Source organism: Paenibacillus sp. MABNR03, assembly GCF_050455445.1.
In the GTDB taxonomy this organism is placed as follows: Bacteria; Bacillota; Bacilli; order Paenibacillales; family Paenibacillaceae; genus Paenibacillus; species Paenibacillus xylanilyticus.
On record NZ_JBCIYR010000003.1, the window covers coordinates 57,672 to 173,014 of the forward strand.

At 47.9% G+C, this 115,343-nt stretch carries 107 protein-coding genes, 1 pseudogene and 2 riboswitches (2 of these 110 cut by a window edge); of the genes and pseudogenes, 82 read left to right on the forward strand and 26 right to left on the reverse strand.

The genetic code is table 11. The features are described 5' to 3' along the window. A protein-coding gene (locus tag AAIH57_RS15480) for a peptidoglycan D,D-transpeptidase FtsI family protein (protein WP_430022220.1) crosses the window boundary here: on the forward strand, positions 1-233 show its end. Its footprint begins 1,576 nt before the window's first position; the window shows 233 of its 1,809 coding nt (coding positions 1,577-1,809); its start codon lies off the left edge, out of view; its stop codon occupies positions 231-233. Here the strand turns inward: AAIH57_RS15480 and AAIH57_RS15485 are convergent. After that, positions 212-1,408: an AI-2E family transporter gene (locus AAIH57_RS15485; RefSeq protein WP_430022222.1), complete on the reverse strand. Its 1,197-nt coding sequence runs from the start codon at positions 1,406-1,408 to the stop codon at positions 212-214. The two genes, AAIH57_RS15480 and AAIH57_RS15485, sit on opposite strands and share 22 nt — an antisense overlap. A 170-nt stretch (positions 1,409-1,578) precedes the next feature. Between AAIH57_RS15485 and AAIH57_RS15490 the strand changes: the two genes are divergently transcribed. Then, complete coding sequence (locus AAIH57_RS15490) at positions 1,579-3,003, forward strand: polysaccharide deacetylase family protein (protein WP_430022224.1); 1,425 nt, start codon at positions 1,579-1,581, stop codon at positions 3,001-3,003. Positions 3,004-3,151: 148 nt separating this feature from the next. On the opposite strand, the gene ilvD is transcribed toward AAIH57_RS15490, so the two are convergent. The 3 genes and pseudogenes from ilvD to AAIH57_RS15505 form a co-directional block, all read right to left on the reverse strand. After that, positions 3,152-4,837, reverse strand: a complete 1,686-nt coding sequence (gene ilvD, locus AAIH57_RS15495) for a dihydroxy-acid dehydratase (protein WP_175397197.1) — start codon at positions 4,835-4,837, stop codon at positions 3,152-3,154. Positions 4,838-5,161: 324 nt separating this feature from the next. After that, positions 5,162-5,404: pseudogene (locus AAIH57_RS15500) on the reverse strand (KGG domain-containing protein); the annotation flags it as partial. Between the two features lie 122 nt (positions 5,405-5,526). After that, positions 5,527-6,567, reverse strand: a complete 1,041-nt coding sequence (locus AAIH57_RS15505) for an acyltransferase family protein (protein WP_430022226.1) — start codon at positions 6,565-6,567, stop codon at positions 5,527-5,529. Between the two features lie 222 nt (positions 6,568-6,789). Here AAIH57_RS15505 and AAIH57_RS15510 point away from each other — a divergent pair, with 222 nt between their 5' ends. From AAIH57_RS15510 to mgrA, 6 genes are all read left to right on the forward strand, one after another. Beyond that, entirely contained in the window at positions 6,790-7,755 is a 966-nt protein-coding gene (locus AAIH57_RS15510; protein ID WP_430022228.1) for a sugar kinase, read from the forward strand. A gap of 86 nt (positions 7,756-7,841) precedes the next feature. Continuing rightward, positions 7,842-8,507: a bifunctional 2-keto-4-hydroxyglutarate aldolase/2-keto-3-deoxy-6-phosphogluconate aldolase gene (locus AAIH57_RS15515; protein WP_430022230.1), complete on the forward strand. Its 666-nt coding sequence runs from the start codon at positions 7,842-7,844 to the stop codon at positions 8,505-8,507. A gap of 87 nt (positions 8,508-8,594) precedes the next feature. Further along, on the forward strand, positions 8,595-9,359 hold the full coding sequence (locus tag AAIH57_RS15520; RefSeq protein ID WP_430022232.1) for an alpha/beta fold hydrolase: 765 nt from the start codon (positions 8,595-8,597) through the stop codon (positions 9,357-9,359). A gap of 29 nt (positions 9,360-9,388) precedes the next feature. Further along, complete coding sequence (locus tag AAIH57_RS15525) at positions 9,389-10,165, forward strand: HAD family hydrolase (RefSeq protein WP_430022234.1); 777 nt, start codon at positions 9,389-9,391, stop codon at positions 10,163-10,165. A gap of 31 nt (positions 10,166-10,196) precedes the next feature. After that, positions 10,197-10,937, forward strand: a complete 741-nt coding sequence (locus AAIH57_RS15530) for an NAD-dependent protein deacylase (protein ID WP_175397203.1) — start codon at positions 10,197-10,199, stop codon at positions 10,935-10,937. Positions 10,938-11,017: 80 nt separating this feature from the next. Further along, positions 11,018-12,025, forward strand: a complete 1,008-nt coding sequence (gene mgrA, locus AAIH57_RS15535) for an L-glyceraldehyde 3-phosphate reductase (RefSeq protein WP_175397589.1) — start codon at positions 11,018-11,020, stop codon at positions 12,023-12,025. A gap of 131 nt (positions 12,026-12,156) precedes the next feature. Here the strand turns inward: mgrA and AAIH57_RS15540 are convergent, their stop codons facing one another. Next, a complete protein-coding gene (locus AAIH57_RS15540) occupies positions 12,157-13,119 on the reverse strand; it encodes an AraC family transcriptional regulator (RefSeq protein ID WP_246310982.1) in 963 nt (320 codons plus the stop codon). Positions 13,120-13,272: 153 nt separating this feature from the next. On the opposite strand from AAIH57_RS15540, the gene AAIH57_RS15545 reads away from it, so the two are divergent. The 11 genes from AAIH57_RS15545 (at position 13,273) to ptsP (ending at position 26,965) form a co-directional block, all read left to right on the forward strand. After that, the gene (locus AAIH57_RS15545) at positions 13,273-14,454 is read left to right on the forward strand and encodes a galactokinase (RefSeq protein ID WP_175397204.1); all 1,182 of its coding nucleotides are present in this window, start codon (positions 13,273-13,275) and stop codon (positions 14,452-14,454) included. A gap of 1 nt (position 14,455) precedes the next feature. Then, entirely contained in the window at positions 14,456-15,445 is a 990-nt protein-coding gene (gene galE, locus AAIH57_RS15550; protein ID WP_175397205.1) for a UDP-glucose 4-epimerase GalE, read from the forward strand. A 15-nt stretch (positions 15,446-15,460) separates the two neighbouring features. Then, complete coding sequence (locus tag AAIH57_RS15555) at positions 15,461-17,059, forward strand: UDP-glucose--hexose-1-phosphate uridylyltransferase (protein WP_430022237.1); 1,599 nt, start codon at positions 15,461-15,463, stop codon at positions 17,057-17,059. A 283-nt stretch (positions 17,060-17,342) separates the two neighbouring features. Continuing rightward, the gene (locus tag AAIH57_RS15560; RefSeq protein WP_175397207.1) at positions 17,343-17,930 is read left to right on the forward strand and encodes an MSMEG_1061 family FMN-dependent PPOX-type flavoprotein; all 588 of its coding nucleotides are present in this window, start codon (positions 17,343-17,345) and stop codon (positions 17,928-17,930) included. A 91-nt stretch (positions 17,931-18,021) separates the two neighbouring features. After that, on the forward strand, positions 18,022-19,185 hold the full coding sequence (locus tag AAIH57_RS15565) for an iron-containing alcohol dehydrogenase (RefSeq protein WP_430022239.1): 1,164 nt from the start codon (positions 18,022-18,024) through the stop codon (positions 19,183-19,185). Positions 19,186-19,405: 220 nt separating this feature from the next. Further along, complete coding sequence (locus AAIH57_RS15570; protein ID WP_175397209.1) at positions 19,406-19,942, forward strand: protease; 537 nt, start codon at positions 19,406-19,408, stop codon at positions 19,940-19,942. Between the two features lie 55 nt (positions 19,943-19,997). Beyond that, positions 19,998-21,545, forward strand: a complete 1,548-nt coding sequence (locus AAIH57_RS15575) for an SPFH domain-containing protein (RefSeq protein WP_430022240.1) — start codon at positions 19,998-20,000, stop codon at positions 21,543-21,545. A 164-nt stretch (positions 21,546-21,709) separates the two neighbouring features. Continuing rightward, a complete protein-coding gene (gene glcT, locus AAIH57_RS15580; RefSeq protein WP_430022242.1) occupies positions 21,710-22,564 on the forward strand; it encodes a glucose PTS transporter transcription antiterminator GlcT in 855 nt (284 codons plus the stop codon). A gap of 287 nt (positions 22,565-22,851) precedes the next feature. Continuing rightward, complete coding sequence (gene ptsG, locus AAIH57_RS15585; RefSeq protein WP_175397211.1) at positions 22,852-24,906, forward strand: glucose-specific PTS transporter subunit IIBC; 2,055 nt, start codon at positions 22,852-22,854, stop codon at positions 24,904-24,906. Positions 24,907-24,984: 78 nt separating this feature from the next. Then, positions 24,985-25,260 (forward strand): HPr family phosphocarrier protein, encoded by a 276-nt coding sequence (locus AAIH57_RS15590; RefSeq protein WP_036617010.1) that lies wholly within the window; start codon positions 24,985-24,987, stop codon positions 25,258-25,260. Beyond that, the gene (gene ptsP, locus AAIH57_RS15595; RefSeq protein WP_175397212.1) at positions 25,253-26,965 is read left to right on the forward strand and encodes a phosphoenolpyruvate--protein phosphotransferase; all 1,713 of its coding nucleotides are present in this window, start codon (positions 25,253-25,255) and stop codon (positions 26,963-26,965) included. The genes AAIH57_RS15590 and ptsP overlap by 8 nt, the downstream gene beginning before the upstream one ends. Positions 26,966-27,225: 260 nt before the next feature. Here the strand turns inward: ptsP and gcvPB are convergent, their stop codons facing one another. The 3 genes from gcvPB to gcvT are packed head-to-tail and all read right to left on the reverse strand — an operon-like array spanning position 27,226 to position 31,264. Beyond that, positions 27,226-28,779 carry an aminomethyl-transferring glycine dehydrogenase subunit GcvPB gene (gcvPB, locus tag AAIH57_RS15600; RefSeq protein ID WP_430022245.1) on the reverse strand — a complete coding sequence of 518 codons (1,554 nt, stop codon included), beginning with the start codon at positions 28,777-28,779 and terminating at the stop codon, positions 27,226-27,228. Next, complete coding sequence (gene gcvPA / locus AAIH57_RS15605; protein WP_430022247.1) at positions 28,776-30,131, reverse strand: aminomethyl-transferring glycine dehydrogenase subunit GcvPA; 1,356 nt, start codon at positions 30,129-30,131, stop codon at positions 28,776-28,778. Before gcvPA ends, gcvPB begins: the two co-directional genes overlap by 4 nt. Next, positions 30,128-31,264 carry a glycine cleavage system aminomethyltransferase GcvT gene (gene gcvT / locus AAIH57_RS15610; RefSeq protein ID WP_430022249.1) on the reverse strand — a complete coding sequence of 379 codons (1,137 nt, stop codon included), beginning with the start codon at positions 31,262-31,264 and terminating at the stop codon, positions 30,128-30,130. The genes gcvPA and gcvT overlap by 4 nt, the downstream gene beginning before the upstream one ends. A gap of 185 nt (positions 31,265-31,449) precedes the next feature. After that, positions 31,450-31,551: riboswitch (glycine riboswitch) on the reverse strand. Positions 31,552-31,554: 3 nt separating this feature from the next. Beyond that, positions 31,555-31,680, reverse strand: a riboswitch (glycine riboswitch). A gap of 342 nt (positions 31,681-32,022) precedes the next feature. On the opposite strand from gcvT, the gene gcvH reads away from it, so the two are divergent. From gcvH to AAIH57_RS15635, 5 genes are all read left to right on the forward strand, one after another. Then, entirely contained in the window at positions 32,023-32,415 is a 393-nt protein-coding gene (gcvH, locus tag AAIH57_RS15615; protein WP_430022251.1) for a glycine cleavage system protein GcvH, read from the forward strand. 418 nt (positions 32,416-32,833) lie between these two features. After that, entirely contained in the window at positions 32,834-34,288 is a 1,455-nt protein-coding gene (locus AAIH57_RS15620) for a PTS mannitol transporter subunit IICB (RefSeq protein ID WP_413035986.1), read from the forward strand. Positions 34,289-34,327: 39 nt separating this feature from the next. Next, entirely contained in the window at positions 34,328-36,418 is a 2,091-nt protein-coding gene (locus AAIH57_RS15625; protein ID WP_430022253.1) for a BglG family transcription antiterminator, read from the forward strand. Between the two features lie 5 nt (positions 36,419-36,423). Further along, positions 36,424-36,858: a PTS sugar transporter subunit IIA gene (locus tag AAIH57_RS15630; RefSeq protein ID WP_175397218.1), complete on the forward strand. Its 435-nt coding sequence runs from the start codon at positions 36,424-36,426 to the stop codon at positions 36,856-36,858. After that, positions 36,855-38,000 carry a mannitol-1-phosphate 5-dehydrogenase gene (locus tag AAIH57_RS15635; protein WP_430022255.1) on the forward strand — a complete coding sequence of 382 codons (1,146 nt, stop codon included), beginning with the start codon at positions 36,855-36,857 and terminating at the stop codon, positions 37,998-38,000. Before AAIH57_RS15630 ends, AAIH57_RS15635 begins: the two co-directional genes overlap by 4 nt. A gap of 86 nt (positions 38,001-38,086) precedes the next feature. On the opposite strand, the gene AAIH57_RS15640 is transcribed toward AAIH57_RS15635, so the two are convergent. Both AAIH57_RS15640 and AAIH57_RS15645 read right to left on the reverse strand, forming a co-directional pair. Continuing rightward, complete coding sequence (locus AAIH57_RS15640) at positions 38,087-38,380, reverse strand: cysteine-rich CWC family protein (protein WP_430022257.1); 294 nt, start codon at positions 38,378-38,380, stop codon at positions 38,087-38,089. 33 nt (positions 38,381-38,413) lie between these two features. After that, the gene (locus tag AAIH57_RS15645) at positions 38,414-40,423 is read right to left on the reverse strand and encodes an endonuclease MutS2 (RefSeq protein ID WP_430022259.1); all 2,010 of its coding nucleotides are present in this window, start codon (positions 40,421-40,423) and stop codon (positions 38,414-38,416) included. A 559-nt stretch (positions 40,424-40,982) separates the two neighbouring features. Between AAIH57_RS15645 and AAIH57_RS15650 the strand changes: the two genes are divergently transcribed. From AAIH57_RS15650 to AAIH57_RS15705, 12 genes are all read left to right on the forward strand, one after another. Then, a complete protein-coding gene (locus AAIH57_RS15650; RefSeq protein ID WP_430022261.1) occupies positions 40,983-43,319 on the forward strand; it encodes a helix-turn-helix domain-containing protein in 2,337 nt (778 codons plus the stop codon). Positions 43,320-43,602: 283 nt separating this feature from the next. Further along, positions 43,603-44,556, forward strand: a complete 954-nt coding sequence (locus tag AAIH57_RS15655; RefSeq protein ID WP_175397222.1) for an ABC transporter permease — start codon at positions 43,603-43,605, stop codon at positions 44,554-44,556. A 44-nt stretch (positions 44,557-44,600) separates the two neighbouring features. After that, a complete protein-coding gene (locus tag AAIH57_RS15660) occupies positions 44,601-45,473 on the forward strand; it encodes a carbohydrate ABC transporter permease (RefSeq protein ID WP_095289558.1) in 873 nt (290 codons plus the stop codon). A gap of 71 nt (positions 45,474-45,544) precedes the next feature. Then, a complete protein-coding gene (locus AAIH57_RS15665; RefSeq protein ID WP_175397223.1) occupies positions 45,545-47,044 on the forward strand; it encodes an extracellular solute-binding protein in 1,500 nt (499 codons plus the stop codon). Positions 47,045-47,067: 23 nt separating this feature from the next. Next, positions 47,068-48,171, forward strand: coding sequence for a glycoside hydrolase family 88/105 protein (locus tag AAIH57_RS15670; RefSeq protein ID WP_175397224.1), 1,104 nt, complete (start codon positions 47,068-47,070; stop codon positions 48,169-48,171). 106 nt (positions 48,172-48,277) lie between these two features. Next, the gene (locus AAIH57_RS15675) at positions 48,278-49,789 is read left to right on the forward strand and encodes an extracellular solute-binding protein (RefSeq protein ID WP_430022264.1); all 1,512 of its coding nucleotides are present in this window, start codon (positions 48,278-48,280) and stop codon (positions 49,787-49,789) included. A gap of 169 nt (positions 49,790-49,958) precedes the next feature. Continuing rightward, positions 49,959-52,022, forward strand: coding sequence for a type I pullulanase (gene pulA / locus AAIH57_RS15680; RefSeq protein WP_430022266.1), 2,064 nt, complete (start codon positions 49,959-49,961; stop codon positions 52,020-52,022). Between the two features lie 293 nt (positions 52,023-52,315). Next, the gene (pulA, locus tag AAIH57_RS15685; RefSeq protein ID WP_430022268.1) at positions 52,316-55,192 is read left to right on the forward strand and encodes a type I pullulanase; all 2,877 of its coding nucleotides are present in this window, start codon (positions 52,316-52,318) and stop codon (positions 55,190-55,192) included. Between the two features lie 280 nt (positions 55,193-55,472). After that, entirely contained in the window at positions 55,473-56,108 is a 636-nt protein-coding gene (locus AAIH57_RS15690; RefSeq protein ID WP_175397228.1) for a 50S ribosomal protein L25, read from the forward strand. A gap of 292 nt (positions 56,109-56,400) precedes the next feature. Continuing rightward, positions 56,401-56,919 carry a hypothetical protein gene (locus AAIH57_RS15695; protein ID WP_175397229.1) on the forward strand — a complete coding sequence of 173 codons (519 nt, stop codon included), beginning with the start codon at positions 56,401-56,403 and terminating at the stop codon, positions 56,917-56,919. 272 nt (positions 56,920-57,191) lie between these two features. Beyond that, the gene (locus AAIH57_RS15700; RefSeq protein WP_175397230.1) at positions 57,192-58,157 is read left to right on the forward strand and encodes a helix-turn-helix transcriptional regulator; all 966 of its coding nucleotides are present in this window, start codon (positions 57,192-57,194) and stop codon (positions 58,155-58,157) included. Between the two features lie 41 nt (positions 58,158-58,198). Further along, the gene (locus AAIH57_RS15705; RefSeq protein WP_175397231.1) at positions 58,199-58,561 is read left to right on the forward strand and encodes an HIRAN domain-containing protein; all 363 of its coding nucleotides are present in this window, start codon (positions 58,199-58,201) and stop codon (positions 58,559-58,561) included. A gap of 76 nt (positions 58,562-58,637) precedes the next feature. Here AAIH57_RS15705 and AAIH57_RS15710 read toward each other — a convergent pair whose 3' ends face one another. After that, positions 58,638-59,732, reverse strand: a complete 1,095-nt coding sequence (locus AAIH57_RS15710; RefSeq protein ID WP_430022271.1) for a glycosyltransferase family 4 protein — start codon at positions 59,730-59,732, stop codon at positions 58,638-58,640. A 220-nt stretch (positions 59,733-59,952) separates the two neighbouring features. Between AAIH57_RS15710 and AAIH57_RS15715 the strand changes: the two genes are divergently transcribed. The 6 genes from AAIH57_RS15715 to msrA all read left to right on the forward strand — a co-directional run bounded on the left by AAIH57_RS15715 (position 59,953) and on the right by msrA (position 66,067). Beyond that, a complete protein-coding gene (locus tag AAIH57_RS15715; RefSeq protein WP_175397233.1) occupies positions 59,953-60,270 on the forward strand; it encodes a DUF3817 domain-containing protein in 318 nt (105 codons plus the stop codon). Positions 60,271-60,563: 293 nt separating this feature from the next. Then, complete coding sequence (locus tag AAIH57_RS15720; protein WP_175397234.1) at positions 60,564-61,382, forward strand: TerC family protein; 819 nt, start codon at positions 60,564-60,566, stop codon at positions 61,380-61,382. A 665-nt stretch (positions 61,383-62,047) separates the two neighbouring features. Next, on the forward strand, positions 62,048-63,511 hold the full coding sequence (locus tag AAIH57_RS15725) for an RtcB family protein (protein WP_217506510.1): 1,464 nt from the start codon (positions 62,048-62,050) through the stop codon (positions 63,509-63,511). After that, the gene (locus AAIH57_RS15730; RefSeq protein WP_175397235.1) at positions 63,511-64,815 is read left to right on the forward strand and encodes an AAA family ATPase; all 1,305 of its coding nucleotides are present in this window, start codon (positions 63,511-63,513) and stop codon (positions 64,813-64,815) included. The genes AAIH57_RS15725 and AAIH57_RS15730 overlap by 1 nt, the downstream gene beginning before the upstream one ends. A gap of 283 nt (positions 64,816-65,098) precedes the next feature. Then, positions 65,099-65,356 carry a GlsB/YeaQ/YmgE family stress response membrane protein gene (locus tag AAIH57_RS15735; protein ID WP_175397236.1) on the forward strand — a complete coding sequence of 86 codons (258 nt, stop codon included), beginning with the start codon at positions 65,099-65,101 and terminating at the stop codon, positions 65,354-65,356. A 195-nt stretch (positions 65,357-65,551) separates the two neighbouring features. Continuing rightward, positions 65,552-66,067 (forward strand): peptide-methionine (S)-S-oxide reductase MsrA, encoded by a 516-nt coding sequence (gene msrA, locus AAIH57_RS15740; RefSeq protein WP_175397237.1) that lies wholly within the window; start codon positions 65,552-65,554, stop codon positions 66,065-66,067. A 115-nt stretch (positions 66,068-66,182) separates the two neighbouring features. Here msrA and AAIH57_RS15745 read toward each other — a convergent pair whose 3' ends face one another. Further along, on the reverse strand, positions 66,183-67,049 hold the full coding sequence (locus AAIH57_RS15745; RefSeq protein WP_175397238.1) for a putative RNA methyltransferase: 867 nt from the start codon (positions 67,047-67,049) through the stop codon (positions 66,183-66,185). 282 nt (positions 67,050-67,331) lie between these two features. Then, on the reverse strand, positions 67,332-68,603 hold the full coding sequence (locus AAIH57_RS15750; RefSeq protein WP_430022275.1) for a hypothetical protein: 1,272 nt from the start codon (positions 68,601-68,603) through the stop codon (positions 67,332-67,334). 257 nt (positions 68,604-68,860) lie between these two features. On the opposite strand from AAIH57_RS15750, the gene AAIH57_RS15755 reads away from it, so the two are divergent. The 3 genes from AAIH57_RS15755 to AAIH57_RS15765 all read left to right on the forward strand — a co-directional run bounded on the left by AAIH57_RS15755 (position 68,861) and on the right by AAIH57_RS15765 (position 71,188). Next, entirely contained in the window at positions 68,861-69,457 is a 597-nt protein-coding gene (locus tag AAIH57_RS15755) for a restriction endonuclease (protein WP_430022277.1), read from the forward strand. A gap of 138 nt (positions 69,458-69,595) precedes the next feature. Continuing rightward, on the forward strand, positions 69,596-69,823 hold the full coding sequence (locus AAIH57_RS15760; protein ID WP_175397241.1) for a hypothetical protein: 228 nt from the start codon (positions 69,596-69,598) through the stop codon (positions 69,821-69,823). Between the two features lie 117 nt (positions 69,824-69,940). Then, positions 69,941-71,188 carry a winged helix-turn-helix domain-containing protein gene (locus AAIH57_RS15765; RefSeq protein WP_430022279.1) on the forward strand — a complete coding sequence of 416 codons (1,248 nt, stop codon included), beginning with the start codon at positions 69,941-69,943 and terminating at the stop codon, positions 71,186-71,188. A gap of 125 nt (positions 71,189-71,313) precedes the next feature. Here the strand turns inward: AAIH57_RS15765 and fabV are convergent, their stop codons facing one another. The 4 genes from fabV to AAIH57_RS15785 all read right to left on the reverse strand — a co-directional run bounded on the left by fabV (position 71,314) and on the right by AAIH57_RS15785 (position 75,201). After that, positions 71,314-72,504, reverse strand: coding sequence for an enoyl-ACP reductase FabV (gene fabV / locus AAIH57_RS15770; RefSeq protein WP_175397243.1), 1,191 nt, complete (start codon positions 72,502-72,504; stop codon positions 71,314-71,316). A gap of 174 nt (positions 72,505-72,678) precedes the next feature. After that, positions 72,679-73,314, reverse strand: a complete 636-nt coding sequence (locus AAIH57_RS15775; protein WP_430022281.1) for an SMI1/KNR4 family protein — start codon at positions 73,312-73,314, stop codon at positions 72,679-72,681. A 55-nt stretch (positions 73,315-73,369) separates the two neighbouring features. Then, positions 73,370-74,185, reverse strand: a complete 816-nt coding sequence (locus AAIH57_RS15780; protein ID WP_430022283.1) for a class I SAM-dependent methyltransferase — start codon at positions 74,183-74,185, stop codon at positions 73,370-73,372. A 71-nt stretch (positions 74,186-74,256) separates the two neighbouring features. Then, positions 74,257-75,201: a helix-turn-helix transcriptional regulator gene (locus tag AAIH57_RS15785; RefSeq protein ID WP_430022285.1), complete on the reverse strand. Its 945-nt coding sequence runs from the start codon at positions 75,199-75,201 to the stop codon at positions 74,257-74,259. Between the two features lie 311 nt (positions 75,202-75,512). Here AAIH57_RS15785 and AAIH57_RS15790 point away from each other — a divergent pair, with 311 nt between their 5' ends. The 4 genes from AAIH57_RS15790 (at position 75,513) to AAIH57_RS15805 (ending at position 80,893) form a co-directional block, all read left to right on the forward strand. Beyond that, entirely contained in the window at positions 75,513-76,946 is a 1,434-nt protein-coding gene (locus AAIH57_RS15790) for a glycoside hydrolase family 1 protein (RefSeq protein WP_413035959.1), read from the forward strand. A 189-nt stretch (positions 76,947-77,135) separates the two neighbouring features. After that, positions 77,136-78,278 (forward strand): GerAB/ArcD/ProY family transporter, encoded by a 1,143-nt coding sequence (locus AAIH57_RS15795; RefSeq protein WP_430022287.1) that lies wholly within the window; start codon positions 77,136-77,138, stop codon positions 78,276-78,278. Next, a complete protein-coding gene (locus AAIH57_RS15800; protein WP_430022289.1) occupies positions 78,275-79,774 on the forward strand; it encodes a spore germination protein in 1,500 nt (499 codons plus the stop codon). Before AAIH57_RS15795 ends, AAIH57_RS15800 begins: the two co-directional genes overlap by 4 nt. Before the next feature lie 6 nt (positions 79,775-79,780). Next, positions 79,781-80,893, forward strand: coding sequence for a Ger(x)C family spore germination protein (locus tag AAIH57_RS15805; protein ID WP_430022291.1), 1,113 nt, complete (start codon positions 79,781-79,783; stop codon positions 80,891-80,893). Between the two features lie 74 nt (positions 80,894-80,967). Here AAIH57_RS15805 and AAIH57_RS15810 read toward each other — a convergent pair whose 3' ends face one another. Continuing rightward, positions 80,968-81,636 carry a phosphatase PAP2 family protein gene (locus tag AAIH57_RS15810; protein ID WP_246310985.1) on the reverse strand — a complete coding sequence of 223 codons (669 nt, stop codon included), beginning with the start codon at positions 81,634-81,636 and terminating at the stop codon, positions 80,968-80,970. Positions 81,637-81,785: 149 nt separating this feature from the next. Here AAIH57_RS15810 and AAIH57_RS15815 point away from each other — a divergent pair, with 149 nt between their 5' ends. Further along, positions 81,786-82,358: a hypothetical protein gene (locus AAIH57_RS15815; RefSeq protein WP_430022293.1), complete on the forward strand. Its 573-nt coding sequence runs from the start codon at positions 81,786-81,788 to the stop codon at positions 82,356-82,358. A 93-nt stretch (positions 82,359-82,451) separates the two neighbouring features. Here AAIH57_RS15815 and AAIH57_RS15820 read toward each other — a convergent pair whose 3' ends face one another. Next, positions 82,452-83,228 carry an AraC family transcriptional regulator gene (locus tag AAIH57_RS15820; protein WP_175397252.1) on the reverse strand — a complete coding sequence of 259 codons (777 nt, stop codon included), beginning with the start codon at positions 83,226-83,228 and terminating at the stop codon, positions 82,452-82,454. A gap of 18 nt (positions 83,229-83,246) precedes the next feature. Further along, positions 83,247-83,828, reverse strand: coding sequence for a LysE family translocator (locus AAIH57_RS15825; protein WP_175397253.1), 582 nt, complete (start codon positions 83,826-83,828; stop codon positions 83,247-83,249). 198 nt (positions 83,829-84,026) lie between these two features. Between AAIH57_RS15825 and AAIH57_RS15830 the strand changes: the two genes are divergently transcribed. From AAIH57_RS15830 to mmsB, 6 genes are all read left to right on the forward strand, one after another. Next, positions 84,027-85,034, forward strand: coding sequence for a substrate-binding domain-containing protein (locus AAIH57_RS15830; protein ID WP_175397254.1), 1,008 nt, complete (start codon positions 84,027-84,029; stop codon positions 85,032-85,034). 16 nt (positions 85,035-85,050) lie between these two features. Then, complete coding sequence (locus tag AAIH57_RS15835) at positions 85,051-87,006, forward strand: cache domain-containing sensor histidine kinase (protein WP_430022706.1); 1,956 nt, start codon at positions 85,051-85,053, stop codon at positions 87,004-87,006. Next, positions 86,972-88,285: a response regulator transcription factor gene (locus AAIH57_RS15840; RefSeq protein WP_430022295.1), complete on the forward strand. Its 1,314-nt coding sequence runs from the start codon at positions 86,972-86,974 to the stop codon at positions 88,283-88,285. The genes AAIH57_RS15835 and AAIH57_RS15840 overlap by 35 nt, the downstream gene beginning before the upstream one ends. 288 nt (positions 88,286-88,573) lie before the next feature. Beyond that, positions 88,574-89,659, forward strand: coding sequence for a multiple monosaccharide ABC transporter substrate-binding protein (gene chvE / locus AAIH57_RS15845; protein ID WP_430022296.1), 1,086 nt, complete (start codon positions 88,574-88,576; stop codon positions 89,657-89,659). 21 nt (positions 89,660-89,680) lie between these two features. Then, positions 89,681-91,231: a multiple monosaccharide ABC transporter ATP-binding protein gene (gene mmsA, locus AAIH57_RS15850; RefSeq protein ID WP_430022298.1), complete on the forward strand. Its 1,551-nt coding sequence runs from the start codon at positions 89,681-89,683 to the stop codon at positions 91,229-91,231. Then, positions 91,215-92,378: a multiple monosaccharide ABC transporter permease gene (gene mmsB / locus AAIH57_RS15855; protein ID WP_430022300.1), complete on the forward strand. Its 1,164-nt coding sequence runs from the start codon at positions 91,215-91,217 to the stop codon at positions 92,376-92,378. Before mmsA ends, mmsB begins: the two co-directional genes overlap by 17 nt. A 95-nt stretch (positions 92,379-92,473) precedes the next feature. On the opposite strand, the gene mgtE is transcribed toward mmsB, so the two are convergent. Beyond that, positions 92,474-93,850 (reverse strand): magnesium transporter, encoded by a 1,377-nt coding sequence (gene mgtE, locus AAIH57_RS15860; RefSeq protein ID WP_430022302.1) that lies wholly within the window; start codon positions 93,848-93,850, stop codon positions 92,474-92,476. Positions 93,851-94,043: 193 nt separating this feature from the next. Here mgtE and AAIH57_RS15865 point away from each other — a divergent pair, with 193 nt between their 5' ends. Continuing rightward, positions 94,044-94,763 carry a DNA alkylation repair protein gene (locus tag AAIH57_RS15865; RefSeq protein ID WP_430022304.1) on the forward strand — a complete coding sequence of 240 codons (720 nt, stop codon included), beginning with the start codon at positions 94,044-94,046 and terminating at the stop codon, positions 94,761-94,763. A 27-nt stretch (positions 94,764-94,790) separates the two neighbouring features. Further along, complete coding sequence (locus AAIH57_RS15870; RefSeq protein ID WP_430022306.1) at positions 94,791-95,345, forward strand: methylated-DNA--[protein]-cysteine S-methyltransferase; 555 nt, start codon at positions 94,791-94,793, stop codon at positions 95,343-95,345. Between the two features lie 34 nt (positions 95,346-95,379). Here the strand turns inward: AAIH57_RS15870 and AAIH57_RS15875 are convergent, their stop codons facing one another. Further along, positions 95,380-95,571 carry a hypothetical protein gene (locus AAIH57_RS15875; RefSeq protein WP_430022308.1) on the reverse strand — a complete coding sequence of 64 codons (192 nt, stop codon included), beginning with the start codon at positions 95,569-95,571 and terminating at the stop codon, positions 95,380-95,382. A 152-nt stretch (positions 95,572-95,723) separates the two neighbouring features. Here AAIH57_RS15875 and AAIH57_RS15880 point away from each other — a divergent pair, with 152 nt between their 5' ends. From AAIH57_RS15880 to AAIH57_RS15990, 23 genes are all read left to right on the forward strand, one after another. Then, positions 95,724-96,947, forward strand: a complete 1,224-nt coding sequence (locus AAIH57_RS15880; protein ID WP_430022310.1) for an amidohydrolase — start codon at positions 95,724-95,726, stop codon at positions 96,945-96,947. Positions 96,948-97,110: 163 nt separating this feature from the next. After that, positions 97,111-97,539: a GNAT family N-acetyltransferase gene (locus AAIH57_RS15885; protein ID WP_430022312.1), complete on the forward strand. Its 429-nt coding sequence runs from the start codon at positions 97,111-97,113 to the stop codon at positions 97,537-97,539. A 60-nt stretch (positions 97,540-97,599) separates the two neighbouring features. Beyond that, positions 97,600-98,043, forward strand: a complete 444-nt coding sequence (locus tag AAIH57_RS15890; RefSeq protein WP_430022314.1) for a GNAT family N-acetyltransferase — start codon at positions 97,600-97,602, stop codon at positions 98,041-98,043. Positions 98,044-98,128: 85 nt separating this feature from the next. Next, positions 98,129-98,575 carry an oxidoreductase gene (locus AAIH57_RS15895; RefSeq protein ID WP_430022316.1) on the forward strand — a complete coding sequence of 149 codons (447 nt, stop codon included), beginning with the start codon at positions 98,129-98,131 and terminating at the stop codon, positions 98,573-98,575. Between the two features lie 243 nt (positions 98,576-98,818). Then, on the forward strand, positions 98,819-99,304 hold the full coding sequence (locus AAIH57_RS15900) for a DinB family protein (protein ID WP_430022318.1): 486 nt from the start codon (positions 98,819-98,821) through the stop codon (positions 99,302-99,304). Positions 99,305-99,319: 15 nt separating this feature from the next. Further along, on the forward strand, positions 99,320-99,805 hold the full coding sequence (locus tag AAIH57_RS15905) for a GNAT family N-acetyltransferase (RefSeq protein ID WP_430022320.1): 486 nt from the start codon (positions 99,320-99,322) through the stop codon (positions 99,803-99,805). A 17-nt stretch (positions 99,806-99,822) separates the two neighbouring features. Then, complete coding sequence (locus AAIH57_RS15910) at positions 99,823-100,764, forward strand: GNAT family N-acetyltransferase (RefSeq protein ID WP_175397268.1); 942 nt, start codon at positions 99,823-99,825, stop codon at positions 100,762-100,764. Positions 100,765-100,782: 18 nt separating this feature from the next. Beyond that, positions 100,783-101,190, forward strand: a complete 408-nt coding sequence (locus AAIH57_RS15915) for an NUDIX hydrolase (protein ID WP_175397269.1) — start codon at positions 100,783-100,785, stop codon at positions 101,188-101,190. 32 nt (positions 101,191-101,222) lie between these two features. Then, complete coding sequence (locus tag AAIH57_RS15920; RefSeq protein WP_175397270.1) at positions 101,223-101,462, forward strand: DUF3977 family protein; 240 nt, start codon at positions 101,223-101,225, stop codon at positions 101,460-101,462. 72 nt (positions 101,463-101,534) lie between these two features. Continuing rightward, entirely contained in the window at positions 101,535-102,098 is a 564-nt protein-coding gene (locus AAIH57_RS15925; RefSeq protein ID WP_430022322.1) for an HAD-IIIA family hydrolase, read from the forward strand. After that, a complete protein-coding gene (locus AAIH57_RS15930; protein WP_430022324.1) occupies positions 102,095-102,616 on the forward strand; it encodes a DinB family protein in 522 nt (173 codons plus the stop codon). The genes AAIH57_RS15925 and AAIH57_RS15930 overlap by 4 nt, the downstream gene beginning before the upstream one ends. A 38-nt stretch (positions 102,617-102,654) precedes the next feature. Continuing rightward, a complete protein-coding gene (locus AAIH57_RS15935) occupies positions 102,655-103,137 on the forward strand; it encodes a hypothetical protein (protein ID WP_430022326.1) in 483 nt (160 codons plus the stop codon). 232 nt (positions 103,138-103,369) lie between these two features. Next, entirely contained in the window at positions 103,370-103,792 is a 423-nt protein-coding gene (locus tag AAIH57_RS15940) for a DUF1801 domain-containing protein (protein WP_430022328.1), read from the forward strand. A gap of 61 nt (positions 103,793-103,853) precedes the next feature. Next, positions 103,854-104,405 carry a DinB family protein gene (locus AAIH57_RS15945; protein WP_430022330.1) on the forward strand — a complete coding sequence of 184 codons (552 nt, stop codon included), beginning with the start codon at positions 103,854-103,856 and terminating at the stop codon, positions 104,403-104,405. 40 nt (positions 104,406-104,445) lie between these two features. Beyond that, complete coding sequence (locus AAIH57_RS15950; protein WP_175397275.1) at positions 104,446-104,991, forward strand: GrpB family protein; 546 nt, start codon at positions 104,446-104,448, stop codon at positions 104,989-104,991. 43 nt (positions 104,992-105,034) lie between these two features. Beyond that, complete coding sequence (locus tag AAIH57_RS15955) at positions 105,035-105,457, forward strand: hypothetical protein (protein WP_175397276.1); 423 nt, start codon at positions 105,035-105,037, stop codon at positions 105,455-105,457. A 34-nt stretch (positions 105,458-105,491) separates the two neighbouring features. After that, positions 105,492-105,950, forward strand: a complete 459-nt coding sequence (locus tag AAIH57_RS15960) for a DUF2262 domain-containing protein (RefSeq protein WP_430022332.1) — start codon at positions 105,492-105,494, stop codon at positions 105,948-105,950. Between the two features lie 56 nt (positions 105,951-106,006). Then, a complete protein-coding gene (locus AAIH57_RS15965; RefSeq protein WP_430022334.1) occupies positions 106,007-106,489 on the forward strand; it encodes a GNAT family N-acetyltransferase in 483 nt (160 codons plus the stop codon). A gap of 21 nt (positions 106,490-106,510) precedes the next feature. After that, positions 106,511-107,035, forward strand: a complete 525-nt coding sequence (locus AAIH57_RS15970; protein ID WP_430022336.1) for a cysteine hydrolase family protein — start codon at positions 106,511-106,513, stop codon at positions 107,033-107,035. Positions 107,036-107,048: 13 nt separating this feature from the next. Further along, positions 107,049-107,333, forward strand: coding sequence for a hypothetical protein (locus AAIH57_RS15975; protein ID WP_175397280.1), 285 nt, complete (start codon positions 107,049-107,051; stop codon positions 107,331-107,333). 155 nt (positions 107,334-107,488) lie between these two features. Next, positions 107,489-107,968 carry a DinB family protein gene (locus AAIH57_RS15980; RefSeq protein WP_430022338.1) on the forward strand — a complete coding sequence of 160 codons (480 nt, stop codon included), beginning with the start codon at positions 107,489-107,491 and terminating at the stop codon, positions 107,966-107,968. A gap of 76 nt (positions 107,969-108,044) precedes the next feature. Beyond that, positions 108,045-108,917: a phosphotransferase family protein gene (locus AAIH57_RS15985; protein WP_430022340.1), complete on the forward strand. Its 873-nt coding sequence runs from the start codon at positions 108,045-108,047 to the stop codon at positions 108,915-108,917. A gap of 170 nt (positions 108,918-109,087) precedes the next feature. Next, positions 109,088-109,435, forward strand: coding sequence for a hypothetical protein (locus AAIH57_RS15990; protein WP_175397285.1), 348 nt, complete (start codon positions 109,088-109,090; stop codon positions 109,433-109,435). Positions 109,436-109,569: 134 nt separating this feature from the next. Here AAIH57_RS15990 and sdaAA read toward each other — a convergent pair whose 3' ends face one another. The 4 genes from sdaAA to AAIH57_RS16010 all read right to left on the reverse strand — a co-directional run bounded on the left by sdaAA (position 109,570) and on the right by AAIH57_RS16010 (position 113,949). After that, entirely contained in the window at positions 109,570-110,445 is an 876-nt protein-coding gene (gene sdaAA, locus AAIH57_RS15995) for an L-serine ammonia-lyase, iron-sulfur-dependent, subunit alpha (protein ID WP_430022341.1), read from the reverse strand. A 46-nt stretch (positions 110,446-110,491) separates the two neighbouring features. Then, positions 110,492-111,160, reverse strand: a complete 669-nt coding sequence (gene sdaAB / locus AAIH57_RS16000) for an L-serine ammonia-lyase, iron-sulfur-dependent subunit beta (RefSeq protein ID WP_430022342.1) — start codon at positions 111,158-111,160, stop codon at positions 110,492-110,494. A 4-nt stretch (positions 111,161-111,164) separates the two neighbouring features. Next, positions 111,165-112,607: a M20 family metallopeptidase gene (locus tag AAIH57_RS16005; RefSeq protein WP_430022343.1), complete on the reverse strand. Its 1,443-nt coding sequence runs from the start codon at positions 112,605-112,607 to the stop codon at positions 111,165-111,167. Between the two features lie 94 nt (positions 112,608-112,701). Continuing rightward, positions 112,702-113,949, reverse strand: a complete 1,248-nt coding sequence (locus tag AAIH57_RS16010) for an MFS transporter (protein WP_217506512.1) — start codon at positions 113,947-113,949, stop codon at positions 112,702-112,704. 146 nt (positions 113,950-114,095) lie between these two features. On the opposite strand from AAIH57_RS16010, the gene AAIH57_RS16015 reads away from it, so the two are divergent. Then, positions 114,096-115,343: the 5' portion of a helix-turn-helix domain-containing protein gene (locus tag AAIH57_RS16015; RefSeq protein ID WP_430022344.1), read on the forward strand. 822 nt of this gene lie beyond the right edge of the window; the window shows 1,248 of its 2,070 coding nt (coding positions 1-1,248); the start codon lies at positions 114,096-114,098; its stop codon lies off the right edge, out of view.

The following is a 115,343-nucleotide window of genomic DNA, read 5'->3' on the forward strand; positions in this document are numbered from 1 at the left end:
GAACCGGAAAAACCCTGCAACAGGCACACTGGCATGTCGCAGGGAAGTCGGGTACTGCTCAAGTGCAGCAGAAAGGACGGAATCTTAATCATCAATGGTTTGTCGGGTATGGGCCAGTAGAGCAGCCCCGTTATGCGGTGGCTGTTCTGGTGAAGAACGTAGCACCCGGTGGGCACCATCAGGCTACGGATATCTTTCGCAGCGTGATGGATTATTTGGCAGAATCCTCGTGACGGTTAGACTGGATTGGAGCGTCAACAGGAGCCTCCGCATTGGCGTCACTTGCGCTGCCTGCAGGCGGATCCATCACCAATGGAGAAGAGTCAAATTCATCTTTGGGCAGGTGGATCCATCGCTGAAGGTACCCCTGCTGCAACAATTCTTTTAGCAGAATCAGCAGCACTGGGGATAGTACAACTCCGGCAATGCCGAATATGGAGAGTGAGATCAGCATAAAGGATAGCATCAGGTATGCAGAAGATACTCCAATCGAGTTGCCCGATATTTTCGGTTCAAGCAACTGGCGGGTCAGCATCGTAATCACAAGCACAACGATCAGGCCGATGGCCAAGCTGCTGTTGCCTACGATGAACAGGTAGACAATCCATGGGATAAAAATGACGGGAACCCCCAGCAGAGGTACCAAGTCAAATACCGCGCAAATGGCAGCGATCGTGAAGGCATTGTTGGTTCCAAGAATGAGCAATCCAACATAGATCAATACAAAGGTAATCAGCATCATGATCATCTGTGCCTTCAGATACGAACGAATGGTTTTGAAGACATGGTTTCGCATAAAAGCCAGAGCCAGCTTCAATGTTTTTGGTGTTTTTGCACGTGCAAACTTGCGCCAGGATTCAATCTCGATACTGAGAAAGAAGGCAAGAATGATCGCAATCCCGAAGTTCGTGATAAATGATGATAAAGAACTCAGAAATCCGATGATGAGTTGTGCACCACTGGTCACCCACGTGGACAGAAAACCGGTCAGTGTTGTAAAATAATCGTTTACCTTCTCAATAATTCCTGGAGGAAGTGCGTTCCACTTGTCCTGAAGAAAGTATACGAGACTGGTAAACTCGCTTTGGAGCAGCTGCACATAACGAGGGAAGTTATCCTGGAGATTGGAGATTTGAGAAACGATAATCAAACCCACGCCGAAAAAAGCAGCAACAATCAGTGCGAGAAAAAGTAAAACCGATATCGCGGCTCCCAAGGTTTTGGGCAATCCCCGGCGATTCAAAAAGCGGGCAAGTGGTTCGATCATCCAGTACACGATAAATGAAAGAAAAACGGGCGCAGCCAATTGATATAATCGGCTAAAACCATACATGATAAAATATACAGTTAACACAAGTAAAGCGATGTCAAAAACAGTACGTCCATATTTTTTATAAAGCGGTAGCATGGGCAGGGCTCCTTCGTCCGTCATTCATCCATTTATTGTACACGATTGACTTGTTTTTTGGAAAACAGGATTCAAGAAAAGTTAAAATTATGATAAAATTAAAGGCGATTTATTTTCCATAGTACATGGATGGGAGCAGTCATTCAGCAAGAGAAGCGGGGAATCAGAGCATGACAAATTTACTTCAGAGCCTATTTCTATGGGCATTGTACATTTCATCTTTTTACGCCTTTATTCCAAGTTTGATCAGCAGACTTTTTGGGTTGCGCGTGTTCAGACGTGGAAGAAGTGATACACAGTTTGCATTAACATTCGATGACGGTCCTGATCCGATATACACGCCAAGGTTACTGAAATTGCTGAAGCAATACGATGCCAAGGCGACTTTTTTTGTGGTCGGGGAGCATGCAGCCAGTCACCCGGAACTCATCCAGCATATCCATGAGCACGGGCATCTCATTGGAATTCATAATTATATTCACAAAACCAATTGGTTAATGCGACCGCGTACGGTTAAAAATCAGATTCAGCGAACCGGACAGATTATAGAGGAAGTGACAGGGGTAAGAACCTGTTATTATCGTCCACCTTGGGGGATTATGAATCTGTTCGATTTTTTCAGCAAAAAGGATCGTCAGATTGTCCTGTGGTCTTCCATGTTTGAAGACTGGAGAAGCCGTGTTGGGGCTGAAAAATTGACAGAACGCATGTTGAAAGAGCTAAGAGGCGGAGAAGTCATGCTGCTGCATGACCGGGGGACAACGCTGGGAGCTGACGCACATGCACCCGAGCAGATGCTTCAGGCATTGGAAGTGGTTTTGCAGGAGGCCGAGCGGCAGGGATTACAAAGTGTACGCATCGATACCTTGATGGGAGGAGGCATTACATTGAGCGAATCTCAGAAATCAAGTCAACCTCAGACACAGCTGTCACCAGGGAAACGGGGCGTGGTTGCTTTGTGGCTTGGCTGGGAGAAGTTGTTCCATTGGGTATACCATTTGCGAACCGCTTCACCGGAAGACCCCATGCTTCATTACCGGTCCCGAGTATATCACGGTGCATTGGTTGAAATGAACGAGGGGCAAGTCATCCGGAACGGCGACCCGGTGATTGAACTTCATTTTGATAACAAAAAATTATTTGAGCTCGGGATGACCTCGCGTTCCAGCATGCATCTGGCTATTCGAATGATCCGGGCCATGGAACAGCAGCTTCCCGATTTGGCGCGGCAGATTGCAATGGAACCAGAACTGCGTTCTGCCAAAGCGGTCTATGGCGTGAGCATGATCAATAGGGGACCGGAGAAATTCGGATTCACCGTGAAGGAACTTCCACCCGGACCTTTCAGTTCGGCTTCCAAGGTGTATCTCGAACTGCTGCTAAGCGTGATCCATCCTTCAGGAACAAAACGTCTGAAACAGCGATCCGAGCAACTGGTTCCCAAAATGATTGCCATGCCGCTCGATACATTAATGGAGCGCTATGGTCAGCATGCACTTGTAGCTGCAACAACGGAACAGATTCAGTCGGACAGGATTGATGCCGAGACGGATGTGCTGTCCGGCCCCGAATTGAAGAACACACCAACGGGCTAAATGGAAATAGAACTGATTGATATTCTTATTGGATATACTTGGACCCATGGAAAACGATAAAGGGTTGCTCCCTTGCCAATACTGGCAGAGGAGCAACCCTTTTATGTTGCCTCCGATAAGCAAAAATCTATCGGAAAAACGAATGAAATTAAATGCTCAGCACGCCACCGTTACTTGCGTTGGTAACGAGTTTGGAATAACGAGCCAGGTAACCTGTTTTTACTTTCGGTTCGAAACCTTTCCAATTCGCACGGCGACGTTCAAACTCTTCGTCACTGATATGCAGCTCGATGATCCGATTGTTCAGATCAAGTTCGATGATATCACCTTCTTCAACAAAGGCAATTGGACCACCTTCGGCTGCTTCCGGAGAGATATGGCCGATACTGATACCACGGGATGCGCCGGAGAAACGTCCATCGGTGATCAGACCGACTTTGGCACCAAGACCCATACCCACGATCTGGGAAGTTGGGGCAAGCATCTCAGGCATACCTGGACCGCCTTTTGGTCCTTCATAACGGATAACGACAACATGTCCTTCTTTTACTTTGCCGTTCGCGATGCCTTCCAAAGCTTCTTCCTGTGAATCGAAGCAGATGGCAGGCCCTTTGTGGTAACCGCCAACTGAAGCATCGACAGCACCAACCTTGATGATCGAGCCTTGTGGTGCAAGGTTACCGAACAATACAGCAAGTCCGCCTTTTTCCGAATGCGGGTTATCCAGCTTGTGAATAACGTTGGTATCCTGAATTTCCTTGCCCTCAACGTTTTCACGGATGGTTTTGCCTGTTACAGTGATACAGTCAGCGTGAATTGCGCCTGGTTTCTTCAGCAATTCGTTCAGAACTGCGCTTACTCCGCCCGCATTGTGAACGTCTTCGATGTGAAGGTCGGAAGCAGGTGCAAGTTTCGCCAGGTGAGGCACGCGGTTGGCAACTTCATTGATGCGTTCGATTGGATAATCGATGCCTGCTTCGTGAGCCAGAGCCAACGTGTGCAGTACGGTGTTGGTTGAACCACCCATGGCCATATCGAGTGCAAATGCGTTGTCGATGGCTTCTACCGTAACGATGTCGCGTGGTTTCAGATCCATTTTGATCAGTTCCATCAATTGTTTCGCAGATTGTTTAACAAACTCACGACGCTCTGGAGCTACTGCCAGAATGGTACCGTTACCTGGCATAGCCAGTCCCATTGCTTCAGCCAGGCAGTTCATGGAGTTTGCTGTGAACATACCGGAGCAGGAGCCGCAAGTTGGGCAACCGAACTGTTCGAGCTCAAGCAAGCTCTTATCGTCGATTTTACCTGCCTGGAATGCACCAACACCTTCAAATACGGATGTCAGGGATAGGGCTTTACCGTTGCTGTCACGACCGGCTTTCATCGGTCCACCGCTAACAAACACGGTAGGGATATTGCAGCGGAGTGCACCCATCATCATGCCTGGTGTAATTTTGTCACAGTTCGGGATACATACCATGCCGTCGAACCAGTGCGCGGATACAACCGTTTCAACAGAATCGGCAATGATATCACGGCTTGGCAGCGAGTAACGCATACCGATATGTCCCATGGCAATTCCATCGTCTACGCCGATTGTGTTGAATTCGAACGGAACGCCACCGGCTTCACGAATTGCATCCTTTACAATTTTACCGAATTCCTGCAGGTGCACATGACCTGGCACGATATCGATGTATGAGTTACATACGGCAATAAACGGTTTGCCAAAGTCCTCTTCTTTAACGCCTGCTGCGCGGAGCAGACTGCGGTGCGGTGCACGGTCAAAACCTTTTTTGATCATATCGGAACGCATCTTCTTGGCTGACATGGTGTATTTCCCCCCAAATATAAAATGTATTCGAGCAACATGAATGGAAATAAAATGGCAGTGCATCTGTCGTTTAATTTCATCCGTACTCTAAAAAAATAGACCGACTTGGCCGGCTTCGAGCTTCCGTAGTTTGTGAAACTCTTTGCTGCTTTAAACCCGTGAATAACCCGGTTTTTCTATAGAGTCTATCACAATCGCCGTCATATTTCTACAATTCAATAGAAAGAAGCCGACTTCCATTTAAATGGCTTCGGCTTCCTCAACAGTAATTTCACGTTTCGTTATGAATCGGAGAAAATACGTTTAACAAGGCTAGTTACTTCCGCCTTTGCGTCCAATCTCGCGATAGAATTCTTTGGTATGCGTTCCGGAGGTGGCTTCGCCGCCCTTGCGGCCAATTTCTTTGTAAAAATCGGAATCATGAGCATCCGAGGTGGCTTCTCCACCTTTTCTGCCTATCATTTGATAAAAGCTGCGGTCATGATTTTTGGAGGTAGCTCTGCCACCCAAGCGGCCTGCTTCCTCACGACTCATCTTCTGTCCAGTTGCTTGCGAACGTGCCATTACAAATCACTCCTTACGGGATAAGTTGTTTTTTGTAGCGCGTATCCCTACTTACCACGTTATTTCCGGCCTGAAACAAGCCGGTTGCCATGGAAAGCAATGCATAATCTACATCTAAACGATCACACGGAGCGTTTAAATAATTCCCGGCGATGAAGAGTAAACCGTGAGGTATCCGGTTCGATTAGTGGCCGAAAGGCATGGCGTATGGCCGGATGGGCCAATAATACAGCGAACATTACGGCAATGACGACAATCACCGGAATGTATAATCCGCTTTCTATATGATTGTAGACCCCCGACCAGATCGTAAGACGAACAAGAAATCCGTGCAGAAGAAAAACATAAAGCGTACGTCGTCCCAGATCGGTCAGTTTGGATGTGAGTGAAGGCACCCAGGCGAGAAAAAGTGCACCTGACACTATTTCAAGCGCATAGATCCCGAGGCGATATATGCCGGCATACCATTCATGGTGGCCGAGTTCAGCGTAAGTCATGCTGCCCATCAACCAGCCTGTGGACATCTCAAGTCCACCCAATCCAATCCATATCAAAAGGCCAGCCGATAATGCTGCTGCGGCGTTACGGCCCCAGCCTGATCTCAAATAAGACCGAATAGTTGCTCCGTAGTCGTAACCGATCATAAAGAAAGGAAGGAATACAAATGTTCGGCTAAAGCTCAGCCAGAATCCGTCCACGGGCAAATAGCCGGCGATAATTCCCAGCACAATGGAGGCAATCAGCCGATGCACCGGCTTCCATGATATAGTAAGCCTAAGCAGAAGTCTCCAGCAAAAATGGCTGGCCAGAAACCAAAGCAACAAATAAGGCGCAAAAAAGGACAGCTTCATATGAGGGGTGTGAAACACCGTGAAATCCATTAGAGCATATAGGGTTTGGAAAAGAACGTACTGCAGCGCAATTTGTTTAAGTACTCTGCGTCCGGGTTCTCCCTGCGGGGAATGTCTGGCAAAGTACCCGGTAACCCATACGAATAGCGGCATATGAAACGTATATATCCACAGGAACAGAGCCTCAGCTCCCGCAAAGCGTGTAATCAGCGGTTCAAGGGCGTTGCCAACGAGTACGCAGACGATAAGCATAAAGCGCAAGTTGTAAAAAAATGATTCCTGGTCATCACGGATTCCAGTCCGGTTGTTCATGTTGTAACCCTCCTGTTGACCTCACTAACTAAGGTCCTCTGTATCTGTAATAAGGGTAATACGGATATGGATCAGTCATTGTGATATAATTCACAATAGAAAGCGCTATCCTTTCTTGGAGCTGTGACAACAAAATGAACGCTCGGGATTGACAACGGTTGCATAGAGGATGACAATGGGGAAAGAAGATGAGGAAATGTAAATATAAGGAGGCGAGGAACGATGTCAACGAATACCCGCCAGAGTCCTGAAGTTGTTACATTCGGTGAAAGTATGGGTTTGCTGACAGCAAAGGATACAAGGGGTTTAGAATACGCGGCTTCATTGGACAAGTCATTTGGCGGTGCAGAGAGCAATCTGGCCATCGGTGTGTCCCGACTGGGTCATACAAGCGGCTGGTTTGGTCGCTTGGGTCAGGATCCCATCGGCACCATGATTCTAAAAGCGATTCGTGGCGAAGGTGTAGACGTATCCCGGGCACGGCTGAGTGACACCGAGCCAACTGGTTTGATGATTCGTGAGAACGCTTCCGGGAAGTCCTCGGTACACTATTATAGGAAGCTATCCGCTGCAAGTGCCATGACGCCCGATGATCTGGATCCGGACTATATTGCAGGAGCTCAAATTTTGCACGTTACAGGCATAACTGCAGCGATCAGCCCTTCGGGTTTATCTACAGTGGAAGCCGCTATACATATCGCCAAGCAGGCTGGTGTAAAAGTAAGTTTTGATCCGAATCTGCGTCTCAAGCTCTGGTCCGCAGAGGAGGCACGCCCGGTTTTACTCCGTCTGGCGGAGCAGGCTGACTACTTTTTGCCGGGTCTGGATGAATTGAAGCTTCTATATGACGAACAGGATGATCAAAAAATATTCGAGCGTTTATCCGCACTGGGTACAATCTCGATCGTGAAGGGCGGTCCTGATTTGACCTATGTATTGGTGAATGGTACCCTAACGGAAGTTCCGTACTTCAAGGCGGATCATGTGCTGGATACGGTCGGGGCAGGAGATGGATTCTGTGCAGGCTTCCTGTCAGGGCTCCTTAAGGGCTATTCACCGCAGGAAGCTACCCGGCTCGGTAATTTGACCGGTTCCATGGTAATACAGGCTGTGGGCGATTGGGAGGCACTCCCGACGTGGGAGCAAGTCGAGGCCAAACTGAACAACGTAGCCCATGTTGAGCGCTAGTCGCTGCTGAAATCATATAAGTCTCATCTTCGTTCTTCAAATGTAAGGCTTGTAATAACAACCACATTGACAAGGGAGAGAATGAAATGAAGAAGCTTCAGCTGCTGCAAAAAATTACGGAGAACGGGGTTGTTGCCGTACTTCGGGCCGACTCTGCTGACCAGGTCATTGCCATGGCTGAACAAGCCATTGCTGGCGGGATCAAAGTGATTGAGATCACCATGACCGTTCCCAGTGCGCTCAAAGCCATTGAGAAACTGAGCCGTGTCTACCACTGGAACACACAGGATCCTGAGAAGTTTGCCATTATAGGAGCAGGAACAGTACTTGAGCCCCAGACAGCAAGAGCTGCAATCATGTCAGGTGCCGAGTTTGTCGTTGGGCCTTCCTTGAATCCGGATACCGTTAAGATTTGCAATCTCTATCGGATTCCGATCCTGCCTGGCGTAATGACCATTGCTGATGTTCAACGTGCGTTGGAACTCGGCGTGGATATTGTGAAATTGTTCCCAGGCAATCTGTATGATCCATCCATTATCAAAACGATGAAAGGGCCTATGCCGCAGGCCAATTTTATGCCAACCGGCGGGGTATCCTTGTCCAATCTGGGCGACTGGATCAAGGGAGGAGCAGTAGCCGTGGGAATCGGCTCAGACCTGACCAACGAAGCCATGAAAACAGGGGATTTAAGTCATGTTCGCCGCAAGGCGGAACAATATATGGATGCTTACCGCAAGGCCAAGGCTGAATAAAAGCATGGCGTGGAATGAGCGGGTCAATTGGGCTCTCATTCCACGCGAGCCGCAGCACCTGCGGTAAGTGAAGAAAGGTGATTGAAGTTGAGAAACCGGTATAATACAGGGCGCAAGAAGAGGGGCATCGGGAAATTTCTGCTCGTTCTTCTGGCGCTCATTGTCATTGGCTGCGGGTTTGTTGCCTGGAAGCTGTTCACTCCCTATGGACCGCAGGAAGCGGCCCAAACGGCCATGGAAACAGCGGATCAGGTTACGGTGAGCGAACAGGAGAGCTGGATTGATTTTGTACCAAACAAACCTGAAGGGATTAGTGTAATTTTCTATCCGGGTGGTTTGGTGAAACCGGAAAGCTATGCTCCTCTTGCCCACGAGCTGGCGGAAGCCGGACATCATACCATTATTGCCAAAATGCCGGTCAATCTGGCAGTACTGAAACAAAATTTGGCGGATGATATTCGCAATGCGTATCCAGACGAACCATTTGTCATGGGTGGACACTCATTGGGCGGATCCATGGCCGCACGTTATGCCGCATCCCATCCGGACGCACTCCAAGGCATCTTTTTCCTGGCATCCTATCCGGATCAAAAGGGCAGTGTGAAGTCACTTGGAATTCCGGCTCTCTCCATTTTGGGCACCAATGATGAAGTCGTCAACGCGACCAAGTATCAGAATGGCCGTGCTTATCTGCCAGAAGACACCGTGTATTACACGATCGAAGGAGGAAACCACTCGCAATTCGGAGATTACGGACATCAGAGTGGTGACGGAGAACCAGGAATTACAGGTGAAGAGCAGCTGTCTCAAACGGTAAATACAATCTCGGGATGGCTTGAAGGTATCAAATAGATGTTGCTGCCAGGAGGGACGGCTCGGTTATGGCCATACTTCAAATAAAAGATTTACAGATTCCCTGTCAGGGCATTTTGTTCGATAAGGACGGGACGCTGCTTGAGTTTTTACAATTATGGGGACCATGGGCGCAATCCTTGCTGAATCAACTGGAAACAGTGTTAGCCGACCTTGGAGCCGGGTTTACGGTGGAAAGAGAAAAGGTTCTCGGTACGATTCATGACAGCGAAGGACGCATTGTCGGTTATGACAGGCAGGGTCCGCTGGCAATCGCTACTGTAGATGAGAGTACCGGGCTCCTGGCCGGGCAGTTGTATGCGGCTGGTATGCCATGGAATGACGCAATTACTACGATACGCAAGCTGTCCAGCACTGCCATACAGGAAATCCGGTTAAGGCGTCAGGCCCAGCCCATGCCGGGCTTGGTTACCTTTTTGCAGAGCTGCCAAGCTGCTTCGATCCCGATGGCTGTGGTAACCTCGGACACCACCTCGGCTGCACTAGAACATTTGGAATGGATGGGACTGTGCTCCTTTTTTACATCCATCGTCGGCTGTGACCGCGTTACTTTGGGGAAGCCGGATGGCGAGTCCGTCATGCTGGCATGTGGTGAACTACATATTCTTCCTCACCAGGCCATAGTCATAGGGGATAGCAACGGAGACATGCAGATGGGACGGAACGCAGGGGCCGCCCATGTCATTGGTTTTTGTCCTCAAGGCGAGCAAGCAGCCTTTTTGCAAGATGCAGATGTCATTATTGGGGATTATCTCGAAATAAGGGTGAATCCGAATGGTGGCTGAACGGGATCATTCCGCTAAAGGAGGAGAGAGGATGAACGGGGCAGAACAACTGGTTTCCTGGATTCAGGAAAGTTCAAACATTGTTTTTTTCGGAGGGGCAGGAACGTCGACGGAAAGCGGGATTCCCGACTTCCGCTCTGCCGCTGGCCTATATCAGACGGAACAGCATTCACCTTATCCACCGGAGGAACTGCTGAGTCGTCATTTTTTTGATCAGCATCCCGATATTTTTTATGATTTCTATCGCGGTAAAATGCTTCATCCCGATGCGGTACCTAATGGTTGCCACAGACTCCTTGCACGATTGGAGCAGGAAGGCCGCCTTAAGGCAGTCATCACCCAGAATATCGACGGATTGCATCAAAAAGCAGGGAGCATGAATGTGCTGGAATTGCATGGTTCCGTTCATCGAAATGCCTGCATGGATTGCGGCCGTTTTTACTCCTTGGATGACATCATTCACTCGAAGGAGGGGGTTCCCCGGTGTGCAGGTTGTGAGGGAGTAATCAAGCCTGACGTTGTGCTGTATGAAGAGGAACTAGACCAGAACACCTTATACCAGTCCGTCGATGCCATCTCTTCTGCTGATTTGCTGCTGGTCGGCGGCACATCGCTCACCGTACATCCTGCTGCACAGTTAATTACTTATTTTCGCGGAAAACATACCGTATTGCTGAATGCCACGCCAACGGCTTATGACCGGCAGGCAGATTTGCTGATTACCGAACCGATCGGTGAGGTAATGAATAAGGTGGACCAGCTTCTTGGTTAGAACGTTTGTCTGAATAACCGCATTCTCCCGCACTCTAACTGGGCGCAGGAAGCGGAACCTGGGGAAAGAAGGGATTCATGATGGTCTACGTAGCCAGTGATACACGCTATGAAACAATGAAATATAACCGTGTTGGACGTTCTGGACTGAAACTTCCGGCAATTTCACTTGGACTTTGGCATAACTTTGGCGGCATCAATAATGCGGAGAATGGTCGAAACATGATCACCCGCTCCTTTGATCTGGGCATTACGCATTTCGATCTCGCCAACAATTATGGTCCGCCCGCAGGTTCTGCAGAGCAGCTGTTTGGTCAGGTGCTGGCACAGGATCTGAAGCCTTATCGGGATGAGCTGGTGATATCCACCAAGGCGGGTTATTATATGTGGCCCGGACCGTATGGCGAATGGGGTTCCCGCAAAAATCTGGTGTCCAGTCTGAATCAGAGTCTGAAGCGCATGGGGCTGGACTATGTCGATATTTTCTACTCGCATCGTTATGATCCGGAAACACCGCTGGAAGAAACGATGATGGCTCTGGACCATATTGTTCGTTCGGGTAAAGCGTTGTATGTAGGCATCTCCAACTACCCTGCAGAACAGACGAAACAGGCTGCTGAAATTCTGAAAGGTTTGGGTACACCTCTATTGATCCACCAGCCGAAATACTCAATGCTGGATCGCTGGATTGAAGATGGGCTGCAGGATGTGCTCGATGAGTACGGTGCAGGCAGCATTGCGTTCTGTCCTCTGGCACAGGGGCTGCTGACCAACAAGTATCTGAACGGTATTCCAGAGGATTCTCGTGCAAAGGGGCCTTCCGTCTTCTTGAACGAGAACAATATCTCGCCAGAGACACTGCGCAAAGTACGTGCTCTCAATCAGATTGCGGCAGCACGTGGACAGAGTCTGGCCCAGTTTGCGCTGGCCTGGGTTCTGCGGAGCGGCAGGGTAACGTCTGCCTTGATTGGCGCAAGCCGGACATCGCAGATCGAGGAGAATGTGGCTGCGCTCAGTCAACTGGACTTCTCCTCGGAAGAACTGGAGCGAATCGAGTCCATTCTTCGTCCCGAACATCATGACAAATAAGCATATGGACTCAACATACTAAAATGAATGAAAAAAGAAGGTGCATCTCAGCCATGATGGCGAGTGCATCTTCTTTTTCTATGTACACCTGGATAACCGGGGGGAGGTGATCTTACCCAGGTCTAAGGGAGTCATCTCTGGTTTGGTTGTGTCATGCTCGTCTTTGGAGTTTGGGGCCTGGAGAGGATATTTTCGCGATACAGACTCGGCGCCTCTCCATGGAATCGCTTGAATTGTTTGGAGAAATAAAGTGCATCAGGCAGGCCTACCGAGGCGGATACTTGCTCAATAGACAAATCCGGACGCTCACGCAGCAGTTGACGCGATTTGTCGATCCGAAGCTTGAGCAGATACGTTACCGGAGAAAGTCCGGTTTCCTGTTTGAAAATCCGGGACAGGTAAGCGCGGTTATATCCGAGACTGGCTGACATCTGTTCAATGGAGACGGGATAAGCATATTGGGTAGACATATATTGAATCATCTGTTTGACGGTCCTTCGGATTGAAGACTCACCGGGGATCAGGGTTTGTCCCTGAGAAAGGTGATTTTGTGCTTCGGCTAGAATCATATATAACGTACCCAGTGATGTGAAATGAGAGCTTTCTTTTCGCTCGGCAAATGCATTCTGCATGACGGACAGCCAATCTGCAATTCCGCAGGATGGACCGGCATGAAAAACGGATTTCTCCGGGCGGAATCCCGCTTCCTCCGTATGCTTCCCGGCCTGACTGCCCGTATAGGCCATCCAACGATACTGCCAGGGGCGGCGGGCATCCGATTGGTAGCTTACAAGCTGTCCGGGATGAATGAGGAAACAATCCCCTGCGGATAATTCGTAGGTATGAAGTTCGGTGCGGAATGTGCCGGCTCCCTTTTCTACATAATGAAGCAAATAGTAATCGTACAGTTTTGGTCCAAGGGCATGACCGGGAAGGGTCTGGCTGGCGCCTGCAAAGAGGACATGCAACGCTCCCTTTTCATAATAGACAGGATTGGAGGCAACCGAGTATGTTTTTGCTCCACTTTTCCCGGAGGATTCCTGTGTGTTTTTGATCAGATGTTCTGCTGAATGTTCCTTGTGTGGATCGGTCATGGGGCGTTCCTTCTTTCGGTGATGTTATTCCCATTATATGTTGTAAGGTCACATTTATCCATATGAATCACACATGGCTGCATTTCAAGAGGCACCGCTTTCTTGTATAATAACCTTAAGAAAACAACAACAATGAGATGAGGTGCAGCAGCAATGAACATACATGAATTGAAACAAAAGTTTATTGAGAAGTACGGAGAGAGTGAAGCGGATATCCGTGTATTCCATGCTCCTGGACGTGTGAATCTAATCGGCGAACATATCGACTACAATGGTGGCTACGTGCTTCCGGCCGCACTTGAATTCGGTACGACACTTGGTATTCGGGAACGCAAAGACGACAAGCTGCAGCTCGCTTCCACCAATATGTCCTATGAAGGCGTGCTCGACACATCCTCCATCGGCAAGGAGAAAACAGGGGAGTGGACAGATTATCCAGTTGGTGTCATGGTTGAACTGCAAGGCAAAGGCGTGAAAGTAACGAAAGGATACGACTTCCTGTACCACGGTGAAATTCCGAATGGTGCCGGACTATCCTCTTCCGCTTCGCTGGAGGTACTCACAGGATACGCCATACAGTCGATGGAAGGTGTGTCTGATATCGATACGGTACAGCTTTCGCTTCTGTCCCAAAAGGCGGAGAACGAGTTCGTCGGCGTCAACTGCGGAATTATGGATCAGTTCGCTGTGGCTAACGGAGCAGAGGATCATGCCATCCTGTTGATGTGTGACACCCTTGAATATGAAAAGGTGCCTTTCCGTACCGGCTCATACAAGCTGGTCATCGGCAATACGAACAAACGGCGTGGTCTGGTGGACTCGGCTTATAACGAACGACGCTCCCAGTGCGAGCAGGCACTTGCCATCTTGAAGGAACAGCTGCCTGCACTCAACTATCTGGCGCAACTGACACCAGAGCAATTTGTAACGCTGCAGGATCACATCAAGGATGAGAAGGTAAGACAGCGTGCCGAGCACGTTGTGGAAGAGAATGCACGTGTACTCGCATCAGTGGAAGCGCTGCGTGATAACGATCTGGAAACCTTCGGCAAGCTGATGAATGCGTCCCATGAATCGCTTCGCTATCTGTATGAAGTAAGCTGCGAGGAATTGGACGTGATGGTTGAGGAAGCACAGCGCATTCCAGGCACACTGGGTGCACGTATGACAGGTGCCGGATTTGGTGGATGCACAGTATCCCTGGTACATGAGGATGATGTAGAGCGTTTTGTTAGCGAAGTGGGTGCGGCGTACGAAGCACGTACAGGTCTCAAGGGAGACTTCTATGTGTGCGGAGTGGGCGACGGCGTCAAAGAATTGAAGGAGGCGAAGTAAGATGGCAATTTTGGTGACAGGTGGAGCAGGGTATATTGGTTCGCACACGGTAGCAGCTTTGCTGGAGCGTGGCGAGGAAGTTGTTGTACTGGACAATTTGCAGACAGGACATCGGGAGGCATTGCTGGGTGGCAAGCTGTATGAAGGAGATCTGCGTGACAAGGAGCTTTTGGCAAAGCTGTTTGCTGAGAATTCCATTGATGCTGTCATTCACTTTGCAGCCAACTCGCTGGTCGGCGAGAGCATGAAGGATCCGGTTAAATATTACGACAATAACGTGTTCGGCACATTGTGCCTGCTGGAAGCGATGAACGCAGCCAATGTACGCCGCATCGTATTCTCCTCTACGGCTGCCACATATGGCGAGCCTGAGAAAGTGCCGATCGAAGAGAGTGACCGCACCGAGCCTACAAACGTCTATGGCGAGACCAAGCTGATGATGGAGCGCATGATGTCCTGGTTCGATAAAGTACAGGAGATTAAATACGTGTCCCTGCGTTACTTCAATGCAGCTGGAGCACATGAAAGCGGCAAAATTGGTGAAGACCATCAGCCGGAGAGCCATCTAATCCCGCTCGTTCTGCAGACCGCATTGAAACAACGCGAGCACATTGCCGTGTTTGGCGATGACTACGCGACAGAAGATGGAACCTGTGTCCGCGATTATATCCACGTCAGTGACTTGGCTGATGCGCATCTGCGCGCTGTCGATTATCTCCGCAAAGGGGAGAGCAGCAACGTGTTTAACCTGGGGAACGGTCAAGGTTTCTCGGTCAAACAGGTCATCGAAACAGCGAAAAAAGTGACCGGACTCGATATCCCGGTTGTACAGGAGCCGCGTCGTGCAGGTGATCCGGCCGTACTGGTCGCATCGTCTGCCAAAGCAAGATCGGTACTGGGATGGAATCCGAAATGGACTAACCTGGAAGATGTCATTCAAAGTGCCTGGAGCTGGCACCAATCCCATCCTAACGGCTACGGAAAAAACTAGGAGGCGAACATCCATATGTCACAGACCCATAATGCTGCAGACAACACAGACCGGACACCGGAGCAGCAGGAAGCACTGCATGCCATTGAACGTCTGGTTGCATTTGCCTTACAGAACAAGCTGATTGAAGAAGCGGATCGGGATTACAGCCGCAACCTTCTGCTGGAACAGTTCGGATTTTCCGAGCCTTATGCCGGAACATTGAACGAGACAGTGCTGGATGGCCCCCAGTCTTTGCTGGATACGTTAATTGACTATGGTTTTGAAATTGGACTCATTCCGGAAAATACCGATACGTACCGCGATTTGCTGGATGCGAAAATCATGGGTCAATTGATGGCCCGTCCGTCCGAGGTGGTGCGCGCCTTCCGCCATACGGAGCAAACTGAAGGTATCGAAGCAGCCACTTCCCAGTTCTATGAGCTGTCGATTCACTCCAACTATATCCGCATGGACCGGATCTCGAAGAACGTGTACTGGACACAGGAAACGCCGTATGGCGATATGGAAATTACGATTAACCTGTCCAAGCCGGAGAAGAGTCCGAAGGAAATCGCCATGGCTAAACTGCTTCCGCCGCCGGTGTATCCGAAATGTCAGCTGTGTCGTGAAAATGTGGGCTACGCTGGCCGGGTGAACCACCCGGCCCGTCAAAACCTGCGTGTCATTCCGCTGGAATTAAACGGTGAACCATGGTTCTTCCAATATTCGCCGTATGTGTACTACAACGAGCATTGCATCATTTTTCACCATGATCATGTGCCAATGAAGCTAACGAAAGATACCCTGCGCCGGCTGCTTGCCTTCGTAGGTGAGTATCCGCATTATTTTATCGGCTCGAATGCGGATCTTCCGATCGTGGGAGGTTCGATCCTGACACATGACCATTTCCAAGGTGGACGTCATACGTTCGCGATCCAAAATGCCAAACCTGAAGCGGTATTCCGTCATGCCAAGGCGCCTGGGCTTACACTTAGTCTGGTGAAATGGCCGATGTCGGTTCTGCGTCTCGCTTCACATGATCCGGCGGAACTGCTTGAAGCGGGCAACGCTGTGTATGAAGCTTGGAAAGTATACAGTGATCCTTCCGTGGAGATTGAAGCCTTCAGTGATGTGAATGGAGAGCAAGTACCTCATAATACGGTAACACCTATTGTTCGTCGCAGTGCGGACGGTGGATATGAGATGGATCTGGTTCTGCGCAACAATCGCACGAATGATGAACATCCGGAAGGCATATTCCACCCACATCGCGAAATGCACCATCTGAAAAAAGAGAACATTGGTCTTATTGAAGTTATGGGGCTTGCGATTCTCCCAGGCCGGTTGAAAGAAGAACTGGATGGAATTGCTGATATTCTTGCCGGGGACACCCAACTTGCTGAATCTGCTCAGGCTTCGGATCATGCGTTGAATCAGCATCTGCGTTGGACAGAAGAATTGAGAGAACGTTTTGGTTCTAACTTGAATAAGGAACAAGCCGTCGCTCTGGTTCAGCAGGAAGTAGGCCTGAAATTTGCCGAGATTCTGGAACATGCAGGGGTATACAAATACGATGAAGCAGGACGTCAGGCTTTCCGTCGATTTGTGGAAAGCATGGGATATACAGAGTAGCAGTAGGCAAGCAGCATTGTCAGGTAATGGAGAATAAATTTAAAAGGGATAGATGAGCAGCATATAATTTGCTCACCTATCCTTTTTTGGGTGCAGTCAGAAAAAGATAATGATACATCAATAACTTCAATGATTCGAAAGTAATTGCCGCCATTTAGCGCCACTTTTAACCATGCACATTGAATATAGGATCATGGCAGAAGTTGGGTGTTCATTGTATAATGTGAGAAAGGTTATCACAGGATGATAAAATAACATGAATCTAGGGAAATGGGGATAATTAATGGAAAAGCAGCCACTAAACATACCGCTGATCACCGATGCAGATGAACTGCAAACCATGGTGGGTGAGCCGCATGAGCACGTGAGAAACAAGGCGATATCGTTTGTGGACTCCCATGTTCAACACTTTCTATCCATGTCACCATTATTTTTCCTATCCACTTCCGATGATGAAGGTAAAAGTGACGCATCTCCTAGGGGGGACGGAGCAGGATTTGTCAAAGTTCTGGATCAATATCGGCTGGTCTACCCGGAACGTCCCGGCAATCGCCGAATTGACTCCCTGTTAAACATCTTGTCCAACCCTGGCGTAGGCATGATCTTCCTGATCCCAGGCATGAATGAAGTGTTAAGGATTAATGGAAAGGCCTCCATAACCAAGGATGAGGATTTTATCAACAGCATGGGCTGGACTGGCAAAACGATCGGAGCAGCGGTCATTGTGGACGTGGAAGAATGTTTCATCCATTGCCCGAGAGCATTCAAACAGGCAGGATTATGGTCCTCGGAGACTTGGGTGGATCAGGAGAATCTGCCATCGACGAGTGACATGTTCCGTGCCCACCTTCAAATCAACGGCTTGTTATAAAGTGAGTGACTATGGATTTGTTTTTATAAAATCGGGGTACTATAATTGGAGTTGCACAAACATTCTAACTCCATTGGAGGCGGCATAGATTATGAGATCTTTTCAATTTTATAACCCTACCCGGCTGATTTTCGGTAAAGGACAACTGGAAGCGTTGAAAACGGAAGTGCCGAAATACGGCAAACGGGTATTGCTTGTATATGGCGGCGGAAGTATTAAGCGCAGTGGTTTGTACGATCAGGTGATCGGATTGCTCAAGGAAATTGGAGCAGACGTAACGGAACTGGCGGGCGTTGAACCTAACCCGCGTCTTTCCACTGTTCATAAAGGGGTAGACCTCTGCAAAACAAATGATATTGAATTGATTCTTGCTGTAGGCGGCGGTAGTGTTCTGGACTGTGCCAAAGCAATTGCTGTAGGTGCGAAATACGATGGCGACATGTGGGATTTTGCTCAGCGCAAAGCGGTTGCTCAGGATGCTCTTCCACTTGGTACCGTGCTGACTATGGCGGCAACTGGTTCTGAAATGAACTCCGGTTCTGTGATTACCAACCAGGATACACAGGAAAAACTGGGCTGGGGCAGCGCGTATTCCTTTCCTGCGTTCTCCATCCTTGATCCGGTGAATACATATACCGTGCCTTTGGATCAGACGGTGTATGGCATGGTTGACATGATGTCCCACGTATTGGAGCACTACTTCCACCTGGATGACAATACGCCGGTACAGCTTGGCTTCTGTGAGACCATTCTGCGTACAGTCATGGATGCAGCACCTCGTTTGGTGGAAGATCTGGAGAACTACGAGCTTCGCGAAACTATTCTGTACTGCGGAACGATGGCGTTGAACGGTGTACTAAACATGGGACTTGCCGGTGACTGGGCAACCCACAATATTGAGCACGCAGTATCTGCTGTATACGATATCCCCCATGGCGGCGGACTGGCTATTCTGTTCCCGAACTGGATGAAGCACAATCTCGACGTGAATGTAGATCGTTTCAAACGTCTGGCCATCAATGTATTTGAGGTTAATCCCGAAGGCAAATCAGACAAGCAGATTGCGGAAGAAGGAATTGAAGCCCTGCGCAAATTCTGGACGTCCATCGGTGCGCCTAGTCGTCTCGCAGACTATGACATTGACGACAGTCAGATCGATGTCATGGCCGACAAGGCCATGCTCTTTGGCCCATTCGGCAACTTCAAGAAGCTGCAGCGTGAAGATGTTGTATTCATTTACAAGGCATCTCTGTAACACAAAAGCAAGCAATCCATTTATTAATAAAGACCGCAAATCTCCACATTTTGGAGATTTGCGGTCTTTTTATGTGAAATATCATGTAGAATAACCAATATCGGGTTTAGGTTACATATGAGGAAAGATTTTGAAACATTATGCCATTTGCTACGTATTTATTTACATGAGGAATGCCCAGTTAGTTTGGATTTGCGGCAGAAGAGAGGAGGAACGGGGAATGGAGACAATATATTGGGGGTGTCTAATCGGAGGAGCCATTTTTGCGATCGTCAGCCTTGTGCTGGGTGACTTGATTGATGGTTTGCTGGATGGGGCCTTTGAACTGCCAGGCATTGATTTTCTCAAACCTGTCGTGCTTGCCGGTTCCATTACGGCCTTTGGCGGAGCTGGAATTATGTTGACACGTTATAGCTCGGTGAGTGCGATTGCGGGACTCATATTATCCCTGCTTATAGGTATTGCTGCTGCCATGCTGGTATTCTTTGCATACATCAAACCGATGCGCAACAGTGAGGTCTCTATCGCTTTTTCAATGAAAGAGCTTTCAGGGAAAATAGGGGAAATTACGATTCCAGTACCTGAAAAAGGCTTCGGTGAAGTCATGATCCGTTTTGCTTCCGGTAATACGATTCATACAGCGTCCAGCTTTGAACATCGCCCTATTGCGGCGGGAGCGCGTGTTGTTGTAGTAGACGTTACTGAAGGTGTACTCCGTGTGGCTGAATGGGATGAAGATGTACTTAAAGACGTCTAAGTCGAACTCGTGGTGAAATGAATCTACTCATCAAGAATTAAGGGGAGAGATGTGAATGAATTGGGATATGGATATGTTATTGGTTCCTGCAGTTGTGGTAGGTGTAATTCTGATTCTTGGATTAGCCTTCTGGGCGAGATACAAAACGGTAGGTCCTGATGAGGCGATGATCGTCACAGGTTCCTTCCTGGGCAACAAGAATATTTCGGAAGATGAATCCGGTCGCAAAATCAAAATCGTACGAGGCGGCGGTGCTTTCATCTGGCCTGTGTTCCAACAGTCCGAATTTATTTCACTGTTATCCCACAAGCTGGACGTATCCACGCCTGAAGTGTACACAGAGCAGGGTGTGCCTGTTATAGCAGATGGGGTTGCCATTATCAAAGTTGGCAGTGCTGTGGAGGATGTAGCTACAGCAGCTGAACAATTCATCGGCAAACCCGTTGAAGCATTAAGGGGCGAAGCACAGGAGGTTCTGGAAGGGCATTTGCGGGCCATTCTCGGAACCATGACTGTGGAAGAAGTGTACCGAAACCGGGATCGATTCGCACAAGAGGTTCAGGGTGTGGCTGCAAGAGACCTGAAAAAGATGGGTCTGCAGATTGTCTCTTTTACCATTAAGGATGTTCGTGACAAACAAGGGTATCTGGATGCGCTCGGTAAGCCGAGAATTGCAGCGGTGAAGCGGGATGCCGAAATTGCTGAAGCTGAAGCGATGAGGGATGCACGGATTCAGAAAGCCAATGCGGAAGAGCAAGGGCAGAAGGCCGAGTTGCTGCGTGATACCAATATCGCGGAAGCTGCTAAAGAGAAGGAATTGAAGGTCGCCGCGTTTAAGCGGGACCAGGATACAGCTAAAGCCGAAGCGGACCAGGCTTATCATATCCAAGAAGCACGTGCGAAACAGACTGTAGTGGAAGAACAGATGAAGGTTGAACTCGTGCGTAAAGAACGTGAGATCGACCTGAAGGAAAAAGAAATTACCGTACGCGAGAAGCAGTATGACGCCGAAGTGAAGAAAAAAGCGGAAGCTGACCGTTATGCTGTTGAGCAGGCTGCAGAAGCCGATAGAACAAAAAGAATGCGTGAAGCAGAGGCGGTTCAATACTCGATTGAAACGCAAGCCAGAGCAACAGCAGAACAAAAACGGCTTGAAGGTCAGGCGGTTGCGGATGCAGAACGAGCCAAAGGTACAGCCGATGCAGAAGTCATTCGTCTGCGTGGTTTGGCAGAAGCCGAAGCGAAGGAAAAGCTTGCCGAGGCGTTCCAGAAGTTTGGCGAAGCGGCTGTACTCGATATCATCGTCAAAATGCTGCCTGAGCTTGCAGGTAAAATTGCAGAGCCGATCTCATCCATTGATAAACTGACTGTGGTAGATACAGGTAAGGGTGAAGGGGCAGCGCGTGTAAGCAACTATGTCACCGAGTTGATGTCTACGGCTCCGGAGATGCTTAAGAGTGTATCCGGTATTGATGTAGAGCAATTGATTAAAGGGCTGACCAAGTCCAAAACACCTGCACCGGTTGCTGTCCAGCAGAGTGAACCTGCAACCACTCCATCTGTAATTGATAAGATTGTGGAGAGAGCTGGAGCTGAGGATTAAGACTACATGAATGATACATGAAGCTCTATTGACCTTAACGCGATTTTTTGTTACTTTTTAAGCGAGACGTTCGGCGCGGTATGCCCGCGCCAGACGTCTTTTCGTTGTTAACGAGGATGTGACTGAATCGCATTCAAGATGGTGTGAAAAAAGAGGTGCAAACATTGAGCAGCCTGCATGTAAACAAAGCGCTAAATAATAATGTAATTATTGCACAGCATCCTGAACATGGAGAAGTCGTCGTCATCGGTAAAGGCATTGGCTTCAACCGGAAAACGAATGACATCATTCCCTTGATGGCTGTGGAGAAGATGTTCATTTTGAAGAATCAGCAGGAGCAAGAGCAGTACAAACAGCTTCTTCCACAGGTGGATGAAGCTTTGATCGAGATTATTAACGAAGTCATTACGTATATCGCAGAGCGTACGGATGTTCGGCTCAACGAGCATATTCACATCGCATTGACTGATCATATTTCTTTTGCACTAAAGCGCAAAGAACAGGGCATTGTCATACAGAATCCGTTTCTATATGAAACACGTGAGATATACCCAGAAGAATATCGCATGGGAGATTACGCTGTTCGTCTCATCAAGGAGAAACTGGGTGTCGATCTGGGTATGGATGAGATTGGATTTATTGCGCTTCATATCTATAGTGCCATGACGAACCAGAATATATCTCAAGTACGTGAGCATTCGCAACTCATTACCGATCTGGTGGGCATCGTTTCGGATCATTTGGATTATTCATTTGAGACGGAGTCCCTGGACTATTCCCGGTTGCTGACTCATTTGCGATTTGCATTGGAACGTGTTCGGCGGGGAGACAAGGTGGAAGAACTGCACAAGCTGGATTCCCTGTTGAAGTTGGAGTACCCTGAAATGTACTCGCTTGCATGGAAACTGACCAAAGTAATGGAACGAAGATTAAATCTACCGGTTTATCCGGCAGAGGTTGGTTATCTGACCATCCATCTCCAACGGCTGAATCAGAGGAAAGAAGAAGAGAAGAAGTGAATTATTACCATCCATGGAATTCGCTCCTGAGAATTTTTGTGTAAAGGCTTGCACTGTTTTTGAAGTGATGCTACAATGGTGTCCGTAATCAAGCAACTGAATAAACATAAGCGACGTGTTACTGACTCGATCAGGCATGAGTTTCTAGAGTGTGATTGTTCTTACCTTATACAGGGTATGCTATACCCGAAGGTTGGTACGATTCACTTTATTAGCTCATGCCTTTTTTGTTTTCCCTTGCTTGCATCACGACATATAGACTTAGACGAAAGGGTGAATACGACGCGATGTTTAAAAAGCTTTTTGGCGTCTTGCAAAGAGTAGGTAAAGCTCTTATGCTGCCTGTGGCGATTTTGCCAGCGGCGGGCTTGTTGCTCGGAATAGGCAACATGCTTGTTAACCCAGACTTTCTGCAATATGTAACGGCACTGGATACCCCTTGGGTAAATTCAATTGCCACGATCATGATGAACGCAGGTCAGATCGTATTTGATAATCTGGCATTGCTGTTTGCCGTCGGTGTTGCAGTAGGCCTGGCCGGAGGCGAAGGTGTAGCAGGTCTTGCGGCCATCATCGGTTACCTGGTTATGAATGTTACATTGGGATCTGCGGTAGGTGTTACTCCTGCCATGATCGGCAATGTGCCTGGTTATGCCAGCATACTGGGTATCCCTACATTGAGTACAGGCGTGTTCGGAGGTATTATCATAGGTATTGCCGCCGCGCTATGTTACAATCGATTTTTCAAAATCGAACTGCCGTCTTACCTCGGTTTCTTTGCCGGTAAACGCTTTGTCCCGATTATCACTTCAGTCGTTTCCCTCTTAATCGGGTTACTTCTGGTGATCATCTGGCCTCCGATTCAAAATGGGCTGAATGCTATATCTCACTTCATGGTAGATACAAGTCCGACGTTATCGGCGTTCATTTTCGGAGTTGTGGAACGGTCATTGATTCCGTTCGGTTTGCATCACATTTTCTACTCCCCATTCTGGTTTGAGTTTGGTGAGTATGTGAATAAGGCCGGAGATGTTATTCGCGGGGACCAGAAGATCTTCTTCAGCCAGCTGCGTGATGGCGTTGCTCTCACAGCGGGAACATTCCAAGTCGGTAAATTCCCGTTCATGATGTTCGGTTTGCCAGCTGCGGCACTTGCGATGTACCATGAAGCAAGACCGGAGCACAAAAAGTATGTTGCAGGGATCATGGGTTCAGCTGCGCTGACCTCGTTCCTTACAGGGATTACAGAACCGCTTGAATTCTCGTTCCTGTTTGTGGCGCCAGTACTGTTTGCAGTACACTGTATCTTTGCAGGTTTGTCTTTCATGACCATGCAAATTCTCGGCGTCAAAATCGGGATGACGTTCTCCGGTGGATTCATTGACTTCCTGATTTTCGGTATTATCCCGAACCGTACACCTTGGTGGGATGTTATTATTGTTGGCTTGATTCTTGCCGTGATCTACTACTTCGGATTCCGAATGATCATTCGCAAATTCAACCTCAAAACACCGGGCCGTGAAGAGGCAACTCCTGAAACAGCTTCCGGTGGAGGCTCAGGTTCAACCGATGATCTGCCACACAACATTCTTGCAGCCTTTGGTGGTCAGCAGAATATCAAACATCTGGATGCATGTATTACTCGTTTGCGGATTGAAGTGAATGAGAAATCCAATGTAAATAAAGATCGTTTGAAACAATTAGGTGCATCTGGCGTGCTTGAAGTGGGTAATAATGTACAGGCCATTTTCGGTACACGTTCAGATACGATCAAATCCCAAATGCAGGATATCATTGCAGGACGCACCCCGGCACCGACACCAGCTGCGGATGTCACACCAACTCCTGAAGAGGAGAAGGCACAGGGAGCAGAAGGTGAGCGCATTATTGCCGAAGATATCGTCATGCCGGTAAATGGTGAATTGATGGATATCACTAACGTACCTGATCCGGTCTTTGCCGAAAAAATGACAGGTGACGGTTTCGCTGTTCTGCCACATGATGGCAAGATTACATCGCCTGTGTATGGTAAAGTGTTTAACGTATTCCCTAGCAAACATGCTGTCGGCATCATGTCCGACGGAGGCAAGGAAGTACTGGTTCATATAGGTGTCAACACGGTGAAGCTGAAAGGTCAAGGTTTCAACGTGCTCGTGCAGGAAGGCGACCTGGTATCAGCAGGTCAACCGATTATGGAAGTGGATCTGGAGTATGTAAAAGCTAACGCTCCATCCATTATCTCACCAGTCATCTTCACCAACCTGCCAGAAGGTTCCACAGTGACCCTGAAGAAGAGTGGAGTACTGAAAATTGGCGATCAGCCAATCATTGAGATAAAATAAGAAGTGTTCCGACAATGGCAAGCAAGTGTAAATATACGCAATGCCTAAATTAAACTATTTGAAAGTGAGATGATTGTAATGCAACAAACATTCAGAATTACAGACGAAGATGGTATCCACGCACGTCCGGCGACAGCCCTGGTTAATACAGCTAACAAATTCAAAGGTGCAGAATCCTTTGCAGAAGCTAACGGTAAAAAAGTAACATTGAAATCTATCCTGGGTGTTCTTTCCCTCGGTCTGGAACAAGGTGACACCATCAGCATCATCGTTGAAGGCGAAGGCGAAGCTGAAGCGCTTCAAGCGCTGACTGACGTTATGGTTAACGAAGGGCTGGGCGAAATTAATGCTTAATGTTTCCGGGATCGCGGCTTCGGCGGGTATTGCTATCGCCAAGGCGTTTATCTTGGAGCATCCCGATTACTCTGTAGAAAAACGCCAAATCACCGACGTTGACGCAGAGATCGCTAAACTCGACTCAGCACTGGGCAAGTCCCAGTCTGAGCTTGAGGCGATCAAAGAGCGTACTTTACAAGAGCTTGGCGAGAAAAAAGCTGAAATCTTTGCTTCCCATTTGCTCATTCTGAATGACCCGGAACTGATTGATCCGGTTAAAGCGAAAATTGCTGACGAAAAAGTGAATGCAGAATTTGCACTCGACGAAACAGCATCGCAATTTATCTCCATGTTCGAGAACATGAAGAGTGCTTACCTGCAGGAACGTGCAGCGGACATGCGTGACGTAACCAAACGTGTGCTGAATCACTTGCTTGGTATCGACTTCATGAGTCCGGCTGAGATCGCTGAAGAAGTGATTGTGCTTGCGGAGGATCTGACGCCTTCCGATACAGCTCAATTGAACCGTCAATATGTTAAAGGCTTTGCAACGAACATCGGTGGTCGTACTTCTCACTCCGCCATCATGGCTCGTTCCCTTGAAATCCCGGCTGTTGTTGGAACCAAAGACATCCTGGCTCAAGCGAAACAAGGCGATTTGATTATCGTTGACGGCCTGGATGGTCAAGTTTTGGTTAATCCGACGGATGAGGTTGTTGCAGAATATCGTTCCAAACAGGAGCAGTATGATGCACAACGTGCCGAGTGGAGAAAACTGCGTGACGAACCAACCGTAACGGTGGATAACGTTCATGTGGAATTGGCAGCCAACATTGGTACGCCGAATGACGTTACAGGTGTTCTGGAGAACGGTGGAGAGGCTGTAGGCCTGTACCGTACCGAGTTCTTGTACATGGGCAGAGACAAGCTTCCTTCCGAGGATATTCAGTACAATGCTTACAAAGCGGTATTGGAGAAAATGGAAGGCAAACCGGTTGTCGTTCGTACACTTGATATCGGTGGAGACAAAGAGCTTCCATATCTGGATCTGCCAAAAGAAATGAATCCATTCCTCGGTTTCCGCGCAGTTCGTCTGTGTCTGGACCGTCTGGATATTTTCCGTACTCAATTGCGTGCATTGCTGCGTGCAAGTGTACATGGTAACCTGCGTGTCATGTTCCCGATGATCGCAACACTGGGTGAATTCCGTGAAGCAAAAGCTGTCCTGCTCGAAGAGAAGGAGAAGCTGGTAGCCGAAGGTATTGCTGTTTCCGACAGCATTCAACTGGGCATCATGGTCGAGATTCCTTCGACTGCGGTTTTGGCGGATCAATTTGCCAAAGAGGTTGATTTCTTCAGTATCGGAACAAACGATCTGATTCAATACACCATGGCTGCTGACCGCATGAACGAGCGTGTCTCTTATCTGTACCAACCTTATAATCCTTCCATTTTGCGTTTGGTTAAAATGGTCATCGATGCAGCTCATCGTGAAGGAAAATGGGTTGGCATGTGCGGAGAGATGGCGGGAGACGAAACAGCAATTCCATTGCTGCTCGGTCTCGGACTGGATGAGTTCAGCATGAGCGCAACATCCATTCTGCCAGCTCGTAGTCAGATCACCAAGCTGTCCCGTGCGGACATGCAGGAACTGGCTGCCAAAGCTCTCGATATGCAAACGGCTGAACAAGTGGTTGAATTGGTTCAAAGCATCAAAGCGTAATTTTGCCGGGGGTTCCTCCGGGTGTGAAGGTCTTTTCTTTTTCCGATTAATGGGCTGCAGAAATGCAGCGATATTGCCGGTATCTGCGATAATCGCGGATGCCGGCTTTTTTTGTGTGCCATAATTGTTGAAAGGTAATAAACGATGAGAGAGTGGATTTCATCAGGAATGAGGGATACGAAAAATGAAAGTAAAGTGAAACAAGCTCTTGCTGATGTGTATACGTCAGCAAGAGCTTGTTTCTTAAATTCCTATAGTGTTTAGCTGCAAGCACAGTTCAGAACAGGTTTACGAGCCGCAGTTGTCTCATCCAAGCGGGTAACCGGTGTGCCATAAGGAGCATTCAGTACCAGTTCAGGTGTCTCTTCTGCTTCCTTGGCAATCCGTATCATCGTATCAATAAAGCCATCAAGCGTCTCCTTGCTCTCCGTTTCCGTTGGCTCAATCATGATACATTCCTCAACGTTGAGCGGGAAGTATACGGTTGGCGGATGATACCCAAAATCAAGCAGTCGTTTGGCCACATCCAGTGTCCGTACACCATATTGCTTCAGTCCCCGACCAGACATGACAAATTCATGTTTACACACGCCTGGATACGGAATCTCGTAGTAAGGAGCAAGACGTGCCATCATATAGTTTGCATTCAGTACGGCACATTCAGAAACCCGGCGCAAACCTTCCGGTCCATAAGTACGAATGTAAGCATAGGCGCGTACCAAAATACCGAAGTTGCCGTAATACGCTTTGACCCGGCCGATCGATTGATCGCCTTCACGATCCAGTGCGTATTGTCCCTGATCATTCTTGATGACCATCGGTTTTGGCAGGAACGGAATCAGTCGGCTTTTAACGCCAACTGGTCCCGCACCAGGACCGCCTCCGCCATGAGGGGTACTCATCGTTTTATGCAAGTTCAGATGCACCACGTCGAAGCCCATATCGCCAGGCCGGGTGATGCCCATAATGGCATTGGAGTTGGCTCCATCGTAGTACAGCAAACCTCCAGCTTGATGCACGATTGAGGCAATCTCCTGGATGTCCTTTTCAAACAATCCAAGTGTGTTCGGGTTGGTCAGCATGAGCGCTGCGGTATCCGAACCAACTGCTGCGCGAAGTGCGTCCAGATCTACCAGACCGTCTGCACGGGAAGGAATCGTAACCGTTTCGAAACCTGCTACGGTTGCACTTGCCGGGTTGGTACCATGGGATGAATCCGGCACGATGACTTTGGTGCGCTGTTCACCCCGACCTTCGTGATAGGCACGAATCATCATGAGTCCGGTCCATTCACCATGTGCACCAGCGGCTGGTTGCAGGGTTACAGCATCCATACCTGTCAGACCTGCAAGGTCGTTTTGCAACGTGTACAGCAGTTCAAGCGCACCCTGAATGCTGGATTCAGGTTGATAAGGATGGATTTTGGCAAATCCGCTGTAACGGGCGACATCCTCATTGATTTTTGGATTGTACTTCATCGTGCAGGAGCCGAGAGGGTAGAATCCGTTATCTACCCCGAAGTTACGGCGGGAGAGGGCAGTATAGTGACGGATGACATCGACTTCAAATACCTCGGGCAGTGCAGCTGCTTCCGAACGCAGCATTTCCCGGGGAATCAACGATTCCGGATCTTGACGCGGAACATCACATTCAGGCAGAGAGTAAGCGACTCGACCCGGGCTGCTAAGTTCAAAGATCAGAGATTGCTCCGGAGCGGGCGATGCAGTCTGCGCAGTTTGATTCGAGTTGGTTTCGGTTTGGAAAGGAGCTGCCGGTTCCGGCTGTCCTTGAGTTGTTGTCATTTCCTGAGTCACAGCGATCCCTCCAATACACGTGCGAATTCGTCAATCTCTTCCTTGCTGCGTCGTTCTGTAACGGCTACCAGCATATGTCCGGCAAGTTCAGGATAATCACGTCCAAGTTCATAACCACCGATAAATCCGGCATCCAGCAGCTTCAGCTGAAGTGCACTGGCGTCTGTTCCTTCAGGCAGTTGGATGACAAACTCATTGAATGTTGGTGCAGTAAACGTCAGGCTGACCCCGGGAATAGCGGTTAACGTATTCAGGGCATAGTGACTTTTTTGCAGATTCAAGTCAGCTACATCGATCATTCCCTGTCTCCCCATGGTGGACATATATACAGATGCGCTCAGTGCAAGCAAAGCCTGATTAGAGCAAATGTTGGATGTCGCCTTTTCGCGGCGGATGTGCTGTTCCCGCGCTTGCAGCGTCAATACAAAACCGCGTTTGCCGTTACGATCGGTTGTCTGGCCTACGATTCGGCCAGGAATCCGGCGCATATGAGCCTGGGATACGGCGAAATATCCGCACGTTGGGCCGCCGAGGGAAGCGGCGATGCCAAGGGGCTGCGCGTCGCCAACTACGATGTCGGCACCCAACTTGCCTGGGGCTTCAAGCAGACCAAGCGCCAGCGGGTTTGCGCTGACTACGAGCAGTCCCTTGTGCGCATGTGCGAGGTCTGCAGCCTGTTTTACATTTTCCACGGCTCCGAAGAAGTTCGGACTCTGGATCATGACGGCTGCAGTATCGTCGGATATGGCAGTTTGCAGGGCATCCCAGTCAGTGACCCCATTCTGATAACCAATCTCGACAATCTCCAAATTCAAACCGTGAGCGTAAGCCTTCAATACTTGACGAGCTTCCGGATGAACCGTACGGGATACGATCAGCTGTTTACGGCGGGTTGCCGCAGCAGCCAGGTTTCCTGCTTCCGCAAATGCGGTTGCGCCATCATACATGCTGGCATTGGCTACGGCCATGCCGGTCAGTTCACAGATATACGATTGAAATTCGAAGATGGCTTGGAGCTCACCCTGACTAATTTCGGGCTGGTACGGCGTATAGGCTGTATAGAACTCGGAACGGGAAATGACGTGGTTAATCACGGAAGGAATGTGGTGATCATAAATGCCTGCACCCAGAAAACTGGCGTGTGTCTCAAAATTGGCATTGGCACCGGCTTGCTTGGACATATGGCGCGTCAGCGCGTATTCATCCAGTTTGGAGGAAACGGGCAGCTCGCCCTGATAACGAATCTCCTGTGGAATGTCATGAAACAGATCCTCAATCGTGTCCACACCGATGGTCGCGAGCATGGCGCTCTGATCCTGCTCAGTCATGGGAATGTAACGGTGCTTGCTCATGCTTGATCAGCTCCTTGGGTAGGTGTCTTTTGCGTGCGTGTCCGTTTATGAAAAGGGGTCTTCACGACCTCGGCTTTCAGTTTCTTGCCGCGGATCTCAATCTCCAGCGGGGTACCCAACGCAGCATACTTGCTGTCGATCAGTGCGAGTCCCAGATTGCGTTTCAGCGTAGGGGACTGTGTGCCTGTCGTCACTTCACCGATCTGCACGCCTTCGGCGTAGATTGGATAGTGAGGGCGGGGAATACCGCGCTCCAGCACTTCGATGCCGACCAGTTTGCGGGCAGGCCCCTCATTTTTTTGCAGCAACAAGGCTTCGTGTCCGATAAAAGGTCCGGCATTCAGCTTCACAAACATGCCAACCCCTGCCTCCAGCGGAGAGATGGTTGGTGACAATTCCTGTCCATACAGGGGCAGCTTCGCTTCAAAGCGCAGTGTATCCCGTGCACCGAGTCCAGCAGGAACCAGTCCGTGTACTTCGCCAGCCTGCATTAATCCGTTCCAGACTGCAGAAGCCTGTTCTGCTGGTACGTAAAGTTCAAAGCCGTCTTCACCGGTATAACCAGTGCGGGACAGCAACAATTTTACACCGCACACCTCAGCATTCTGTACAAAGCGGAAAGGCTCAATCGTGAAAACATCGGTACCTGTAACTTTTCCAATAATGTCCACAGCAAGCGGGCCTTGCAGAGCCAGAAGAGCTGTCTCCTCGGAATCATTCTTCATGCTCACCCCAGGGACCATATGCTCTTGCAGCCATGCCCAATCCTTGTCGATATTGGAGGCGTTAACTACCAGCATATAATGCTGATCTTCCAGCTTATACACAAGCAGATCGTCGACCACGCCACCATCCGGATAACACATCAATGTATACTGCGCCTGACCGGGAACCAGTGTGGTCACGTCATTGGTCGTCATTTTCTGCAAAAATGCTTCTGCCTGTTCACCCCGCACGGTAAATTCGCCCATGTGAGATACATCAAACAGACCGGCCCGTTCCCGTACGGCTTCATGTTCCTTTTGAATTCCGCTGAACTGCACCGGAAGCTCCCAGCCTCCAAAATCGATGCACCGTACACCTTCGTATTGCTGATAAAGTGGAAAGAGTGGAGTTCTAAGCAAATCGGACATCAAATCACCTCGTTGTGGCCGCTGCGGGCCGAGTGTGTAACATGAATGAAGCAGTAATTTTTCGTATAAGTATAATTAAGGCTGCTACAGACAGCGCCGGCTGATCCTGGTTTTTCGTTTTTTTGGGAAAAAGGAAAAGGACAGGCCAAAGAACCGGCATGCCAGAAGCACGCTGTATTCTAAGGCTCTGTCCTTGGTACCTGAGAGTTACCCCGCCAATCAGTTGCAGCAGGTTTCCCCTTGGGTGATCATTACGCCCTGACCGGGCGATTAGATGCTCTCCAGAGTTGCGTCCCGTAAAAGTCCTTTTGCCTGAGAGATTCACCTCCCGCTTGTCGGGTGGTTTACTCCTTCGGCGTTACCGCATGCACATCCAAGACTCGGGTGTCACGGGTAATCTCTCCCTTTACATTCATCCGCGGGTAATGCACACAACAATAAACATTTACTCTCTCATTAAAACGTGAATCCACTATCGATGTCAAGAACGATATCATAGAAAATGATAAAAAACCGAATAATTCTTAGATTGTTAACGGTATTGTTCGTATATATAAAAAGATTACGCTTACTCTTCTATTATCCACCATTATATGTAGAGAGAGGATATTTGAGTTACAGGCCTTTAATGTAGAAATCTAAATATTTTGTGAGGTATCTTGACATTTGAATCCGAAATATCATACGCTAAGTTCTGGGAAAAAGGGTAAGGCCAAAGAAACGCATGCACTCATTAATGAAAAGCGAGGCGGATATCGATGAGCGAATTGAAAAGTGATTTCCTGTACAGTGAAGAGCACGAGTGGGTGCAAACCGTAGGGGAGGATACTGTACGGATCGGCATTACCGAGTTCGCGCAGCATCAGCTGGGTGACATTGTGTTTGTGGAATTGCCTGACCTTGAATCGGATGTAAAAGCGGAAGACAGCATTGGCACGATCGAATCCGTCAAGACGGTTTCCGATTTGTTTTCTCCGGTCAGTGGTTCAATTATTGCCGTGAATGATGCGTTGCAGGATGCACCTGAACTGGTTAACAGTTCGCCTTATGAAGAAGGCTGGATGATTGAGATTCGTGTTGAAGGTGATCTGACAGAAGCCTTGTCGAAATTGATGAGTGCCGATGCATATCGTAAGCATACAGAGGAGTAGAATGGTTTTGTACTAATTAGCCTATCATTTCATTACAAATAAATGTTCTTGCACGTTTTCAGAGCCTGTGTGAGCCTTGGTGCTTATGCAGGCTTTTTGTGTTCTTTAAGGCAGGGTTGGTCGCCAGAAAAAGGTGCTGGAGAGGATGAAATAAGCGTCGATTGTACAACCTATTCCCATAAAACCAAGACAGTAAATGATGTAAGTCACACACGAAAAAAACCTTGAATATCAACGGTTACAGCCTTCCAATCACGATAAAAACGATTACATAACCGTAATGTTGTCATCAATGATCATGACGAAAGTACGCTTTCCTTTCGTTGAACCGGAGACCAATCTGGCTTAGGATAACAGCAGGGGAGAAATGATACCCCTTTCATAAATTATAATCACTTGATCCGAGGAGGATAATACAATGAGTAACTTGGACCAAACGTCCAATTCCAAAGGCGGTCTCCGGGTAGGCGTTCAACGTTTTGGCCGATTCCTGAGCGGTATGGTTATGCCGAATATGGGGGCATTTATTGCCTGGGGACTGATTACTGCGCTGTTCATTGAAAAGGGTTGGTTCCCTAATGCAACTCTTGCAGAGCTAGTGGATCCGATGATCAAATATTTGCTGCCGCTGCTTATTGGTTACACCGGGGGTACCATGGTGCATGGCCAGCGTGGTGGTGTCGTGGGTGCCATCATGACCATCGGGGTTATTGTCGGTAGTGATATTCCGATGTTCTTGGGTGCCATGATTGCCGGACCTCTGGCAGCATGGGTCATCAAAAAGTTTGATAAAGCAGTTGAAGGCAAAATCAAAGCAGGATTCGAAATGTTGGTCAACAACTTCTCTGCCGGGATTATTGGCGGGATCTTGGGGATTATTGCACTGCTGGGGATCGGGCCAGCTGTAGAAGCAATTAGCACAGTATTGTCTGCTGGCGTACAGGGTCTGATGAATCTGGGCTTGCTTCCGCTGGTCAATCTGATTATTGAGCCGGGGAAAGTATTGTTCCTGAACAATGCAATCAACCACGGAATTCTAACTCCGATTGCAACAGACCAAGCAAGAGAATTGGGCCAATCCGTATTATACATGCTTGAATCCAACCCGGGTCCCGGACTTGGAATCTTGCTGGCCTACTGCTTCTTCGGTCGTGGTACTGCAAGATCTTCTGCACCGGGTGCCGTTATCATCCATTTCTTCGGGGGAATTCACGAAATTTATTTCCCTTACATTCTGATGAGACCGATTCTGATTCTTGCTGCAATCGCAGGTGGTGTGGCAGGTACAGCAACCTTTATGCTCACCGGAGCCGGACTGGTTTCAGCACCTTCGCCGGGTAGTATCATTGCATATTCCCTGTTAACACCAAAAGGCGGGTATCTTCCGATGCTCGCAGGGGTGGCTGTTGCCGCCATTGTTTCCTTCCTGGTTGCAGCGCTGCTGCTGAAAACAGGCAAACAAAAGGAAGAAGATCTGGAGTCTGCATCCAATCGGATGAAAGACATGAAGAGTCAAGGAACTACGCCGAATGCTGCCATTACGGCGGATAACCGTGAAGCAGACAGAGCAGCGGATATTGCTTCTTCTGCCGTGAAAACCGATGTGAAGAAAATCGTTTTCTCCTGTGATGCCGGTATGGGTTCCAGTGCCATGGGGGCTTCCATTCTTCGCAAGAAGATGAAAGCAGAAGGGATTGACGTAGCGGTAACCAATACGGCAATCAGTGATATCCCTCAGGACGCAGACGTTGTCATTACGCAGAAGACATTAACGGATCGTGCCCGCAGCGTGGCACCGAACGCAGAGCATATTTCCATCGACAACTTCCTAAAAAGCCCGGAATACGATGCGCTCGTTGAACGCCTGAAATAACAGGCTGCGATCGTTTTCCCTGAGCCGGAGGCTTGAGATATGAGTATTACGAAAAGACAGCGTGAAATTGTGGAATTCCTGCTGGAACATCCGCATGAGGTAACCGCAGGTGAAATTGCCATCGCGGTAAAAGTCAGTACCCGAACCGTTCATCGGGAGCTGCAGATGATTGAGAAGTGGCTGGAGCCACTGGGCATGAAATTAGAAAAAAAATCGGGGACCGGGGTCCGTATTGACCCTGGTTCCAACGATTTGGCTGCACTGCGTCAGCAATTGGAGCTTAACGAATACGTGGAGTTTACGCCGGAAGAGCGTAAACTCTTCATGCTTTGCATTTTGCTGGATGAAGCGGAGCCCGTAAAACTGCTTGCGTTGTCATCAGACCTGAAAGTGACGGTCTCCACGGTGAGCAATGACCTCGATGAGCTGGAGCCCCGAATTCGGCAGGCTGGACTGAAGCTGGTTCGCAGACGAGGATACGGGGTGAAGATCAATGGAAGTGAAACAGCTTATCGTGCAGCGATTGCCGGGCTTGCGCTAGAATTTCTGGATGAGTCGGATCTCTTTGGAAGACAACCCGAGCAGGGCGTTTCCAAGGTGAATCAGAAGCTGCTCAGCATGATTGGCCACCGTGACGTACTGACGGTCGAAAATGCCTTGTGGCAGCCCGATATAGATTGGCTTGAAAATATTCCGGAGCGACAGTATACGAAATTGCTTATTCAATTATCCGTTGCACTGGCGCGCATACGCAAAGGGTTTACGGTAGGGCGAGGCACTGCACAAAAGACGATACACTCGTCTACTTTGGACATGAATGTACCTGAATATATGGCCTCCCGGTTATGCGGTGTGCTGTCCAGTCAGCTTGGAATATCGTTTGCCAAAGAAGAACAGAGCTATCTACACAAATTATTAATCGAAACAGAGCAGCTTATTCACTCCACACGTTTACTGCCTGTTGACGATCTGGTGCTGCTGGATATGGTTCGTTCCCTGATGGATCAGATGCAGGAGAGAACCGGTTATGCATTCCAGGAGGATCGTCTCCTGCGAGAAGGGCTGATTGCCCATATGCAGCCGGTGATGGAACGCATCGGGGGACAGCAGAGCATACGTAACCCGTTGCTCCAACAGATCCGCAAGGATTATGATTCGCTGTTCGCGGATGTGAAGAAAGCCGTGCATATCGCATGGCCGGATACGGACGTACCGGATGAGGAAATTGGGTTTTTGGTCATGCATTTCGGAGCTTCCATCGAGCGATTGCGTGTACTGAAGCGTGAGATTCGGGCGATTATTGTTTGCACCAGCGGAATCGGATCCTCACGCATGCTTTCCAGCCGTTTGTCCAAGGAGATCCCGGAAATTCGCATTATCGACAGTGCATCATGGTATGAAGCCGCGCGGATCCCCGAAGAGGATTATGATCTCATTTTGTCGACCGTCGATCTGCCGATGGAGCCGCATCAGTATTACAAGGTGAGTCCCTTGTTGACGGCAGATGAAAGTGAACGTTTGAGGCAGTACATTCAAAATACGACGCTGCAACGGGAACAAGGCAAGTATGGGGACAGTAAAGGAAGCCGAAGGGCAACTGATCGTAATCCGGACCCGGCGGGGCTTGATGCCACGCTCATTGAGATTGTACGTATCATAGGCAAGTTTCAGGTGTTTCCTCTGGATAACGGCAGGATGGGATTTTACGAAACAGCATATGCCATGTGCAAGGTACTGCAGGAATCCGGTGTATTGAAGGATCCGGAAGAGATAGCCAGGCTGCTTGAAGCCCGCGAATCAGTAGGCAGTCAGAAAATCCCCGATACTTCACTGGCTCTGTTCCATACACGCAGTGATGGCATCTATAGGCCGTCCATCAGCCTGTTTCAACTGTCAGAACCGCTGCTGGTGACGCCGGATGACCCGGTGGGCGTGACCCATATCCTTCTCATGGTAGGGCCGGGGGAGTTATCCCGGGAGAGCCTGGAGGTTCTCAGCGAGATCAGTGCATTGTTACTGCAGGACGAAATGATTATGCTGCTGGAGAAGGGAATACGGGATGATCTTATTCATTACCTTTCCCGGGAGCTGGTTGGATTTTATCGAAGTAAAACTGAAATTGGAGGTTAACAAACATGAGTATACTTACAACAGATAAAGTGGTTATGAACGCGACGGCACAGGACAAATATGAGGCTATTCGCATGGCAGGACAAATTTTGAAAGACGCAGGACATATTACCGCAGATTATATCGACAAGATGCTTGAGCGTGAGGAAATTGTATCCACCTATGTGGGCAACGGACTTGCGATTCCGCACGGAACCAAAGAATCCAAATCGTTCATTCTGTCCACGGGTATTTCTGTCATCCAGTTCCCGCAAGGTGTAGATTTTGGGGAAGAAAAAGCTTACATGGTCATCGGCATTGCCGCTCAGGGCGGTGAACACATGGAGATCCTGACGAGCATTGCGGTGATCTGTGCCGAGGATGAGAACATGGAAGCACTCCGTTATGCCAAAACGGCAGAAGAAATCATTACCATTCTCGAAAGTGAAATGGAACTATGAAGGCCCTTCATTTTGGAGCAGGGAATATCGGACGTGGGTTTATCGGATTAATCCTGTCTCGCGCAGGATATAACGTTATGTTCTCGGATGTGAATCAGGAGCTCGTTAAGGCACTCCAGCAGCGCGGGCAGTACACGGTGGAACTGGCGAACGAGTCGAAGGATACGGAGACGGTAACAGGTGTGAGTGCGATTGATGGAACACAGCTGGAGACGGTTGCCCAAAACGTTGCGGAAGCAGATCTCGTTACAACCGCAGTCGGTGTGGGGATTCTGAAACATATCGCACCAGGCATTGCCAAGGGTCTTGAGGCGAGATTGAATACAGGTTTGGTACAGAAACCTCTTCATATTATCGCATGTGAAAATGCCATCGGTGCCAGCACGCAGCTCAAAGAACATGTGTATGCTCTGCTGGAAGAACCCGTTAGGGCTCTTGCCGATCAGTATGTATATTTTCCTGATTCCGCAGTAGACCGAATCGTACCGATACAGCATCATGAAGACTCGCTTCATGTGCAGGTTGAACCTTTTTATGAGTGGGTTGTGGATCGTTCACAGATGGCACCTGCGTTCCTTCCGATCGAAGGAGTACTCTATGTTGATGATCTGGAGCCCTATATCGAACGCAAATTGTTTACCGTGAACACGGGACACTGCTGTGCCGCGTATATCGGTTATGTGAACGGATATGATACGATTCAAAAGGCGATTGCTGATGAAAAGGTGAAATCTCTCGTCTATGGTGCATTGCAGGAAACAGGTGAGGTTCTTGTGAAACGATTTGGTTTCAACCCGGAAGATCACCAGCAGTATATATCGAAAATACTTGGACGCTTCGTGAATCCACATCTCACGGATGAAGTTACCCGGGTAGGCCGCTCCCCGCTGCGGAAGCTGTCCCCCAATGACCGTTTGGTCCGTCCGGCACTTCAGGCATATGAGTATGGGATGGAAACGACTAATCTGGCAAGAGGCATGGCAGCAGCCTGCAAATTTGATGTATCGGATGATCCCGAGGCAGCAGAACTGCAGGATCTGATCAAACAAAAGGGTATCGCTGCTGCACTCAGTCACTACACATCCATGGATGAGCAGCACCCTGTGCTCAAGCAGGCTGTGGAACATTATCATCAAATGTAAATTGAAATGTAGAACCTATATATCGATTGAGGTCTATAATAGCAATTCAATTGCAACCCAATCGCAAAACAAGAGCCTCACAGTGGTTAACTGTGAGGCTCTTGTTCATGCTCAGCCTGATTCTTATATGTCTCCAGGCATCGCTGACAGATGCATGATTTGCGCCGCTGCTCCGGCGGAATGCGATCAAACACGCCTTCGGGAAATTCAGCGTGATTACACCAGCATTCGGAGTGAGGGCGGCCGGCCGCATACGAGCAGCCATTGGCTTCGCCACACAATGGGCATATGAGCACATTGTGTGGTGAAGCAGTTGTATCTGTCGTTTTGGCCTGTGAATTCGAACTTCCGCTCATGGATGGTACGCCTACTTTCTCCATATCGTCATACCTCATAGTATAACAGGGTCGGACTTATTCTTCAGGTGGTAATTCAATCATCAGCCCTTCGACATGTTTGCGGCCCATCAGTTTTCGCTTTTTCCGATTTTCCTTCGTCTCGAGCACAATATCGAGGTCATAGTCGTCACCTGGATAAAGTTCATCTGCGGATATATGAAGTGTCAGACGTTTCTTGTGGATTTTGACTTTACGCCCGCGCAGCATCACCCCGATATTTCCGCGGCTGTCTTCCACGTCACAGACAATTCCTGCTTGATTCAGATAGGCTGCGTAAACACGATCCCCTTTTCGGAATTTTTTTGTTGGGAGAGCAGGCTGCGTCCCTTCTGACAGACGGGATGAACTGCTTGCTTCAATCTTCACTGGCATTTCTGCTCTCTTCACCGTTTTCTGTACAGCTGTGGAGTTCGGAGGCAGCTCCTGGGCAGGACGTTCTGTGAATGTTGGCTTGGCTGCAGGTTCAGTTGGACTGAGGCTGCTGGACTGACTTGGTGAAACACCTTGATTCGAGATGGATTTGGAGCGATCAATAATGCGCTGTGGCATCCCCAATTTTAATGCGATGGAATATGCGTAGCTCTCTCCAGCTTCCCCGATCCGCAAACGGTAAAGGGGCTGCAGCGTAACCGTATCAAATTCCATCCGTGCATTTTCAAATCCTGGCGTGGCAGCAGCAAAATGCTTGATTTCCCCGAAATGGGTCGTGGCCACTACAGTTGCTCCGCGGCTGTGAAGTTCCTCTAGCATAGCGATAGAGAGGCCCACACCTTCACCTGGATCTGTCCCGGAGGCCATCTCATCAATGAGCACAAGCGTGGATGCATCAGCCTGCTCCAGGATGCCGATCATGTTGCGGATATGTGCCGAGAAGGTGCTGAGTGCCTGCTCCAAACTCTGTCCGTCACCAATATCGACAGCCACTTCGTGATAAACGGCCATTTCGCCGCCTTCACCCACAGGAACAAGCAGACCGGACTGCATCATCAGGGTGAGCAGCCCCAGTGTCTTGAGTGCAACTGTTTTGCCGCCCGTATTCGGTCCTGTAATAATGAGCGAGGAATAGTCCCTGCCAATGGCAAAATCCAGTGGAACCATGGAGGAACCCATTAAAGGATGACGTGCCTGCTGAAGCGTAACCAGGCCCGACGTATTCACTTGTACAGCACGTCCGTCCATGGTTGCAGCATATTTCGCTTTGGCAAACAGGAAATCCAGTACCCCTACCGTTTCGGTATTCAGTGCAATCTCCCGGTTGTACGACTCTGCCAGGGAAGTTAAGTCACCCAGGATTTTCATTTCTTCCCTGGACTCTTCGGCTTGCAGTGAAGTGAGCTCCATCTGCAGACCTACCAGCTCTGCCGGTTCAATATATACGGTTTGCCCGCTTCCGGATTCATCCAGCACACTGCCTTTGACCTGTTTGCGGAATTCTTTCTTGATGGGCAATACGGTTCTGCCGCCGCGCTGACTGATCACGTTCTCCTGCATGATGGACCGGTGCTTGCTAACGAGTGAATCCAGCTTGCGCTTCATTCGTTCCTCGTGCACGGTCATCTTTTTCCGGATACGTGTCAATTCCTTGCTCGCCTGATCCTGGATGCGCCCGCTGTGGATGCAGCGTTCAATCTCGCTTAAAAGGGATTCCATGCGCATCATGGACGAAGCATAACGACTCACAGTCGGAGCTGCTTCGGATTTGCCCTCCATGTATTTCATGAGTTGTGCACAGCTCCGCAGAAATTGCGCAAGTTGACTGAAGTCGCGTTCACTGAACAGGTAACCGGTACCGAGCAGGTCCATAATGGTCTCCATGCCGTCTAGCGAAGGGATGGGAACACTGGCGCCAAAGCGGATCAATGCCGCTGCCTCTTCTGTTTCGGCGAGGCGCATCTGGATCAGTTGGGCGTCTACCATGGGTTTCAACTCTCTCGCGTACCGTTTGCCCAGATAGGAAAGGGCGCAGGATGCGACGTTGTTTTGAATGTGGTGATAGCCCAAAGTGTTCAATGTGTTTTCATTCATGCTTGATCTCTCCTTGAATATAAAATGTAATTTCGATCGGTTCTAACTCAGAATCTATTCCTGAAAAACGCAAAAAGGGCGGAGAATGAACAAACGTCATTCTCCGCCCTAAATGTAGGGGAAAGCAGAGTCCATGATAGGTCTATACAAAAAAATCCACGCTGAACACAGCGCGGAAATAGACCCGGACAAGTACAATCCCGGAGGCGATTTATGATATCCGCTGTTCTTAACTAAGTACAGGGTTACGGCGCATCATGAAATACACGTATGCCATAAGGCACAAGCGACATGAAAAGCCAAACTCCTGAATATGAAACTTGATTAGTTAAGAACGCTCACCGACATCAAAATCTCTCCTTTGATTGAGGAATATGCTTCCACTATAAACTGGAAATTGCCCGAAAGTCAACCTTAAGAATAAATAGTGGACTTGAATAAGATTGGGTTTTAAAATAACAATAGTAAATTAATCCAATGAAAGCGATATTATACAGATGGCTTTACATACGAACAGGCATTAAAACATGCATATTCTATACAAAGGAGGATGATCTCATTGCCTAAATATTTGCTCCGTTTGCTCTGCTTTACCATGATTCTTGGAGCCCTTCCGGTCATCGTGATTGGTTCAGTCTCTTATTCGATCGCTTCGCGTGACATTGAGCAGAAAGTGCGTGAGAGCAATCTGCAGATTCTGCATCAAACCCAAATGCGAGTAGAGCAAGTTCTGCGCAGTCTGCAATTGTCATCCATCCAGTATGTGAATTCTCCATTGGTATTACAAGCGATGAAAAAACCGCTGGACAGCTCTGAATTTCAGGAAATACGTGATCTCACGTCCGGTTTTAACAATCTGCAAGCGGTTACAAACATAGATCAGGCGTATCTGGTTAACCTGGATCAAGACTGGGTGGTTTCCATGAGATCATTTGGGAAATTGGAGGATTTCAGTATTCGGGACCGGATTGGCTCCTACCTCAGTTATACGAACAGTTTGTTCTGGGTGACTCAGAATGAAAATTCGTCAATAGAAAGCGTGCCGGCTTCAGCCGGGCTGGGAGAAAGTTCACAAGAACAGATGCCTACACTTATTTCATCGAACAATGTGGTTAGCATGGTCTTCAAAATCCCGATGGTTCCAACCAATGTGAGGCCCAAGGGATTTCTCGTTATTGATATCGCCGATGCAGAGCTTAGCACCTTTTTGAGCCGGAATCCGAATTCCGGAGAAATGTATGTGCTGGACCGGGAGCAGAAGTTTTTTCTGAATGATACGGAACATGAGGGGAAATATGCTGCCCTGAATGAGCAAATCCATGAAAAGGTGGAATTGACCAGCCAGACAGAGGGTTTCTTTAATGCTGAAGTGGAAGGAAACCCGGTGGCCGTCAGTTACAGGAAATCTCCACTCAATGGGTGGTTATATGTATCGGTCGTATCCCTTGGACAGATTACTGCCCAGTCGCAGAAAATTGCACTGGTTACCGGAGTTGCTACGCTGGTCATGTTATGCGTGACCGGATTGTTCGCCGTATATGGCAGCCGCCGGATGTATTCTCCCATTTCCAGGCTGCTGCAGTTTACCAAGGGGCTGGATTCTCCCGCCCTGCAGACGGGCCGGCGTCAGGATGAATTTATTTATATTGAAGAGCGTTTATCCACATTGTTCAGCTCGGAAAAAACGCTGCGGGAACAGATGAAAGGGCAGCATATTCATCTGGAGGAATTTTTTATGACCAAACTGCTAACCGGCAAAATCTCCGAAGAGGATTTCAGATATCAGGGAGAACGTTATGACTTCCCGACAGGCTGGTCGAGTCTGGGTGTACTTACGCTCCAGATGGATACCCTGGAAGGAACAAGGTACGAAGAACAGGACAGGGACCTGCTGCTGTTTGCCGTGAACAATATGGTTGGAGAGCTTCTGCCAGCGGAGCTGCGCTTCACGCCGGTTATGATTGATGATGCCCAGGTGACGGTGCTGGCATCCGAACTGAATGATGAGCAGCAGCTTAAGGAGTGGATGCACACACAGGCGGAATGGATTCGGGAACGGGTCGTAACCTATCTGAACCTGCCCATAAGTATCGGCATAAGCCGATCCTATTCTGCCATAGGAGACACACCGAGAGCGTATCAGGAGAGCCGGGAGGCACTTCAGGGCCGGGTGAGTCTGGGAAGCCGCATCATTTTGCATTATGAAGATATTCAGCCGCGCGGTCAGACAGAGGCGGCCTTATATACACAGCTCAGAATGATTGAGGATCAGCTTGCTTCGGCCTTGAAACAAGGGGATGAAGAGAAAACGGATGCGTATTTTACCCAGTATCTGGGGCTGCTTGCTGATAAGAAACTGCATTTCAGTGAATATCCGGTCATTATGGTTCAGCTTTTGTCCCGGGTATACCAGCTTGTGCAGGAACAGGGCGGAGATGTGGCGGAAGTGCTGGGTGAGAAGGCATCCATGGCCCATTTGCTGAAGCTGTCCACCCTCGATGAAATGACGAACTGGTTCCGCAAGCGTTTGTTTGTGCCCGTGATTCGTTTCTGGCGTGAGCAGGAAGAATCCCAGTACATGAATATTGCCCGGCGAATGATCCGGTTGATTGAGGAGCGGTATGACCGTGAGCTATCCCTGGAAGCTTGTGCGGAAGAACTGAATTTTCATCCCGTCTATTTAAGCCGGGTATTCAAGAAGGAAGCCGGGGTGAATTTTACCGAATATCTGGCAGAGTACCGTATGGAAAAAGCCAAGACCTGGCTGCAGACAACCAACCTCAAAATATCGGAAATTGCCGAGAAACTAAACTACACCAATCCAACCGCATTTATTCGAACGTTTCGCAAAATCACGGGAACGACCCCCGGCAAGTACCGCGAACAGCAGCGGTAAAACAAGCCTGCTCTGCCTGCCATGGCGGGCAGGCTTTTTCATGTCTGTAAGCCCATGTAACCAAGCTCTTTTGTTTCGGGTTAAGACAGGAACATCGAGGTTAAAACGGGTGCATCCACACCTGAAATTCAAACGGGGGAATTGTCTCAAACCCTTGCAGGGCAAGGGAAAACAAGAAGCTAAAACCGGACGATAGCCAGTGATCCGTTTATCCTCCACAATGAAGGCATGAATTCAGGAAGTGATCATTTGTAATCGTTTCCAATGTGGGGAGGAAGACACTATGAAAGCCGAAACGGCGGCTCGGACACGGCCCGCTACCCGCAGTGACAAAAACCTGCTGTGGAGGGACGTCATTAAAAACCGGTGGCTCTATATCATGTTGATACCGGGTGTGCTTTACTTTGTTATTTTCAAATATATACCCATGTATGGCATTACGATGGCTTTTCAGGATTACACACCTTACAAAGGCATTCTGGGCAGTGACTGGGTGGGATTTAAGCATTTCCAGCGTTTCTTCGGGGAACCGCAGTTCTGGACATTGTTCCGGAATACGTTTTTGCTGGCGATCTATAATCTGGTCTTTTTCTTCCCGCTGCCTATTGTACTGGCATTGATGTTGAATGAAGTGCGCCGTGAGCGATTCAAGCGTTTTGTACAGACTTTGGTCTATGTTCCACACTTTGTTTCATGGGTGGTCGTTGTTGGGGTATTCTACATGCTGTTTACGACAGAAGGTGGCGCCATCAACGAATTGCTGTACAGTCTCACGGGACAAAAGATTGCGTTCCTGCTGGAACCAGGCTGGTTCCGCTCCATGATTGTAGGACAATCCATCTGGAAAGAGGTCGGCTGGGGCACGATTATTTTCCTTGCGGCACTCTCCGGTGTAGACACACAGCTCTATGAAGCTGCACGGATTGATGGTGCCAATCGCTGGCGCCAGACATGGCATATTACACTGCCTGCGATCCGCAGTACGATTGTTATTTTGCTCATTCTTCGTCTGGGCAACTTCCTGGATACAGGATTTGAACAGATCTTCCTGATGCTGACGCCAACCAACCGGGATGTCGGCGAGGTATTTGATACCTACGTATACACCAAAGGTTTGACACAAGCACAGTACAGCTATAGTGCCGCTGTCGGTTTGTTCAAGTCGGTTGTTGGGCTGGCGCTTGTACTGGGTGCCAATAAACTGGCCAAAAAATTCGGGGAGGAAGGCGTCTACTGACATGAGGAAGCAGGCGTTTTCACCAGACAGGAGTGAACATTAAGATGCAACAGGATAAAACGTGGGGCAACCGCATCTTCGATATCGTCAATCATGGCTTGCTGCTGCTGATCGGAATTGTAACCGTCATTCCGTTTATCTACATTTTGGCTGTCTCGTTTACCAGCCCGCATGAAGTGGCGAAGGGAGGATTCATCCTTTTTCCAAAAGAATTCTCCCTGGCTGCCTATCGCTACATTTTCTCGACGGATACACTGATTCGCAGTCTCGGTGTTTCAATCTACATTACCGTGGTCGGCACATTGATTAACCTGCTGTTTACGTCACTCATGGCGTATCCACTATCCAGAAGATATTTGCGCGGACGGCAGCCGATTCTGCTCGGTGTATTGTTCACCATGCTGTTCAGCGGAGGCATGATCCCAACCTATTTCGTGGTCAAATCACTGCATCTGACCGATACATTATGGTCCCTGATGCTGCCTACCGCGATCAGTGCCTTTAACCTGATCGTACTCAAAAACTTCTTCCAGGCTATTCCGGATGAACTGGAGGATGCCGCCAAAATCGATGGTTGTAACGATGTGGGTGTTCTGTTCCGAATTGTATTGCCTTTATCGATGCCGGCAATGGCCACCTTCTCTCTGTTCTATGCAGTCGCTCACTGGAACAGCTTCTTCAACGCTGTCATCTACATCAACGACAGTGAGAAGTGGCCGGTTCAGGTCTGGCTTCGTGAAATTGTCATTCTGGCACAGAGCCGAATTGGAGACACGAGTATTGAAGAGACGGAGATTCAGCCGCTGACCATACGCATGGCTGTCATTGTGTTCTCCACGATTCCAATCATGCTTGTATATCCGTTCCTGCAAAAGCACTTTGCCAAAGGAGTGATGCTGGGGTCGGTAAAAGGTTGAGATTGGGCAGTTGAATTGAATGATGCAAAACGCTGAATCAGCAATGTACAAAAAGGGGAGGTTTTCATTTGATGAAGGCAACAAAAAAGAAAGCACTGGCTGTCCTGAGCACACTTGCGCTGGTCACGGGACTGCTGGCTGGATGCGGATCAGACGAGGGTCAGGCTGCCGAAGGCGGCGTACAGAACATATCCATCGCGATTGCACAGGTGGGGGATGTACCGAGCAAGGGCAATGAGGTTCAGCAGAAAATTGAAGCCTTTACCAACACCAAACTGGATATCCAGTGGATTCCCGCTTCGGCGTACAATGACAAAATTAACGTCATGATCGCTTCCAGCGATATGCCGAAGATCGTCAAGGTGCAGTACAACCCGACGGTCACAAGCGCAATGCGTAACGATGTATTTTGGGAAATTGGTCCCCTGCTCAAGGATTACAAAAATCTGTCTGCACAGAACGAACGTTTCTTCAACAATATCAAGGTGGATGGCAAAATCTATGGTGTGCCGGTATTCTCCGATATTGCCCGGGCAACGGTCATTTACCGCAAAGACTGGTTTGACAAGCTCAACCTCAAGGTGCCAACCACACCGGATGAATGGTATGAAACAATCAAAACCTTGGCGACTTCCGATCCGGATGGGGATGGTCAGGATAATACGTTTGGTCTGATGCTGTTCAAGAAATATAACGAAGATCAATATTCCTTCACGACGCGTCTTGGTGTAAGTTTTGGTGCACCGAACAAGTGGAAGGTAGAGGATGACGGCAGCTTCACACCGGAATTCATGACGCCGGAATACATGCAGGTACTGGATTTGCTGAAACGGCTCTATTCGGAAAAACTGCTGAATCAGGATTTTGCCGTATTTGATTCGACTGAAGCAGAGAAAAAGTATGATTCCGGTGTCGTTGGCATACGAGTGGGCGTAGCTCAGAACGGTAAGAGTCAGCAGGAACGCTTGTCCAAAAATGTTCCGGATGGAGAGGTAGACATTGCAGGTTTGCTTGGAGCAAATGGAGATCGTGTTGCAGGGCAAACAGGCAACTCCGGTATTCTGGCTTTTCCAAAAGCAACAGTGAAATCTGAAGAGGAGCTGAAAAGCCTGCTGACCTTTTTGGATAAGCTGATGGAACCAGAGATGGCAACGCTGCTGATGCGCGGGATTGAAGACAAACATTTCAAAAAAGCTGGAGAAGATCTGGTGGAAATGAGCGACTTCGATGCGTTCCAGCGTGAAGTGAAGCCATATCGTGATAATTTGCCATACGTCGAAGGATACAATGTACCGAAATTGAAGGATACGGATCTTGGGGTCAAAGGCACTGAGCTCGCGAAAGAGCTGGCTGAACATGCCGTTCCGAATCCTGCGCTTACCCTTTACTCACCGACCTATGGTGATCGTGGAGCTGACCTGGATCAGATGATTGCAGATGCACAAACCAAATATATTATGGGCAAGATCGATGAAAATGGATGGAAACAGGAAATAGAGAACTGGGCCAATGCAGGCGGAACCAAAATTCGCGAGGAGTATGCTGAAGACTATAAGAAACAGGCTCAATAAGCGGGCGGAAGCGGAGGTTATCGATGAAGGAAACATTGCAGTTCACACCGGTACGAATGGCGGAACAATTCATGGAAAGTTACCGGAAGCACGAATTGTATCCCAGATGGCATTATGAAAATGGTTGTCTGCTGAAAGCGCTGGAAGAGCTGTACAGTCATACGAGCGAACCAAAGTATTTCGATTACATCCGGGAGCTAATGGATAAGTTCATTCAGGAAGATGGCACGATCCGCACGTACAACGTTGAAGAGTACAATTTGGACCAGATTAATCAGGGGAAATCCCTGTTTCTCCTGCTGGACAAAACAGGAGAGACGAAGTACCGCAAGGCAGCGGATCTGCTCATGGTACAGCTCAAGGGGCAGCCACGTACGAGTGAAGGCGGATTTTGGCACAAGAAAATCTATCCTTTTCAGATGTGGCTGGATGGATTGTATATGGCGACCCCCTTTCTGACGCAATATGGTGCAGTAACGGGGGAAGAGAAGTGGTTTGACCGAGCGGCTCTGCAGCTGCTGCTGGTGGAGCGGCGTACACGTGATCCGCGCAGCGGTTTGCTGTACCATGCTTGGGATGAGAGCAAGGAGCAGCGCTGGAGTTCGGGTGAGACCGGATGTTCTCCCCATGTCTGGAGCCGGGCAATGGGTTGGTATGTGATGGCTGTGGTGGATACACTGGATCATCTGCCGATAGATCATGAACAGCGCGGACAGATCGTGGGTATCTTCGAACGAGTGGCGAATGCACTTGTACATGTGCAGGATCAACAGACGGGGTTATGGCCGCATTTGCTCGATCAGCCGGGACGGGAGCGCAATTATCTGGAAGCATCGGGTACGTCGATGTTTGTATATGCGTTAGCCAAGGGTGTACGTAAGGGGTACTTGAGCGGCAAATTCCAAGAGGTTGCGGAAAAAGGGTACCAGGGTCTGCTGCAGCATTTGCTGCAAACGGACCGTGAAGGCGTATTGTCCCTGACACAGTGTAACGGCGGGGCAGGTCTTGGGGGAAGTCCGTATCGTGACGGGTCGTACGAATATTATGTAACCGAATCCATTCGCATCAATGATCCGAAATCGGTTGCTCCATTTATTTTGGCAGGGGTAGAGATGGAACTGGCTTGACGCTGGTTCTTTTCTTCAGACCATTCATGATAGCGCATACATGGGTGTTAAAATCCAATGAGGAAAACTGCTGGAAAATTTCGTTATATAAAAGGAGAGATGGTTCATGAGTCCAAAAGGTCGGATATCCCGTTTAGGCGGAATCGTTGTTGTTGGTGCAATGTCCGCTGGACTGCTTGCAGGCTGCGGGGGAGAAAAGGCTCCAGCTGCCGGGGAAGGCAAGTTTCCCATTTCCATCTCTTTGATGCAGGTAGGCGATGTGCCCGCCAAGGAGAATGGGGTGGAGCAAAAGATTGAGGAATATACCAATACGGATGTCAACGTTCAGTGGATTCCACAGTCTGCTTTTGATGATAAGGTGAACGTCATGGTTGCCTCCGGAGAGATGCCTACGATTATGCGCGTGAATTACGTACCGACCACGTTCAATGCAGCCAAAACGGGGCTGTTCTGGGAACTGGGCCCTTACCTGAAGGACTATAAAAACCTGTCTGCCCAATCCGAGGCCTATTTTAACAATATCAAGATTGAAGGCAAAATCTATGGCATTCCGAACTTCCGCGATATCGGACGAACGGCCATCGTTTACCGCAAGGATTGGTTTGACAAGTTGAAGCTGGATGTACCCAAGACGCTGGATGACTGGTATGAAGTAATGCGCTCCATGCGCAAGGATGATCCCGACGGGAATGGCAAGGAGGATACGTATGGTGCATTGCTTTTCAAGAAATACAATGAGGGTGTGTCTTCCCCGCTGACACGGATTGCCGTGAGTATTGGGGGTGTGAACAAGTGGGGTGTGGATGACGCAGGCAAACTGACTCCGGAGTTCCTGACCACAGAATATGTGGACACCATGAAGCTGTTCAAGCGGCTGTTCAGCGAAGGGCTGATCAACAGCGATTTCCCTGCTCTCGATCCTTCGGATGCGGATAAAAAAATGGATTCCGGTCTGGTTGGCATGAAGCTGAATGGTGTGGCTCAGAACGGAAAGTCCTCTCAGCAGCGGCTTACGCCTAACGCTCCCGATGGGGAAATCGATGTAGCTCCGTTCCAGGGAACGGACGGCATACGCATCGCCGGGGAGCCAGGAAATTACGGAATGCTGGTGATCCCGAAAGCTGCAGTAACGGACGAGGAGCAATTGAAAAAAGTACTCACTTTCCTCGATCAGCTGATGGATGAGGAGCTGAGTACGCTGCAGCTGCGCGGGCTGCTTGATGTACACTACACCAAGACGGCGGATGGCAAAACCGAACTGAAGGACTTCGACGCTTATCAGCGCGAAGTGAAGCCGTACCGCGACAATTTGCTGAGTGTTGAAGGGTACAACGTGGCTGAATTGGTTGATGTTCCGATTGGCATGAAGGGCACAAAGATGGCGCGTGAGAATGAGCAGTACGCCATTCCGAACCCTGCACTGACGCTGTCGTCAGCCATTTACACTGAACGGGGCCAGGAGCTGGATCAGATGATCTGGGATGCACAGACCAAGTACATCATGGGCAAGATCGACGACGCAGGCTGGGAGCAGGAAGTGGCTAACTGGCGAAAAGCCGGTGGTGATCAGCTCATCTCTGAACTGGAGGCATCGTACGCCGAATTGAACGGAAAGTAACGAAAATAATGTATTTGCATGTCTCTGAGAAGCTGTCTTTGCGTGAATGGACGTGAAGCACGGCTTCTTTTTCTTGTTCAGGATTATGGTTGGGCAGCAGAAAGGGTATAAAAAGAAAGGAGTATTCTTTTCATAACTAATTAAACTCACCGAGAGGGGCATGAACATCATGATTGAAGAACATGACAAGCAAGAGATCTTATATGCAGAAGATACATACCAAGGAAGCGATCTTGGCGTTACGATTGAATCCGGATCCTGCCACTTCAAAGTATGGAGCCCTGATGCCATTCAGATGGACGTGCTTCTCTATGATCCATCAACTACCGAAGTTCCTGGGGGGGAAGAAGGGCAGCGTACTGTGTTCAAAGAAATACCGATGCAAAGAGAAGAGCAGGGCATCTGGTTTTTGAAGCTGGATGGAGAGTGGGATGGCTATCGCTATATGTACCGGGCTGCCTTTGAGGGGGGACGACAGGAGATCGCAGTAGATCCGTATGCAAGGGCGGTTACCATGAATGGTGAAATGGGCGTGATCATCAGGCTGGAACAGACCAACCCGGAAGGGTGGAGTGAGGATATTCGTCCAGAACTGAAGAGTCCGGTGGATGCCGTATTGTATGAGCTGCATGTGCGCGATTTTTCAATTCACCCTTCATCCGGCATGATGAACAAAGGCAAGTATTTGGCTTTTACAGAAACAGGGCTGCGCGATTCCGAAGGCAATACGCTGGGCATTGATCATTTGGCCGAACTGGGCATTACCCATGTGCACCTGCTGCCCGTGTTTGATTTTGCCACCGTGGACGAATCGAAGGCAGGCGACAGTGAATTCGGTGGTTCGAAGGATGCCAGTTACAATTGGGGTTATGATCCGCTCCATTACAACGTTCCCGAGGGCTCTTATGCTACACGGGCAGATGAGCCCGGGACACGCATTCGCGAGTTCAAGGCCATGGTGATGGCACTTCATCAGAAAGGCATCGGGGTCATTATGGATGTGGTGTACAACCATACGTTTAATACGGCAGACAGTTCGTTTGAGAAGCTGGTACCGGGATATTACTACCGCCAGAATGCGGATGGTACGTACAGCAACGGCTCGGGAACCGGCAATGAAGTGGCTACAGAACGTCCCATGGTTCGCAAATTTATTAAAGACTCGGTACGTTATTGGGCAGAGGAATACCATATCGATGGGTTTCGGTTTGACCTGATGGGATTGATTGACACAACCACTATGAGAGAACTTGCTGCAGAGCTGCATGAACATGTGTCTCCTTCCATCCTCCTGTACGGTGAGCCGTGGGCGGCAATGGAATCACCTCTAGGGGAGCGAATGACTCTTAAGGGAGATCAGAATAGGGCAGGACTTGCTGTATTCAACGATAATTTTCGCGGAGCGATCAAAGGGGACAGTGATGGAGCTGAGAAAGGATTTGCTACAGGAGCGGAGGGCAAGGAAGAGGATATCTGGACGGGGGTGAGGGGAGCCATTACCGATTTTACGGCAGGTCCGTCCGAGACAGTGAATTATGTAACGGTTCACGATAATCTTAACCTGTGGGACAAGGTTGCTCATACGCAAGGGCTAGAAGAGCAGCTGGGGTTTATCTCCTATGATGATGAGGGACATGTTAGGGGATATGACAGTGTAGAGCGGGCTGTACAGGATGCGAATCCATATGGGCAGATTGATCCGAATCGCATGTTGGAGAACGAAATGGTTCGGCGCTGTTTACTTGCGAATGGCATTGTACTGACTTCTCAGGGAATTCCCCTTCTTGCGGCCGGGGACGAGTTTTTGCGGAGTAAATACGGCGATGCCAACAGTCATGAGAGTGGAGATGCGGTCAATGCGATTCGTTGGGAGCAAAAGCAGCAGTTCAAGCCTGTGTTCGATTATTATTGTGGACTGATCCGCCTTCGTCGTGATCATCCGGCTTTCAGATTCCGCACCCGGGACGAGATTAATAAGCATGTACATTTACTTGAGCAAGACAAAAGTCTGCTTGCCTATGAGCTGTCAGGCAGGGCTGTCGGAGATTCATGGAGTCGTATTATCGTGATTTATAACGCGGCAAATGAAAGCCGTACCATCCCGATCCCATCCGGGGTGTGGAACGTGGTTGCAGAGCAGGGACACGCAGGACTCGATACGCTGCGTACCATCAAGGACGGGGAGGTCAGTGTACCGGCTGTATCCCTGATGGTCATATATTCCAAGGGTTGAGTTCTGTATTGGGGTTAAGCACTTTTTCTCTCGATTACGGAGGGAGAGGGTGCTTTTTTGTCTTTTTTTCATCAGGACAGGTACAAATGCTGTCAATCTCCGCCGCTTGTTTACATATGCTGTATTTTGTAAGCGATTGCTGCAGGTGTTTGACAATTATCCAGCGAGCGACTTCATGAAAGCCTCTGTTCAACCGATATGTTGAGTACAGACAACCCCAGGTTGACAAATGACGTCCCGCTCCGTAACATCGGGACAACACGAAATCAATGGATATAAAGGCGGTGGGAACGATGCCGGAATGGACATCTTTTCGTTATGAAGGCAACGATCTTGGCTTAACATATACTCGTGCGGCTAGTACATTCAAGCTGTGGGCCCCTACGGCCCGGCAGGTTTCTATATTGGTTTTTGAACATGAGGGCAGCTACAATGCCTCTGGGTGGGTAACCGAACATGATGATGGGCAGGTAAGCGACATGACCCGTGATGAAGACGGGATATGGAGTGTGAGGCTGGCAGGTGATTGGGCAGGACACTATTACATGTACCGTATTACGCACGACGATCAGCGTGTAGAAACAGCCGTTGATCCATATGCCCGCGCTGTGTCGGCGAATGGGCAGCGGACAGCCATTATTGATCTCGATACAACACATCCACCGGATTGGGAGCTGGATGTAAAGCCCGTTTTTCAGCGTCTGGCAGATGCCGTTATTTATGAATTGCATGTCCGGGACTTCTCTTCTGACCCTCATGCCGACATTCCGTACAAAGGCAAATTCCTGGCGTTTACGGCTTCGGGGCTGACCGACAGGGAAGGCCACCGTATCGGTGTAGATCATCTGGCCGAACTTGGCATTACTCATGTGCATCTTCTGCCTGTGGCGGACTATCAAACGGTAAATGAGCTGGAAGCCGCTGAAGACGGCTCGACGTTCAGAGCACCCTATAACTGGGGGTATGATCCGCAGCACTATAATGTTCCGGAAGGCTCCTATGCGACGGACCCGCGGGATCCGGCAGCGCGAATTCGTGAGTTCAAGGCCTTGGTGCAGTCCCTGCATCGCCAAGGCATACGTGTTGTGCTTGATGTGGTCTACAATCATACGTATGGTGTGGATGAAGGCCCTTTTGACCGGATCGTCCCCGGGTACTTTTATCGCTATCGTGCAGACGGCACACTGAGTAATGGATCGGGTGTAGGCAATGAATTGGCTACGGAACGTCCAATGGTTCGGAAATATATTATAGACTCCCTTCTGTATTGGGCTGAGGAATATCATGTGGACGGTTTTCGCTTCGATCTCATGGGTCTGATTGACACGGATACGATGAATGAATTGACCCGTGAGCTGAGGGAGCAGATTGATCCGGCAATTCTGATCTATGGAGAACCGTGGACTGGGGGAGAATCGCCACTGGATCGGAAAACCTTGAAAGGAACCCAACGTGGTCAGGGTTTTGCCGTATTTAACGATCATTTCCGCAGTGCCATTAAAGGAGACAGTGATGGCAGCGGGAAAGGATTTGTTACCGGAGCGGATGGCAAGGAGTATGAGATGGTTACGGGATTAGCCGGAGCAATTGATGACTTTACATCCTCCCCCGTAGAGACCGTCAATTACGTCACCGCCCATGACAACCTGAATCTGTGGGACAAAATCGCAACAACGATGAATCTCAGACATGAACTGGGGTTTCCAACGTGGAGAGACGGGCTGCCTATGGAAGGTGGAAGTGCGGAATCGGCGGTAAAAGCAGCGGATCCCTATCGTTATGTGGATGCTGATGACGTGCTTCATCATGAGATGGTTCGCCGTTCTTTGCTGTCGTCCGGGATATTGCTTACTTCCCAGGGCATCCCGTTTCTGCATGCAGGGGATGAGATGCTGCGATCCAAAGCGGGGGATCAGAACAGCTATCGCAGCGGGGATGCCGTCAATGCCATCACTTGGGTTAACAAGTCCCGTTTCAGACCTGTCTTTGACTACTATCGCGGTTTGATTCATCTGCGCCGCACACATCCTGCCTTTCGCATGATCAGTGCAGACCAGATCCGCAATCATCTTCGTATTATTCGTGCAGACAGAAATGTCATTATATTCATGCTTCAGGATGGAGCAAATGGGGATACCTGGAATCGGATTATGGTCGTATATAACGCGACAGCATACCAGCAGCAGATTCAGCTTCCGGAAGGCGACTGGCATGTTGTAGTTAATGACCGCCAGGCAGGTACGGATTCTATTGGGACGGTTAACGGCATGGTACCTGTAGAACGCTGGTCGTTAATGGTTCTCTATGATATCGAACATGCAGGCGGTACGGAACCGACTACTGTCGAGATTAATTCTCCGCGTCAGGTATATAGTCCGGGTGAAACCGCCGAGCTGCGGGCCATTGTACGTGATCATCTTGGTAATGTTGTAGAGAATAGAGAGGTCATCTGGAGTTCCTCGGAACCGCAGTTGATCCAGATTGATCCGGATGGAACGATTCATGCGAAGGAGACGGGGGATGCAGCAATAACGGTTCATTGCGGTCATATCCATGCAACATGCATACTGCAGGTGGAGCATCGACATGCCGAACGAATTGAGATTGTAGGTGAAACGGTTCTGTATACGACACGAATCAGCCGCTTCCGTGCATTGGTGCTGGATCAATTTGGTCAGCCAATCCAAGGGACCACGATACGCTGGAAGGCCTCCAATTCGGATGTTGCAACAGTCAGTGCAGCCGGAATCGTCCGTGCCTTGTCACCAGGGACGACACAAATTACGGCCATGGCTGGCAGTATTCAGTCAACCATGACGATCAAAGTGCACAAACACATCTCTCGGATCGTTACGCTGCGTTATGAACGGGAGGATCAACAGTACGAGGGTTGGGACGTTTGGGTGTGGGGCACAGGAATGGCCGATGGAGCGGTACCACTTGAGCGGGTAGGCAATGCTGCAGAAGCTCGATTCCGTGTAGCTCCAGGTTTGCATCATCTCGGCTTGATCATTCGGCTGAATGAGTGGGAGGCCAAGGATACGTGTGGAGACCGGTACGTGGATATTGTGCCGGAAGATGGGGATGTGCAGATTATCGTGCATAGCGGTACAGATCAGATGCAGATTATACGGGAAAGTGACGAGGAGGATAATCTTAACAGCGCTTAGGCTGCTATTTTTATGTACCCATGTAAAGTTGAAAAAGCCATGAGCAGCAGGCAGCCGGAAGAGATTCCGGCTGTCTTTTTTGGTCTGCTGGGTTTGAATTTTGATGTAATAACATAAAAAAATGTACAAGTCAGTGTTTGAGATGCACATTCATTGGGGTAAATATAGATATGGCCCCAGATTTGGCCACAGAAAAAAAGACCCATTTGGTCTATGAGAGAAGTCTAATGCTTCCCAAACCAATATGAAGTAGGGATCCCTTGAAGGAGGATGTTCAATCATGAAATCCAACGGAAAAATGGCTCAACTTACTGCAACCCCACGAACTGAAAAGAAAGGTGCGGCACTGCGCCAGTTAAGACAGGGCGGACGTGTTCCGGCGGTCGTTTACGGCCCGGGACTAGAAGGTGCTTCCATACATGTAGATGAGAAAGAAATGCTGAAAGTAGCACGCACAGGCCGCTCCGAGATGTTCAACCTCAATGTGGAGGGTGGCAAAACGGTTCCGGTGCTGATCAAAGATCAGCAGGAACGGAATGGACGTCTGCTGCATGTGGACTTTTTGCAAATCTCAAAAAACAAGCCGATCAGTGTAAGTGTATCGATCGACTTCCAGGGCACTGCGGCCGGTTCCAAAGCAGGCGGTGTATTCCAGACGCAGGAGACCCAGCTGGAGGTCGAAGGTTTGCCGGCAGATCTGCCCACTTCCATTGAGGTGGATGTGAGCGGATTGGAAATTGGTGATCGTCTGACTGCTGCCGATATCAAACTGGACAAAGGTTTGACACTGGTCACATCACCGGAGTCGATCGTCGCTTCCGTTATGCCACCACAAGCGGCTGAGGAAGAACCAACGGCTTCTGCTGATGAGGCAGAACCGGCAGCTGTGCAAGAAGAGAAGGCTGCTGAGGAATAAAAGGGACAGGGGAGTTCGCTTCCGATCCAGGAGAGCCCGGTCATCATGACCGGGCTTTTTTGCGATCGCAGAGATTGTTATAATGAGCACTCTGCATAAATCCGATAAGCGACTCCAATCTCTAATATATAGAGCGAAATGGTTCTGTTCGTCTATTTATTGTACCCGGGAGATCGTAGAATCGAATTATGCATAATGCTGATAATACATGACAAGTGGAGGCAAGGAGCCGGAACGCAGATTCCTAATTGCACCGATGTCAGTTTAAGTTAATGTGAAAGTAGGTAAATTTATGTTTGATCCAACGGTGTATGACAATCTCAAAGTGGGCTTCGAGAATCATCTGTATGATCTTGATAATCTGGATGAGATTATTCACATTTCGAATCGGAAAGATAACTTGGAGATGGCGAGTATGTCCAGAGAATTTATACTGGAGTTCTGCCTCAGGCAGCATACTGAAGTTAAGGGAGAGGTAGTGCTGCGAAGTTCACTTGAGGCGATTGCAGCCGAGATTTTGGAGACTCCGGGCGGACAGCCGGGATGTCACCTTGAACTTCGTTTTAGCGTGATGACGCTGGAGCCAGAGGTGCTATGTCCGGCAATTCGCTCCATCGTTCAGTTGAGCTGGCCTGCACAGCGTTTGGTGCAGAACATTCATTACGTGTATGGGGAGAGCTCCACTTTGTACAACGTTTCAACTAATGTCTACTTTGATCGTAGTGTGAATGAAGACCAGATGGGAGATATCCCGGAGTTGTGTGAACATTTGGTCAATGTACTGACACAATTAGTGCAGTTGCACAATTGATATTCCCTAAAGCCTGATCTCTTCTGGAGAGATCGGGCTTTTTTTTATAATTTTTTAGAAGATTTTATAGGTTTTCAGGCTTAGGTATAAGGGCTTGTATCTAATATTTTATGCAAGGAAATCAAGGAGAGTATAAGAAAAAAGGAGAAAAAGTGCAATTGGACTATACATAATTGGTGAAAATGCGAAATAATGAATGGGACTAAAGATTTATATCTGCACTAAAGGAACTAGTTTTCCTTGCCGATAAAATATCGAAGGGGAGAAACTACATGACAGAGAAATTAGTTCGTCTGCTGCGTATACTTCAAGCTATACAAGCGAATCCCGGAATCACCGCCAAGGAATTGGCTGTGAAATGTGATACCACAGTGCGCACGATCTATCGTGATCTCCGGATTTTGGACAGGGTTGCCCCTATTATGAACGAAGGCTACGGCAAGGGTTATCGATTTATTGGTAATTTCGCCTTGTATCCGCTCGATTTCACGGAACAGGAAGCCATGGTCTTTTCCATGCTTCCTTCTGTCGTGGATACTTCCCAGCTGCCGGCTGAATTCGATTCAGCTTTTGACAAGGTGATGTCGGTCCATACCAAACTAAAATCGAGAAACAGCGATATCGTCGAAAATATTGCGGGTATCATTCGCATGGGCACACCTGCATACCGGGAAGAAGGCAAAGACCCTAATCTGCTCATCCCGATTATTGAAGCAATTCTTAATCAGGAAACCCTACGTACCCGGTACCACACACTTACCGACAATGAAATAACGGTCCGTGAAATTGATCCCTATTATCTTATTCCACGTGATCAGCGCTTTTATCTCGTTGGATACTGCCATTTGCTGCGGAAGGTTCGGTTGTTTCGCATTAGTCGTTTTCTCGACGTGACTCGGACAGATGCCCACTTTGATAAAGCGGATTTCAACATAGCGCAGTATATGAAAAATACGTGGTCTGTTGACCGAGGGGACGAACTTATTCATTTCAAGGTAAAATTTACGGAAAAAATGGCACCCTACATAAAAGAAGAAGAGATGTTTGTTCGCCCGCGAATGACGGATTTGCCGGATGGTAGTTTATTATTCGAAGTCACTTTAAACAGCAGTCGCGAGTTCCTCATGTGGTTATATCAATTTGGCCCTCAAGCGGAGGTGCTTGAGCCCCGTGAATTTCGTACAGAGATCCGCAAACAACTGATTCAATGGTTGCAGCGCTATGAGGGTGATGAATAATTCGTTTTATTATATCGACAAAAGGAAAAGGAGAAGTTGTTATGAGCAGTAAATTATTTGCAGCGATGGATCGAATGGAGCACTATCATGGTGTTCAGGCATTGAATGTAGGAGATACGGTATTTTTGGTCAAGGATCCAAATAATCGTACAGATCATCATGCGATCAAGGTTGTTATTCCTCCAATAGGAACTGTGGGATATATCGTAAACGATCCAGTAGTTGTCCCGCATGGGTGCTGGGCAGGTAATGGTTTCTATGATGTATTTCATCAGCAGACCTGTGCGAGGGTTCGGTTTGCCATGAAGGATATGATTATCGTGGAACTGATTGAAATGGTACATGTGCCCGTTCCTCAAATGGAGTCATGGATTACAAGCTGGCAGTCACGGGAAAAAGCATAACCAGTTCCTCAATAGCACAGATTGGGGCAGTTAGTTATGCTCTTGATCTCTTGATTATTCACATGTACCATACAGCTCATTGGCGGATCAGTCTTGTATATGCTGCCTCCAGATGCATGGCGGTTCGTGACCAGCCAAACTGGTTCACTGCACTTGCCCGGCCTGCTTTTCCCAGAGACTGGGCAAGCGCAGGGTCTCTGGCAAGCTTATGAATGCAGATAGCGAAGGGCAGAGGCTTGTCATAAGGAGAGACAAGGCAGCCGCTGATTCCTGATTCGATAATTTCGCGAATGCCTCCATTGTCTGAAGCAATAACAGGCAATCCGGAAGCCATGGCCTCAACATTTACCAATCCGAACGCTTCATGCATTTGAGAGGGGCAAACCAGACAATCAGCTGCCCGGTACAAGTGGTGTATCTGTTCATGGGCAATCTGTCCAAGAAAAGATGAACGTACCCGCAATTTTCTGGCAAGCAGACGCAGCTTGCGGACATATACCTTCGGTCCCTTCCCAGCAATGATTAATTGTACATCCATCTTCTGCTGCACAAGTGCTACTGCGCGAATCAGAATGTCCACTCCTTTGCCCGGAATCAGCCTGCCTGCATACAGCACGGAGAAGGGCTGTGACGGCTCTGGCAGTTGGGGATGCTTTCCCTCGTTAATCGCAGGAGCAAAACGGGTCAGATCAGCACCCAGAGGGATCACATGCATTCGATGTTTCACGGAAGGAAATCGGCGTCCCAATCTCTTCTGGAGCGACAAACTGTTGACGGCGATGCAATCGGCTTGTCGTAACAACGCTAATCTTGCTGGTCCAGGCTGAGCAAAGGTCAGGGAGTGAAGAAACAGAATAGCGGGAATGTCAGGCAGGCTACGCTTGATTCGAGCCAGGCAGCGGGGCCTGTTATCCACCTGAATGATATCGAATGAACTGTCCTTTAGGAGACGGATGACGGCTTGGATGTATTGATCGGGACTGCTGGATGGAACGCGGCGGATTGTAATTCCTTCAAGCTGCTCTTTTGCCGCAAGACCAGGCATTTCCCGGCTAACAATCGTGACTTCATGACGAAGTGCAAGTTCGCGAGCGATACCCAAGATGCTTATTTCGACTGAACCGTTACCAGGCACAGGTAATTTTTCGGGTGCAACCATCGCTATTCTCATTAAGCGGCTCCTCCTTGTCCCATACTCGTAACGAATCTTCGTCATATCTTATGCTCTCAAAGGGCATTTGGCGCCTCTAGAATATAGGGGTGAATAGCAGATGCCTTTGACGGGAATTGGTATGGAAAGTGGATAGGTGCAAGTACCGATGAGGTATGTATTTGTGATATACTGTACAGGTTGCATATCAATTCGTTACGTGTATAGAAACAGGAGGAAGATGATGTTACATTCAACGCTGGGCCGCTTCCGGTTGCTGTTGTGGCTGCAGGGACTTTCATATGTGTTACTGCTGTTTGTTGCTTTTCCCTTGAAAAATGCAGGGATCTTGCCGCAATCAGTCACATGGTTTGGCAATATATACGGATTTCTTTTCCTGATGTATATGTTGTTTATGGTCAGTATGTACACCACGCAAAAGTGGCGTTTGCGTCGACCGATCGCTTTATTTTTTATTTCGTTTATCCCCCTGGGCAACTTCATATACGACTTTTTCGTATTTCGAAAAATGGATCAGAGTCAAAGCGTCACCAAATAAAGCTTGACTTTGAGAAGCGTTGTGAATATGATGAGAACAGGTTATTTGAACCGTATGAATGTACGAACTTAAAATTGAATATTCCTGATGTTAAAGGGGAGTAGCTTTCACAGTAAAGTCGTCAATTCGGGATTACATCCCCGGCTTTATTGGCAGCAATTTGTTGTTAGCGAGACCTTTACCAAGTTATTATGCTGGGTAAAGGTCTCTTTTTATGGATAAAAAGGATCTTTGCCAGCAATGGTAAAGGTCCTTTTTTTGTACATCATAAGGATACTAAGGAGGAGTCAAATTTGGATTTGTCATTATTATTGGAGTATGGCTGGGTGCTAATCGTCCTGGTGGTCCTGGAAGGATTACTGGCAGCAGATAATGCTTTGGTGCTTGCGATTATGGTTAAGCATTTACCGGATGAGAAACGCAAAAAGGCGTTGTTCTACGGTTTGCTCGGAGCCTTTATTTTCCGGTTGGGTTCCTTGTTCCTGATCTCGTTCCTGGTCGATGTGTGGCAGGTTCAGGCAATCGGAGCGCTGTATCTTCTCTACATCTCGATTAACCACATCACCAAGAAAATCATGGGCAGTCGGAACAAGACAGACGAAGCAGCAGATGATGCACCGAAGAAAACCAAAAAACAATCCGGTTTCTGGATGACGGTTTTCAAAGTCGAAGTAGCGGATATCGCATTTGCAGTCGATTCGATTCTGGCAGCTGTAGCGCTGGCTGTAGCGCTGCCACCAAGTGGATTGCCTCCAATTGGCGGCTTGGATGGTGGACAGTTTATCGTCATCTTCCTGGGAGGATTTATTGGTCTCGTCATTATGCGTTTTGCAGCTTCGTTCTTCGTCAAACTGCTTCATTCCCGTCCGGGACTTGAAGTGGCTGCCTTCGTCATCGTAGGGTGGGTAGGGGTTAAGCTGGCAGTTATTACGTTGGCGCATCCTTCGCTGGGTGTACTGGATGAACATTTCCCGGAAAATAAAATTTGGAAATTCGGATTCTATATCGTATTGATTACCATTGCGGTATGCGGTTGGTTCCTGTCTTCCAAAGTTCCTGCCAAAGAGGACGAAAATCCGGTTGAAGAGTTGGAAAAGCAAGCAGGACACTAAATTATATGCTGATATAAAAACATATGTTTCCGTGAAAAGCAGGGGCTGTAGACATACAGAACCCTGCTTTTTTATTCAGCATTTTGCATAATTCGATTCTACTCGCTCCGGGGTACAATATATAGACGAATAGAACCATTTCGAATCTATATATTGAAGATTTAGGAGTCGCTTATTGATTTATGCGAAAATGCTTATTATATGCATAACAATGCAGAAGAGTTAATTTCCAAGAAAAGGGTTGACATTTCGAAACGAGTCCCATTAATATAAGACTTAACATTTATGAAGGGAGGCCGAAAGACATGATGGTTGGTTATGATTTGAAAGGGATACAGACACCAAGTCGCATAATTACAACTGCATATTCAGCTCATCGTCTCATCGGCCTCATACGGGCGACATAGGAGAAGGGGCATATCTATGACTTGTGAACGAAGCAGGAATGGATATGCCAACCTCGGCTTATACAGCCATAGGGGACAGTGGTGTGGTATTTTCATGCCCTCCTGTTCTCTGTTATTGTCATGAAGAAGTCATGGGCGATCGGTCCCATGGCTTCTTTTTGTTGTACGTACAGATCCGGATATGAAGATGCATGATCTCAAAATTTATTATTTTTAAAAACAACTAAAGGATAAGAACAGGAAGGAATCATTACATTTATGAATACAGAATCCAATTTATTTACGAGCCAAAAGGAATTTCCTGGCGGCTACCGGCATGAAGTGAAATTGCCTGCAGGAGATTTGACGGTATATGCTGCACAACAGTTGTTTTCCTCACTGGATTACAAAGTGTTTGAAATGGCCAACAACAATCTGCAAATTCCCGGCATTTCGTATATGAGTTATACCCCTGACGTTCATGTGGGCGTGGGAACCTGCATCGGTACGACGGCGGTATGGGACGCAAAGACAGGTTATGTGTCCCCATCCATTGTGGGCAGTGATATCGGTTGTGGCATGCGTGTGCACATGACCAACCTGCACAGGGATGATCTGAAAGATGTAAAACTGCGCCGCAAACTGGTCAAAGCCATTGAGAAAGTGCTGCCGATGGAAGCAAGCCAACGCGGCCATTTCTCGGACATCAGGTTGGAGCATATTGTTCGCAAAGGCTTGCATGGTTTGCCCAAAAAATATATTCCGGACAGCTATACCCCGAAGAAATCAACTTCCATCACCCATGTGGAAAGCAGCAAATTTGCTTATGATGAAGAAGTGCTGAATCTTGTTCCGGATATGACATGGCATCGTGCCCATCGTCAGCTTGGCACCTTGGGTGGGGGTAATCATTTTGCCGAGATCCAGGCCATTGAAATTGCAGAAGAGAACCGATCGATCGCCGAAGCCTGGGGCTTGTACGATGGTCAGATTGTAGTCATGATCCATTCCGGTTCCCGCGCATGGGGCGGACATGTGAGTCAGACCAGTTCCTCTGCCATTGCCAAAGTGATGCAGCGAAACGGACTCGGCACATCCGATCCGAGACTGGTTTTTGCTCCGCTGGAGCATCCCGAAGGGCGTCATTATGTGAACATGATGTATTCCGCATTGAATTATGCTGTGGTGAACAGACATCTGATTGCCTACGCCATCCGGGAGGCATTCCGGGAAGTGTTTGGTCCTAAATGTGAATTCCGTACACTGTATGATCTGATGCACAATTACGCCTGGGAGGAATCTCATGCAAAAAAAGGATCTGTATTTGTCCATCGCAAAGGGGCCACGCGTGCGCTGCCAGCAGGCCACCCGGATAATCCGAAACCTTACCTGGCCACAGGTCATCCGGCACTGATTCCGGGTTCCATGGGAACGGCCTCATATATCATGGTAGGTCAGCCACAGGGCGCGGATAACTATTATTCGATTTGCCATGGAGCGGGACGCATCCGGTCACGTACCGCGACCAAACGCCTGGTTACGGTAGAGGATTTTGCATCGGCACTGGGTGTGGGTACAGAAGATGAAATTGTGGTGAACCAGCGTTCACTTGAATCGATCATTGATGAATCGCCACAAGCGTATAAGAACGTGGATGAAATTATTGATAGTGTTACCGGGGCAGGCCTGGCTCATGTTGTAGCCAAATGTAAACCGCTTGCAGCCGTGAAGGGAGCCAAGTAATGACAGTACAGAAGGAAAAAGCCATTCATACCCAAGCCATTTACATTTATGACAATCAACAGGATGACCAGATTCGAATTCAGGGCTATGCCACCTATGCTCGCCTGATTCGAGGCATTATTGAAGCACTAAATAGTCGTTACGGAGTTCATTATGAGCTGTTTGCCAGTGACGATCCGAACAACGAATACTGGGAGCTGCTGAAGGAAGATCTATTGAGCGACAGTACCGAAGTGGAACTGGTTGCCCGTATTTTCGAGGATCTCGAGCTGCGTACGCTGCACTATGAGGATGATGGTGACGTCCCTACATACGGTGTTCATTATTCCATTCGCAACAACGTATTTGCCTATCCCAAATGGGGGGTAGCTCTCGTACGTATTCCATTTTTCAGGGATAACGGCATCTACAACGAGGACTTTGTTTTTGCTGTAGGCGAGGAGGAGCTGAAGCAGTTTCTGGGCAGTGTACGCGAACGGGAACGGCAGCAGAATATGAAAAAGGTTACGGTATATACGGATGCCCGCAATGGCAGTGAACGTCATGTCGAATCCATCACCCGCTCGGTAGGAAGAGACGATGTGGTTCTGTCGGCTCAGATCAAACAGGATATCTTCCGCTCACTTGATCAGTTTTTCGAGGCGGATCGCTCCTTTTACCGGGAGTATGACATTCCGTATAAACGGGGAATCTTGCTGTATGGTCATCCGGGCAACGGGAAAACCACCCTGGTCAAATCCATTGCGGGCAGTATCCCGGGCCCGGCTGCATATTGGCAGATTACCGAATATACCAACAGTGAATCGGTTCGGGAAGTGTTTGAGGCAGCCAAACGCCTGGCGCCCATGGTGCTGATCATCGAAGATATTGATTCAATGCCGGATGAAGTGCGGTCCTTTTTCCTGAATACACTGGATGGAGCGACATCCAAAGAAGGCATTTTTCTAATCGGAACAACGAATTATCCGGAGAAAATAGATCCGGGCCTTATGAATCGTGCCGGAAGGTTCGATCGGGCCTATGAGATCCCGCTGCCGGATGAAGCACTGCGCCTGCAATATTTGCAGCAGCGGGGATTTCACGTCTTTGCCGGCGAAGAAGGCACGCATGAAGCAGCTCGGCTGACGGATACGTTCTCACTTGCACAGCTTGGTGAACTGTATGTCAGTGCTGCATTGGAATGGCATCAGAATGGCCAGACGGATATCGTGCAAGTGATTCAGTCCATGCGGGGAGAACTGGATAAAAGCCATAAACACAACTGGCTGACCCAGCCTGGAAAAGGACGAGCGGGTTTTTATTAATTCCATGTGCCGCCAAATATTATAAATCTCAATTGGGTATACTACGGTTGTCTGCCTCAACATACAATGACTTTCGGGAGGTACATCACACCGTTTAAAGCAGTTCAGGCTGAACGGAAAGCAATATGCGTTGTTTCCTTGCTGGGAAGGGCTTGTCGTGCGGAGATGAAGCATATGAACAAAAGGTAATATACAACAATTTTTAATCCAGTTGTTTAAATGCTTCTGTAGCGGTTAATAGTAGACAGACAACAACAAAAACTTTTAATTAGAGGTGAATGATATGAGTTGGTTATGGGCATTAATTGTTGGTGGTATCATTGGATGGTTGGCAGGTCTGATCGTGGGTCGTGACATTCCGGGTGGTGTGATCGGTAACATCATTGCCGGTTTCATCGGTGGATGGTTAGGCGGCGTGATCTTCGGAGAGATGGGTCCAGAGATGGGCGGGTTCTACATCGTACCGGCACTGATTGGTGCCATCGTACTTGTAGCAATCGTAAGCTTGATCTTCCGCTCAATGGGTCGTAGTCGCGGGTAACCATTTCACTGCGCTGCGAACGTATGGGAAATCATGATGTTTCCCACCTGAGAATGAAGAGGTTGATGAGAAGCCATTCGAATGGCTTTCCATCAACCTCTTTTTGTTTTAAGATATATAAGGAAAGACCAGTAACGAATCAGGTTACACCAACGTTTCATGATAATAGCAGGGTGTGTGAAGGGAAGCGAGACAATGGAAAAAGCGACATTTGCCGGCGGGTGCTTTTGGTGTATGGTTACACCTTTTGAAGAGCAGCCAGGCATTCACGGAATCGTATCCGGGTATACAGGTGGCCACGTTGAGCATCCAACATATGAACAGGTCAAAACGGGAGAGACCGGTCACGTCGAAGTTGTGGAAATTACGTTCGATCCGGACCTGTTCCCGTATGAACGGCTGCTGGAGCTTTACTGGCCACAGATTGACCCAACCGATGACGGTGGGCAGTTCCAGGACCGTGGTACACAATATCGTACAGCGATCTTTGTGCACAATGAACGTCAGCGTGAACTGGCTGAGCAGTCCAAGCAGGAGCTGGCAGCAAGCGGACGATTCAATCAACCCATTGTGACTGAAATCCGCGATGCGGCAGTGTTCTACCCGGCCGAGGATTACCATCAGGATTATCATAAGAAAAATGAAAAGCATTACAAGGAAGACCGTGCCCTGTCCGGGCGGGATGAATTTATTGAAGAGAATTGGAAATAAGGTAATAGTCATATGACGAACAAAAAAGCCGTGCAGATTCCATAAGGAACCTGCACGGCTTTTGGGTCATTCTATTGTCTAGTGGATCGTGCGGGTCGTCGACATTCCAAAATGATTATAAGCTTGTCCCCACTAATATCTCTACATCAATAGTGATCTCCGACAGGGAATCCTTCATTCGTGCCAAATCCGATTCCGTTGCATGCCAGGAAAGAGGGGTCATGTGAATGAGAGAATCCAATAGATGCTCTGGGACAGGCTGTGTATATGTGAGCGGGATGGTGGCGAGAACATGGTTATATTTTGCAAAACGATTGAAGGTATGATCGTAGCTGTTCTTGTGTTCAAAACGATCAGGAAACAACAGCTCTCTCAATTCGATTAAATATTGCTCCCGAGGGATGACTTTGATCGTCCAGCCTCCAGCCTTCCGTATTCTGCGGAATTCCTCATAGTTGGAAGGTGAAAGGATATTCAGAATCAAGTCCATCTGTCCTGCTACAAATGGATTGCAAGCGAGATCACCAACAAACCAGATCTGTTGCGGGTAAGCAGAGGCAGCCAAGGCGATCCCTTCTTTGGCGATATCGAGTCCCCAGCCCACGACTGAAGTGTCTTTCGTAATTTGATTCAGAAAAGTTCCTTCACCTGCGCCGGCATCCAGAATGTGCACAGGATGACTGGCTTCCGTGGAATAGTCATCAACCCATGCACGAAGCTTTTCTCCAAGCGGAGCATAGACGTCAGTTTCCGACAAAATTCTCCGTTTGGCTGTAAATAACTGTTTTCCATAGTTCCCCTTAAAATTGCGTGTCATGACATTGATATAACCTTGCTTTGCAAAGTCAAACGCATGGCGAGACGCGCACTGGATATGGTTCCGGTCCACCTTGGCTATTGAGCCATGGCAGATCGGACAACTCAACATGTGGATATAAGAGTTCATAAGCGCAGCGCTGTTTTCTCTGCGATGAATTGACATGGATAAACACCCCATTCATTCAGAATTAGATAACTGAAGAAAAGGGCATAGCAAATAAACCTCTAAAATGTTAAAAAAAAGAGGTTTATTTCTATGCCCAAGTTATCTGTATCGAATAAATTGAATGATCATGGGGGAAATTATGCTCCTTTGCCAATTCTAAATAAAAAGTGAGATTACGATTTTATTATAACAAAAGGATTGATGATGACAAGCAAGAAAGGAAAAGGGAAATAAAAAAGCACCCTGTCAACCGTGAGTCGGTCTTCCAGGGCACTTCCCTTATTTTTCTGTTGAAGCTTTGAGCACATATTTGGATAATGTGTCATTTTGAATAGCATAAAAGACATGGTTGATATACGTTGAAGGACCTTCCATGGAAGGAACCGATGCACTTGTGGTGTATACATGTACGTCTTTCAGCGTTTCCGGGTCCACAATATAACCTGTTTTGGCGAAATCGAGTTGGTACAGTCCATCCTGTGTCCGTTCAACCTGCATCAGGACAGGCTGCTGGTCCTTGAACGTACGCTCGGTTACTTTGCCTTTCATGGTGTACAGTTCCAGCTTGGAACCTGTAAACAGGGTATAACCGCTGCCTGCTGTCTGAATGAAGGCATTGCCAGCAATGGTGCGTCCCCAGGCGAGTTTGCCGTCTGTGCCGAAGCCCATCAGTTTGTTGCCCGTGTTTTCAAAGTTGGCGCGCATGATGATGGATCCATCGTCCAGTATAGCAAGGGATTCACCGCCACCGTCTCCTTGCGTGTTGGCATTGCTCGGGAACTGATAGAAGGACAGGCGGGTCAGCGAACGATCGTAAATCTCCACTTTAGGATTCGCTGCTGGCTGCCAATAGCTGCCGACTTTGGTTCGTTTGCTGGCATCGACCACAATGCGGTCATTGCCTGCTTGAAGCACAGCACCGTTAATTGTTTTCTCGGTAATGAGTTTGCCTTTCTTGTCATAGAGCGAGAGAGCGGTTCGAACCGAACCATTGGACTGAGCGCCCTGACTTGAAGCGATTAACAAAGTCTCGTCATCGAGAAGATACAGGTCAGATGGAACGGTTACCGTTCTAACCCAGTTTGTCTTGCCAGATGTATTAAACGAGTATACCTTCTTGGTTCCGTCGGAATATTCCATATATACATAGGCTGTGCCGTAACTGGTGTATAGCGAATCGGAGTAGGTTGTATACGGCCCGCTCTTATCGTGGAAAATATAATTCCATTTCACTTTGCCTGTTGTCGCATCCAGTGCCTGAAGTGTATCGAGCTGCCAGTCCAGCGTCGTAGCGCTGCTTGTCTTGGTTACAGGCTGGGAGGAATGCACGTATACCAAATTTTTGGCAGGTACTGCGTTGATCTCCTTGATTATGACGTCTTTTTCCGTGTTAACTTGGGATTGCATCAGGGAAGATGAAGTCCAAGCAGGTTTGGGAAGCGGCTCACTCTGTACCGCAGCGTAACCTGTTGTATTCATGCTGAAGAGGAGCACGCCGCTGAGTAGCAGGGCTGCCCATGTTTTGGTGTTGCGTTTGTTTGATATAAGCAAGTTATAAACCACCTTTCTTCAGTTCAAAATAGAACCGATTGTTGAATTCTACCATTTAATACAATTGGAATTCAACCCGATAGACTGTAACCTTTTATCAATAAGGTATGGTATTATCTTTGTTTTGTGAAGTTTAACGGTTACAGGGAATTCATCTTCTTCCGATTAGGGTGGAAGTTTGCTATATTTAGTGCGGTAAACATGATTGAATGTGTACAAGTATGATTTAGGTAGAGGGATGAACAAGGAGAAAAGATATGAACTGGAATGACAACTTCACCCCCTGGGTGATCGGATCGATTGTTGTATTATTGCTGCTTGCTTGGGTGATTCGGCGAATCATCAGACGGGGACAGCGCATACGAAGTGAAGCGAATCCCCGCAAGATTTCGATTAAGGATATCGATAAAATGGAAGATGGGTCTGAATTTGAGCTGTATCTCTTTCATTTATTTCAACAGCTTGGCTATAATGAGGTTCATAAGACGACCAGCAGCCGGGATTTTGGAGCGGATCTTGTTTTTATGGACCGGTTGGGCAGACGTAATGTCATTCAGGCGAAGCGCTACGGAGCGAATCATCCCGTTGGACTAAGCGCGGTACAGGAAATCTATACATCAATGCGTTATTATGAAGCAGACCGCTCGATCGTCTTGACTTCGGCAAGATACACGGAAGCCTGCCGGACGCTGGCTGCGGTAAATGGTGTAAAGCTGCTGGACCGCGAAGATCTGATGGAATTGATCGTTCTGTTCAAATCGAGAAGAGTGGAAGAAGCCATGGAACGGATTGAAGAAGATGATCAGGAGCCTGTGGAAACTTGGCAATCCAAGCGGAAGCGGGTTACACGCTAAGCTTAAAATGGTAAATGCAATTTCAGAGGTCCCCAGTGGGGCCTTTTTTTGATGAAAGTAGGCATGATTCACTTCCACTTGTTTGCCTGCACATGATATATTGAGTGTATATCAATCAAAGGAGTGTGTGAATACGTTATGGCACGTACCCAAACCCAAAAAGCATTACGCAGAGCAGAACGGTCAGGACAGTATTGCCCGGAACAGAGCCGGAGAATGAACGGGGATTATGGTGCATTATCCCAGCATGTGCGTCTCATGCCAACCAAACAGGAGAAATTGCAAAAGGTCAAACACAAGAAGCGGATCATCCAGGATGGTGGTGCTTCTTTTTATTTTGTCCAACGGGTATGCATGAGCGCATAAAAAATTCTTCCTTGTACACATCCTGGTTGGAATGCTTCATTAAAGACTGATAAAATGGATATATCTGGCGAATGCCTGCATGACCATGAATCCTGTTAGAAGGGACGAATAATACATATGACCACCCCCATGCGCACGACAAAGACAGCTGTTCGGCGTTTTTTGCTGCACACCCAATTATTGCTGGAACGCTGGCCGGCAGCAGGGAGACCGTCCGGTCCGGATCAGGTCATGAATTTGATTCGTACGTTAGGCTGCGTGCAGATCGATCCGGTTGCCGCAGTAGCCGGAAACCAGCATTTGGTGCTGGGTGCCCGTGATCCGGGGTACACTCCGGGATATTTACATACATTGCTCAGTGATCACAAAGTATTCGAGTATTTTGCCAATGCCGCATGTGTCATCCCAATAGAGGACTACGCACTTTTCGAACCTGTACGTGCAAGATTGAGGGAACGGCTGGCTCCATCCCTGCAAGGTTTGGAAGGAACGGTACAGCATGTGCTGCAGCGCCTTGCGGAGGAAGGACCATTACCCTCCAAAGCGTTTCGTGCGGTTGATCGAGTCAGTGGATATTGGGATCGTCCAGATGCACCAAAGACCAAGGATACAAGCCTTGCTTTGAACCTGCTTCTGGATACCGCAGCCATCCGGGTGGTTGCACGACAAGGGAATGAACGATACTTCCAGATCACTGAATCAGATCTGCATCAGCAGGTACCTCACATAAGTGAAGAACGGGATGCTCATACACAACACCAAGCGCTTTTGGACAAATACATTTATGCCTATCGGGTGGTGGATACCCGTGATCCCAGACTCGGATGGCTGAAATGGAGCGCGGCTGAACGGCGTGCTCAGATCGCTGCACGAGTGGCGGATGGACGATTGATTCCGCTGGAAATCGAGGGAGTAGGGACGCCTTACTATATTCGAGCAGAAGATGAAGAGATGCTTTTGAAGATGGAACAGGAAGAACCACATTATGAGCCCTCAGGTCCGGTTCGCTTCTTACCTCCATTGGACAACTTGTTGTGGAGAAGGGAACGGATCGTAGATTTGTTTGATTTCCATTATAAGTGGGAGATTTATACCCCCGAATCCAAACGAACCTATGGCTATTATGCCATGCCCATTCTTCATGGAGATCGACTGATCGGTCGGATGGACCCCAGGCTGGACCGTAAAACGGGCGTACTCACGATACGTTTGTTAGCAATGGAAGAGGGTGCCCCCCCGGTGGAGGAATGGATATCGGATTTTCGGGAGGGACTTGCCTTCTTCGCCAGCATGCATGGGGCGCAATCCATCACGGTGGAAACGACCGCGCCACAAACGCTAAAGAAACAGCTTAAGTCACTCTGATGCTGAGATGGATTCAAGGATAAGACGATTCACTCCACAAGTCTGAGCATAACAAAAGGAGAGCCCCGGGCTCTCCTTTTGTTATGCCTTAATTCATTAGGTTTAGCGTACCCTGTTACCTTTGATTAGCGCAGATGCGGTACTTCAACATTGGGATCCACGTCTGCTTCATAGTCCACGCCATCCGTTTCAAAACCAAACAGCTGGAAGAACTCGCGGCGGTACCCTTCAAGGTCAGACAGATCGTAGATGTTTTCCGTGGTCAACTCATTCCAAAGTTTCGCCACTTCTTCCTGAACATCTTCTCTCATCTCCCAATCATCAATGCGGATGCGTCCTTGTTCGTCCGTTGGAACGTCTCCTCCAGCGTACAGACGGTCTGCGAACAGACGCTGCAATTGCTGGGTGCAGCCTTCGTGCAGCCCTTTTTCCTTCATGACTTTGTACAAAGCAGAGATGTACAGCGGCACGACAGGGATCGCGGAGCTGGATTGAGTCACAAGGGCTTTTGCTACGGTCACATAGGCACGCCCACCTGTAGCACTCATGCGGTCATTCAGCTTGTGTGCCGTCGCCTCCAGATGATCCTTGGCCTGGCCGATAGAGCCTTCACGGTAGATGGCCTGCGTCAGTTCAGGACCGATATAGGAGAAAGCGATCGTGGTTGCGTCTTCAGCCAGCACGCCGCCTTGCTGCAGTGCATCCATCCACAGTTCCCAATCTTCGCCGCCCATTACCGTTACAGTTTGGCGAATCTCTTCTTCGGTTGCAGGCTCAAGGGTAACGGAAGTGATTTCGCCCGTATGGAAGTTGACTGTTTTGTTGGTGTACGATTGTCCAATCGGCTTCAGCACCGAGTTGGAAACTTCTCCAGTGTTCGGATCGGTACGCCGTGCGGACGCCACGCTGTAGACCACAAGGTCAACTTGGCCGAATTCACTGCGGATCAGCTCAACCGCTCTTTCTCTCGTTTCGTTTGCAAAAGCGTCTCCAGTGATGCTGTACGATTTCAGGCCTGCTTCTTCTGCGGCCTTCTCAAATGCAGCTGAGTTATACCAGCCTGCGGAAGCGGTACGTTTGTCCGTGGAGCTGCTTGGGCGGTAAATACCGATCGTATTTGCTCCTGCGCCAAACGCGGAGACAATACGTGACGCGAGTCCGTATCCGGTAGAAGCGCCGATAACGAGCACGTTACGTGGCCCCTTCAGTGCCGGTTGGGATTTCACGTATTCAATCTGTTCCTGCACCTGTGCGGCACAACCTACAGGATGGGAAGTTGTACAAATAAAACCACGCGTTCTTGGTTTAATAATCATTCATTTGCATCCTTTCATAATCAACTCTAGTGTCAGCATCCAGGCCAGATGCTCGTGTACATACTTCCTTATTGTAAAACAATTGTCCCCGAAACGGAAACCGTTTCATTTGTTCTCTCTCAAGAGGAACCGTCTTATGGGATCTCTATTGAAGTTATCTCTACTCTTTTGAAGTTATGAATGATGGCTGGACGCAAGCGGAATGAGCATATCCCGAAATGAAGGAAAAAGGGGTTTGGCCCAACCCTCCAGCTGTTTACGGCTTGGTGATTCATCATTCACCAGAAACTCATGATCAAACCAAACGACAGCGTAATCCTCGTCCCCGTGGGGGTTACGGATATCCCAGCATACTGGTCCGGCATCATCTTCATATGTAGCGAATGGAACGTAGCCTTTTGAAATTAGTGGTTTCCAGGCTGACCATAGTCCATGCAAATCCTCTAATGGACGATCGGAGGGCAGATTCGGCAGCCCAATGACGAAATCGTCGTAACGGAGATAGACATTCAGTACATACCGGGTGCTAAGAAAGGCACGGTATAGCGGCGGGATGGGAACATGTAATTCAAAGGATTGCTCAAGCTCACGAATCTGGTCTTCCGTTACCGTCGAAGGAAGCATTCTCCAACGAACCCAACCTTCTTCATCCACCGCTCCATCCTGCATTTCCACGGGCACGCCGTAGTCCTCCTCCTCCGTTTTGGCCGGATGGGACATCAGAATCTCGCGGTGAGGGGAGTCGAAGTACGCATCCAAACATTGTAAAATGAAGGCTCGATTTTGCTGCAGGACATTCGAATCATTCAAAGCGGTTCACTGCCTTTCTTCTCGAGTGGAGTCTGGATAGTGGGTGATGAGAATATCAGATGATACCCAGGCGCATGCGGTAAGAAAATAGTACGGTTCTCGATTGTCCGTCAAATATCCGTGCTGCCAGCGCTCTGAACTCTTCTGCAGCGGTTAACAGTTCATCTGCTCCCAGCTTGAGAGCGGTTTGCAAGCCGCCCTGGCTTAGTGCCAGATGTACGTAACGATCCGCATCAAACGTCTCATGGTGATGAAACACAATCTCACGGACATAGCGGAACAGGCCAGATTGATTCATCTGCTGCAAATGCTCGTCCTTGCTCCATTTATGCGCCTGATTTTCCTGAGCTTCAAGACGGGAAGCCTGCTCATCGGCTTCGGCGATCAACTGCTGATAAGCTTGCTCCAGCTGCCAATCCAGGACAGGTGGCCAGTCACAGTCATAAGCTGCAAAAATGCCTCCAGGCCGCAGTACACGTGCGAATTCGCGGAGTGTCGATTGCGGCTCCATCCAGTGGAACGATTGGGAGCATGTCACGATATCAACACTGCCGTCCGGCAGCCCCAGTTCATGGGACAACCCCGATACAAATCGCAGATGGTCAGGCTTGCCCGCCGCCTCCCATTTAGCCTCCGCCACAGCTCTCATGTCATCGCTGGGTTCTATACCGATAATTCGTTCAGCTTCATTAAGCCAGATCCATGAGGATAATCCGGTACCGCAACCCACATCTGCAACCAATCTCGGTTTGGTGCCGAGGTAGGTGTTCAGAATTTCCACGACCTCTGTCGGTGCAGACGGGCGATTCTGGTCATATAACGTACCGAAGCCTTTGAAACGTTCCACATTGTTGCGTCTGATGTCTTGCATGGACAAACCTCCTCTACAAAATGGATGAATTGAAGTTCATATAGCCCTTGGATGCTCAGGATTTCATTATATCACTCATTCTGCTTCATGCTGTCTTGAATGACTTTTTGCAAGTGTTGAACGGCTTTCATATGTCGGTGGAGCAGCTCCTGTCTGACATGTGGAGGTTTAAGCACAGTCAGTTCTGCGCCAAATGACATCAGAAACGAATACAGTCGCTCTCCTTCATGAATGTCCAGCGTCACGCGAAGCTGGCCATCCGGCTGCTTGTCGATTAGGGAAGGTTCAAAAAAATCATGTGCCCGATAAGCAATGGTGCTTGAAAATAACAATTCCAGGGATAGAGGAGCGTTTGCAGTAGTCTTTTCCACATCGGCTGCAGCGGAGACTGAACGATGCTCCTGCAGCCTTGGCAGCAAACGGAGCTCGGAAATCCGTTTCATCTTGAATGTCTGTCTTTCGGTATGAGGGGGTTTGCTTTCGTCCTGTCCTTCGATATACCATGTACTATTTTTGAAAATGAGTTTGATCGGTGCAATCGTCTCCACACTTGGTTCTCCGTCAGAGTCGATATAGTTGAATGTCATCCCTTGCTTGGTCAGTATGGCCTGCTTCACCAGGTTGAACATTTCTCTTTCCTGCACAGGGATACTACCCCATGGGGAAAAATCGAATTCGATCCAGTCCAGCTTGTGATCAAACATGGATGTCAGTCGTTTAAGCATATGGACACTGTTCAGGTGGGGAATGGCACTGATGCTGTACAGCCCAAGCAAAATTTCATTCTGATCTTCTTCAGACAGCAGGGACTTGTCCATGACATAGTTATCCATCAGATGGATGCCACCGTGTTTGCCCGTAGTGGTATAAACGGGAATTCCCGCCGCGCTCAGCCTGTCAATATCACGGTAAACCGTGCGTACCGAGATTTCGAACAAACGGGCCAGTTCGGGAGCTGTGGTTTTCTTTTTTTCTAGTAACAGCAGCAGCATTCGAAATAATCGGTTATTTTCCATGCCTTGATTATACCATGACAACAGGTGTCAGGGTATGAATGCTACACTGGTGTAAAAGTCATATCAATTTAACAGGATTTAAAATGAGATCAGTATTTCACTAAATGTGAAAGTAGTGGAGGGGACGAAATCGATTCTGGAGAAACAAGGTGTTCGCCTTTATTCTCGGATTTTTTCCTTAGAAAAGATAATAAAAGAAAATACGAGGATAACAGCGATCGGAAGAACGATTCGTAGCCGAAACGGCTACTTCACATGCGTACCAAAAGAACTGATATTTGAAAGTGAGTCAAATTAAAGGAGGAGTTATCATGAAAATGAAAGACGGATTTTACTGGGGCGGCGCTACGGCTGCCAATCAATTCGAAGGCGGATGGAACAAGGGCGGCAAAGGCCCGAGTACATCCGATATGATGACGGGTGGAACCCACACGACTCCGCGGCGGATCACCCCAGTACTTGAAGAGGGCACATATTATCCGAGCCATGAGGCCGTAGACTTTTACGGACATTACAAAGAGGATATTGCCATGATGGCAGAGATGGGCTTCAAAATGTTCCGCATGTCCATCAACTGGTCGCGGATCTATCCGAACGGTTATGATCTGGAGCCAAACGAAGAGGGACTGCAGTTCTATGACAATGTTTTTGCCGAGCTGAAAAAATATAACATCGAACCACTGGTGACCATCTCTCACTATGAGACACCATTTGGTCTGACCCAGAAGTATAACGGCTGGGCATCACGTGAAGTAATCGATTGTTATACCCGATATTGTACAACCCTGTTCAACCGTTATAAGGACCAGGTGAAATATTGGCTGACGTTTAACGAGATCAACTGTCTGACCATGCCGATGGGAGCATATATGGCGGCTGGCATCCTGTTTGAAGGCAAAGAAACGTTGACGGACGGCATTGACGATCCACAGACCCGCTTTCAGGCACTGCATCACCAGTTCGTGGCGAGTGCGAAGGCAGTCAAGCTTGGACACGAGATTAACCCCGATTTTCAGATCGGCTGTATGGTCGCATTTATGACAACCTATCCGAACACCTGTAATCCAGACGATATATTGCTCGCACAGAAGAAGGATCAGCTTTCCAACATGATCTGCGGAGACGTGCAGGTGAGAGGGGCATATCCTGGTTTCGCCAAACGTTTCTTCGCAGAGCAGGGCATTCAGATCGAAATGCAGCCGGAAGACGAGCAAACCCTGCGTGAGGGCTGCGTGGACTTCTACTCCTTCAGTTATTATATGTCCCTGGTTGAAAGTGCGGATGAGTCCTTGGAGAGAGCAGAAGGCAACCTGCTGGGCGGGATCAAAAATCCGTACCTTGAAGCTTCCGACTGGGGATGGCAGATCGATCCAAAAGGATTGCGTTACACACTGAATCATCTGTATGATCGCTATCAGGTGCCATTGATGGTAGTTGAGAACGGTCTGGGTGCAGTCGATGTGGTAGAGGAAGACGGCTCCATTCAGGATGACTATCGCATTGATTATTTGAGAGGTCACATTGAGCAAATGAAAGAAGCGGTAGCTGATGGAGTGGATCTGATCGCCTACACGATGTGGGGATGTATTGACCTGGTCAGCGCATCGACCGGAGAGATGAAGAAGCGTTATGGCTTCATTCATGTGAACAAGGATAATGATGGAAACGGCGACCTTAGCAGAACGCCGAAGAAGAGCTTCCACTGGTACAAAAAAGTCATTGAATCCAATGGCGAAGAGCTGTAGATTAATGTAGTAAAAAAGAGATATCGCACCCGCTTGTTCCTTCGAAGGGAATAGGCGGGTGTTTGCTTTTGAATAAAAAGTTGAATTATTTACATACTTAACTCAAGCAACTGAACATAAGTGCAGTGAACGCAAGACGTGATCATTTCAGCAGATTCAAATGATTCGTTCAGAAAAGGGGAGAACTCTGTGAACACTTCCGGGAACCGCTACAGCATGTCGCCCATTCATCTGTTTTTTGTGCTCTATGTAAGTTTGGTTGGTGTCGGTTTGATGAATTTTCAGTATAAAATGCTGCGAGGGGCAGAGAAAGATGGATGGATCAGCATTCTGGCCGCGGCTGTCATCATCTCCATCATTATGAAAATGATGTTTGTTCTGCTGTCTCGCCAATCCCCCGATCAATCCTCTCTGGTTCATATCAATCAACGCTATTGGGGCCGAATTGCAGGTTCGATCCTGAATTGGATCTTTATTGTATATTTTATGCTGGGCTCCTTCGTAGCTTATCGCTCCTATATTCATATTATCCAGCTATGGATTCTCCCAACGCAAAATAACTGGCTGCTGGGCATGGTGGTCCTGGTACTTATCTATTACTGTGTTTCGGGCGGAATTCAGTCGGTAAGTGGGATGTGTCTTTGGGGAACCCTCTTCATTCTTGTATTTGTATTTCCCCAGACATTTCTGGTCTCTTCCTATCTTCATCCCCGAAATCTACTTCCTGTATTGGATCATGATGTCGCCTCCTTATGGCTGTCCACACGGGACATGCTCCATGAATTTATCGGCTGCGGCATTCTGCTGGTAGTCTACCCTTTCATCAAGACTCCGGGACATTCGCTCAAATGGGCTTATGCCGCGGTGGTCACTGCAACTATAGTGTATCTGATTTTCTTCATCTATTCTTTCATGTACTTCAGTCATGGACAGATGAAAGAACATTTATGGCCAACCCTGAGCCTCATCAGCATTATTGAAATGCCCTTGATCCAGCGAATGGAGTATCTGGTGTTATCGTTTTGGCTGCTTAAAATCCTGTCCATCATCACATTGGGCCTGTGGGCTGCTTGCCATTGTCTGAAGCTGGATAGATCGATTAAGCCCAGTCTAGGCCTGAAATTTGCCATGGTTATTTTCGCAGTACTGTTGTTTGTTATTCGTGACACTGTGGATATTGATAAGGTTACCGAGCTGTACACCAGAATGGGCGAAATATTGATTCTAATATATGTCCCACTCGTATTTCTGTTCTCCTTGATCCGGAAAAATCTGGGGGGTCACACTGGTAATCAGGATATGTCAGATCCGCATAAAGGAGAGGGAGCATGAATTCACCTGTCAATGATGTGAAGCAGGGGTCCAGGTCACCACAAGACCCGCTGGACCCATGCCGCCGTTCCGATGATTTTATGATAAGTACCATGACGGTATCCGGGATGTCAGTTGAGATCTGTTACTATAAAACGCTCGTGGACAGCCACCTATTGGAAGTCGTCATTCATTCGCTGCAGGAACGTATCCCTTCAAGCGAAGAATTGAATCTGCATGACGTGCTCTCACATATTCCCATAGAGGAAACCAAAGTTACCGATCAAAACGAGGAAATGGTCAAAGCCCTTCTTCAAGGCGACCTGCTAATTCGTCAGTGCGATCAAATCCAGGAGGCGCTCCTTGTTCCCATGCCCGGTAAGGAAGGGGTCAGAAGTGATAATGATACGGAAAATGAATTCAGTGTCATCGGCCCAAAGGTCGGATTTGTCGAGGCATTGCCGGTTAACCTGCATTTGATCCGCATGCAGCTGCGGACGCCCAATCTGATCGTCAAGGAGATGACACTGGGCTCATTATCCCAATCCAGAGTGGCCATTCTGTATGTGGATGGCATAGCGCACCCTGAGAACGTGAGCAGGATGGAGGAGAGGCTGAAAGGAATTGATTTTGACGCTGTACTGGATACCTCGCAGCTGGACCAGCTTATAGCCGATAATTCACTCACGCCCTTTCCATTGTTTACGACGACAGAACGAAGGGACAGAGTGATCTTTGCCCTGATTACAGGGCAGGTTGCGGTCTTTAGCGAGGGCTCGCCAAGCTCTATTACGGGTCCATCAACGTTATTTGATTTTTTTGTTTCGCCGGAAGATTATTATTTGCCTTGGGCGCTCGGTTCCTTTTTTCGCTTAATCCGCATTTTTGGTGTCATTTTCTCCCTGTTTGCCTCCGCTCTCTATGTGGCATTGATGACTTTTCACTACGAAGTGATACCCAAAGAGCTGCTTGGCAAATTGATTTCGTCCAGACAAAATGTACCGTTCCCTCCTTTGGTGGAGGTTATATTTCTGGAAACCACCATTGAATTTTTGCGTGAAGCCGGGGCTAGGCTGCCGAACCGTATTGGACAGACGCTGGGTATTGTCGGCGGGATTATTCTTGGACAGGCAGCGGTGGAGGCCGCACTTACCAGCAATGTGCTGATCATTATTGTATCCCTGTCAGCGCTGGCTTCCTTTGTGACACCGATCTATAAAATGTCCAACGCCATTCGTTTTCTGCGATTTCCGATTATTATACTGGCTGCCATCTGGGGGGCATTTGGCATCGCGATCGGACTCTGCTTCCTCCTGGTCCATCTGTCGCGATTAAAATCGCTGGGATCGCCTTATATGGCTCCTTTTTATCCCATGCAGTTCCGTGATTTGAAAGACAGCCTGATTCGTGCTTCCTATGAGCAGACGGATACGAGGCCCCGCTATTTAAGGCCCCTTTCCATCATCCGTTACAAACCAGGCAAGATCCACCAAGCGAATCAGCTGGATGAGGAGTGAGAGAGGATGATGAGACTATCCAAAATAATACTGGCCGGAATGGCGATGCTGCTGCTCAGCTCCTGTCAGGATACGAGCATTGTGAACGAAATCAGTCTTGTCCTTACTTCCGCGTATGACCGGAAAGATAATCAGATTCACAACAGTGTGCTCATCGGGGAGTATACCGACAAAGACAAAAGTGATGTCGAGCTGCTGGAGATCGATTCAACGAACAGCTTTGATGTCATGCCAAGAATGAATATGCAGGCAAAAGAGCCGATTGAATATGGTCAATTAAGAATGATGGTGCTGGGGGAGGCCTATGCAAACCACGGCATTGGCGATATTCTGCGCGTACTGTCCCACAATACCCGTGTGTCCAGGCGTATGCAGTTTGCTGTGGCAGAAGGAAAAGCGCTGGATATTATTAAGGCATCCATTCCGGCTCATGATCCCTTGTATCTGATGAAATTGATCGAGCAGAACTCCAATTTTGCCAACCTGCCTCATTTCAATCTGCATCAAACGTTATTCCAATATTTTAGCAAAGGGCAGGATATCTACCTCCCGCGACTACGATTGAACGATCAGGGAAAAGTGGCTCTGGATGGCCTGGTGGTATTTAAAGGGGAAAAGGCTGAACTTCAGCTGAGCGAGGAAGAGGGGCTTTGTTTAAAACTGCTCACAGAGGACGCCAAGAATGGCAAGTTTCTGGCACCGATCCATCCGGTGGAGGGAGCGCAGAAGCAATCGTCTGAAATGACAGAGAACGATGCGCTGATTAAAATTTTGTCTTCCTCGGTAAAGCATGGGATGGCTTCAGAACCACCGGCAACGACCCTAAATACGACCATTCACATTAATGCTTCCGTAATCAAGGCTTCGCGGAATGATTTCCTGTTATCCGGTAAGCAGATGAAGGAATTGGAAACCGAAATGCAAAGTTATTTGGCATCCAAAATCAATCAATTGATACGGAAGTGTCAGAAGGAAAATGTAGATCCGGTCGCATATGGAGAGTATGTAAGAAGCCGTACGCACCACTGGAGTAATGAAACGTTTTATAAGGACTACGGCACGATGGACATCTGTGCTCAAGTGAAGCTGAATCTTGTTCAGGATGGTATTCAGGAATAGAAAGAATGAACAAAGACCCGCTCTCACCTCGATATGAGGATGGCGGGTCTTAGATATATTCCAATTGCAGCGTCCTATGTCAGAGGTTTGGAATGAAGCAGGGACATTCGCTCCAAATAACGCTGATAAAACCAAATGCATATGCCCAGCCAGCTGCCGCTCAGAAAGTAACCTCCGGCAATATCACTGGGATAATGCACACCCAAATAAATCCGGCTCATGCCGATGGTCAAAATAAAGGCTGCACTTACGATTATCATCAACACACGGCCTGTCGCTGTAGGGATATGCTTCCAGATCAGAAAAGCCAGGCCGCCATACAGGCTGAACGCCGCCATGGAGTGTCCGCTCGGGAAGCTGTATCCACTCGCTTCTATAATGCGGTGAATGGTTGGTCTTGCACGTTGAAACGCCAGTTTCAACAGGGTGTTCAGCAATGTTGAACCTGCGATGACCGCTGCCAAAAACAGAAGTTCCCGTCTGTGTCCCAAAAAAAGATACAATACAATCATGGAAATGATCGTAATGATGATGACAGGCAATCCGCTCCCAATCCAGGTGAACACCTGCATCCACTTGGTCATGCCGGGTGCTTCCATCCCCTGAATCCATCCGATCAGGTTATCATCAAACTGGTGGATCTGGTTATCGCTGATGGACAGGGCTATCAGTGCAAATATGGTGAGGCTTAATGCTGCTATAAGCAGTGGGATGGAGAAGTTCTTTTTTTCTTGCTGTATCAAATGTCGCGATCCTCCAAGATGTCTGAATTTCATATGTAAATCAGTCATACGATATTCGTATTATGCTATAATCTTACAATAAATATTTAAGTGGTTAAAAATGTTAGATAATACAAATTTGGGGCAAAGATGGAGAACGGAGGTGGAAGATGAAGGGCATCTCATTCGTTATGATCATCCTGTTTATGGTTGCCATTGGGCTAACGGTATTCCCTGGAGAGAAGGCATATGCATGCAGCTGTGCTTACATTGAGATTCCGAAAAGGCTGGAAGGTGCCACAACGGCATTTACGGGGAAAGTAGTCAAAAGAGGTGTTACTCCAATATTCAGCCAAAATGGATTCAGAGAATACACCTTCGAGGTAGACAAGGCCTGGAAGGGCGTTCATGCCAAGAAAATGAGGATCATGGCAGATGATAGCGGCTCCAGTTCATGCGGAGTTCAGTTTGAACACAATCAGTCCTATTTAATATTCGCATATCAGAAAGAAAAAGACGGCAGGCTGCACACCGATCTATGTAGTGGTAATTTGACTCTCTCTGAAGCCGGAGAGACGTTGAAGCTTCTGGGTCCCGGCAAGTCCGTAACCGAGGATGACTTTCAAAAGAGTGGCGGAGGTTTGAGTGTGAATCTCTTTCGATATGCCGGAGGTCTTCTCTTAGCGGGAATAGTGTTAGCGTGGGTCTGGAAAAGAAAGAAAAGATCCGGATTCAGGCGGTGATCCCAGGCCCGAATGGAGTAATTCGAGATCATAAAATTCCCCACACTGTGCAAATCTCGTGTGGGGAATTTCAGTTCATGCAGGCCTTGCGGCTCAGTTAAGTTGAAGCATATATTCATACGCAGTAACGCCAAAGACACGCTTAAAGTGTCTGTTTAGATGCGTCAGATCCACGAATCCGCAATCCGCTACAGCGGAGTAAACGTCCTTATGCTTTTCTATAGCTTGCCGGGCACGTTCAACCTTGCAATTCAGGAAAAACTGGTAGGGGGATATACCTGCCTGTGACTTGAATTCACGAATAAACTGGAACTTGGACATGTTAAATTCAGAGCAGAGGTCATCCAGCTTCAGCACATCATCAAATCTGCAGAACATCATTTCTTTTGCTTTTCTCACAAGGCCGTCACGCGGTCCGGAAGTGTTGGTGTCGATCTCCGACCGGGACAGCAGATGTACCAGGCCGAACAGCAGTTCACTGCATTTGGCTTCATCTTGTCCATTCTGAACGGCATTGTTCAGCATAAGAATGCTTCGTGCCAGCCCGGGATCGTAAACGATGGGGGTGGAGAAACGCAATTCTTTTCTCCCGAGAATCTCTTCTACCACGTCGGGCTTCAGATACAACATGACGTAGTCGATTCCGGCCTTGTCGTAAGAGCTGCCATCATGGGACTGCTCCCGATTAAATAGCATGACACCGTTTTGGTGGGAAGCCTGATAGTGACCGTCCAGGTGATATTGCTGGATACCGCGCAGTGTCACGCCAACCGCGTATTCCTCGTGGCAATGCTTCTTATACGTAAAATCGGTAAAACTGGCCGAGAGGGCCAGAATATCTGACGATTTTTTATAGTTGAACAGCTCCACTTCTTACACCCCTCCGATCTAAATGATTCCCGATACCATAATGGCTGAGTATACCAAAAAGAGCGCCATCGCGATACTAAAAGCTTTTTGATGATCTTGCAGGAATTTCCTGAAGACCGAGCCGAAAACGACCCAGCTGGAAAAGGCCAGAAATCCAATCACTGTAATAAGCAAGACGAACAGAAGCGACGACAGCGAGGAGTCATAATAGGGCAGTACATAGCTGGGAATAACAGTGAACGTGAACAGAATCACCTTTGGATTCACAAACTGCATGAGTAATCCGCTCCGAAATCCGGTGGCCTGTTTGGGTGCTTCCTCGGAAGAACCCATCTTGTAGATCTGGTAGGCCAGGTACAGCATATACAGGCTGCCTACGATCTGCATCACATGCAGGATGCCAGGCAAAACACCGGCCAGGAGATGGTTGAGAAAGGCGGATGCGGCAAGCAGGATACCAAACGCCACTGTGGCTCCCCATACATAACGCATGGTTTGGCGCGCACCCACGTGCTGCACGGAAGATAAAATGACAATATTGCTGGGTCCTGGTGTGAAGGTAACCACAATGCAATAGATTAAAAAGGATGTAAGATTCATAGTGCCTCCCCGAGTTGTAGTTCCATGATCATACTGCGGGGATGAATGGACTGATAGTACATTATTGCAGCGGATGATCTTTGTACAAAAGGAGAGGAAACCGTAATTGGGTCGGAAAGCGGTTTCTTTTTTGCGTGATTGCGTTTACAATTTATTCGAAAAGAAAGTGGACAGATTTCTCAAGGAAGTGAAACCGATATGAAAAAAACGTTGCTGGTCTATATTTTGCTAATCTCGGCTTTTGCTCTGTATGTGCTCAGGTACGAATACTCCAGCGAGGCAAATGGCTCATGGGAAGACAGGGGACTCCGCGGAGATATCGGTGAAACATACATCATGATCACATTCCAGTCCGGGCTGGAATATTGGAAAAGCGTACTCAAAGGCTTCGAGGATGCCGGGGATACGCTTGGGGTCACCGTCGAGTACCGGGGAGCTACCCGGTATGACCCGAAGGAACAGACGACGATCATTGAGCAGGCGATTGCACGGAAGCCGGCCGGTATCGCCATTTCCGCCATCGACCCGCAATCGCTTATTCCCGTCATTAACAAAGCACTGGATGCGGATATCCCGGTGGTCTTGTTTGATGCCGATGCGCCGGGCAGTAGGGCATATTCTTTTCTCGGTACGGACAATTATCAGGCAGGGGTGACTGCTGCGGACAAAATGGCCGAGCTCATGGGCCGGGAGGGAGAAGTCGCCGTTCTGACCATGCCGGGCCAGCAGAATCATGAGGAACGAACTCAGGGATTCCGCGATACGATTAAACAGCAGTACCCTTCCATGAAAGTTGTTGAAGTCGCAGATGGACACGGAGATGTCATGAGATCAAGAGACGAAGCGATGAGGTTGATGAAGGCTTATCCGAAGCTCGGCGGTATTTTTGTAACCGAAGCGACGGGAGCAGCTGGTGTCGGTGAAGCCGTGCAGAATGCAAAAGCAGGTGAGCCGTTCCAGATTATATCCTTTGATACAAATAAGGATACGCTCGATATGATCAAGAGCGGTACGATCTCTGCAACGATTGCACAGGGAACGTGGAATATGGGGTATTGGTCCCTTCAGTATTTGTTCCATTTGCATCACCAATTGACTGTACCTGCTCCGTCCTCTTCCGATGAGAATGCACCGCTGCCGGTTAAGGTGGACACCGGAATATCTGTCGTGACACGCTCGAATGTAGATGATTACTATGCCAAATAAAAATAATCGGTCAAGGATGTCCCTGAGCTTGAAAAGAATCCGTTTCGGCATGAAGGGTGGACTGCAGCGTTTGCGCTTGCGCAATATGCCACTGCGATATCAGCTGATGCTGCTCTTTTTGTTTTTTGCCATTGTTCCTTCGGTGGGACTCGGGCTGCTGGTCAACTGGACGGTGGAACGGATTGTTGAAAGACAGGTTGAGGGACATACGATGCAGTTGATCGGCAAAGTCAATGAAGCACTCGACAGCAAGATGGAGAATTTGCAAAACATGACCTATCTGATCGGGTTCGATCCGGATATCCGTGCTTTTATGGAAGGGAAAACGGATAGCGATGGTCATACGGGCATAGTTGAACCGGATAACGATCTGAACCAGGTCAGAGCTCAGGATCAACTCTATGGGATCAAGCAATATTTGCAGGGATTCACGACATTGTATCCGGAAATTGCAGGTATTGTTCTCGTTAACGGAAACGGAAAATACATCAGCAATGAAATGTATCCGAGAACCAATCAAAGCCTAATCCAGGAGGAATGGTATAAAAGTGCTGCCGGGAAGGCTGGCATTTTTACCGTTCTAGGACAGCCCAGCCAGCGGAACATTACGACGCATGTACGTTATAAGGACAGTGAAATTGTGTCCGTGGCACGTTCCATCACGGATGAAACATCGGGACGCGTACTCGGTGTCATTATGATTGATCTTAAGCTGCGTACCGTCTCTCAGGCCGCTAGGGATGTAACTCTGGGGAAATCCGGATATGTCATGGTGACCGATGCAGAAGGACGAAGTGTCTATATGCCGGATAACCCACTCGTTGAGCAGATTCCCTGGGCGTGGTTCCAATCCGGGGATAGCGGAACTTTTAACGGAGAAGTGCAGGGGAAGGAATTGTTATTCATGTATCAGTCTTCAGCGTTTACGGGATGGAGAACCGTAGGGGTATTCCCTGCACGAGAAACGATCGCAGAGGTCCGTCAGATTCAGTTTTACGTTGTCAGCTTCGTCTTTGTGGTATGTCTCTTCGGCCTAAGCGCCTCCCTGCGATTTTCCCGTTCCATCGCTCAGCCCATTTTCCGGCTGATGTCCTATATGCGCAGAGCAGAGACGGGGAACCTCAGATCCGGCCGCTGGAGCGACCGGGCTGATGAAATCGGCATGCTGGGCAGAAGTTTCAACCGAATGCTGGCACAGATCCGGCAGCTCATGTCCCTTAACGAACTGCGGGAGCGTCAGAAACGGGAGGCTGAAATGCGAAGTCTGCAGGAGCATATCAAACCTCATTTTCTATATAACACTCTTGATACGATTCATTGGATGGCGCGCAAGAAAGGCGTGGATGATGTATCCGAGATGGTTGGTGCTCTCTCCAGACTGTTTCGTATCGGGCTCAGTAAAGGGAATGATTATATCCCTTTGCATTCGGAGATTGAACATATATCCAGTTATCTGCAAATCCAACAGACCCGGTATCGGGACCGTCTTCAATGTGAATTGATCATTCCCGAGGAACTGAGGGAGCTGTTCGTGCTTAAGCTGCTGCTGCAGCCCATCGTGGAAAATGCCATTTATCACGGGATCAAAGCAAGACGGGGGCCCGGTACCATTCGGATCGAAGCGAAAATAGCAGATGGGAAGCTGTCTCTGACGGTACAGGATAATGGGGCTGGGATGTCCAGTGAGCGGCTGCGAGAGATGATTGATCTTCTTCATGCACCTTTGGAAAGCATGGAAACACAGGAAGCCGGTCAGGGGGGCAAAAGCTACGGCATGCTGAATGTTCAGGCCCGCCTACAGCTTTCTTTTGGTGAAGAATACGGGATTAGGCTGGATAGTAAAGAAGGCGAAGGTACTTGTGTGACCATCATTCAGCCTTTGATGAAGGAACTTCCACAAACGTTACCATTCGATAATGAAGGAAGGCGGAGAGTCAATGAAGAGAGCGGCTATATCAGGAGCCTGGACTAATCCGGAGGATGCGGCAGCATCGGTGGCGGCAGCCCAGACATTGCAAACGGCCGAGCGCTACCAAGTGCTGATTGCAGATGATGAACCGATTATTCGCGAAGGCATACGGGATGCCATTGACTGGGATGGGCTGGGCATGAAGGTTGTCGGTGAAGCAGAGGACGGTGAAGAGGCGTTGGAATTGGCTGTCCGGCTGGGTGTCGATATCATCCTGGTAGACATGAACATGCCATTCCTGAACGGGATCGATCTGATCCGCCGCCTTCAGGACGAGTGCCCGGGCTGCCGCTGTCTGATCATTTCCGGACACGATGAATTTGCTTATGCCCAGGAGGCCGTGCGGCTTGGCGTGGAGGACTATATATTAAAGCCGGTAGAAGCGGGTCGACTCCATGCTGCACTCGAGCGTCTGCATCAGCGGATGGACGAAGAGCGTAAGCGGACTGCTTACGTCAAGCAGGCTGCCGATCAGATCGAACGCAATATTCCGCTGCTGCGTCAGCGTTTTTGCCTGGAGTGGCTGGAAGGGCTGGCTGAAGGGAAAGATCTGACAGAGCAGCTGGCGTTCCTGCGTCTGCCACCCGAGCCGCCTGTGCAGATTGGGATCGTCCGCTGGCCTGCAGCTGAAGTGCGACAGACCGTTATGAGGGAGAACGATCGCCAGTTGTTTCTTTTTGCTGTGGAGAATATTATCAGTGAATTGCTTGGAGACCTGCCGCATGTTCTGTTCCGGGACCCGAATGGGTTAATTGGCATGTGCCTGTGGCAGACGGCCCCGGAAGAGCTGGATTGTACCATTGAACAGCAAATCAGTTCCTGTCTGAATATCGCCGTTCATGCTCATGTGGAGCAATATGCCGGTGAGTTGGAGGGAGCACCGAATACGTACCGGCTATGCCGTGAACTCGTTTATGGCGAAGCCCGGCTGTCACCGCTGGTGCGAAGAGCCCGGCAGCTTATTCAAGAGGGGTACGCGGATCGGGACCTGACCCTGGAATCGCTAGCTTCCCGTTTGCAAGTTTCTGCAGTATATCTCAGCCGGGTGCTCAAGAAAGAGCTGAACGATTCTTTCGTAACTCTGGTCACGCATACCCGTATCCGCAAAGCGGTACAGCTGCTGGATTCCACCGCACTGCCCATCCATAGCATTGCAGAACGGGTGGGTTACGATACCCAGCATTATTTCAGCACGGCGTTCAAAAAAACGATGGGAATTTCGCCTGCGCAGTATCGAAAGGACGGGGGCACAGGGCGTAATGTCTCAGTGAGCCGGTTATAGTGTTAACAGACGTTGATCAAGACAACGGAGTTGTTCTACTTCTGTGAAGTGGAGCAGCTCTTTTTTTGTCCAGTTCAATAACGGTATCCAAAGATAGAGAGCTTCTGCCAGCTGTACAAAAGTTAAAATTTTATAAAAAAAGTTCAAAAGCAGCAAAGACCACTCTCATGTCACAATGCTACGATGGGGTCATGCAGAAACAACAGCAGTTTGATTCACACCATACGTTGTAAGCGTTATCTTATGATTCAATCAGATCCGCATGATTTGAGGAAAGGGGAACTTGATATGAAAAAAGGAGCAGTATTTATTTGGCTTCTGGTGATGGCCTTGATGCTATCGGCTTGCAATTTGGCTGAGAGTGGGGCAGGCAGCAAGGAAAAAGGATATGTTGGCATCTCCATGCCAACCAAATCCTCCGAGCGCTGGGTTGGCGACGGAGAGAACATGGTCCGTTTATTTCAGGAACAAGGGTATAAAACGGATCTGCAATACGCTGAGGACGTGGTCGAAAATCAGATTTCACAGATTGAAAACATGATCACCAAGGGAGTCGATGTGATGGTGATTGCGTCCGTGGACGGCAATACGCTGACGGATGTGATCAAGAAGGCCCATGATGAGGGCATCCAGGTCATTTCGTACGATCGCCTGATTCGCAATACACCCTACTTAACGTACTACGCAACGTTCGATAACTTTAAGGTGGGTGTTCTCCAGGCTTCCTATATTGAGCAGAAGCTTGGCCTCAAAGAAGGAAAAGGGCCTTACAACATCGAGCTGTTTGGCGGCTCACCTGATGACAATAACGCCTATTTCTTCTTCGATGGTGCGATGTCTGTACTGCAGCCGTACATCGATTCAGGCAAGCTTGTGGTACGAAGCAAACAAACAACGATGGCACAGATTGCGACCTTGCGCTGGGATGGCGCGTTGGCCCAGTCGCGGATGGATAACCTGCTCAGTGCCTATTATTCAGGAGAGAACCTGGACGCGGTGTTGTCCCCGTATGACGGAATCAGCATTGGTATCATCTCATCACTAAAAGGCGTCGGTTACGGATCAGAGAACAAACCTCTGCCCGTCATTACCGGTCAGGACGCGGAGCTGGCCTCGATCAAATCCATTGTCGCCGGGGAGCAGACGCAGACGGTATTTAAGGATACCCGCAAGCTGGCGGAGCAGACGGTAGAGATGGCCAATAGCATTTTACAAGGGAAACAAGCGGAAGTGAATGACGAAAAGTCATATAACAACGGAATTAAGATCATACCAGCCTACTTGCTGGATCCAATTTCAGTGGACCGGACAAATGTGGAGAAGGATATTGTGGGCACCAAGTATTACACCAAAGAAGAAATTGGACTGAAATAACAATGGAAAGGAGCACATCCCATGTCCGACATCATATTGGAGATGAAAGGTATCACCAAAACCTTTCCTGGCGTCAAAGCGCTGGAAAATGTCAATCTCAAAGTGCGAGAAGGGGAAATTCATTCGCTGTGCGGTGAAAACGGTGCAGGAAAATCCACGCTGATGAAAGTGCTTAGCGGTGTATATCCACATGGATCGTACGAAGGGGATATTTTATTTCAAGGCAAAACATGTGAGTTCAAAAGCATTAAGCAGAGCGAGGATCTGGGAATCGTCATTATCCACCAGGAGCTGGCACTGATCCCCTACCTTTCCATCGCGGAGAATATCTATTTGGGCAATGAACGTGCGAGCAAAGGCATCATTGATTGGAGAGAGACGTTGGTTGGTACACGTGAATTGCTCTCCAAGGTGGGATTAAGCGAAAATCCGAATACGCTTGTATCCAACATCGGTGTGGGCAAGCAGCAGCTGGTTGAAATTGCGAAAGCGCTCTCCAAGAAGGTCCGTCTGCTCATTCTGGACGAGCCAACGGCGGCGCTTAATGAGGATGACAGTGAAAACCTGCTTCAATTAATGCTGGAATTCAAAAAACAGGGCATTGCGTGTATTCTGATTTCCCACAAGCTGAATGAGGTATCCAAGGTGTCGGACTCCGTTACGATTTTGCGGGATGGCAAGACGATTGAGACACTGGACATGAGAAAGGATCATGTCACCGAAGATCGGATTATCAGCGGGATGGTAGGCCGTGATCTGACAAGCCGCTATCCGGAACGCCATGCGAATATCGGAGAAGTCGTATTGGAAGTGAAGGACTGGACCGTCTATCACGAACATCATGCCGATCGCAAGATGCTGGATCAGATCAACATGAACATCCGGCGCGGAGAGATTGTGGGCATTGCCGGACTGATGGGTGCGGGACGAACGGAACTGGCCATGAGCATATTCGGCAAATCCTATGGACGCAGCATATCAGGCCAGTTGATCAAGGATGGCAAACCGATTCAGAACAACAGCGTAACGGAGGCCATTCAAAATGGTTTCGCTTATGTAACGGAGGATCGGAAGGAATACGGCCTTATTCTTATGGATGATATCAAACGCAATATCTCACTGACGGGTCTAGGCAAGCTGGCCAAAGGTGCAGTTGTGAACGAACGAGAAGAAGTGCTGGTTGCCGAAGAGATGAAAAAAAGCATGAACATCAAGGCACCGAGCATTTTGCAGAAAACCGGCAACCTGAGCGGAGGAAATCAGCAAAAAGTGGTACTGAGCAAATGGATTTTTGCCGGACCGGATATTCTCATTCTGGATGAACCGACCCGTGGAATTGATGTAGGCGCCAAATTCGAAATTTATACAATTATTCATCGGCTTGCTGCTGAGGGCAAGGGCGTGCTGGTCATTTCATCCGAGCTTCCAGAGGTTCTGGGACTGTGTGACCGGATTTATGTCATAAATGCCGGACGAATCACGGGAGAAGTCAGCCGCGAGGATGCAACACAGGAAACGTTGATGAGATATATGACGAAGTCTGGAGGCGAGAAGCATGGAAATGCTAACTAAACTGTTCAAAAACAATATACGTCAATACGGCATGATCATCGCGCTGGTCGTGATTATGATTTTGTTCGAGGTGCTGACTGGCGGGTTACTGCTAAAACCAATTAATATTACGAATCTGATCCTGCAGAACAGCTATATCCTTGTACTGGCCATCGGGATGGTACTTGTCATTATTACCGGACATATCGATCTGTCGGTGGGATCCGTTGCAGCCTTTGTCGGTGCGGTGGCGGCGATCATGATGGTCGATTGGGAGCTTCCGGCCTGGCTGGCTGTCATTGCCTCTTTGCTGGTCGGGGCGTTAATCGGAGCCTGGCAGGGCTTCTGGATCGCATATGTGCGGATTCCTGCTTTTATCGTAACACTGGCGGGCATGCTGCTGTTCCGCGGATTAACGATGATCGTGCTGGAGGGGCAATCCATCTCTCCTTTTCCGGGAGGATTCCAAAAGATTAGCTCCGGCTTCCTGCCTGATATCCAATTCTCGGGTTTTGGTCTGATCTCGATCCTAGTAGGTGTTTCACTTACGGTCTGGTATATCGTGAATGAACTGCGGGAACGTCGCTCTCAGCGGAAATACGGGTTTCAGGTTGCACCACAGGGACTTTTCCTGCTCAAGCTGATTGTAGTGGCTGCCGTTACGAACCTGTTTACCTTCGTGTTGGCAAGTTACGCCGGAATTCCAAATATTTTGATTCTGCTGTTTGTATTAATCATCGTTTACTCCTTCGTCATGAATCGTACAGTTATGGGACGTCACGTATATGCGCTCGGAGGGAATGAAAAGGCCGCAGGACTGTCCGGTGTTAAAACCAAAAAAGTGACGTTTTGGGTATTTGTAAACATGGGCGTGCTTGCCGCCGTTTCCGGTCTCATCTTCGCCGCTCGTCTGAATGCAGCTACTCCAAGAGCGGGTACCAACTTTGAACTGGATGCCATTGCGGCCTGCTTTATCGGTGGTGCTTCAGCTTCCGGGGGGATTGGAACTGTGTTTGGTGCAATCATCGGTGGTCTGGTCATGGGGGTACTGAATAACGGGATGTCCCTCATTGGTCTGGGTATTGACTGGCAGCAGGGAATCAAAGGTTTGGTGCTTTTGCTTGCGGTAGCCTTTGATATCTACAATAAAAACAAAAGATCAGCATAATGCTGTAGAAGAACATAATCTTGTACAGGAAATGCAAAAACAGACCGCTATCCTTCATAGCTGGTCTGTTTTTCTGTGTGTACGGCGTGAGATATTCACATCAATGCATCCAGGAAACGGGTTGCGATGCCGAAGTAGATGAAGAGGGACAAGATATCGTTCAGGGTCGTGATCAAGGGTCCGGAAGCGACGGCGGGATCAACCTTGAAGCGACTCAGCAACAGCGGGATACAGGTACCTGTCAGCGTGCCAATGACCAGGGTGAAGAAGAGGGACACACCGATAATCGCGCCGAGCAGCCAGTCTCCCTGCCAGAAATAAGCGATAACCGTAATCATCACTCCACATACGAGTCCAATCATTGTACCTACCTTGATCTCCCGGCCAATTAACGCCAGTACGGTTGATTTATCAAGCTTGCGTCCAATAAGACCCCGTACCACGACAGCCAGCGACTGTGTTCCCGTGTTACCGGTCATGCCGGCGATCATGGGCATAAAGAATGCGAGTGCGACAACCTGGTTAAGTGTATCTTCAAAAAAATCCACAATACTTCCTGAAATCAGTCCAATCAGCAATAATAAAATGAGCCAGGGAAGCCTGCGTCTGACCGCAACGAGCGGTTTGGTATCAAAATCGATATCCTTGCCACCGCCACCCATTTTCGCAAGGTCTTCACTTGCTTCATGCATGATGATATCGATGACATCATCCATCTGGATCACACCACATAGTCTGTAATTCTCATCCACGACGGGTAATGCGATAAATTCATAGCGCTGCAAAAGCTGTGCGGCTTCTTCCTGATCCATGTCTACTGTTGCGTAAATCACACGCCTGGTCATCAGTTCTTCAACCCTGGTACTGTCGTTGGCCTGCAGCAGGGATTGGTGACTTACGACACCAACGAGTTTGCCTTCTTCATCGGTAACATACAGATAGCGGGTTAACGGAATAGGCGGAGTACCCTGTGATTCCCGGATAGCCTCCTTTGCTGTCTCATGGGCCAGGAGGGTGCGGTAACGGTCGGTCATGATCCGGCCAGCCGTCTCAGGCGGGTAATTCAGTACCGAACGGATAATTGCAGAATGGTCGAGATGCATGTTGGATAGCAGCTGCTCCCTGCGTTTGGCAGGCAAATCATGCATAAACCGAATGAGATCACTCTTGTTCATTTGCTGCATGACCTCAAGCGTACGTTCCGGGCCAAGCTGTTCGAACAGCCTAATCTGCTCGTGAAGCTTGAGTGACTCAGCCATATTCGCGAGAACATCGGGCTTAAACAGGAGCAGAAAACGCTTCGTTTCCTGTTCAGGAAACTTTTTATATACGAGAGTAAGATCGTAGGGATGTAACTCTTTTACCGTTCTATAAAACTCAGGCAGATCTTGGGCTTGCACATATTGAACCAGCAGTTCGGTTATTTCTTCGATGGAGACGTCTTTAGGGGTTTGAGGTCCGTTTTTGTTCATGTCAAGACTCCTTTCTAGAGGCAGGGCTCCGTATTTATAAACGCAATGTTAGCGAGGTAAACAATGAATTGGATGGGCGAAGGAAGTACATGCATATATTGAAATCTTGCTCAACCATTCGAACTGGGCTTACAAATGGGCGCTGCGGAGATATACTGGTTGTACAGAAAACTGATGAGGAGGACTTGCGCTAGTGGAAACAGATATCAGGACACAACTGCTCAGTCTGGCCGAACCGGAGTACCAGAAATTCTCGGCTGCATTGATTCCCAATATTACAAATCTGATGGGTGTTCGATTGCCTGCCATACGGAAGATGGCGAAACAGATCGCTGCGGGGGATTGGCGTGCATATCTGGAAACGGCAGACGATGAATATTTTGAGGAAGTGATGCTGCAAGCGATGGTTATTGGTCATGTTCAGACTGAGCTGGATGAGTGGCTGAAGCATATCGCCGCATTTGTCCCCAAGATTGATAACTGGTCGATCTGTGACAGCTTCTGCGCCGGGTTGAAATATACGAAAATTCATGTGGAATCCGTGTGGAATTTCCTGCAGCCGTATCTGAAATCCGATCAGGAATATGAGATACGTTTTGGTGTGGTGATGTTATTGAACTTTTATCTCGATGAGACGTATATCGATCGGGTTCTGGCCTCATTGGATCAGATCAAACACGAAGCCTATTATGTGAAAATGGCAGTAGCCTGGGCAATTTCAATGGCCTATGTGAAGCAGCCGGAAGTGACCATGCGTTATCTCAAGGACAATACCCTGGATGATTTTACGTATAATAAAGCTCTTCAGAAAATAACGGAATCCTATCGTGTCGATCCGGAGACCAAGCAGATGATTCGCGGCATGAAACGGAAAACAAAGAGAGCTGTTCGTATTGAGATAGAAACGAAATGAGATATTATGGGGGAGGAGGATAGACGTATGCGAAAAAGGATCATGTGGGCTACCATGGAGCTGGACGGCCGCCCGTGGGTGTTGATCGCAACGGAACTGGGCATCTGCCGTATTGTCATGCCGAATGAAACAATGGAAGGCTGGAGCAGCTGGATGGCCCGAATCGCGCCAGGGGTGGAGCTGGAAGAGAATGAGGCTGCATTGAAGCGAACAGGCATGATGGATTGGCTGCAATCCTACTTCGCCGGAGACCAGATTGCGTATACGGACGAGATTCCACTCGATCTGATCGGAACAACCTTCCAGCAGCAAGTCTGGAGAGAGCTGGGGCGCGTTCCTTACGGGGAAACTCGCACCTACGGCGACATTGCGACTGCGGTGGGAAGACCTTCAGCTGTGCGTGCTGTTGGAGCGGCTAATGGCGCCAATCCCATTCCGCTTCTGCTGCCATGTCATCGCATCATCGGTGCCAACCGCAAGCTGACCGGGTTCCGTGGAGGCCTGGAGTTGAAGCGCAGATTGCTGGATATCGAACGGATTGAAGGCGTGACCGATGGTGGGCATGCGAGGTTTAACTTTTAAAGAGATGAATAGGTTATGTTCATTGTGCAGGCACTTACTCGTGCCTGTTTTTGCGTTCTCTCCTGATCGTTTCCATCGTCTGCGGAATAACAAGAATGAGCAGCAGGATGACCGTGTACGAACCCCAATTCACTTCCGAAAGAGACGTACCCGTTACCGTATAGTACAGCATCATGAATAGTGTGATTGCCATTGCACTTACAAGGATATGGAGCCATTTCGTCATGTTCGAAGACACACCTTTCCTCTATTGTCATCCAAACGATCATCGTATGGAACACCAACGTTTTACATATTTTTGCCCGGTTCACCCTTATGGTACCATAAAGCACAGATGATTATATCATGCACGGTAGACCTAGTGGAAAGAGGGATGTCATGTTGAAGCAGGCGTATTGGTTGACCAACGTAGCGTTGGAGCGAGGATTTATTGCGGAAGAGGGACAGGTAACGGGAACACAGACGAAAAATACTCATCTCCGTGTGGAGGACGGAATCATTGCCGAAATCAAGGATGATGGAACTGAGCTACAGACTAACCTGCCTCAATATGATGCCAGAGGGTTGTTGCTGCTGCCTTCGTTTGAAGAAGCACACATTCATCTGGATAAAACGTATTATGATGGTCCATGGAAGGCCGTGAGACGCATATCCAGCATTTTTGAGCGCATTGAAGAAGAAAAGGTGCTGCTGCCCAAGCTGCTGCCTGATGCGAAGCGTCAAGCAGAGAGTATTCTGAGCCTGATTCAGGGCTATGGATCAACCCATGTGCGCAGCCATTGCAACATTGAACCCGTCAGCGGGTTGAAACGACTTGAGGCCACGAGGCAGGCACTGGAATCCTTTTCGGGTAAAATTTCCTCTGAAATTGTGGCATTTCCACAGCATGGGCTGCTTCGTTCCAACTCCGTGGAGCTGATGCATCAAGCGATGGAAGAAGGTGCTACGATTGTAGGGGGACTTGATCCTCATACGGTGGACGAGCAGATCGAGAAATCGCTGCATGTCATGGTAGATCTGGCTGTTCAGCATCAGGCGGGAATCGATATCCATCTGCATGATCGCAACGAGCCGGGTAAGCAAACGCTCCAGCAACTCGCTGACCTGACGGAAGAGGCAGGACTTCAGGGGAAGGTCACGGTGAGTCATGCATTCTGGTTCGCTCAAGCAGATCCGCAGGAGGCTCAAGATCTGGCGCAGCGCATGGCCTCACTCGGCATGAGCATTGCTTCAACTGTGCCCATCGGCAAAATGATCATGCCCCTCCCGATGCTGCATCGCATGGGGGTAAACGTGAAGCTGGCAACAGACAGCCTGACGGATCATTGGTCACCTTTTGGCAGTGGGGATCAACTGGAGAAAGCGGGGCGTTTTGCAGAATTGTACGGATACAATGATGAACTCTCCTTATCCCAGTCTCTTGGATTCATCACAGGTGGAGTTACACCGCTGGATTCGGAGGGGAATCAGGTTTGGCCTAAGGCAGGCGATACGGCGAGCTTTGTACTGGTACAGGCGAGTTGTTCAGCGGAAGCTGTTGCCAGAAGATCTGCCCGGCAGGCAGTATGGTACAAGGGGCAATTGGTAAGTGGGACAGTATAGGAAGAGACGAGAGGTAGCTTGAAGCCACGGGAAACCGTGGTTTTTTTGTGCTGTTAAAAGAAAGTGCAGGTCTAAGCAGAGAGGAATATTTTATTCGCATTTACCATCATTTGGGTTATGATGGATTTAGTTTTCCAAGTAGGAGATAAGGAGTGTGACCGTCATGATCAGACAGGCAGAATCAAGAGATGCTGAGGCTATTGAATCGTTGTATAGAGAACTACTGCCGAACAATTTGGATACAAAAGTGTTGGGAGAACGTATTGAGGAGATCCAAAATAATCCCAACAGTTTCTTGCTCGTCTATGAAATGAATCAAAAGGTTATTGGTACAGCGCACGTACATATTTGTCTGGATGCCTTGGTGGAGAATAGACCGTTTGGAGTGGTCGAACGTGTCATTGTTACAGAGCATGTGCAGAGCAAGGGATATGGTTCAGAACTGATGAAGTATATCGAAGATTTATGTATACAGAAAAATTGTGTGAAAGTGTTTCTAACCAGTGGAGCTACCAGAATCGAGGCACATCATTTTTATAAGAAATTAGGATACGATGGAGAGTCAAGCAAAGCATTCAAGAAGTATCTGTAAATGAAAGATACGTATAAGTGAGCAAGCAAGTCGAATAGAACGAAATGAGGTTATGGTGAGATGAACCAATCCAATCAAGATGTTGAACTGGAAGTTGTATATGAAGACCATGATGAAGACTACAAAGCAATTTGTAACCATTTATACAACTACAATTTGAGAGAAACGAAAGGGCTGTTAAAGAAACCTGGAAAGAGCATTAATCTATTTTTGCGGAATAAGACGGGCAAAGCCATCGGTGGGATCTTCTGTGCGACATACTGCGATACGTTATATATTGATAACTTTTGGATCGACGAGGAATATAGAAATCACGGGAACGGGAAGACTCTCATTCTGCAAGCCGAAAGCATAGCCTCCGATATGGGCTGCAAACTTGCACACACCAGTACGTTTTCTTATCAAGCTCCAGAATTCTATCAGAAGATGGGGTATGAAGTTTTTGGAATACTAGATGAGTATCCGGAAGGAATTGTTCAGTACTTTTTGAAGAAAAAACTATAAATCATTGGAAATAAATAACCATTACGCTTGGATAAGCGTTATTAATAATAAGTTATCAGCAGGATAATCAACAAGGAGAATCTAAATGACCACCATAAATGTTCTAGAAACCAAACCTTCCAGTCGATACGATGATTTAGATCCAGATCAGGATGGAAATAAAAACACAACATTCGCGGATCTCATTATTGATGGAAGATCACTGTATCAGATGCTTAAGAACCACGACTTGGTACCATCCTTGGGTTGGGGAAGCAATGAAAATCAAAAACAAATGATTCAATACTTTCTGTTAAAAGAACCTCACGAGAATCTGTATTATAGATATCCCATTCTTGTATGCCCTTGGTGTGGAGATGAAGAGTGCGGGTATATCTCTGTGAAAGTGGACAGGGAAGAAGATGTTGTCATATGGAAGGACTTTAAGCTGGAGCATAAGAATCAACCATTAAACATCGGCCCTTTTTATTTTGAATGGGAAAACTATGAAAAAGTCATTCAGGATACTTTTGGCATGATAGTTGAGCAATAATGTATATGGAGTGAGCCAGCTTGAAAAATGTAACTATAATTTTGGTGGCGTGGAAAAATAAAATGGAATTATTTCTGTTAACAAGAATGCAGAGGACGTATATTTTGTTGGTATATAACAGGTAACGGGGCAATCCCCCAAGCAGATTCTAGGGTGAGTTTCCGCATAGAATGGAACGGCCAAACCGAGGAATTCGAGCTTAAAGTAAGGTGAACAAAATCATTTTTGGGGAGTGATATGATCATGGCTAAAACTACGGATGAAATGATTGAAGAATTTAAATCATTTACTTCTTACGTGATGGAGTTAGACAATCTATCTGAGCAGGTTTGGAATACGCCAATAGCTGAAGGCAAATGGACTTTGAAAGACGTTATCGCACATATAATGTTGTGGGATCAATATTTCTATGAGGAAGCGATCTATAAAATCAAACATGATGAACCGTTAACCGTAAGGCATCTGAATTTTGATGAATTTAATGCAAATGCGATGGATTACTCAAAGACAAAATCAAAGAATGCCATTCTCGAAGAATTTGTAGAAAAGCGAATGAACATTATTCATGACATTACCGGACTGCAAGAAGAAGAATATACACGTGAGTACAAGGATGGAGACAAGAAAAAATTTAGTATTAAAAAGTATGTAAGGGCATTCATCTCGCATGATAAACATCATAAGAAACAGATTGAAAGCTTTAAGAGACTCAACTCACAGCTGAAATAAAGGGGTAACACCGAAATGAATTACGAATTAATTCAAGCTTCCAAGGCATATAAGGAAGTCATAAAAAATCTGATGCAGTTTTATATTTATGATTTCTCGGAATTTGTCCAATGTGATGTGGAGGATGACGGACTATTCGGGGCATATCCTTACTTGGATGACTATTGGAACGAAGTGGATCATCGATTTCCATATGTCATTAAACAAGATGATAAATATATAGGTTTTGTGTTAGTCAGATCCATAGAATCAGAAGAGCGAAATTACTTCTCCATTGCCGAGTTTTTTATTATGAAGAAATACAGAAAAGCAGGCATAGGTAAGGCGGTAGCTAAACAAATTTTTGATACGCATAAGGGGCACTGGGAAGTTTATCAGCTCGAAAGCAACGAGCCCGCTCAGCAATTTTGGAATAAGGTTATACATGATTATACGCAGGGAAACTTTACAGATCGAGTTGAGGACGGAAGAAGGATACAAGATTTTAAAACCATGGGATGATTAAGGAGGAATGACGTGTGCAGGTAGCCGATTGGTCTGAAAACATAGAAACGTATGATTTATCCAGCGAATATTCGATTCGTAAAGCTGACCCGGAAGAGTGGGGAGTATATTGCTCAGTCTATTACAACATGCGCTTTGTTGGATTTTTTAGAGAAGAACGTTTCAATGCTAAGCGAAATAATGCTTATTGGATCTGCCAAGGAGAATCGAAAATTGGTGGGGTAAGGATGGCACCCAATAGGATATATCATTTGTTTTTCATTCCACCATTTAATCATTTATTTGAGGTAATGAAGCTTCTTAAAAAGATACTCGTCAGCTGGTCTGATCGAACCCAGCACATTAAAGCCTTTGAAATTCTTCCGGACCAGGTTCATTTATTTGCAAAAGCCGGATTTTGGCCGGTAGAGTTCAGATGCCGATGGATGCAGCGTCCCACTGAACATTTTGACGTGACTTGGGACCCCGATCTGATCATCAAGAGTCCTCAAATTGCCGAAGATGAAACAGGTACCAAGCGATATACGAATGAAGATGAAATCGCTCATTGCGACTTTGCAAGCTTTGTGGGAGGTTTTGAAGCGTTAAGAAGAAATCAGTCTTCGTTTGAACAGTTCATACCTTCTGAAGATCCCGGTCTAACCAATGAGATACTCACGGAAGCGTCTACACTTGTGTATGACAAAAATACCGGGAAGCTTGTCGCCAATTGCCGGCTTTGTTTACAGGATACTGAGGCAGCAGTATATAGTATTGGTGTCATCCCATCGCACAGGGGAAGAGGGATTGCTACACGCATGCTGCAGAGAGCCTTGACGATCCTTAAGGGGAAATATCCAATCTTACGGTTGTACGTCATGGAAGGCAACGATGCAGAATCCGTCTACTACAACCTCGGGTTTATCCCAGGAGTACAAGAAGTACAACAAATGATTATCCCTGCGGAATCAAATTAAACGAAAGGTCTGGAGAAGATGACCCCACCTAAACATATTGTTTCGGCAGCTGCAATTGTGATCAATGATCAGAATGAGATATTACTTATTAAAGGTCCCAGAAGAGGCTGGGAAATGCCAGGCGGACAGGTGGAAGTCGGAGAATCTTTACAACGTGCAGCCATTAGGGAAACCAAGGAAGAGTCAGGTATTGATATCGAGATTACCCGGTTTTGCGGCGTATTTCAGAATGTGGAGGACTCCATTGTAAACACGTTATTTCTGGCAAAGCCCATCGGAGGACAATTAACCGTATCAAACGAAAGTCTAGACACCAGATATTTCCCAGTGGAAGAAGCTTTAAGCTTAGTCACCTGGAAGAATTTTAAACAACGAATTGAATACTGTTTAAGACCGGAGATGCAGCCCTTTTATATCGAATTTTAGAAATGAAGAGGTTGTAGAAAAAGGAGAATGCTTTGAAAAAGTTCAGAGAGATTGGATATGGAAACCGCTGGTTCATCAGAACGGAGTTTGAACATGAAGACGGGACGGAAAGTGAAGTAAAAGGATTTACAAAACCATTCAGTCTTAGATCAGTGTACGTTAGAGCATGGATTGGAAAAAAGGTAATGATCATAGATTCAAAAGAGGGAATTAAACTCATGAACAAAAATGAGAAGAAGGTAAAAATCATTTTAGGCTTTTTTGGATATTGAATGAAGTCAGGATAGGAACTACAGGAACCATAGAAACCACAGTCTAACACAAATTACATAGGGAGGTTAGCCATGCCGTCCAATATATTTCAAGCCGTTTTTATTGATCGTGATGGAACGATAGGCGGTTCAGATGAAGTCATTTACCCAGGTGAATTTAAGTTGTTCTCATTTACGTTAGCTTCATTGGAGAAACTTAAAAATCACGAAACTCCGATCTATGGATTTACAAACCAACCGGGTATCTCCAGAGGAGAAGCAACTATGGAAGCCTTTGAAAAAGAGATGATGGCCTTTGGATTTGACGGGGTGTATATCTGTCCTCATCAACACAATGAAGAGTGTGAATGCAGGAAGCCCAAACCGGAAATGTTGCTGAGAGCAGCAAAAGAGAATCAATTCGATCTGAGCAAATGTGTGGTCATCGGAGATCGATGGTCAGACATGTTAGCTGCACATTACGCCGGCTGCAAGAAGATATTGGTGCGAACAGGAGCAGGTAATGAAGCGTTAGATAAATACAGGGATAAGTGGACCATAACAGAACCGGATTATGTTGCAGAGCATCTCGAAGATGCTGTGAACTTTATAATGGACCAGGTAGTACATATTGAAGCGGAGGGGAATAGATCATGAACATGGAGAACATATATCTAATAAGTGATATTCCGAGTTATTCTCCTCAGATTAGCCGGCTCATCTCGATGATGAACTATGCCAGATTCACAACCATTGAGGAAGTCAAAAATCTATCCATAGATCAATTGGATTTTTTGCTGGACTCCGAAAGTAACTCTATCGGGGCATTATTGCTTCACTTTGCAGCAGTCGAATATGCCTACCAGGTGGCGACTTTTGAGAATCGGGAGCTGAACGAAGAAGATTTATCGGAGTGGGGCCCGGCGTTAAACTTAGGCAAGGAAGGTCAGGAAAAGATCAAAGGTAATGATATCACATTTTATTTTGCGAAAATGGAACAGGTAAGAATGAAATCACTTCAGTTCTTTCAGACAGTGAATGACGACTGGTTGAACACGGAAGAAGAATTCTGGTATAACAAACCGGCAAACTATTATTTTATGTGGTTTCATGTTTTCGAAGATGAGATTAATCACAGGGGCCAAATCAGAATGATCCGAAAGAGAACTTCGTGACTCAAGGTGGCGAAGTTTTTTACTTGAGAGGAGACTAAATGAAGACCAAAAACATCATTATTGTTATTTCTGTATTATTCAATATCATCTTGATCACGTATGTACTTTTGAAAGAAAGCCATCTGAAAGATGTCTATTCAAATTTATCCTTTGGACTTCAGAATGATTTAGTTCAATTAGAGAGTGCAATGGATTACCAGAACAATAATAAGTGGAATGACGAAAATGTAGTTCTTGAAAAGATTGAGGATGTTAGAGAAGGCATTAACCAATTGATGGTTACAGGTATTAATGTTGGAATGATTACGAAATCACAAGAAAATGACTTGTGGACACTGTATAGGCATTTTGCTAACTTTCCCACATATACAGGGTTTCCAAATACCAAATTAGAGAACAACGATATTAACGAGCTAATCCGATTAAGAGATGATCTAAGGTCAGCTGGATGGGGAATGGATTTGGGGTATAGTAGTGATTGGGCAAGTTTTTCAATGAAAATAGAAGACTTAACGAATTGATTATATGCTGCATTCATTAACAGTCCGTTATTGATGTTACATTTTGGAGGGATTCAATATGCTCTATCTCATTATAGTCATTGTTATTGGGTTTGCAGGCATAATTAGTAATCAGTACGCTGGGTTGAAAAGAATGGATTCATTGCAAAAATCAATAGATGAACTAAATCGAAATTGGCGAGAAGTCGGGCAAAGACAGTATGACAATCAGGTTCAAAAGGAGTGAATAAAAATGTACAAGCAAAAAACAAAAGAAACCGACAATAGCGTCATTGAGTTTATTGAAAACGTCGAGAGTCCCCAAAAACGCGAGGATGCATATAAGTTGTTGGATATTTTTGCTGAAACGACAGGCTATGAAGCCAAGATGTGGGGACCGAGCATTATTGGATTTGGTGCATATCATTATAAATATGAATCTGGTCACGAAGGCGATGCACCGTTGGTGGGTTTCTCACCCCGAAAAGCAAAAATCAGTTTATATTTTGCAACGGGGGATACAGAACGAGAATCACTATTAGAGGATCTGGGGAAACATACGACGGGAAAGGCATGCGTGTATATTAATAAAGTCGCAGACATTAATGTGGATGCTTTAAAAGCATTGATAAACCAATCGGTTAAGTTTCTACAAGAAACCTATCCTAATCCGTAATTTTATTTAATTGAAGTTACTACTATGTTGATATGAATTAAGGCAAGGAGGGGGAGATAGAATGCTGTATGATCTGAAAGGTCAAGCCAATATGTCGCCTGTGGTCGGAATGTTATATTCAGCGGTGAGAGAGAATAGCCAGCGGCTGCAATCCATCACGGATGGAATGTCTCAAGAGGAATTTGATTACAGGGGACCTGAAAACAACCGTAATAGTACTGCTCAGTTAATAAAACATATCCTGTACGTTGATCTAAATTGGGTTTACAGAATAAAGGGAACACCACTACCTCAGTCATTGATAGAACAATATGGCCCGATGATTGATGAAAACAACAGACTTCCCATGGTTAGCGGAGTGCCTAGGGGCACACTTATCTCTCAATATGAGGGAGTAATAACAACCCTGAAAGAGGCGTGTACGCAATTAACAGATGCTGATTTGGACCATGTTGTCACTTTTGGGCATGACAATGAAAAGCAAGCAACCATCCGCTGGGGCATATGGCACATGGCAGATCATAACCGTTATCACCAAGCTCATATTAATCAACTTAGAAGTTGGTTTAAGGAGGAGAAACTCAAAAGCCAAAGGAGTATTTCATCCAAGTGAGCCGAATCTTTATCATATCGAAGTGAGGTGGAGACTCTGCATGGAAGAACAATGGAGAATTGCAACGTATGATTCGGCATGGGGACCATTGTTTTACGAAACAGGACTTAAATTAAGAGAGGCATTGAGAGAAAATGCCCTTCGAATCGACCATGTCGGATCAACTTCAATCGTTGGCATGGATGCCAAACCCATTATTGATATTCAAATCTCTGTTCTGAATTTTGAAAATTTGCCTAGCTACCAACATGAAATTGAAAATGTCGGTTTTGTTTTTAGGGTAGAAAATCCGGATCAAAGCAAACGGTATTTCCGCGAAGCACCTGGGAACAGAAGGACGCATGTACATGTCAGACAAGCAGGAAGTTTCTCCGAACAGATGACACTGCTATTCAGGGATTATTTGCGAGAACATCCACTTGATTGTGTGAAGTATGCTGAGGAGAAGCATAGGCTTATGAGTGTATACAGAGATCAACGTTCAAAGTATGTGGAGGGCAAAGGGCCTGTAGTTTGGGAGATATTGCAGAAGGCCCATCTGTGGTCTCAGGAAGTAGGGTGGAAACCGGCAGATTCGGACGTATAAGTACATTGGATTAATGATGGATGCTCGTATTGGAGTGGTGAAAATGAACCTGGGTAGAAAGTTGTTAACCTCACTTTTAACCATTATCAGTTTTAGTTTAGCTGCTAGCCTGGTATCCATGAATGACACCTACAACTTTGGTTTTTATATTGCTGTGTACCCTATATATGCAACTCCCTTGATTTTTTTGATAGGTTTACCTTTGTCGGTGTTAGTTGATTTCTTGTTGAGCAAAATGAGAGTGACTAATCATGCACTTTATCTAATCGTAAAATTTCTGGGTTACGCGTGCGCTGGGTTCGTCGGTATGAACATATTTGTTCTGGTCATGGGCGCTGGGAAAGATATTTTTAATTTTAGAGAAAATTCCCCTCTCACCTTACATGGCGTGTTTGCAGCACTGATATTTGTACTGATCGATCTTGGGTTGGAAGCTCTCTTCAAGGCTCGCAAAAAGAAAAGTTAGTGGGAACTGTGATGGTAAGGAGGGTTATCGAAAGTTGGACAGATCGATTCATAGCGAGCATATTGGAACATTTAGTTATGAAGAAATGAGTAAAGCATACACGTATCAAGAAGGTCCAGTTCACTGGGCACTGGATATATCGGATGAAAAGGTTAGTGTCCATGAGATGATGCATCGGGCAGAGCAGATATATAGAGTTTTGCAGGAATTCGATATGCAGGCTAAGATAGCCATTGCAAATGAGTTAACGGCTTATAAAAATGATTTCTGGCCTGAATATGATGAGGACGATGAACATTTGGATTGGGATGAAGTCGATGCAGGAAAATATGATGTCACACCAGAGAGATTCGCAGCATCCATCAGGCTCCTCGACATCGTGATCAAGTATGAACATATATATTGCGAATATGATGATGGAGAATTGTTCGGTGGCCATAGAATACATGCCTGTTTCGAGAATGACTACCGTCTTAGAAGTGCTGAGATCTAGAAGCAGCTCTCGTCAACGCGATATTTTCAAGAGTGCTCAATTTTTTAAAAAAAGGGATGATGGATCTGATATCTTACAGACGCTTAGAAGCTCAGGATACGGAGTCTGTTAAGCAATTAATGGAGCAATATGCGCTGCAATTTCCTACTTTTATTGTTAACCTTTATCCAGAACGTTGGGCAAGTTTTTTGAATCATTCGAGTGATTCGGAATATTGGGTTGCGGTTGAGGTGGACAAGATTGTAGGACATGCGGGGTTTGTTTTTAATAAGGATGAGGGTTTGTACGAAATTGTAGGTGTCGTTGTATCGCCTAAACATCAGAGGAAGGGGATCGGGAAGACTCTTCTGGACCATCTATGTGAAGCAATTAAAAATAGAGGCAAAACAGAAGTTGTATTACACACTCTTGGTCATCCTGATAATGAAGACACGGTAGTATTTTATAAATCCATTGGTTACTTGGTATCCCAATATGAGAAGGACCACTTTCAAGCCGGGTACTCGCGTGTTACGTTTAGGAAAAACTTAAGTCATTGATCTCGTCAGGAGGGATGAAAGGTGAGAACTTATTGTGCACTTCTTGTCATTGACGTACAGGCAGCCATGTTTGATGAATCAGATCCCGTATATCAGGGGGAACAGCTGCTTCAGAACATCCAAAAGGTAATTGCCAAGGCTCGTGAAGCGGGTCATGCTGTCATCTATATTCAGCACAGCGAAGGGTCAGGAAGTCCACTGGAACGCGGAACACCGGGGTGGGAGGTTCATCCGTGCATTGCACCGATTGCAGGTGACTTAGTTATTGAAAAAGAAACACCTGACTCGTTTCACGAAACGGATCTGCATCTGAAGTTGAAAGACAACGAAGTGACTGAGCTGATTCTCGTTGGGATGCAGACAGAAGTATGTGTAGACACCACTTGTCGCAGGGCATTCAGCCTTGGTTACAAGGTCAACCTGGTTCGAGATGCCCACAGCACCTGGAATTCCAGCCATCTCACAGCGGACCAAATTATAGAACACCACAATACCGTGCTGAGGTTGTTTGCCAATGTGGTGGACTCCGAAAGTGTGATCAATTGAAAGAGGAGATACATTGACGATTAATTATAGAATACTAAATGCCTCAGCTTGGCTTGCTGTGTTAGCTGTCATGCTTATTCCGGGAACAGCATATACGGAAGGTCCATTGCGAACAGAGTATGGTTTCCCGATTAGATTTTACACAGATTATCATTATGAGAAGCCTGACGATACAATCTGGTTCCTTTCGGGTGTCAATATCCAAGTGCTTTCTTATTTGTTTAATGTCCTATTTATTTATGCTGCAATTCATGTTGTTCTGTATATAAAAAAGAGATTAACTCATCCAAAAGAGTAAAGAACCGCAGTTCAGCGGTTCTTTTATTTTTTCCATATCATGGGTTATGATAGAAGGCAGTAAAGTGGGACAATCATCTGGACATTAGCGTGGTTTGAGAACCAGCAGGACATGAAATTGGAGTGAAAGCAACACAACCGAAAAGGGGGAATTCGATGGAAACTTTTTTTCGTTATAACTGGATTGTACGTGAGCAATGGTATGCGTGGTGTGAGGAACTACCGCTTGAAGAATTACTTCGGCCCCGTACTGGTGGTGTGGGCAGCATCTTACAGACGTTTTTCCACATCATTGATGTGGAGTGGAGCTGGCTTCAGTTACTGCAGGGTAAACCGGATGATCCGGAAGACTTCGAGGATTACAAAACGTTGGAGGCTGTCCGACAGTATGATCGCAAGCTGCGTCCCGATGTGGAGGCATTTGTAGTAGCGTGGGATCCGAGCATGGAAAAGAAAGCGTACATTCATCCTGAGTCCAAGGACAAGGTTGCTCAAGAATCATGGGGAGAAGTGATGCGTCATGTGATTGCTCATGAAATCCACCACATGGGACAAATGTCGGTATGGGCCAGAGAAGTGGGCAAGAAACCCGTATCTGCCAATGTCATTGGCAAAGGTCTTATTATCCCTGACTAACCATTCGGGTGCGCTAAACCGCTATAAAACGTTTCATGGGTCTTCCGCATCTCAAACATGGAGGGGAATAAGAACAATGACCATTAACCTTAGTCGTATGGATTGGGTTCAATTGGATGAACGTGTCAGATGTTTGATGGAACAGGCATATGAGGTTATCCCTTTGTCGCCTGGACTGGAAGCGGATGTGATGAGAATTGAATTTGGTGATCAGCAGTATGTATTGAAGGTTTGGAACAAGGATTCGAGACCGAATATCGGCAGCCAATATCGGCTGTTGTCCAATCTCCATCAGAATGGAATCCGCGTTTCCAGACCTTACGGCTGGGGCATGGATGAGCAGCAAAATCAGGTTTTGCTAACGAGCTATGATGGTACACCTGTTGCTCAATTAACACCTATCAAGCTGACTCATTTGGCTCAAAGATTAATGGAGGTTCATCGCTATCCGGTGAATGAAGCGGGTGCAGAAAAAGAAGGAGAATACATATCCAGGTACGATTTTATTCATTATTTCTTTCCTTCCATTGCGTTGCATGAGGATTTGAACCGCATTGTTACAAACCTCCTTCAGCGCGTCCAGCTTAGGCAGGACTGCTTAATCCATGGCGATTACAATCTGGGCAACATTCTTGAAATGGATGATAACTTTACCATTATCGATTGGACAAATGGACAGCTTGGTGATCCAAGGTACGACATGGCATGGTCTGTTTTTCTTATCACGATTTACAGTGGGGAAAGCCATGGGAAGACGTATCAAACCGAATTGAAGCGTTCAGTGAATTATACGCTGGAAGATGAGCAGATTTTTGGAGCACTGGCCTGTCTTCGTTGGCTTCTGTTAAGGCGCGTTGCTGATGTGCCGATGGGACCTAATGTAATGCAAAGGGTTCGCAGGATTGCTCTCCATAATCCCTATTTGAGTGAGGATCTATTGCAATCATGACATGATGTTCAAGGAGGTTGATCAAGTGGATTCACACATGCAAGTAGATGGGGATATCCTGAAATCGCATGAAAAAGATATTCAGATGATGGTTTATGAATTCCCAATGAATAGCCTGTCCTAAACGAACGTTTCCTGCATACCTATGGTATAGAGGAGCGTGATAGGTCATGGAACAGAAAGTACAAACCTATTTTCAACTAAAACAGCAGCAAAAAGAGATTGAGCAGCAATTGTCTGTACTCAGAGATGAAATTGTTGCGTACTGTGCGGAACAAGGGGTCTACGAGACGCAGGTTGGTGGTTACACGGTGAAAACGGTGCTTCAGCACCGCAAGGAATATGATGATCAGAAACTGTATGCTTCTCTTCCCGATCCGGATATCTGGAGGCTTTTGTCCAAGGTTGACAGCCATAAGCTGAAAAGCCTGATTAAGCTTAATGTTCTATCCGAGGAGCAGATCAGTCCTGCCTGTACGTTGAAACAGGTTACGCTGCTGCAGGTGGACAAACTTTAGCCGTTTTAAATGTCGGCATGCATACCCTCGAATGTGATAGTTATTCTTTGGTTCGGTTGATCCGGATAAACCAAAACAGGCATGCATTTACCTTGAGGATTTCGTTCTCCTCGGGTAAATGACATGCCTGATCTTTATTTATGCTGCAAATCCCTTGTGATTTTACGTCCCGTCGGTGTCTGGGCGAGGCCGCCGCCAGCCGTTTCGCGTAGTGATTCAGGCATGGCCGATCCGACCTCCAGCATGACCTGTACCACCTCATCGGAAGGAATGACGCTGCGGACTCCAGCAAGTGCCATATCTGCTGCTCCCAGAGCTGTAATCGCCCCGAATCCATTGCGAACAATACATGGGATTTCGACCAACCCGGCTACCGGATCACAGATTAGGCCAAGGGTGTTCTTCAGAGCAAGTCCAACGGCATGGATAGCCTGAGAAGGGGACCCACCCCGGATATCCACCAGCGCCCCGGCTGCCATCCCGATGGCAGACCCCACTTCCGCCTGGCAGCCGCCTTCCGCACCAGAGATGAACGAATTGTTGGCGATGACGTAACCGATCGCCCCGGAAGCGAACAGCCCATAGACCATCTGTTCATCGGTCCATCCAAACCGCTCCTGGCTGCTGATAAATACCCCTGGAATAATGCCGCAGGAACCCGCCGTCGGTGTAGCAATAATTCGGCCCATTGAGGCGTTGACCTCGGATACCGCCAGTGCGTAACTCATCGACAGACTGGCATGGTCGCCGAGCAGGGATTGTCCATCTTCACGGTAACCCATCAGTTTACGGGCATCTCCTCCAGTCAGGCCGCTTTTGGAAGTTGTATCCGTGTGAAGGCCTTGGTGCACCGCTTTTTTCATAATCTCGTAGTATTCGAGCATTTGACTAAACACGGTATCCTTGTCCTCGCCTGATTCATGACATTGCTCTTCCAGCATGAGATGGCCAAGGGACAGCTTGTGGGTTTCCGCCAGTTCGGCAAGTTGTTTTAATGTTCGGAAATTCATTGGCGTAAACTCCTTTTTTTGATAAAGCTGAAGTCAGGTATTCAAGCTAAAGACAGAGCAGAGTGACTTCATGGACTTCCGGAAGCACCTCAACCTGCCTGACTACGGCAGGGTCAATCTTGCCGTCACATTCGAGCACCATCATGGCTTCGCCGCGCCGGTTCTTTCGATCCACAGACATGTGTCCAATGTTAATGTGATTATCCACGAGCAGCCGAGTTACGACTGCAATGACACCCGGCTCATCGCTGTGACGAATGATGAGTGTTGGATAGAGCGCCGTCAGCTTCAGGTTGTAGCCGTTGATCCGGACGATTTCAATATTTCCTCCACCGATTGACGTACCTACCATATTCAATGTGCGATTTCCCGCAGCGTTTGATAATACAATCTCGGCCGTGTTCGGATGCGGGTACAGACCTGTCCCTGGACGGATGAGGGTTTCCATACCTACAGTGTCTGCATGTGCAAATGCTTCAGGCAGTCCAGGGTCATCGGTGTCCATGTCCAGCAGGCCGCCCACAATGGCGGTGTCTGTTCCATGCCCTTTATACGTTGCGGCAAAAGAACCAAACATGATGATCTCCGCATGCGAGGGACATTCCCCGAACAGCTGTCTGGCCGTGCGCCCAATCCGTGCTGCTCCAGCAGTGTGAGAGCTAGAAGGTCCAACCATGGCTGGACCGATAATGGAAAATACGTCTTTGAACCTCACCGTCTTATTCTCCCCGCTTCGGAGGCTGCACATCTGCCGGAACGAGACAGTCGTAGACTTCCCCGCCGAGTCTGTCCAGCAATTCCTGTTGTGCTTCCTTGACGATCTCCGGATGTAAAATGGATTCAAGGGCCGTAGCAGCCATCGCTTTGGCTGCGAGCAGCATGCCCTTGTGAGCGAAGCTGCTCTTGCCCTGAGCAACGGTTTGCCAAGCATGAAGCGGCGTACCAAAGGCCATCGTAGTCGTGATGCACTGCGCCGTCGGCACGTTCCAGCTGACATCTGCTACATCGGTTGAACCGCCCATGAACGTTTCGCGCTCATCTGAATACGGAGCAATAAAGTTAGGCAGTGGTCGTTCAGCCAAAAGAGGCGCAAGCTCAGGGCCGACTAACGCGCCGGCTTCCTGCTGGTTCTGGATTGGCAGCGTATCATAGATCGCTTTGGCATAAGTGTATTCTTCCTCTTCATACTCAGGTGCACCGAAGGCAACGAGATGCTGATGCATTACTTTTTCAAGCGTACTGTTCGGGATCAGGTTGGCGCAGGCGCCTTCATATTTAAAATTCATTGTTGTTTCTGTCATCAGGGCGGCCCCTTCTGCCACTTTCACCAGACGTTCAAACAGACTGCGTACCTGTGCACTCTTGGGAGCTCGAACGAGATAAGTGACCTCGGCCTCCGCTTGCACGACATTGGGGGCCAAACCGCCCGAGTTCGTAATCGCATAATGAATTCTGGCCTGATCAATCATGTGTTCCCGCATATAGTTCGAGCCGATATTCATCAGCTCAACCGCATCGAGAGCACTACGGCCCAGATGAGGAGCCGCAGCAGCATGAGCACTAATGCCTTTGAAGGTAAATGTACCGTGAATGACAGCATTGGAGCTTCCGTGCATCACGGCATTCAAGGAATGAGGGTGCCATGAGAGGGCGGCATCTACGTCTTTAAAATAACCTTCGCGAGCCAGATATGTTTTACCATATCCACTTTCCTCGGCAGGACATCCGTAAAAGCGTACCGTTCCTTGAGTCTCCGGATGCTCCTGAAGATAGTCCTTGACCGCCACTGCAGCAGCCAATGCGCCAATACCGAGCAGATTATGCCCGCATCCATGGCCGTTTCCGCGGGGCTGAACAGGATGATACGTGCTGATTCCAGCTTCCTGGCTGAGATCGGCCAGCGCATCGTACTCCCCCAGTAAGGCGATGACGGGCAGCCCCTTACCATAAGAAGCGATAAATCCCGTTTCCAAACCTGCTACCCCACGCTCTATAGTGAAGCCTTCGGATTCCAGTAACTCCATAAGCAGTTCTGCTGATTGAAATTCATCGAAACGGGTTTCTGCAAACCCCCAGATTCGGTCACTCGCATGGGTGAACAAATCGCGTTTTCCTTCAATGGCCTCTGATATATATTGGGTCAAATCTACAGTTGTGGTCATAAATATCCGCACCTCGTATTCGTTAAAATGGTTTTGTTGTTCTATACGCCATGGACTGTTATCGGAGTAACCTCATGGAGGTAATCCTCTGTGTCTAGACCGCTTTTGCCTGCACTTCAGTCGTCGTATTATCCTGATCCGGATTGGAACGACGGGAGAACATCAGGGTAATGGAGCAGATCAGGGCGAAAGCGATAAGCATGATGAAGGCTGTGGCATAAGATCCCCCGGAGGCTTGAACCAGAAATCCGATCAGCATCGGAGTCAGGAAACCTGCAAGCTGAGCACCTGTGTTAATGAATCCATTGGCTGTCGCGACGACAGATTCGGGCATCGTTTTAAGGGACTTCGAAATGATCAGTGTCGAGATAAATCCGGCCATTGCCGTAACGATCGTCATGTACGTAATGAATGTGGTAATGCTGCCCGCGGAGCCCATCAGATACAGGAATAAGGCCACAAGCACTCCGAACACGGAAGCGATAATTCGATCTTTGCCAGCCGGGATGCGGTCAAGCACGTAGCCGCTGAGAATCATGGTGAAAATGCTGACCATGGCCGGAATGGCGGCGAGCAGTCCCATTTGGGTCATATCCAGTCCCCGGACATTGACCATGTACGTCGGCATCCAGGATTGAAGCCCCCAGTTTACTGCATAAATGCTGAAGTAGCTGATGAACAAATTCCAGATCATAGGCGTCTTCAGGACGGCTTTAAGTGACGTTTTAGGCTGTTGGCCCGAGCCGGAGGTCGCAAGTGCAGGTTTGGCGGGTTCTTTTAACAAAAAGAACATCAAGGCTGTGATGAGGATGCCCACCGCACCAATGATATAGAACAGGTTGCGCCAGCCAATGGTCACAAGGGCCTGTCCGGTAAGAATCGGAGTGACAACCCCCATAATGGCTGCGGATGCCAGCATAATGGACATGGCACCGCTGCGCTGATTAATGGGAAAGTTAGTGGCGATGGCCTTGGAACCGGAAGGGAAGAAGCTGCCCTCTCCAATACCAAACAGGAAACGAACAAAGATAAGAGAGAACAACGACCAGGCGGAGCCGGTCAGAATGGTGAATATGGACCAGGAGAACAGGGAAACGAGTATGACCTTCCGATAACCGAAGCGATCGGCGAGTGCTCCGCCTGGGATTTGCATAATGGCATATCCGAGAAAAAAACTGCTGAGGATGATTCCTTGTGCGGAAGCACTCAGACCCAGATCTTGTGTAATGCCTACAATGGCATAGTTGATGACGAAGCGATCCAGGTTGCCAAGGCACCAGCCGAGAAACAAGAGAGTGAGAACAATGTACTTGAAGTGTTTGCTTTGCACGATATTGGACATTGTGTTACCTTCTTTCTCATCGATTGTTAACTAAATTTCTGTGTTGCTTTAAAGTTACATGATGAAGGGGTTTCAACACAATGTATATCTCTGTATAATTGTCCGTATTATGATGTGAAAACCTACATTGACAGGGGGCGGCTCCGTTGAATGGAATCTTACATGAAATCTTGCGGGAACGCTTGGGAGATTGCGATTACGAGGTGTGGCTCAGCAGCAACTGGGCGGATTGGGTACTGATTGAAGCGACAGGCAGGAGAGAAAGTATACCGCCTTGTTTTATGGAACGTCTTCCTCTTCAACATCCCAAAGTGGAACAGGAATCGGAAGGTGTTATGTTAGTTTTTCTACCATATAACAATAATGTATGTGTGGCTATTCGTGTCTTTAAGAGCTGGCAGCTTTCTGCGGAAGATGTAGTTACACTTTCCTCGCTGCTCTACCCTTACTATACGGAGGCTGTGGCGAGCAAGCATGAACGTGCCTTGAATGAAATTATGAACAGTATCCGGGATGTGACTCAATTGCTGGATCTGAATGAATTGTTGGGACGGATACTGGTAAGTGCACTATCGGTTATCCCTTATGAATGCATCGGTGTGTTATGGAGATACGATCCTGCGATCGACGCGTTAACGGTCAAGGCAAGAGCAGGGGAGATGGGCGAGGGCATGCTGAGAATGAAGCTGAAGCCGGGTGAGGGGATCATTGGGAACACCTTTAAGCGAGGCACACCCAAGCTCTATAACAGCTTTTCCACAGTGGAAGATGATTTTGGCAACATGACGTCGGACAACAAACATCATCTGAATTCGGCATACGATTTTCAAAATATAGGATCAATCATTTCGGTGCCCATTAAGGTGGAAGGTCAACCGGATTGTGTGTTAATCGTCTACCAGAAAGGAAAGGTACCCATATTCACGGAGTCGGATGTGCGGCTGCTGCAAAGCTTTGCCGATCAGGTTTCGATTGCGATTACGAATGCCAAATTGTACGAAAATCTGAGCAAACAGAACGCAACGCTGATTAAGCGGGACGAGATTCACTCTTCTCTCATGCGGCTTTCGCTGCAAAATAAGGGCGCGGTATCCATCGTTAACGAACTGACACGTGTTATTGGTGTACCGATGACTTTTGTGGATTTTATCGACAACGAATGGATTCCGAAGCGGGGCAAAGTCATGCATGGCTGGAATATGGAAAAGCTTCTCACTCTGTACGAATCCTTGCACCATCCGGATTATTTGACATGTATTGAGGGAGATGACAACCCGTCGTATCAATATTTGTATCCGATCGCTTCAGCCAATCAGTGCCTTGGTTATCTCATCATCCAGATGAACATGCGGCTGGAACCATTACAGTTGATTGCACTGGAGCAGGGAAGTTCC

What these genes read in the sequence shown, in the direction of transcription:
- AAIH57_RS15700 (WP_175397230.1), top strand. Translation starts at nt 57,192, where the DNA reads ATGACAGAGAAATTAGTTCGTCTGCTGCGTATACTTCAAGCTATACAA.
- AAIH57_RS15660 (WP_095289558.1), top strand. Translation starts at nt 44,601, where the DNA reads ATGCAACAGGATAAAACGTGGGGCAACCGCATCTTCGATATCGTCAAT.
- AAIH57_RS15935 (WP_430022326.1), top strand. Translation starts at nt 102,655, where the DNA reads ATGAAGACCAAAAACATCATTATTGTTATTTCTGTATTATTCAATATC.
- AAIH57_RS15645 (WP_430022259.1), bottom strand. Translation starts at nt 40,423, where the DNA reads ATGAATGAAAACACATTGAACACTTTGGGCTATCACCACATTCAAAAC.
- AAIH57_RS15555 (WP_430022237.1), top strand. Translation starts at nt 15,461, where the DNA reads ATGTCACAGACCCATAATGCTGCAGACAACACAGACCGGACACCGGAG.
- pulA (WP_430022268.1), top strand. Translation starts at nt 52,316, where the DNA reads ATGCCGGAATGGACATCTTTTCGTTATGAAGGCAACGATCTTGGCTTA.
- AAIH57_RS15875 (WP_430022308.1), bottom strand. Translation starts at nt 95,571, where the DNA reads ATGACGAAATGGCTCCATATCCTTGTAAGTGCAATGGCAATCACACTA.
- AAIH57_RS15765 (WP_430022279.1), top strand. Translation starts at nt 69,941, where the DNA reads ATGACCACCCCCATGCGCACGACAAAGACAGCTGTTCGGCGTTTTTTG.
- AAIH57_RS15870 (WP_430022306.1), top strand. Translation starts at nt 94,791, where the DNA reads ATGCGAAAAAGGATCATGTGGGCTACCATGGAGCTGGACGGCCGCCCG.
- mmsA (WP_430022298.1), top strand. Translation starts at nt 89,681, where the DNA reads ATGTCCGACATCATATTGGAGATGAAAGGTATCACCAAAACCTTTCCT.
- AAIH57_RS15670 (WP_175397224.1), top strand. Translation starts at nt 47,068, where the DNA reads ATGAAGGAAACATTGCAGTTCACACCGGTACGAATGGCGGAACAATTC.
- AAIH57_RS15640 (WP_430022257.1), bottom strand. Translation starts at nt 38,380, where the DNA reads ATGGAGAAAGTAGGCGTACCATCCATGAGCGGAAGTTCGAATTCACAG.
- AAIH57_RS15955 (WP_175397276.1), top strand. Translation starts at nt 105,035, where the DNA reads ATGAACCTGGGTAGAAAGTTGTTAACCTCACTTTTAACCATTATCAGT.
- gcvPA (WP_430022247.1), bottom strand. Translation starts at nt 30,131, where the DNA reads ATGAGCAAGCACCGTTACATTCCCATGACTGAGCAGGATCAGAGCGCC.
- AAIH57_RS15735 (WP_175397236.1), top strand. Translation starts at nt 65,099, where the DNA reads ATGAGTTGGTTATGGGCATTAATTGTTGGTGGTATCATTGGATGGTTG.
- galE (WP_175397205.1), top strand. Translation starts at nt 14,456, where the DNA reads ATGGCAATTTTGGTGACAGGTGGAGCAGGGTATATTGGTTCGCACACG.
- AAIH57_RS15705 (WP_175397231.1), top strand. Translation starts at nt 58,199, where the DNA reads ATGAGCAGTAAATTATTTGCAGCGATGGATCGAATGGAGCACTATCAT.
- AAIH57_RS15530 (WP_175397203.1), top strand. Translation starts at nt 10,197, where the DNA reads ATGAACGGGGCAGAACAACTGGTTTCCTGGATTCAGGAAAGTTCAAAC.
- chvE (WP_430022296.1), top strand. Translation starts at nt 88,574, where the DNA reads ATGAAAAAAGGAGCAGTATTTATTTGGCTTCTGGTGATGGCCTTGATG.
- AAIH57_RS15965 (WP_430022334.1), top strand. Translation starts at nt 106,007, where the DNA reads ATGATGGATCTGATATCTTACAGACGCTTAGAAGCTCAGGATACGGAG.
- AAIH57_RS15565 (WP_430022239.1), top strand. Translation starts at nt 18,022, where the DNA reads ATGAGATCTTTTCAATTTTATAACCCTACCCGGCTGATTTTCGGTAAA.
- AAIH57_RS15515 (WP_430022230.1), top strand. Translation starts at nt 7,842, where the DNA reads ATGAAGAAGCTTCAGCTGCTGCAAAAAATTACGGAGAACGGGGTTGTT.
- AAIH57_RS15950 (WP_175397275.1), top strand. Translation starts at nt 104,446, where the DNA reads ATGGAAGAACAATGGAGAATTGCAACGTATGATTCGGCATGGGGACCA.
- ptsG (WP_175397211.1), top strand. Translation starts at nt 22,852, where the DNA reads ATGTTTAAAAAGCTTTTTGGCGTCTTGCAAAGAGTAGGTAAAGCTCTT.
- AAIH57_RS16010 (WP_217506512.1), bottom strand. Translation starts at nt 113,949, where the DNA reads ATGTCCAATATCGTGCAAAGCAAACACTTCAAGTACATTGTTCTCACT.
- AAIH57_RS15805 (WP_430022291.1), top strand. Translation starts at nt 79,781, where the DNA reads ATGATGAGACTATCCAAAATAATACTGGCCGGAATGGCGATGCTGCTG.
- AAIH57_RS15745 (WP_175397238.1), bottom strand. Translation starts at nt 67,049, where the DNA reads ATGTCAATTCATCGCAGAGAAAACAGCGCTGCGCTTATGAACTCTTAT.
- AAIH57_RS15780 (WP_430022283.1), bottom strand. Translation starts at nt 74,185, where the DNA reads ATGCAAGACATCAGACGCAACAATGTGGAACGTTTCAAAGGCTTCGGT.
- AAIH57_RS15690 (WP_175397228.1), top strand. Translation starts at nt 55,473, where the DNA reads ATGAAATCCAACGGAAAAATGGCTCAACTTACTGCAACCCCACGAACT.
- AAIH57_RS15815 (WP_430022293.1), top strand. Translation starts at nt 81,786, where the DNA reads ATGAAGGGCATCTCATTCGTTATGATCATCCTGTTTATGGTTGCCATT.
- AAIH57_RS15730 (WP_175397235.1), top strand. Translation starts at nt 63,511, where the DNA reads ATGACAGTACAGAAGGAAAAAGCCATTCATACCCAAGCCATTTACATT.
- pulA (WP_430022266.1), top strand. Translation starts at nt 49,959, where the DNA reads ATGATTGAAGAACATGACAAGCAAGAGATCTTATATGCAGAAGATACA.
- AAIH57_RS15655 (WP_175397222.1), top strand. Translation starts at nt 43,603, where the DNA reads ATGAAAGCCGAAACGGCGGCTCGGACACGGCCCGCTACCCGCAGTGAC.
- AAIH57_RS15890 (WP_430022314.1), top strand. Translation starts at nt 97,600, where the DNA reads ATGAACCAATCCAATCAAGATGTTGAACTGGAAGTTGTATATGAAGAC.
- AAIH57_RS15915 (WP_175397269.1), top strand. Translation starts at nt 100,783, where the DNA reads ATGACCCCACCTAAACATATTGTTTCGGCAGCTGCAATTGTGATCAAT.
- AAIH57_RS15575 (WP_430022240.1), top strand. Translation starts at nt 19,998, where the DNA reads ATGAATTGGGATATGGATATGTTATTGGTTCCTGCAGTTGTGGTAGGT.
- ilvD (WP_175397197.1), bottom strand. Translation starts at nt 4,837, where the DNA reads ATGTCAGCCAAGAAGATGCGTTCCGATATGATCAAAAAAGGTTTTGAC.
- AAIH57_RS15675 (WP_430022264.1), top strand. Translation starts at nt 48,278, where the DNA reads ATGAGTCCAAAAGGTCGGATATCCCGTTTAGGCGGAATCGTTGTTGTT.
- AAIH57_RS15540 (WP_246310982.1), bottom strand. Translation starts at nt 13,119, where the DNA reads ATGACCGATCCACACAAGGAACATTCAGCAGAACATCTGATCAAAAAC.
- AAIH57_RS15725 (WP_217506510.1), top strand. Translation starts at nt 62,048, where the DNA reads ATGAATACAGAATCCAATTTATTTACGAGCCAAAAGGAATTTCCTGGC.
- AAIH57_RS15980 (WP_430022338.1), top strand. Translation starts at nt 107,489, where the DNA reads ATGGAAACTTTTTTTCGTTATAACTGGATTGTACGTGAGCAATGGTAT.
- AAIH57_RS15885 (WP_430022312.1), top strand. Translation starts at nt 97,111, where the DNA reads ATGATCAGACAGGCAGAATCAAGAGATGCTGAGGCTATTGAATCGTTG.
- AAIH57_RS15755 (WP_430022277.1), top strand. Translation starts at nt 68,861, where the DNA reads ATGAACTGGAATGACAACTTCACCCCCTGGGTGATCGGATCGATTGTT.
- AAIH57_RS15895 (WP_430022316.1), top strand. Translation starts at nt 98,129, where the DNA reads ATGACCACCATAAATGTTCTAGAAACCAAACCTTCCAGTCGATACGAT.
- AAIH57_RS15800 (WP_430022289.1), top strand. Translation starts at nt 78,275, where the DNA reads ATGAATTCACCTGTCAATGATGTGAAGCAGGGGTCCAGGTCACCACAA.
- AAIH57_RS15930 (WP_430022324.1), top strand. Translation starts at nt 102,095, where the DNA reads ATGAACATGGAGAACATATATCTAATAAGTGATATTCCGAGTTATTCT.
- AAIH57_RS15840 (WP_430022295.1), top strand. Translation starts at nt 86,972, where the DNA reads ATGAAGAGAGCGGCTATATCAGGAGCCTGGACTAATCCGGAGGATGCG.
- ptsP (WP_175397212.1), top strand. Translation starts at nt 25,253, where the DNA reads ATGCTTAATGTTTCCGGGATCGCGGCTTCGGCGGGTATTGCTATCGCC.
- AAIH57_RS15760 (WP_175397241.1), top strand. Translation starts at nt 69,596, where the DNA reads ATGGCACGTACCCAAACCCAAAAAGCATTACGCAGAGCAGAACGGTCA.
- AAIH57_RS15940 (WP_430022328.1), top strand. Translation starts at nt 103,370, where the DNA reads ATGTACAAGCAAAAAACAAAAGAAACCGACAATAGCGTCATTGAGTTT.
- AAIH57_RS15985 (WP_430022340.1), top strand. Translation starts at nt 108,045, where the DNA reads ATGACCATTAACCTTAGTCGTATGGATTGGGTTCAATTGGATGAACGT.
- AAIH57_RS15905 (WP_430022320.1), top strand. Translation starts at nt 99,320, where the DNA reads ATGAATTACGAATTAATTCAAGCTTCCAAGGCATATAAGGAAGTCATA.
- AAIH57_RS15945 (WP_430022330.1), top strand. Translation starts at nt 103,854, where the DNA reads ATGCTGTATGATCTGAAAGGTCAAGCCAATATGTCGCCTGTGGTCGGA.
- AAIH57_RS15695 (WP_175397229.1), top strand. Translation starts at nt 56,401, where the DNA reads ATGTTTGATCCAACGGTGTATGACAATCTCAAAGTGGGCTTCGAGAAT.
- AAIH57_RS15825 (WP_175397253.1), bottom strand. Translation starts at nt 83,828, where the DNA reads ATGAATCTTACATCCTTTTTAATCTATTGCATTGTGGTTACCTTCACA.
- AAIH57_RS15630 (WP_175397218.1), top strand. Translation starts at nt 36,424, where the DNA reads ATGAGTATACTTACAACAGATAAAGTGGTTATGAACGCGACGGCACAG.
- msrA (WP_175397237.1), top strand. Translation starts at nt 65,552, where the DNA reads ATGGAAAAAGCGACATTTGCCGGCGGGTGCTTTTGGTGTATGGTTACA.
- AAIH57_RS15665 (WP_175397223.1), top strand. Translation starts at nt 45,545, where the DNA reads ATGAAGGCAACAAAAAAGAAAGCACTGGCTGTCCTGAGCACACTTGCG.
- AAIH57_RS16005 (WP_430022343.1), bottom strand. Translation starts at nt 112,607, where the DNA reads ATGACCACAACTGTAGATTTGACCCAATATATATCAGAGGCCATTGAA.
- AAIH57_RS15485 (WP_430022222.1), bottom strand. Translation starts at nt 1,408, where the DNA reads ATGCTACCGCTTTATAAAAAATATGGACGTACTGTTTTTGACATCGCT.
- AAIH57_RS15505 (WP_430022226.1), bottom strand. Translation starts at nt 6,567, where the DNA reads ATGAACAACCGGACTGGAATCCGTGATGACCAGGAATCATTTTTTTAC.
- AAIH57_RS15570 (WP_175397209.1), top strand. Translation starts at nt 19,406, where the DNA reads ATGGAGACAATATATTGGGGGTGTCTAATCGGAGGAGCCATTTTTGCG.
- AAIH57_RS15635 (WP_430022255.1), top strand. Translation starts at nt 36,855, where the DNA reads ATGAAGGCCCTTCATTTTGGAGCAGGGAATATCGGACGTGGGTTTATC.
- AAIH57_RS15880 (WP_430022310.1), top strand. Translation starts at nt 95,724, where the DNA reads ATGTTGAAGCAGGCGTATTGGTTGACCAACGTAGCGTTGGAGCGAGGA.
- AAIH57_RS15525 (WP_430022234.1), top strand. Translation starts at nt 9,389, where the DNA reads ATGGCCATACTTCAAATAAAAGATTTACAGATTCCCTGTCAGGGCATT.
- mgrA (WP_175397589.1), top strand. Translation starts at nt 11,018, where the DNA reads ATGGTCTACGTAGCCAGTGATACACGCTATGAAACAATGAAATATAAC.
- AAIH57_RS15925 (WP_430022322.1), top strand. Translation starts at nt 101,535, where the DNA reads ATGCCGTCCAATATATTTCAAGCCGTTTTTATTGATCGTGATGGAACG.
- AAIH57_RS15990 (WP_175397285.1), top strand. Translation starts at nt 109,088, where the DNA reads ATGGAACAGAAAGTACAAACCTATTTTCAACTAAAACAGCAGCAAAAA.
- mgtE (WP_430022302.1), bottom strand. Translation starts at nt 93,850, where the DNA reads ATGAACAAAAACGGACCTCAAACCCCTAAAGACGTCTCCATCGAAGAA.
- AAIH57_RS15830 (WP_175397254.1), top strand. Translation starts at nt 84,027, where the DNA reads ATGAAAAAAACGTTGCTGGTCTATATTTTGCTAATCTCGGCTTTTGCT.
- AAIH57_RS15835 (WP_430022706.1), top strand. Translation starts at nt 85,051, where the DNA reads ATGTCCCTGAGCTTGAAAAGAATCCGTTTCGGCATGAAGGGTGGACTG.
- AAIH57_RS15590 (WP_036617010.1), top strand. Translation starts at nt 24,985, where the DNA reads ATGCAACAAACATTCAGAATTACAGACGAAGATGGTATCCACGCACGT.
- AAIH57_RS15490 (WP_430022224.1), top strand. Translation starts at nt 1,579, where the DNA reads ATGACAAATTTACTTCAGAGCCTATTTCTATGGGCATTGTACATTTCA.
- AAIH57_RS15710 (WP_430022271.1), bottom strand. Translation starts at nt 59,732, where the DNA reads ATGAGAATAGCGATGGTTGCACCCGAAAAATTACCTGTGCCTGGTAAC.
- AAIH57_RS15715 (WP_175397233.1), top strand. Translation starts at nt 59,953, where the DNA reads ATGATGTTACATTCAACGCTGGGCCGCTTCCGGTTGCTGTTGTGGCTG.
- gcvH (WP_430022251.1), top strand. Translation starts at nt 32,023, where the DNA reads ATGAGCGAATTGAAAAGTGATTTCCTGTACAGTGAAGAGCACGAGTGG.
- AAIH57_RS15625 (WP_430022253.1), top strand. Translation starts at nt 34,328, where the DNA reads ATGAGTATTACGAAAAGACAGCGTGAAATTGTGGAATTCCTGCTGGAA.
- AAIH57_RS15790 (WP_413035959.1), top strand. Translation starts at nt 75,513, where the DNA reads ATGAAAATGAAAGACGGATTTTACTGGGGCGGCGCTACGGCTGCCAAT.
- AAIH57_RS15620 (WP_413035986.1), top strand. Translation starts at nt 32,834, where the DNA reads ATGAGTAACTTGGACCAAACGTCCAATTCCAAAGGCGGTCTCCGGGTA.
- mmsB (WP_430022300.1), top strand. Translation starts at nt 91,215, where the DNA reads ATGGAAATGCTAACTAAACTGTTCAAAAACAATATACGTCAATACGGC.
- AAIH57_RS15545 (WP_175397204.1), top strand. Translation starts at nt 13,273, where the DNA reads ATGAACATACATGAATTGAAACAAAAGTTTATTGAGAAGTACGGAGAG.
- AAIH57_RS15510 (WP_430022228.1), top strand. Translation starts at nt 6,790, where the DNA reads ATGTCAACGAATACCCGCCAGAGTCCTGAAGTTGTTACATTCGGTGAA.
- AAIH57_RS15560 (WP_175397207.1), top strand. Translation starts at nt 17,343, where the DNA reads ATGGAAAAGCAGCCACTAAACATACCGCTGATCACCGATGCAGATGAA.
- AAIH57_RS15785 (WP_430022285.1), bottom strand. Translation starts at nt 75,201, where the DNA reads ATGGAAAATAACCGATTATTTCGAATGCTGCTGCTGTTACTAGAAAAA.
- fabV (WP_175397243.1), bottom strand. Translation starts at nt 72,504, where the DNA reads ATGATTATTAAACCAAGAACGCGTGGTTTTATTTGTACAACTTCCCAT.
- AAIH57_RS15900 (WP_430022318.1), top strand. Translation starts at nt 98,819, where the DNA reads ATGGCTAAAACTACGGATGAAATGATTGAAGAATTTAAATCATTTACT.
- sdaAA (WP_430022341.1), bottom strand. Translation starts at nt 110,445, where the DNA reads ATGAATTTCCGAACATTAAAACAACTTGCCGAACTGGCGGAAACCCAC.
- gcvT (WP_430022249.1), bottom strand. Translation starts at nt 31,264, where the DNA reads ATGTCCGATTTGCTTAGAACTCCACTCTTTCCACTTTATCAGCAATAC.